The organism is Variovorax sp. YR566 (genome assembly GCF_051992195.1).
In the GTDB taxonomy this organism is placed as follows: Bacteria; Pseudomonadota; Gammaproteobacteria; order Burkholderiales; family Burkholderiaceae_C; genus Variovorax.
In genome coordinates this window covers 1673153-1783361 of sequence record NZ_CP197092.1, presented here as the reverse complement: position 1 = coordinate 1783361, position 110209 = coordinate 1673153, and the positions used below count along the sequence as shown (strand labels likewise).

General features: G+C 65.7%; 111 protein-coding genes (2 of these 111 cut by a window edge). 27 read left to right on the top strand and 84 right to left on the bottom strand.

Annotation, left to right across the window (positions count from 1 at the left end; genetic code table 11):
- The 3 genes from pdxA to ACTG4X_RS08220 all read right to left on the bottom strand — a co-directional run.
- A protein-coding gene (gene pdxA / locus ACTG4X_RS08230; protein ID WP_440533577.1) for a 4-hydroxythreonine-4-phosphate dehydrogenase PdxA crosses the window boundary here: on the bottom strand, window positions 1-328 show its 5' portion. The gene continues 713 nt to the left of window position 1, outside the view; only the first 328 of its 1041 coding nucleotides appear in the window; its start codon is at window positions 326-328; the stop codon falls past the left edge of the window.
- Between the two features lie 61 nt (window positions 329-389).
- On the bottom strand, window positions 390-1163 hold the full coding sequence (locus tag ACTG4X_RS08225; protein ID WP_093048660.1) for a Nif3-like dinuclear metal center hexameric protein: 774 nt from the start codon (window positions 1161-1163) through the stop codon (window positions 390-392).
- On the bottom strand, window positions 1160-2512 hold the full coding sequence (locus tag ACTG4X_RS08220) for an MFS transporter (protein WP_440533576.1): 1353 nt from the start codon (window positions 2510-2512) through the stop codon (window positions 1160-1162). Before ACTG4X_RS08220 ends, ACTG4X_RS08225 begins: the two co-directional genes overlap by 4 nt.
- Window positions 2513-2807: 295 nt before the next feature.
- Here ACTG4X_RS08220 and ACTG4X_RS08215 point away from each other — a divergent pair, with 295 nt between their 5' ends.
- Window positions 2808-3971: a trypsin-like peptidase domain-containing protein gene (locus ACTG4X_RS08215; RefSeq protein ID WP_093048655.1), complete on the top strand. Its 1164-nt coding sequence runs from the start codon at window positions 2808-2810 to the stop codon at window positions 3969-3971.
- A 20-nt stretch (window positions 3972-3991) separates the two neighbouring features.
- Here ACTG4X_RS08215 and tatC read toward each other — a convergent pair whose 3' ends face one another.
- The 9 genes from tatC to ACTG4X_RS08170 all read right to left on the bottom strand — a co-directional run bounded on the left by tatC (window position 3992) and on the right by ACTG4X_RS08170 (window position 8877).
- A complete protein-coding gene (tatC, locus tag ACTG4X_RS08210; RefSeq protein ID WP_093075856.1) occupies window positions 3992-4801 on the bottom strand; it encodes a twin-arginine translocase subunit TatC in 810 nt (269 codons plus the stop codon).
- A 66-nt stretch (window positions 4802-4867) separates the two neighbouring features.
- Complete coding sequence (gene tatB, locus ACTG4X_RS08205) at window positions 4868-5335, bottom strand: Sec-independent protein translocase protein TatB (protein ID WP_007835284.1); 468 nt, start codon at window positions 5333-5335, stop codon at window positions 4868-4870.
- 13 nt (window positions 5336-5348) lie between these two features.
- Complete coding sequence (gene tatA / locus ACTG4X_RS08200; RefSeq protein WP_093048649.1) at window positions 5349-5594, bottom strand: Sec-independent protein translocase subunit TatA; 246 nt, start codon at window positions 5592-5594, stop codon at window positions 5349-5351.
- A gap of 65 nt (window positions 5595-5659) precedes the next feature.
- Entirely contained in the window at window positions 5660-6019 is a 360-nt protein-coding gene (locus ACTG4X_RS08195) for a histidine triad nucleotide-binding protein (protein ID WP_097199953.1), read from the bottom strand.
- Window positions 6020-6031: 12 nt separating this feature from the next.
- Window positions 6032-6400, bottom strand: a complete 369-nt coding sequence (locus ACTG4X_RS08190) for a DUF4870 family protein (protein ID WP_179830473.1) — start codon at window positions 6398-6400, stop codon at window positions 6032-6034.
- Window positions 6397-6804 (bottom strand): phosphoribosyl-ATP diphosphatase, encoded by a 408-nt coding sequence (locus ACTG4X_RS08185; RefSeq protein ID WP_440533575.1) that lies wholly within the window; start codon window positions 6802-6804, stop codon window positions 6397-6399. The genes ACTG4X_RS08190 and ACTG4X_RS08185 overlap by 4 nt, the downstream gene beginning before the upstream one ends.
- Window positions 6801-7190 (bottom strand): phosphoribosyl-AMP cyclohydrolase, encoded by a 390-nt coding sequence (hisI, locus tag ACTG4X_RS08180; protein WP_013539725.1) that lies wholly within the window; start codon window positions 7188-7190, stop codon window positions 6801-6803. Before hisI ends, ACTG4X_RS08185 begins: the two co-directional genes overlap by 4 nt.
- A 42-nt stretch (window positions 7191-7232) precedes the next feature.
- Complete coding sequence (gene hisF / locus ACTG4X_RS08175; protein ID WP_440533574.1) at window positions 7233-8018, bottom strand: imidazole glycerol phosphate synthase subunit HisF; 786 nt, start codon at window positions 8016-8018, stop codon at window positions 7233-7235.
- A 25-nt stretch (window positions 8019-8043) separates the two neighbouring features.
- The gene (locus ACTG4X_RS08170) at window positions 8044-8877 is read right to left on the bottom strand and encodes a D-hexose-6-phosphate mutarotase (protein ID WP_093075859.1); all 834 of its coding nucleotides are present in this window, start codon (window positions 8875-8877) and stop codon (window positions 8044-8046) included.
- A gap of 167 nt (window positions 8878-9044) precedes the next feature.
- Between ACTG4X_RS08170 and ACTG4X_RS08165 the strand changes: the two genes are divergently transcribed.
- Together ACTG4X_RS08165 and ACTG4X_RS08160 are read left to right on the top strand one after the other, a co-directional pair.
- A complete protein-coding gene (locus ACTG4X_RS08165; protein WP_093075860.1) occupies window positions 9045-10349 on the top strand; it encodes a dicarboxylate/amino acid:cation symporter in 1305 nt (434 codons plus the stop codon).
- An 8-nt stretch (window positions 10350-10357) separates the two neighbouring features.
- Window positions 10358-11281 carry an amino acid ABC transporter substrate-binding protein gene (locus tag ACTG4X_RS08160; RefSeq protein WP_093048631.1) on the top strand — a complete coding sequence of 308 codons (924 nt, stop codon included), beginning with the start codon at window positions 10358-10360 and terminating at the stop codon, window positions 11279-11281.
- Between the two features lie 15 nt (window positions 11282-11296).
- On the opposite strand, the gene ACTG4X_RS08155 is transcribed toward ACTG4X_RS08160, so the two are convergent.
- From ACTG4X_RS08155 to ACTG4X_RS07995, 33 genes are all read right to left on the bottom strand, one after another.
- Window positions 11297-12469, bottom strand: a complete 1173-nt coding sequence (locus ACTG4X_RS08155; protein WP_440533573.1) for an AAA family ATPase — start codon at window positions 12467-12469, stop codon at window positions 11297-11299.
- A gap of 19 nt (window positions 12470-12488) precedes the next feature.
- A complete protein-coding gene (gene hisA, locus ACTG4X_RS08150; protein WP_093048625.1) occupies window positions 12489-13232 on the bottom strand; it encodes a 1-(5-phosphoribosyl)-5-[(5-phosphoribosylamino)methylideneamino]imidazole-4-carboxamide isomerase in 744 nt (247 codons plus the stop codon).
- Window positions 13233-13295: 63 nt separating this feature from the next.
- Window positions 13296-13952, bottom strand: a complete 657-nt coding sequence (gene hisH / locus ACTG4X_RS08145) for an imidazole glycerol phosphate synthase subunit HisH (protein ID WP_093048622.1) — start codon at window positions 13950-13952, stop codon at window positions 13296-13298.
- 19 nt (window positions 13953-13971) lie between these two features.
- Window positions 13972-14589: an imidazoleglycerol-phosphate dehydratase HisB gene (gene hisB / locus ACTG4X_RS08140; protein ID WP_440533572.1), complete on the bottom strand. Its 618-nt coding sequence runs from the start codon at window positions 14587-14589 to the stop codon at window positions 13972-13974.
- Window positions 14586-15680, bottom strand: coding sequence for a histidinol-phosphate transaminase (gene hisC / locus ACTG4X_RS08135; RefSeq protein ID WP_097199957.1), 1095 nt, complete (start codon window positions 15678-15680; stop codon window positions 14586-14588). Before hisC ends, hisB begins: the two co-directional genes overlap by 4 nt.
- Window positions 15677-16027, bottom strand: coding sequence for a hypothetical protein (locus ACTG4X_RS08130; RefSeq protein ID WP_256216704.1), 351 nt, complete (start codon window positions 16025-16027; stop codon window positions 15677-15679). The genes hisC and ACTG4X_RS08130 overlap by 4 nt, the downstream gene beginning before the upstream one ends.
- Window positions 16028-16032: 5 nt before the next feature.
- Window positions 16033-16863, bottom strand: a complete 831-nt coding sequence (locus ACTG4X_RS08125; protein WP_440533571.1) for a hypothetical protein — start codon at window positions 16861-16863, stop codon at window positions 16033-16035.
- A gap of 35 nt (window positions 16864-16898) precedes the next feature.
- Window positions 16899-18221 carry a histidinol dehydrogenase gene (gene hisD, locus ACTG4X_RS08120; protein WP_440533570.1) on the bottom strand — a complete coding sequence of 441 codons (1323 nt, stop codon included), beginning with the start codon at window positions 18219-18221 and terminating at the stop codon, window positions 16899-16901.
- Window positions 18222-18232: 11 nt separating this feature from the next.
- Entirely contained in the window at window positions 18233-18874 is a 642-nt protein-coding gene (gene hisG / locus ACTG4X_RS08115) for an ATP phosphoribosyltransferase (RefSeq protein ID WP_093048604.1), read from the bottom strand.
- Window positions 18871-20175, bottom strand: coding sequence for a UDP-N-acetylglucosamine 1-carboxyvinyltransferase (gene murA / locus ACTG4X_RS08110; RefSeq protein WP_097199959.1), 1305 nt, complete (start codon window positions 20173-20175; stop codon window positions 18871-18873). The genes hisG and murA overlap by 4 nt, the downstream gene beginning before the upstream one ends.
- Window positions 20176-20216: 41 nt before the next feature.
- Window positions 20217-20459, bottom strand: coding sequence for a BolA family protein (locus ACTG4X_RS08105; RefSeq protein ID WP_093048598.1), 243 nt, complete (start codon window positions 20457-20459; stop codon window positions 20217-20219).
- Window positions 20460-20481: 22 nt separating this feature from the next.
- The gene (locus ACTG4X_RS08100; RefSeq protein WP_258350966.1) at window positions 20482-21246 is read right to left on the bottom strand and encodes an ABC transporter permease; all 765 of its coding nucleotides are present in this window, start codon (window positions 21244-21246) and stop codon (window positions 20482-20484) included.
- On the bottom strand, window positions 21243-22190 hold the full coding sequence (locus ACTG4X_RS08095; protein WP_093048586.1) for an ABC transporter ATP-binding protein: 948 nt from the start codon (window positions 22188-22190) through the stop codon (window positions 21243-21245). Before ACTG4X_RS08095 ends, ACTG4X_RS08100 begins: the two co-directional genes overlap by 4 nt.
- Before the next feature lie 33 nt (window positions 22191-22223).
- Window positions 22224-22499, bottom strand: coding sequence for an STAS domain-containing protein (locus tag ACTG4X_RS08090; protein ID WP_093075871.1), 276 nt, complete (start codon window positions 22497-22499; stop codon window positions 22224-22226).
- Between the two features lie 13 nt (window positions 22500-22512).
- Window positions 22513-23169, bottom strand: coding sequence for an MlaC/ttg2D family ABC transporter substrate-binding protein (locus ACTG4X_RS08085; protein ID WP_093048580.1), 657 nt, complete (start codon window positions 23167-23169; stop codon window positions 22513-22515).
- Between the two features lie 156 nt (window positions 23170-23325).
- Window positions 23326-24063, bottom strand: a complete 738-nt coding sequence (locus tag ACTG4X_RS08080) for an MlaA family lipoprotein (protein ID WP_179830474.1) — start codon at window positions 24061-24063, stop codon at window positions 23326-23328.
- A gap of 26 nt (window positions 24064-24089) precedes the next feature.
- The gene (mlaD, locus tag ACTG4X_RS08075) at window positions 24090-24578 is read right to left on the bottom strand and encodes an outer membrane lipid asymmetry maintenance protein MlaD (protein WP_093048574.1); all 489 of its coding nucleotides are present in this window, start codon (window positions 24576-24578) and stop codon (window positions 24090-24092) included.
- A gap of 41 nt (window positions 24579-24619) precedes the next feature.
- Complete coding sequence (gene mlaE, locus ACTG4X_RS08070; protein WP_093048571.1) at window positions 24620-25402, bottom strand: lipid asymmetry maintenance ABC transporter permease subunit MlaE; 783 nt, start codon at window positions 25400-25402, stop codon at window positions 24620-24622.
- The gene (locus ACTG4X_RS08065; protein ID WP_440533569.1) at window positions 25399-26229 is read right to left on the bottom strand and encodes an ABC transporter ATP-binding protein; all 831 of its coding nucleotides are present in this window, start codon (window positions 26227-26229) and stop codon (window positions 25399-25401) included. Before ACTG4X_RS08065 ends, mlaE begins: the two co-directional genes overlap by 4 nt.
- Window positions 26230-26329: 100 nt before the next feature.
- Window positions 26330-27808, bottom strand: coding sequence for a glutamate synthase subunit beta (locus ACTG4X_RS08060; protein WP_097199961.1), 1479 nt, complete (start codon window positions 27806-27808; stop codon window positions 26330-26332).
- A 34-nt stretch (window positions 27809-27842) separates the two neighbouring features.
- The gene (locus ACTG4X_RS08055) at window positions 27843-32597 is read right to left on the bottom strand and encodes a glutamate synthase-related protein (RefSeq protein ID WP_097199962.1); all 4755 of its coding nucleotides are present in this window, start codon (window positions 32595-32597) and stop codon (window positions 27843-27845) included.
- 186 nt (window positions 32598-32783) lie between these two features.
- Window positions 32784-33479: a transposase gene (locus ACTG4X_RS08050; RefSeq protein ID WP_097199963.1), complete on the bottom strand. Its 696-nt coding sequence runs from the start codon at window positions 33477-33479 to the stop codon at window positions 32784-32786.
- A gap of 32 nt (window positions 33480-33511) precedes the next feature.
- On the bottom strand, window positions 33512-34405 hold the full coding sequence (locus tag ACTG4X_RS08045) for a class I SAM-dependent methyltransferase (protein ID WP_093048558.1): 894 nt from the start codon (window positions 34403-34405) through the stop codon (window positions 33512-33514).
- Window positions 34402-34977 carry a DUF1415 domain-containing protein gene (locus ACTG4X_RS08040; RefSeq protein ID WP_097199964.1) on the bottom strand — a complete coding sequence of 192 codons (576 nt, stop codon included), beginning with the start codon at window positions 34975-34977 and terminating at the stop codon, window positions 34402-34404. The genes ACTG4X_RS08045 and ACTG4X_RS08040 overlap by 4 nt, the downstream gene beginning before the upstream one ends.
- The gene (locus ACTG4X_RS08035) at window positions 34974-36233 is read right to left on the bottom strand and encodes an MFS transporter (protein WP_097199965.1); all 1260 of its coding nucleotides are present in this window, start codon (window positions 36231-36233) and stop codon (window positions 34974-34976) included. Before ACTG4X_RS08035 ends, ACTG4X_RS08040 begins: the two co-directional genes overlap by 4 nt.
- A complete protein-coding gene (locus tag ACTG4X_RS08030) occupies window positions 36230-37360 on the bottom strand; it encodes a deoxyguanosinetriphosphate triphosphohydrolase (protein ID WP_440534373.1) in 1131 nt (376 codons plus the stop codon). Before ACTG4X_RS08030 ends, ACTG4X_RS08035 begins: the two co-directional genes overlap by 4 nt.
- Window positions 37357-38466 carry a 3-dehydroquinate synthase gene (gene aroB / locus ACTG4X_RS08025; RefSeq protein WP_179830475.1) on the bottom strand — a complete coding sequence of 370 codons (1110 nt, stop codon included), beginning with the start codon at window positions 38464-38466 and terminating at the stop codon, window positions 37357-37359. The genes ACTG4X_RS08030 and aroB overlap by 4 nt, the downstream gene beginning before the upstream one ends.
- A 35-nt stretch (window positions 38467-38501) precedes the next feature.
- Window positions 38502-39050, bottom strand: coding sequence for a shikimate kinase (locus tag ACTG4X_RS08020; RefSeq protein WP_093048548.1), 549 nt, complete (start codon window positions 39048-39050; stop codon window positions 38502-38504).
- A gap of 23 nt (window positions 39051-39073) precedes the next feature.
- Window positions 39074-41230: a type IV pilus secretin PilQ gene (gene pilQ / locus ACTG4X_RS08015; protein ID WP_440533568.1), complete on the bottom strand. Its 2157-nt coding sequence runs from the start codon at window positions 41228-41230 to the stop codon at window positions 39074-39076.
- Window positions 41227-41766 carry a pilus assembly protein PilP gene (locus ACTG4X_RS08010; RefSeq protein WP_440533567.1) on the bottom strand — a complete coding sequence of 180 codons (540 nt, stop codon included), beginning with the start codon at window positions 41764-41766 and terminating at the stop codon, window positions 41227-41229. The genes pilQ and ACTG4X_RS08010 overlap by 4 nt, the downstream gene beginning before the upstream one ends.
- On the bottom strand, window positions 41763-42440 hold the full coding sequence (locus ACTG4X_RS08005; protein WP_093048539.1) for a type 4a pilus biogenesis protein PilO: 678 nt from the start codon (window positions 42438-42440) through the stop codon (window positions 41763-41765). The genes ACTG4X_RS08010 and ACTG4X_RS08005 overlap by 4 nt, the downstream gene beginning before the upstream one ends.
- Window positions 42441-42446: 6 nt before the next feature.
- Entirely contained in the window at window positions 42447-43067 is a 621-nt protein-coding gene (locus ACTG4X_RS08000; RefSeq protein WP_093048536.1) for a PilN domain-containing protein, read from the bottom strand.
- Window positions 43064-44143, bottom strand: coding sequence for a pilus assembly protein PilM (locus ACTG4X_RS07995; RefSeq protein ID WP_093048533.1), 1080 nt, complete (start codon window positions 44141-44143; stop codon window positions 43064-43066). Before ACTG4X_RS07995 ends, ACTG4X_RS08000 begins: the two co-directional genes overlap by 4 nt.
- Before the next feature lie 239 nt (window positions 44144-44382).
- On the opposite strand from ACTG4X_RS07995, the gene ACTG4X_RS07990 reads away from it, so the two are divergent.
- Window positions 44383-46791: a penicillin-binding protein 1A gene (locus ACTG4X_RS07990; RefSeq protein WP_097199970.1), complete on the top strand. Its 2409-nt coding sequence runs from the start codon at window positions 44383-44385 to the stop codon at window positions 46789-46791.
- 16 nt (window positions 46792-46807) lie between these two features.
- Here the strand turns inward: ACTG4X_RS07990 and cyaY are convergent, their stop codons facing one another.
- Together cyaY and ACTG4X_RS07980 are read right to left on the bottom strand one after the other, a co-directional pair.
- Window positions 46808-47140: an iron donor protein CyaY gene (gene cyaY / locus ACTG4X_RS07985; protein WP_354337427.1), complete on the bottom strand. Its 333-nt coding sequence runs from the start codon at window positions 47138-47140 to the stop codon at window positions 46808-46810.
- Window positions 47140-47424: a hypothetical protein gene (locus tag ACTG4X_RS07980; RefSeq protein WP_440533566.1), complete on the bottom strand. Its 285-nt coding sequence runs from the start codon at window positions 47422-47424 to the stop codon at window positions 47140-47142. The genes cyaY and ACTG4X_RS07980 overlap by 1 nt, the downstream gene beginning before the upstream one ends.
- 85 nt (window positions 47425-47509) lie before the next feature.
- On the opposite strand from ACTG4X_RS07980, the gene ACTG4X_RS07975 reads away from it, so the two are divergent.
- Window positions 47510-47833, top strand: a complete 324-nt coding sequence (locus tag ACTG4X_RS07975) for a hypothetical protein (protein ID WP_440533565.1) — start codon at window positions 47510-47512, stop codon at window positions 47831-47833.
- Between the two features lie 71 nt (window positions 47834-47904).
- Here the strand turns inward: ACTG4X_RS07975 and ACTG4X_RS07970 are convergent, their stop codons facing one another.
- Window positions 47905-49443 (bottom strand): IS3 family transposase, encoded by a 1539-nt coding sequence (locus ACTG4X_RS07970; protein ID WP_097197408.1) that lies wholly within the window; start codon window positions 49441-49443, stop codon window positions 47905-47907.
- 147 nt (window positions 49444-49590) lie between these two features.
- Between ACTG4X_RS07970 and ACTG4X_RS07965 the strand changes: the two genes are divergently transcribed.
- The 4 genes from ACTG4X_RS07965 to lysA all read left to right on the top strand — a co-directional run bounded on the left by ACTG4X_RS07965 (window position 49591) and on the right by lysA (window position 53086).
- Complete coding sequence (locus tag ACTG4X_RS07965; protein WP_440533564.1) at window positions 49591-50040, top strand: recombinase family protein; 450 nt, start codon at window positions 49591-49593, stop codon at window positions 50038-50040.
- Window positions 50041-50426: 386 nt separating this feature from the next.
- Complete coding sequence (locus ACTG4X_RS07960; RefSeq protein WP_440533563.1) at window positions 50427-51437, top strand: tetratricopeptide repeat protein; 1011 nt, start codon at window positions 50427-50429, stop codon at window positions 51435-51437.
- 96 nt (window positions 51438-51533) lie between these two features.
- Complete coding sequence (gene lptM, locus ACTG4X_RS07955; RefSeq protein ID WP_093172502.1) at window positions 51534-51803, top strand: LPS translocon maturation chaperone LptM; 270 nt, start codon at window positions 51534-51536, stop codon at window positions 51801-51803.
- Window positions 51800-53086, top strand: a complete 1287-nt coding sequence (gene lysA / locus ACTG4X_RS07950; protein ID WP_440533562.1) for a diaminopimelate decarboxylase — start codon at window positions 51800-51802, stop codon at window positions 53084-53086. The genes lptM and lysA overlap by 4 nt, the downstream gene beginning before the upstream one ends.
- A 10-nt stretch (window positions 53087-53096) precedes the next feature.
- Here lysA and ACTG4X_RS07945 read toward each other — a convergent pair whose 3' ends face one another.
- From ACTG4X_RS07945 to ACTG4X_RS07925, 5 genes are all read right to left on the bottom strand, one after another.
- Window positions 53097-53762 carry a sulfite oxidase heme-binding subunit YedZ gene (locus tag ACTG4X_RS07945; protein ID WP_093172506.1) on the bottom strand — a complete coding sequence of 222 codons (666 nt, stop codon included), beginning with the start codon at window positions 53760-53762 and terminating at the stop codon, window positions 53097-53099.
- Window positions 53763-53790: 28 nt separating this feature from the next.
- Entirely contained in the window at window positions 53791-54813 is a 1023-nt protein-coding gene (gene msrP / locus ACTG4X_RS07940) for a protein-methionine-sulfoxide reductase catalytic subunit MsrP (protein ID WP_093172508.1), read from the bottom strand.
- A 116-nt stretch (window positions 54814-54929) separates the two neighbouring features.
- Window positions 54930-56246, bottom strand: a complete 1317-nt coding sequence (ccsB, locus tag ACTG4X_RS07935) for a c-type cytochrome biogenesis protein CcsB (RefSeq protein WP_093048512.1) — start codon at window positions 56244-56246, stop codon at window positions 54930-54932.
- On the bottom strand, window positions 56243-58423 hold the full coding sequence (locus ACTG4X_RS07930) for a cytochrome c biogenesis protein ResB (protein WP_440533561.1): 2181 nt from the start codon (window positions 58421-58423) through the stop codon (window positions 56243-56245). Before ACTG4X_RS07930 ends, ccsB begins: the two co-directional genes overlap by 4 nt.
- A 119-nt stretch (window positions 58424-58542) precedes the next feature.
- Complete coding sequence (locus ACTG4X_RS07925) at window positions 58543-59223, bottom strand: c-type cytochrome (protein ID WP_093075895.1); 681 nt, start codon at window positions 59221-59223, stop codon at window positions 58543-58545.
- 72 nt (window positions 59224-59295) lie between these two features.
- On the opposite strand from ACTG4X_RS07925, the gene yihA reads away from it, so the two are divergent.
- Both yihA and ACTG4X_RS07915 read left to right on the top strand, forming a co-directional pair.
- Window positions 59296-60045, top strand: a complete 750-nt coding sequence (gene yihA / locus ACTG4X_RS07920; protein WP_093048504.1) for a ribosome biogenesis GTP-binding protein YihA/YsxC — start codon at window positions 59296-59298, stop codon at window positions 60043-60045.
- An 85-nt stretch (window positions 60046-60130) separates the two neighbouring features.
- Complete coding sequence (locus ACTG4X_RS07915) at window positions 60131-61045, top strand: alpha/beta fold hydrolase (RefSeq protein WP_440533560.1); 915 nt, start codon at window positions 60131-60133, stop codon at window positions 61043-61045.
- On the opposite strand, the gene ACTG4X_RS07910 is transcribed toward ACTG4X_RS07915, so the two are convergent.
- Together ACTG4X_RS07910 and ACTG4X_RS07905 are read right to left on the bottom strand one after the other, a co-directional pair.
- On the bottom strand, window positions 61039-61923 hold the full coding sequence (locus ACTG4X_RS07910; RefSeq protein ID WP_440533559.1) for an LpxL/LpxP family acyltransferase: 885 nt from the start codon (window positions 61921-61923) through the stop codon (window positions 61039-61041). The two genes, ACTG4X_RS07915 and ACTG4X_RS07910, sit on opposite strands and share 7 nt — an antisense overlap.
- Window positions 61920-62810: a lysophospholipid acyltransferase family protein gene (locus ACTG4X_RS07905; RefSeq protein ID WP_093048491.1), complete on the bottom strand. Its 891-nt coding sequence runs from the start codon at window positions 62808-62810 to the stop codon at window positions 61920-61922. The genes ACTG4X_RS07910 and ACTG4X_RS07905 overlap by 4 nt, the downstream gene beginning before the upstream one ends.
- Window positions 62811-63026: 216 nt before the next feature.
- Between ACTG4X_RS07905 and metK the strand changes: the two genes are divergently transcribed.
- A complete protein-coding gene (gene metK / locus ACTG4X_RS07900) occupies window positions 63027-64211 on the top strand; it encodes a methionine adenosyltransferase (RefSeq protein ID WP_093050301.1) in 1185 nt (394 codons plus the stop codon).
- A gap of 21 nt (window positions 64212-64232) precedes the next feature.
- Here the strand turns inward: metK and ACTG4X_RS07895 are convergent, their stop codons facing one another.
- The 4 genes from ACTG4X_RS07895 to ACTG4X_RS07880 all read right to left on the bottom strand — a co-directional run bounded on the left by ACTG4X_RS07895 (window position 64233) and on the right by ACTG4X_RS07880 (window position 69928).
- Window positions 64233-66374: a TonB-dependent receptor domain-containing protein gene (locus tag ACTG4X_RS07895; RefSeq protein ID WP_440533558.1), complete on the bottom strand. Its 2142-nt coding sequence runs from the start codon at window positions 66372-66374 to the stop codon at window positions 64233-64235.
- A gap of 63 nt (window positions 66375-66437) precedes the next feature.
- Window positions 66438-66635: a hypothetical protein gene (locus tag ACTG4X_RS07890; RefSeq protein ID WP_093048485.1), complete on the bottom strand. Its 198-nt coding sequence runs from the start codon at window positions 66633-66635 to the stop codon at window positions 66438-66440.
- Window positions 66632-67822: a PepSY-associated TM helix domain-containing protein gene (locus tag ACTG4X_RS07885; protein WP_093048482.1), complete on the bottom strand. Its 1191-nt coding sequence runs from the start codon at window positions 67820-67822 to the stop codon at window positions 66632-66634. Before ACTG4X_RS07885 ends, ACTG4X_RS07890 begins: the two co-directional genes overlap by 4 nt.
- 30 nt (window positions 67823-67852) lie before the next feature.
- A complete protein-coding gene (locus ACTG4X_RS07880) occupies window positions 67853-69928 on the bottom strand; it encodes a TonB-dependent siderophore receptor (protein ID WP_440533557.1) in 2076 nt (691 codons plus the stop codon).
- A 182-nt stretch (window positions 69929-70110) separates the two neighbouring features.
- Between ACTG4X_RS07880 and ACTG4X_RS07875 the strand changes: the two genes are divergently transcribed.
- On the top strand, window positions 70111-71712 hold the full coding sequence (locus ACTG4X_RS07875; protein ID WP_440533556.1) for a phospholipase D family protein: 1602 nt from the start codon (window positions 70111-70113) through the stop codon (window positions 71710-71712).
- Between the two features lie 12 nt (window positions 71713-71724).
- On the opposite strand, the gene ACTG4X_RS07870 is transcribed toward ACTG4X_RS07875, so the two are convergent.
- From ACTG4X_RS07870 to ACTG4X_RS07825, 10 genes are all read right to left on the bottom strand, one after another.
- A complete protein-coding gene (locus ACTG4X_RS07870) occupies window positions 71725-72255 on the bottom strand; it encodes an RBBP9/YdeN family alpha/beta hydrolase (protein WP_097199980.1) in 531 nt (176 codons plus the stop codon).
- A 117-nt stretch (window positions 72256-72372) separates the two neighbouring features.
- Window positions 72373-73365, bottom strand: coding sequence for a zinc-binding alcohol dehydrogenase family protein (locus tag ACTG4X_RS07865; RefSeq protein ID WP_218840281.1), 993 nt, complete (start codon window positions 73363-73365; stop codon window positions 72373-72375).
- A gap of 66 nt (window positions 73366-73431) precedes the next feature.
- Entirely contained in the window at window positions 73432-74859 is a 1428-nt protein-coding gene (gene hydA / locus ACTG4X_RS07860) for a dihydropyrimidinase (RefSeq protein ID WP_440533555.1), read from the bottom strand.
- A gap of 18 nt (window positions 74860-74877) precedes the next feature.
- Complete coding sequence (locus ACTG4X_RS07855) at window positions 74878-75558, bottom strand: amino acid ABC transporter permease (protein WP_093048470.1); 681 nt, start codon at window positions 75556-75558, stop codon at window positions 74878-74880.
- A gap of 22 nt (window positions 75559-75580) precedes the next feature.
- Window positions 75581-76417 carry an ABC transporter substrate-binding protein gene (locus ACTG4X_RS07850; RefSeq protein WP_440533554.1) on the bottom strand — a complete coding sequence of 279 codons (837 nt, stop codon included), beginning with the start codon at window positions 76415-76417 and terminating at the stop codon, window positions 75581-75583.
- 63 nt (window positions 76418-76480) lie between these two features.
- Window positions 76481-76942, bottom strand: a complete 462-nt coding sequence (locus ACTG4X_RS07845; RefSeq protein ID WP_440533553.1) for a MaoC family dehydratase — start codon at window positions 76940-76942, stop codon at window positions 76481-76483.
- Complete coding sequence (locus ACTG4X_RS07840; RefSeq protein ID WP_440533552.1) at window positions 76939-78540, bottom strand: acyl CoA:acetate/3-ketoacid CoA transferase; 1602 nt, start codon at window positions 78538-78540, stop codon at window positions 76939-76941. Before ACTG4X_RS07840 ends, ACTG4X_RS07845 begins: the two co-directional genes overlap by 4 nt.
- Window positions 78541-78550: 10 nt before the next feature.
- Window positions 78551-79693, bottom strand: a complete 1143-nt coding sequence (locus ACTG4X_RS07835) for an acyl-CoA dehydrogenase family protein (RefSeq protein ID WP_093075916.1) — start codon at window positions 79691-79693, stop codon at window positions 78551-78553.
- A 5-nt stretch (window positions 79694-79698) separates the two neighbouring features.
- The gene (locus ACTG4X_RS07830; protein WP_093075918.1) at window positions 79699-80103 is read right to left on the bottom strand and encodes a tautomerase family protein; all 405 of its coding nucleotides are present in this window, start codon (window positions 80101-80103) and stop codon (window positions 79699-79701) included.
- Between the two features lie 17 nt (window positions 80104-80120).
- Window positions 80121-81131 carry a LacI family DNA-binding transcriptional regulator gene (locus ACTG4X_RS07825; RefSeq protein ID WP_440533551.1) on the bottom strand — a complete coding sequence of 337 codons (1011 nt, stop codon included), beginning with the start codon at window positions 81129-81131 and terminating at the stop codon, window positions 80121-80123.
- Window positions 81132-81306: 175 nt separating this feature from the next.
- Here ACTG4X_RS07825 and ACTG4X_RS07820 point away from each other — a divergent pair, with 175 nt between their 5' ends.
- From ACTG4X_RS07820 to ACTG4X_RS07805, 4 genes are read left to right on the top strand one after another with little or no spacing between them, the layout of a single operon-like run.
- Window positions 81307-82248 (top strand): dihydrodipicolinate synthase family protein, encoded by a 942-nt coding sequence (locus tag ACTG4X_RS07820; protein ID WP_440533550.1) that lies wholly within the window; start codon window positions 81307-81309, stop codon window positions 82246-82248.
- Window positions 82249-82268: 20 nt separating this feature from the next.
- Window positions 82269-83162: a dihydrodipicolinate synthase family protein gene (locus tag ACTG4X_RS07815; protein ID WP_093048447.1), complete on the top strand. Its 894-nt coding sequence runs from the start codon at window positions 82269-82271 to the stop codon at window positions 83160-83162.
- 9 nt (window positions 83163-83171) lie between these two features.
- On the top strand, window positions 83172-83954 hold the full coding sequence (locus ACTG4X_RS07810; protein WP_093075922.1) for an amino acid ABC transporter ATP-binding protein: 783 nt from the start codon (window positions 83172-83174) through the stop codon (window positions 83952-83954).
- 31 nt (window positions 83955-83985) lie between these two features.
- The gene (locus ACTG4X_RS07805) at window positions 83986-84396 is read left to right on the top strand and encodes a DUF3830 family protein (protein WP_093048441.1); all 411 of its coding nucleotides are present in this window, start codon (window positions 83986-83988) and stop codon (window positions 84394-84396) included.
- Window positions 84397-84417: 21 nt separating this feature from the next.
- Here the strand turns inward: ACTG4X_RS07805 and ACTG4X_RS07800 are convergent, their stop codons facing one another.
- From ACTG4X_RS07800 to ACTG4X_RS07790, 3 genes are all read right to left on the bottom strand, one after another.
- Entirely contained in the window at window positions 84418-85770 is a 1353-nt protein-coding gene (locus tag ACTG4X_RS07800) for an ABC transporter ATP-binding protein (protein ID WP_440533549.1), read from the bottom strand.
- 2 nt (window positions 85771-85772) lie between these two features.
- Window positions 85773-87515, bottom strand: coding sequence for an ABC transporter permease (locus ACTG4X_RS07795; protein WP_440533548.1), 1743 nt, complete (start codon window positions 87513-87515; stop codon window positions 85773-85775).
- Window positions 87516-87654: 139 nt separating this feature from the next.
- A complete protein-coding gene (locus ACTG4X_RS07790) occupies window positions 87655-88686 on the bottom strand; it encodes a LacI family DNA-binding transcriptional regulator (RefSeq protein ID WP_440533547.1) in 1032 nt (343 codons plus the stop codon).
- 152 nt (window positions 88687-88838) lie between these two features.
- Here ACTG4X_RS07790 and ACTG4X_RS07785 point away from each other — a divergent pair, with 152 nt between their 5' ends.
- The 7 genes from ACTG4X_RS07785 to ACTG4X_RS07755 all read left to right on the top strand — a co-directional run bounded on the left by ACTG4X_RS07785 (window position 88839) and on the right by ACTG4X_RS07755 (window position 95783).
- The gene (locus ACTG4X_RS07785) at window positions 88839-89705 is read left to right on the top strand and encodes a dioxygenase family protein (RefSeq protein WP_097199992.1); all 867 of its coding nucleotides are present in this window, start codon (window positions 88839-88841) and stop codon (window positions 89703-89705) included.
- A gap of 22 nt (window positions 89706-89727) precedes the next feature.
- Window positions 89728-90492, top strand: a complete 765-nt coding sequence (locus ACTG4X_RS07780) for an SDR family NAD(P)-dependent oxidoreductase (RefSeq protein WP_097199993.1) — start codon at window positions 89728-89730, stop codon at window positions 90490-90492.
- A complete protein-coding gene (locus ACTG4X_RS07775) occupies window positions 90489-91376 on the top strand; it encodes a 3-keto-5-aminohexanoate cleavage protein (RefSeq protein WP_097199994.1) in 888 nt (295 codons plus the stop codon). The genes ACTG4X_RS07780 and ACTG4X_RS07775 overlap by 4 nt, the downstream gene beginning before the upstream one ends.
- A 3-nt stretch (window positions 91377-91379) precedes the next feature.
- The gene (locus ACTG4X_RS07770; protein ID WP_354337452.1) at window positions 91380-92387 is read left to right on the top strand and encodes a quinone oxidoreductase family protein; all 1008 of its coding nucleotides are present in this window, start codon (window positions 91380-91382) and stop codon (window positions 92385-92387) included.
- A gap of 20 nt (window positions 92388-92407) precedes the next feature.
- The gene (locus ACTG4X_RS07765) at window positions 92408-92764 is read left to right on the top strand and encodes a cupin domain-containing protein (RefSeq protein WP_354337453.1); all 357 of its coding nucleotides are present in this window, start codon (window positions 92408-92410) and stop codon (window positions 92762-92764) included.
- 62 nt (window positions 92765-92826) lie between these two features.
- Window positions 92827-93822 (top strand): Bug family tripartite tricarboxylate transporter substrate binding protein, encoded by a 996-nt coding sequence (locus ACTG4X_RS07760; protein ID WP_440534372.1) that lies wholly within the window; start codon window positions 92827-92829, stop codon window positions 93820-93822.
- 122 nt (window positions 93823-93944) lie between these two features.
- A complete protein-coding gene (locus ACTG4X_RS07755) occupies window positions 93945-95783 on the top strand; it encodes a phospholipase D-like domain-containing protein (protein WP_440533546.1) in 1839 nt (612 codons plus the stop codon).
- On the opposite strand, the gene ACTG4X_RS07750 is transcribed toward ACTG4X_RS07755, so the two are convergent.
- On the bottom strand, window positions 95752-95991 hold the full coding sequence (locus ACTG4X_RS07750) for a tautomerase family protein (RefSeq protein ID WP_093048411.1): 240 nt from the start codon (window positions 95989-95991) through the stop codon (window positions 95752-95754). The two genes, ACTG4X_RS07755 and ACTG4X_RS07750, sit on opposite strands and share 32 nt — an antisense overlap.
- A gap of 33 nt (window positions 95992-96024) precedes the next feature.
- Complete coding sequence (locus tag ACTG4X_RS07745; RefSeq protein WP_093172556.1) at window positions 96025-96762, bottom strand: SDR family NAD(P)-dependent oxidoreductase; 738 nt, start codon at window positions 96760-96762, stop codon at window positions 96025-96027.
- Between the two features lie 144 nt (window positions 96763-96906).
- Between ACTG4X_RS07745 and ACTG4X_RS07740 the strand changes: the two genes are divergently transcribed.
- The 3 genes from ACTG4X_RS07740 to groL all read left to right on the top strand — a co-directional run bounded on the left by ACTG4X_RS07740 (window position 96907) and on the right by groL (window position 100007).
- Window positions 96907-97857, top strand: a complete 951-nt coding sequence (locus tag ACTG4X_RS07740; protein ID WP_440533545.1) for a LysR substrate-binding domain-containing protein — start codon at window positions 96907-96909, stop codon at window positions 97855-97857.
- Between the two features lie 177 nt (window positions 97858-98034).
- A complete protein-coding gene (locus ACTG4X_RS07735) occupies window positions 98035-98325 on the top strand; it encodes a co-chaperone GroES (RefSeq protein WP_007835162.1) in 291 nt (96 codons plus the stop codon).
- Between the two features lie 29 nt (window positions 98326-98354).
- Window positions 98355-100007, top strand: a complete 1653-nt coding sequence (gene groL, locus ACTG4X_RS07730) for a chaperonin GroEL (RefSeq protein ID WP_093048403.1) — start codon at window positions 98355-98357, stop codon at window positions 100005-100007.
- Between the two features lie 70 nt (window positions 100008-100077).
- On the opposite strand, the gene xylB is transcribed toward groL, so the two are convergent.
- The 10 genes from xylB to ACTG4X_RS07680 form a co-directional block, all read right to left on the bottom strand.
- Window positions 100078-101550, bottom strand: coding sequence for a xylulokinase (gene xylB, locus ACTG4X_RS07725; protein WP_440533544.1), 1473 nt, complete (start codon window positions 101548-101550; stop codon window positions 100078-100080).
- 29 nt (window positions 101551-101579) lie between these two features.
- Window positions 101580-102536, bottom strand: a complete 957-nt coding sequence (locus tag ACTG4X_RS07720) for an AraC family transcriptional regulator (protein ID WP_093048397.1) — start codon at window positions 102534-102536, stop codon at window positions 101580-101582.
- A gap of 14 nt (window positions 102537-102550) precedes the next feature.
- A complete protein-coding gene (locus tag ACTG4X_RS07715; protein ID WP_097200889.1) occupies window positions 102551-103525 on the bottom strand; it encodes a carbohydrate kinase family protein in 975 nt (324 codons plus the stop codon).
- A 17-nt stretch (window positions 103526-103542) separates the two neighbouring features.
- The gene (locus ACTG4X_RS07710) at window positions 103543-104214 is read right to left on the bottom strand and encodes a transaldolase family protein (protein WP_440533543.1); all 672 of its coding nucleotides are present in this window, start codon (window positions 104212-104214) and stop codon (window positions 103543-103545) included.
- 1 nt (window position 104215) lies between these two features.
- Window positions 104216-105007, bottom strand: coding sequence for an L-iditol 2-dehydrogenase (locus ACTG4X_RS07705; protein WP_097199999.1), 792 nt, complete (start codon window positions 105005-105007; stop codon window positions 104216-104218).
- On the bottom strand, window positions 105004-106392 hold the full coding sequence (gene dalD / locus ACTG4X_RS07700; protein WP_097200890.1) for a D-arabinitol 4-dehydrogenase: 1389 nt from the start codon (window positions 106390-106392) through the stop codon (window positions 105004-105006). The genes ACTG4X_RS07705 and dalD overlap by 4 nt, the downstream gene beginning before the upstream one ends.
- Window positions 106393-106474: 82 nt before the next feature.
- The gene (locus ACTG4X_RS07695; RefSeq protein ID WP_440533542.1) at window positions 106475-107515 is read right to left on the bottom strand and encodes an ABC transporter ATP-binding protein; all 1041 of its coding nucleotides are present in this window, start codon (window positions 107513-107515) and stop codon (window positions 106475-106477) included.
- Between the two features lie 17 nt (window positions 107516-107532).
- Window positions 107533-108369, bottom strand: a complete 837-nt coding sequence (locus tag ACTG4X_RS07690; protein ID WP_093075940.1) for a carbohydrate ABC transporter permease — start codon at window positions 108367-108369, stop codon at window positions 107533-107535.
- Between the two features lie 13 nt (window positions 108370-108382).
- The gene (locus tag ACTG4X_RS07685) at window positions 108383-109240 is read right to left on the bottom strand and encodes a carbohydrate ABC transporter permease (RefSeq protein ID WP_093048382.1); all 858 of its coding nucleotides are present in this window, start codon (window positions 109238-109240) and stop codon (window positions 108383-108385) included.
- Window positions 109241-109386: 146 nt separating this feature from the next.
- Window positions 109387-110209: the 3' portion of an ABC transporter substrate-binding protein gene (locus tag ACTG4X_RS07680; protein ID WP_093048379.1), read on the bottom strand. It continues 488 nt past the right edge of the window; 823 of the gene's 1311 nt are visible here — the last part of the coding sequence; its start codon lies off the right edge, out of view; it ends in the stop codon at window positions 109387-109389.

Here is a 110209-nt window from a genome sequence, read left to right as displayed (position 1 = left end):
CGGCCCAGATCACGCATTCGCCCGCCACGCGGCCGGCCTCTGCGCTGATACGGCCCGTTTCGATGTGCGATGGCGGCGCGATCACCTGCAGCACGGGGATGCAGCCCGGCGGTACGGTCGCGGCTTCGGCGACGGATTCGATCTCGAGCACAGGCCAAGCCAGCTGACCCGGTCCGGCCAGGGCCTGCGAGGCCTGGCGCATCGTGCCCACGTCGCCGGCGACGAAGGCGCTGCGGGTCGCATCAGGTGCATCACGAAACGCCTTGGCGATGATCTCCGGCCCGATACCCGCGGGATCGCCCAGCGTGATGGCAATGGCCCCGCTCATTGAAATACCTCCGCGCTTCGCACTGCGGTGCGAGCTTGCTTGGGGCGGCCCGGCGCTGCGCTCATGCCGGGTTGTCGATGTCGATGAACTCGTGCTTCAGCCCGAGCTGCGCCGCCACATGCCCGGCCACCGCCGGCGCGCCGTAGCGTTCGGTGGCGTGGTGCCCGCAAGCCAGGAAAGCCACGCCCATCTCGCGCGCGTAGTGAGCCTGGGGCTCCGAGATTTCGCCGGTGATGAAGGCGTCGGCGCCGGCCGCGATGGCGGCTTCGAAATAGCCCTGCGCGCCACCCGTGCACCAAGCTACGTTTTTGATAGCACGATGCGCCGTATCGACGAGCGTGACCGGCCTTTTAAGCACACCTTCGACGTGCATGGCGAGCGCCTGGGCGTTGGCAAAGCTCTCGCCGCTTTCCTGCATGCCGAGAAAGCCCAGCTCCTGCTCGCCGAAGCGCCCGGTCGAACCGGCATGGGCCACGAGCCCCAGCTTCAGGCCGAGCTGCGCGTTGTTGCCGAGTTCGGGATGCGCATCGAGCGGCAGGTGGTAGGCGAACAGGTTGACGTCATCGCCCAGCAGCAGGCCCAGGCGCTGTTTCATCCAGCCGGTGACGCAGCCGTCCTGGCCGCGCCAGAACAGGCCATGGTGAACGAAGATGGCATCGGCCTCGGCGTGGATCGCGGCCTCGATCAGCGCGCGGCTGGCGGTCACGCCCGAGACGATCTTGCGGACCACGGTGCGCCCTTCGACCTGCAGGCCGTTGGGTCCGTAATCCTTGAAGCGCCCGGGGGCCAGCAGCAGGTCGAATGCATGGAGCAGTTCGTGGCGGGTGGTGCTCATCGCGCCATTGTCGCGCCGCCCGCGGGGGCCGCGCCATCCCGCATGGCATGGCCGCGCGCGGCCAGGGGCAGGAACGCCAGCAGGAAGCCCAGCCCGGCCAGCACTGCGACGTAGTGCGCCGGCGCCATCGTGTCACGCTGCAGCCAGAGCGTGAGGATCACCGGCGTCAGCCCGCCGAAGACCGCGTAAGACATGTTGTAGGCGAACGAAAGCCCGGTGAAGCGCACCGGTGCCGGGAAGGCGCGCACACCTGCGATCGGTACGGTGGCGATGGTGCCCACGAACAAGCCCACCAGCCCGTAGTGCCAGAACAGCGTGGCCGGCGTGCCGGGCAGCCCGCTGTAAAACAGGTAGGCCGTGACGAACAGGCCGCCCCAGCCAACAAGCATCACAGTGCGCGTGCCGATGCGGTCGCTGGCCCAGCCAGCCAGCATGCAGCCAATGGTCAGCGTGAGCGTGGCGAGCGCGTTGGCCTCGAGCGCCAGCGCAGCGGGAATGTGGTGCACCTTCTGCAGATACGTGGGCGTGTACAGCACCACGACCACGATGGCGGCAGACAGCACCCAGGTCAGCAGCGCGACGTACACGCAGGCCAGGCGGTGCTCGCGCAGCACGGTGCGCAGCGGCATCTCGCGCGCCACGCTGCGGCGGCCAGCCAGCTCCTTGAAGACCGGCGTCTCGTGCAGGAACCGGCGTAGGTACACCGACACCAGCCCGAACACGCCGCCCAGGATGAAGGGAATGCGCCAGGCGAAGTCGCTCACCTGCTCGGGCGAATAGTGGCGGTTGATGGCCACCGCGATCAGCGAGCCCAGCAGGATGCCGCCGGTGATGCCCGAAGTCAGCATGCCGATGCCTAAGCCGTAGCGCTTCGCCGGTACGTGCTCGCCCACGAACACCCAGGCGCCGGGCATCTCGCCGCCGATGGCCGCGCCCTGCAGCACGCGCATCGCCAGCAGCAGCAGGGGCGCGGCGACGCCGATGCTCGCGTAGGTCGGCAGCAGGCCGATCACCAGCGTGGGCGCAGCCATCAGGAAGATCGACAGCGTGAACATGCGCTTGCGGCCGAAGATGTCGCCGAAATGCGCGATGACGATGCCGCCCACCGGGCGTGCGAGGTAGCCGGCCGCGAAGATGCCGAAGGTCTGCAGCTGCCGCAGCCAGTCGGGCATGTCGACCGGGAAGAACAGCGCGCCCAGCACGGTGGCGAAGAACACGTAGATGACGAAGTCGTAGAACTCCAGGGTGCCGCCGAGAGCGGACAGGCCGAGGGTCTTGTAGTCGCTCGAGTCGAGCGTGCGTGCCGGCGCCGGCTGCGCGCCGTCCGGGAAGGTTGCTTCTGAAGTCATGGCTGGCAGGGAGATCGTGATCGCGCGCCAGCCCGCGGGACCGGGTGACAAAACGGAAAAATGGCGCGCTGGCGAAATGCCTGGCCGCTTCCACCGGGTGGGCAGCGCGGGAGGCCTGAAAAACACGGGCCGGATGGGACCGACCTGCGATGCTAGGTGTTAACCCGGCTTTACGTACGCAGGAAGTCTTAATCTCGACCTCTGCGAGCGGTTTCTGCACCAGGCGGTTGAGGGACAATTGACAACATTGCTGCGTTGCACTGCAGCCTTCCAACGTCTTTTTCACCAATCTTTCATGAAACGCACCTGGCTGCTCTTCGCCCAAGCCGTGACCGTCCTGCTCGCGGCCTACTTCGTCGTCGCGACGCTCAAGCCCGAGTGGATCAACAAGCGCGCAACCTCGCTGGGCGGCGTGGTGTCGATCGTCGAGGCACCGGCCGGCAACCCGGGCGTGACAACGCCTGGCAGCCTGAGCGTGCCGGCCAAGAAGGCCTCCCCGGCGGTGGTGAGCATCAACACCAGCAAGGCCGCGCAGCGCCACCCGCGAAGCAACGACCCGTGGTTCCGCTTCTTCTTCGGCGACCAGGACGACCAGCCCCAGGTGGGCCTGGGCAGCGGCGTGATCGTGAGCCCCGACGGCTACATCCTCACCAACAACCACGTGGTCGAGGGCGCCGACGAGATCGAAGTGACGCTCAACGACAGCCGCCATGCGCGCGGCAAGGTGATCGGCACCGATCCCGACACCGACCTGGCCGTGCTGAAGATCGAGCTCGACAAGCTGCCGGTGATCGTGCTGGGCGATTCAGACGCGCTGCAGGTGGGCGACCAGGTGCTGGCCATCGGCAACCCCTTCGGCGTGGGCCAGACCGTGACTAGCGGCATCGTCTCGGCGCTGGGCCGCAACCAGCTAGGCATCAACAACTTCGAGAACTTCATCCAGACCGACGCGGCCATCAACCCCGGCAACTCGGGTGGCGCGCTGATCGACGTCAACGGCAACCTGCAGGGCATCAACACCGCGATCTACTCGCGCTCGGGCGGCAGCATGGGCATCGGCTTCGCCATTCCGGTGTCGATGGCCAAGATCGTGCTCGAAGGGATCGTGAAGGAAGGCCAGGTTCGCCGCGGCTGGATCGGCGTGGAGCCGAGCGACCTGTCGCCCGAACTCGCCGAGACCTTCGGCGTGAAGGCGGACGCGGGCGTGATCATCACCGGCGTGCTGCAGAACGGCCCGGCCGCCAAGGCCGGCATTCGCCCGGGTGACGTGATCACCTCGGTGGGCGAGAAGAAGACGGACAACGTACAGGCGCTGCTGACCGCCGTGGCCGGCCTGAAGCCGGGCAGCACCTCGCGGTTCGCGCTGCAGCGCGGCAGCGACAAGATGGAGCTGGATGTGACGCCGGGCCTGCGCCCGAAGAGCCCGGTCCGGCAGGTACCGCCGAGTCAGCCCGAATAACGGGCTGTCAGGTCGGTCGATCAGGATTGCGCTGAATCAGCGCTTTCCTCTTCCTCTGGCTTCTTGCCGGAACTGGCGAAGTACCTGGCACCGATGATGCCCACTTCGTACAGCAGGCACATCGGCACCGCCAGCGCCAGCTGCGACACCACGTCGGGCGGCGTGAGCACCGCGGCAACGACGAATGCGACCACGATGAAGTAGCCGCGGAAGGACTTCAGCTTCTCGATGGTCACCATCTCGAAACGCACCAGCAGCATCACGACGATCGGCACCTGGAAGGCCACGCCGAAGGCGATGTAGAGCGACAGGATCGCCTCGACGTACGAGGAAATGTCGGGTGTTGCCTGCACCGCGGACGGTGCGAAGCGCTGGATGAAGCTGAACATCTTGTCCAGCACGAAGAGCTGCACGAACGCGATGCCCGCATAGGCCAGCAGGCTGCCGAAGAAGATCAGCGGCAGCGCGAATTTCTTTTCATGGCTGTAGAGCCCCGGCGCAATGAACATCCACGCCTGGTACATGAGCCAGGGCAGCGCCAGCAGCACGGCGGCCATCATCAAAACCTTGAGCGGCACGAAGAACGGCGAGAACACGCCGATGGCGATCAGCTTCGCGTCGTGCGGCATGTGCGCCTTGATCGGCATCGCGATCAGGTCGATCAGCCCGCCCGGGCCGGGCCATATGGCCAGCAGGATGCCTGCGACCACGAGGCCGTAGACGCAATAGAGCAGGCGGTCGCGAAGCTCGACCAGGTGCGCCACGAACGGCTGTTCGGTGCCCGCCAGCTCGTCTTCTTTGTCTTTGTTCTTGTTGTCGGAATCAGCCATTGGAAAAGAAGATAGCGTGACGTCGGCCGGCGTGCGGCGCGCGCAGAACGCAGTGTTGTGGATGCGCTAGTTGATCTTGTTGATCGTGTGCGGGCGGAAGCGCGCAACGCGCGCCGCGCCCGACAGCGCCTTGGTGCGCACGCCGTTGCGCGCCTTGTACCACTGTGGCGTGGCGCCCTGTTTCAGGCGCCAGTTCTTGCGGGGATGCTTGTATTCGGGCGGCGACGGCTCGGGTTCGGCCAGCGCCGAGAGGGTTTCGCCCGAACCGCTGAACTGCTTCTCGAATTCGCTCGCGCCCGTGTGGATGCTGTGCTCGACGTCGCGCGCCGCATCCTCGACGGTGGTCTTCATCTTGCGGAGCTCGTCGAGCTCCATCGAGCGGTTGACTTCGGCCTTGACGTCGTTCACGTAGCGCTGCGCCTTGCCAAGCAGGGTGCCGACGGTGCGGGCCACGCGCGGCAGCTTTTCCGGGCCGATGACGATCAGCGCCACGACGCCGATCAGCGCCAGCTTCTCAATGCCGAGGTCGAGCACGTGCGGTCCGCGCTCAGGACTTCTGACGCGCTTCGACGTCGATCGTCGGCTTGTCGCTGTTGGCCGGCTGGCCGGTCACTTGCTGGGCGGGGGCCGACGAAGCGGCGGCATCGGACGAGCTGCCGTCCTTCATGCCGTCCTTGAAGCCCTTGACGGCGCCGCCAAGATCCGAACCCATGTTCCGCAGCTTCTTGGTGCCGAAGATCATGACCACTACGAGCAGCACGATCAGCCAGTGCCAGATGGAAAAAGAACCCATGGAGAACTCCTAAGAATGTGTCCGATTTTAGTCGGGCGGAATGTGACAGTTTGGCTTAATGCCGCTCAGCCGCGAAGCCACGGCCGGGGACCACCCATGACATGGACATGGAGATGGTGAACCTCCTGCCCACCCTCGGTGCCGGTATTGACCACGACCCGGTAGCCGCCGTCCGGATAGGGCCTGCAGCCCTGCTCCAGCGCCAGCTTGGGCGCCAGGATCATGATCTTGCCCATCAGCGCCTGGTCGTCGGGCGTCAACTGGGCCATCGAGGCGATGTGCTTCTTGGGCACCAGCATGAAATGCACCGGCGCCCAGGGCGCGATGTCGTGGAAGCCGAACAGGTCTTCGTCTTCGTAGACCTTGCGCGAGGGAATCTTGCCCTCGATGATTTTGCAGAAGATGCAGTTGGGATCGTGTGACATGGAGGTTGTTCGTTAGACAGCCATGGGCTTGCGTTCGCTCCAGTTCAGCCAGCCCTTGACCAGCCGGTAGATCATCCACACGGCAGTGACGAAGAGAATGGGGAAGCCGATCAGGATCCAGATGGTGATGAACCCCAGGATGGACCAGACCAGGCCCCACCAGAAGGTGCGGATCTGCCAGGTGAAGTGGCTTTGATAGAGCGTGCCCTCCGTATCCTCGCGCTTGAGGTAGTTGAGCACGATGCCCACGATCCCCGTGAGGCCGCCCGTGAACCACGAAAGCGCATAGAGGATGTACACCGCCAGCGTGATCTGGCGCAGGCTTTCCAGCTGCTCGGGCGTCTTGCCGGAGATGTCGTCGATCGCGGTGATTTCGCTCATTCGGAGGCCCGGCCTTTCTGCTGCTCTTCGATGCCGCGTTGCTGCACCTTGCGCAGCGCTTTTTCCTCGATGCCGCTGGTGCCCTCCCGGCGCTCGAGTTCCGCGGTGACGTCTGACGGGGAAAAACCGTAGTGCGCCAGCGCCACCATGGTGTGGAACCACAGGTCGGCCACTTCGTTCACTATTTTCGAACGGTCGCCGCCGTGGTCGGCGTCCTTGGCGGCCATCACGACCTCGGTGGCTTCCTCGCCGATTTTCTTGAGGAAGGCGTCGGGGCCCTTGTGCAGCAAGCGCGCGACGTAGCTCTTCTCGGGATCGCCGCCGCGCGCGGGCAGGCGGCTTTCGATGACCGCGGCCAGGCGTGCGAGGGCGTCGGAGGTGTTGCTGTTCACTGTGGCCGTCATTTGTAGATCGACTCCGGGTCTTTCAAGACGGGTTCGACCACCGTCCACTGGCCCTTTTCGTACTTGCTGAAGAAACAGCTGTGGCGCCCGGTATGGCAGGCGATGCCGGGCTCGTGGCCGAGCTGGGTGACCTTGAGCAGCACCACGTCGTTGTCGCAGTCGAGGCGGATCTCGTGCACGGTCTGCACGTGGCCCGACTCCTCGCCCTTGAACCAGAGCTTGTTGCGCGAGCGGCTGAAATACACCGCGCGGCCCAGCTCGGCGGTCTTTTCGAGCGCCTCGCGGTTCATCCAGGCGAACATCAGCACGTCGTTGCTGCCCTGTTCCTGCGCGATGACCGGCACCAGGCCGTTCGCGTCCCACTTCACTTCATCGAGCCAATTCATGGAAGTATTGTCGGGGATAGGAAAAGACCCTTTGGACACGCTTCAAGCATCGATCCGCACGGGAATGCCGCGCGCAGCCATGCGGGCCTTGGCCTCGCCCACCGTGTGCTCGCCGTAGTGGAAGATGCTGGCCGCCAGCACGGCGTCGGCGCCGCCGGTCTGGATGCCGTCGGCCAGGTCGTCGAGGCTGCCCACGCCGCCCGAGGCGATCACCGGCACGCTGACGGCATTGCTCACCGCGCGAGTCAATTCCAGGTCGAAACCGCTCTTGGTGCCGTCCCGGTCCATGCTGGTCAGCAGGATCTCGCCGGCGCCGCGGCGCGCCATCTCGGTCGCCCATTCGACGGCGTCGAGGCCGGTGTTCTTGCGCCCGCCGTGGCTGTACACGTCCCAGCCCGCGCCGCGGATGGCGGCTTCTTCGGGACTGCGGCGCTTGGCGTCGATGGCGACCACGATGCATTGCGAGCCGTACTTCTGCGCGGCGTCGCTGATCACCTGCGGATCGGCGATGGCGGCCGAGTTGAAGCTGGTCTTGTCGGCTCCGGCGTTGAGCAGCCGGCGCACATCGGCCACCGTGCGCACGCCGCCGCCCACGGTCAGCGGAATGAAGATCTGCGAAGCCACCGCCTCGATGATCGGCAGGATCAGGTCGCGGCCATCGCTGGTGGCGGTGATGTCGAGAAAGGTCAGTTCGTCGGCGCCCTGGGCGTTGTAGCGCGCGGCGATCTCGACCGGATCGCCGGCATCGCGCAGTTCGAGGAAGTTGACGCCCTTGACGACGCGGCCGCCGGTGACGTCGAGGCAGGGAATGATGCGTTTGGCAAGCATGGGATGTTGAACAACCGGTAGGGAATCAGAGAACGCGGAGCTGTTGCCAGCCCTGCCATTGGGCGCCAGGCATCAGCAGCACGGGCTCGTCGATGCGGGCGGCCTCCACGCAGAGCATGTGGCGAAAGCCATCGGCAGGCATGTCGGCGAGTTTCGCACCGAGCACCGCGCCGGGGTTCCAGACCACGGTTTCGCTGCAGCTCGCGCTTTGGGAGATTTCGAGCTTGCCGCCCGGCTGAACCAGCCGCAGCGGCTGGGCGGGCGCGGCATAGACGCTGTCGAACTCTGCATCGAAATGCAACGCCGCCGCGGTTTCCACCCAGCGGTCGTCGCGCAGCGAATCCCAGCGGTTGGCGCCCTGCAGGCCCTCAAGCCGCACGTTGGCGATGTCGTCGACGCGCAGGTAGGTGTGCAGCGCGGCGGCAAAGGTCCAGGGCGCGCGGTCGATATTGACCAGCGTGAGCGTCGTGCGCAGCTGGCCGCCGGACAAAGCGGCTTCCAGCCGCGCCTCAAAAGCGTGCGGCCAGAGCTTTCGGGTGGCTTCGGAGTCGCGAAGCGTCAGCCTCAGCGTTTCGGGCGCATCCGAAACCTCGTGCACCCAAGGCAAATTGCGCATGAATCCATGCTTGGGCAACATGCCGCGCTGGTTGAATTGGGGGCAGCAAATGGGCACGCCGCCGCGGATGGCCGTATGCCCGTCGAACACTGCCGAAGGGCTCAGGTAGAGCCTTTCCACCCCGTCAGCCGCGGTCCAAGAGAGCACTTGCGCCCCATGCAAGGCCACCGTGAGGGTGCTCCCATCGATGCCGTTGGCACGCAGAGCGGGCTGGCCGCGAAACTCGATCGGGGTGATTTCCATGGCGAGAATTGTAGGCAGCACCCGCACCGTGGCACGGAATTGGCATCAAGGGCCATTGCGTGCCCGGGGCCTTCTTGGATACCCTGTGATCGCTTGCATCGAGGGACAACGTGCAAGTCGGTCCCGTGCACTCGGAAAAACTACTCTCACACGACAAGGGGATACGCATGAAGAAGCTGCCGATGGCCGCCTGGATCCTGATCGCGATGGTGCTCGGCATCATCCTGGGCTACATGATCTTCTCCAGCTTTCCGGACAAGAAAGCCGCGAAAGAAATCGCAGACTACGTCTCCATCATCTCGGATGTGTTCCTGCGCCTGATCAAGATGCTGATCGGCCCGCTGGTGTTCTCCACGCTGGTGGTGGGCATCGCGCACATGGGCGACGCCAAGTCGGTCGGCCGCGTGTTCGGCAAGGCCATCGGCTGGTTCCTCACCGCCTCGCTGATCTCGCTGGTCATCGGCCTGGTCATGGCCAACCTGCTCAAGCCCGGCGAAAACCTCGGCCTGCCGCTGCCCGACATCGGCGCCTCGGCCAACCTGGCCACCTCGAAATTCACGCTGAAAGACTTCGTGAGCCACACGGTGCCGAAGTCCTTCGTCGAGGCCATGGCCAACAACGAGATCCTGCAGATCGTGGTGTTCTCGATGTTCTTCGGCGTGGCGCTCGCCTCGCTGGGCGACAAGGCCAAGACGCTGGTCGCCGCCATCGAGGAGCTGTCGCACGCCATGCTCAAGATCACCGGCTACGTCATGAAGCTCGCGCCGCTCGCGGTGCTGGCCGCCATGGCCGCCACGGTGGCCGTCAACGGCCTGGGCATCCTGCTGAAGTTCGCGGTGTTCATGGGCGACTTCTACCTGGGCCTTTTCGTGCTGTGGAGCGTGCTGGTGCTGGCGGGCTTCCTGTTCCTCGGCCCGCGCGTGTTCAAGCTGCTGGTGCTCATCAAGGAAGCCTTCCTGCTGTCGTTTGCCACTGCCAGTTCGGAAGCGGCCTACCCGAAGATCCTGCAGGCGCTCGACCGTTTCGGCGTGAAGCGCAAGATCTCCAGCTTCGTGATGCCGATGGGCTACTCGTTCAACCTCGACGGCTCGATGATGTACTGCACCTTCGCCGTGCTCTTCATCGCGCAGGCCTACAACATCCACATGCCGATCAGCACGCAGATCACCATGCTGCTGATCCTGATGCTCACCTCCAAGGGCATGGCCGGCGTGCCGCGCGCCTCGCTGGTGGTGATCGCAGCCACGCTGAACCATTTCGACATTCCCGAGGCCGGCCTGCTGCTGATCCTGGGCGTGGACACCTTCCTCGACATGGGCCGCTCGGCCACCAACGCAGTGGGCAACTCCATCGCCACCGCGGTGGTTGCCAAGTGGGAGGGCGAGCTGATGTCCGAGAGCGATGCCGAGGTCAACGCCAAAGCGCTCGACGAGGAAGCCAGCGCCACCCTCGCCCACCCCGCCCACGCGTGAGGCGCGCCATGAAGCCCAAGGCCACGCTGTCGGTTTTCCTCGCCGGACTGCTGGCGGCCGCCGTGTTCGTGCTGGCGGCACCGGCACAGGCGCAGGAACAGGCAGCGCCCACCGCGCTGACCGGCACCCTCGCCAAGGCCCGCGAAACCGGCGCCATCACCATCGGCTACCGCGAGTCGTCGGTGCCGTTCTCGTACCTCAATGCGCGCAAGGAGCCGATCGGCTATTCGATCGAGCTTTGCCGCGCGCTGGTAACGGCCATCGAGGACGCGGTGAACAGGAGCCTCACGATCAAGTGGGTGCCCGTCACGTCGGACTCTCGCATCGACGCGGTCGCGAGCGGCAAGGTCGACCTGGAATGCGGCTCGACCACCAACAACCTCGAACGCCAGAAGCGCGTGAGTTTCTCGCCCACGATGTTCGTCTCGGGCACCAAGGTGCTGGTGAAGAAGGGCTCGCCGATCAAGTCGTTCCGCGACCTCGCGGGCAGGAAGGTGGCCGTCACTGCCGGCACCACCAACGAGAAGACGCTGCGCGACCTGTCGGAGAAGTTCAAGCTGAACATCAACCTGCAGGTGACGCGCGACCATGCGGAGTCGTTCGGGCTGGTGAAGAGCGGCCAGGCCGATGCCTTCGCGACCGACGACGTGCTGCTCTACGGCCTGATCGCGCAGGACGCCGCCAAGGCCGACTACGAGGTGGTCGGCGACTTCCTCTCCTACGACCCCTACGGGATCATGTACCGCAAGGGCGACCCGCAGCTGAACAAGGTGGTCGTCGACACCTTCCAGGTGCTGGCGGAGGACGGCGAGATCGAGCGGCAGTACAAGCGCTGGTTCCTGCGCAAGCTGCCGTCGGGGGAAAGCATTAACCTGCCGATGAGCGCGCAGCTGGAAACGATCATCCAGACGATGTCGGTGAAGGCCGAATAAGCCCTCATTCAACTGCTACCGCGCTGGCCACTCCCAGCGCGGTATTTCGCTCATGTCGAGGTTGGCGATGCGCGTCTCGCCGAACTGCTTTTCGAGCACTACCGGCTGCAGGCCTTCGCTGTCGTCCAGCGCGGCAATCAGCCGGGCGGCGTGCGACACCACGATCACCTGCGACTGCCGCGCGGCCTGCGCAATCAACCGCCCCAGGGCCGGCAGCAAGTCGGGGTGCAGGCTGGTCTCCGGCTCGTTGAGCACCAGCAGCGCAGGCGGGCGGGGCGTCAGCAGCGCCGCGATCCACAACAGGTAGCGCAGGGTGCCGTCGGAGAGTTCGGCGGCTGTAAGGGGCCGCAGCAGGCCGTGCTGGCGCATCAGCGTCTCGAAGCGGTCGCGTGTCATCTGGACCTCGATGCTTGCGCCGGGGAAGGCGTCGTCCACCGCGCGGTCGAGTGCTTCGCCGTCCCCGATCTCTCGGATGGTCTGCAACGCCGCGGCCAGGTCGGCGCCGTCGTTGGCCAGCACCGGCGTGTAGGTGCCCAGTTGAGGCTGGCGAGCGGGCGCATCGGCGTCGGAGCGGAAGTGGTCGTAGAAGCGCCAGGAGCGCATCTGCTCGCGCAGCGTGAGCATCTCGGGTGCATCGCGCGGGTCGGCGTGCTCCGTCATCATGCTGGCGAAGGCCGGAATCGGCCGGCCGACAGCCTGCCAGCTTTTGCCCTCGCGCAGGCGCAGCGCGGCGCCCTTGCGGTCGACTAGGTGCGTCGAGGGGCGCAGCAGCGGGCCGCTCCAGATGGCCTCGTGCTTGATCTGCGGGTCGCTCGAAAAGGCCGTCGATGAACTCGGTGGCGGCAGGCCGATGTCGATGGCGTAGCCGAAATCTTCAGCCTCGACGCCAGCGAACCCCAGCTTCAGCGCGACCGGCTCGCTGCGCGATGTGCCCTGCACCGGCACCTCGCCCCGCAGCATGGCCGCCGAGAAGCGCTCGGGCCCGGCCCACAAGGTCGATGAAAGCCCGCCCTCGCGCACCAGCGAGCGGATCACCCCGCCATTGGCGATGTCCGCCAGCAGACGCATCGCCCGGTACACGCTCGACTTGCCACTGCCGTTGGCCCCGGTCACGACCGTGAGCCGGCCCAGCGGCACGGTCAGCTGCCGCAGCGAGCGGTAATTGGCGATGGCGAGCGCGGAAAGCACGCGCTGCGCGGTTAGAGCGTCAGGCGCCGGCCAGTTCGTCCGCGCGGGCCTGCGCGGCGGCGAAGTCGAGGTCGCCCGAATAGATGGCGCGGCCGCAGATCACGCCCTCGACGCCATCGGACTCGACTGCGCAAAGCTTGTCGATGTCCGCCATGTTCGACAGGCCGCCCGAGGCGATCACCGGAATGGTCAGCGCCTGCGCGAGCTTGACGGTGGCTTCGATGTTGATGCCCGAGAGCATGCCGTCGCGGCCGATGTCGGTGTAGATGATCGATTCGACCCCGTAGTCCTCGAACTTCTTGCCCAGGTCGGCCACCTCGTGGCCCGTGAGCTTGCTCCAGCCGTCGGTGGCGACCTTGCCGTCCTTGGCGTCCAGGCCCACGATGATGTGGCCGCCGAAGGCGCTGCAGGCGTCTTTCAGGAAGCCGGGGTTCTTGACCGCGGCGGTGCCGATGATCACGTAGCGCAGGCCGTCGTCAATGTAGCGCTCGATGGTGTCGAGGTCGCGGATGCCGCCGCCGAGCTGCACCGGAATGTCGTCGCCCACCTCTTTCAGGATCGCCTTGATGGCCGCGTGGTTCTGCGGCTTGCCGGCGAAGGCGCCATTCAGATCGACCAGGTGCAGCCGGCGCGCGCCGGCCTCGACCCACTTGCGGGCCATGGCAGCGGGGTCTTCGCTGAAGATGGTGGACTGGTCCATGTCGCCCTGCTTGAGGCGAACGCAGTGGCCGTCTTTGAGATCAATGGCGGGAATGAGGAGCATGGAAGTGACGCGAGTGTGCGGAATCCGGGCTGTGAGAGGTTCGGCCCGGTCGGAAAAATGGGTTCAGGGATTCCAGTGGAGGAAGTTGCGATACAGCTGCAGCCCGTGGTCCGCACTCTTCTCCGGGTGGAACTGGGTTGCAAAAATGTTATCGCGTGCGATGGCTGCGGTAAAGCTCGCGCCATATTCCGCCTCGCCCACGCTGTGTTTGGGGTCGGTCGGGCGGGCGTAGAAGCTGTGCACGAAGTAGAAGTAGCTCTGGTCGGGCACCCCTGCCCACACGGCGTGCGGCTGGGCCTGGCGCACCTGGTTCCAGCCCATCTGCGGCACCTTGAAGCGGCTGCCATCGGGCTGCAGGCGGCCAGCCAGGTCGAACTTGACGACCTCGCCCGGAATGAGGCCCAGGCCATCGGTGGGGCCCTCGTCGCTGCGCGACAGCATCATCTGCATGCCCACGCACACGCCGAACAGCGGCTTACTCGCCGCGGCTTCGAGCACCGACTCCTGCAGGCCGGAGTCGCGCAGCTCGCGCATGCAGTCGGGCATGGCGCCCTGCCCCGGCAGCACCACGCGGGTCGCCTTGCGAACCACGTCGGGGTCGGAGGTGACGAACACCTCCACGCCGACCTGGTCAGCCGCATGGCGCACGGCCTGCGACACGGAGTGCAGGTTGCCCATGCCGTAGTCGACCACGGCAACGGTATTTGCTACAGATTTCATAGCTGATGGGCGAACGCGTTCAGAGCGAGCCCTTCGTCGAGGGAATGACGCCGACGGAACGCGGGTCGAGTTCGAGCGCGCCGCGCATGGCGCGCGCAAAGGCCTTGAACACCGTCTCGCACTGGTGGTGCGCATTGACGCCCTTGAGGTTGTCGATGTGCAGCGTGACGAAGGCGTGGTTCACGAAGCCCTGGAAGAACTCGTAGGTGAGCTGGCTGTCGAAGGTGCCGATCATGCCGCTGGTGAACGGCACGTGCATCACGAGGCCGGGGCGGCCCGAGAAGTCGATGACCACGCGGCTCAGCGCCTCGTCGAGCGGCACGTAGGCGTGACCGTAGCGGCGGATGCCCTTCTTGTCGCCGATAGCCTTGGCCACGGCCTGGCCCAGCGTGATGCCGACGTCTTCCACCGTGTGATGACCGTCGATGTGCAGGTCGCCCTGGCAGTCGATGTCGAGGTCGATCAGCCCGTGGCGGGCGATCTGGTCGAGCATGTGGTCGAAGAAGCCGATACCGGTAGCAAGTTTGGCCTTGCCGGTGCCGTCGAGGTTGACGCTGACGGTGATCTTCGTCTCGGCGGTGTTGCGGGTGACCGTCGCGGTGCGATCGGTGCTGCCCGGGTTGGTGGGGGTGGTCATAGTGAGGCTTCGAGTGCCGCGAGCATCCGCGCATTCTCGTCGGCCGTTCCGACGGTGAGGCGCAGACAGTTTGCGAGCAGTTCGTGCATTTTAGAAACGTTCTTGATCAGAACCCCGTGTGCCTTCATGCCCTCGAAGGTCTTGGCGGCATCGGGCACGCGCAAAAGAATCATGTTGGCGTCGCTGGGCCAGGTCTTCACGCCGGGCAGGCGGCCGAGGCCCATCATCAGGCGTTCGCGCTCCTCGCGGATCTGCCGGGCCTGCGCCTCGAACACCTCGGCGTGCTCCAGCGCGAACAGCGCGCACTCGCAGTTGAGCACGCTGATGTTGTAGGGCGGGCGCACCTTGTCGATCTCGGCGACCAGCGCGGCCGGCCCCATCATGTAACCCAGGCGGATGCCGGCCAGGCCGAACTTGCTGAGCGTGCGCATCAGCAGCACGTGGCCGTGCTTCGCGAGCTGGTCGATGTAGCTGCGGGCGGCGAAGGGCTGGTAGGCCTCGTCGATCACCACCAGGCCGCCCTGCGCGCCCTGGGCTTCGACGATCTTCTCGACGACGGCGTCGTCCCAGAGGTTGGCGGTCGGGTTGTTCGGGTACGCGAGGTAGACGATGGCGGGCTTCTCGCTCGCGATGGCAGCCAGCATGGCGGCTTCGTCGAGTTCGAAGTCGGCCGTGAGCGGCACGCCGACGAACTTCAGGCCCTGCAGCTTCGCGCTCATGGCGTACATGACGAAGCCGGGCACGGGCGCCAGCACGGTGGCACCGGGCAGGTCGCAGGCAATGGCCAGCAGCGAGATCAGCTCGTCCGAGCCGTTGCCCAGCATCAGCCTGAAGCCCTCGGGCATCTGCGCGTGCGCGGCCAGCGCGCGCTGAAGGTCGGCGCCGCGCTCGCCCGGGTAGCGGTTGAGCGCCAGCGCACCGAGGCGCGCGCCGAGTTCGGCCTGCAGCGCGGGCGGCAGGCCGAAGGGGTTTTCCATGGCGTCGAGCTTGACGAAGCCGCGCGCGTCCTGCACCGCGTAGGCATGCATGGACCGCACGTCGTTGCGGATGCGGTCGAGCGGCGGGCGGGCGGATTGGGGAGCAGCGGTCATCGGGTGCAGCGGTAGCTGTTTCGGAGGGCGCCGGCCATGACCAGTTGCACTGGCATGTCGGCTTCGTAACTGTCGGCGTTGCGGGTCAGTTCGGTCTGGTAGAGCGAACGCGCCATGGAGGGTTCGAGGCGGCGGCCCTCGACGCAGAACACGGGCTTCTGCCCGTTGCGCTGCGACGATTCGACACCTTCGCGCAGGCCTTCGAGCACGCCGACCAGGTAGTAGCTGGCGTAGGCCTTGCCGTCTTTCTCGCTGGCTTCGAGCGTGCGCAGTTCGCGGATGCTCATGGCCTGCGCGCCGGTGGCGGCCGCCAGCGCGAGCAGCAGGAAGGCGGCGGCACGCTTCATCGGCATCACTTGCGGTAGCGCGGCGGCGGCGCGTAGGCGCCGTCGGCCGGGAAGGCGCTGGGCTGCGACGGGGTGGCGTCGCGGCGCTGGCGGCGCGGTGCGTCGCGCTCCTCGAGTTCGAACAGCGCGGCGCCGATCACGCCGATGTTGCGCAGGTCGCCCGCTTCGGTGTTCGCTGCGTAGGCACGGCCGGGCGCGGAAAAGCGGAAGGCCGCGACCTCGTTCTCGCTCTTGCGAAAGCCTTCGATGGTCAGCGCCTGCAGCGGGCGCAACACATAGCCGCCGTTGCGCAGGCTGCCGGGCTTGCCGTTGAGCACGTCGAGGCCGTCGACCGTGGCGATCACCTCGTAGCTGCGCTCGCTGAGGTTGCGAAAGCGCAGCGTGTAGCGCGAGCCCTGCACGCCGGCAAGGCGGAACATGTCTTCGCCGCCACTGCCCCGACGGGCACGCTGCAGCGGCAGCGGGCGGCTGTCTTCGCCGAGCACCGACCATTCGACGTCGCCGTCGGCCAGCATCAGGCTCAGGCGGCTCTCAGGATTGCTGCCCACGGAGCGGCGCACGGCAGAGGCCTCGTTGTAGCCCAGCGAGGCCACGTCGTCCGGCTGGTCGGACAGGCGCTTGGTGATGACTGTGCGGGTCTTCGATTCGAGGCCCTCGCCCCATTGCGTGCCGAGTTGCGGGGCAGGCGCTGCCGGCGCGGCGCTGGGCGTAGCGCTGACGGCAGCCGACGTGCGCGGCGCCTGCGGCATCTGGCTGCAGGCGGCCAGCAGTGCGGCGCCCGCAACGAGGCCCGTGGCGAATCGAAAAAGACGCGAATGACGGAGACGATCGATCATCTTGCTTGCCCCTCCCGGTGACCGGTTGTTTGAGCTCAGATCTTACGCAGCCGCATGCGGGCAGCTTCGGCGTGCGCCTGCAGGCCCTCGCCTTCGGCCAGCGTGACGGCGATCGGGCCCAACACCTGGGCGCCCGCCTCGCTGACCTCGATCAGACTGGAGCGCTTCTGGAAGTCGTACACGCCCAGCGGGCTGGAAAAGCGCGCCGTGCCGCTGGTGGGCAGCACGTGGTTCGGGCCGGCGCAGTAATCGCCCAGGCTTTCGCTGGTGAAGGCGCCCAGGAAGATCGCGCCGGCGTGACGCAGCAGCGGCTCCCAGCGGTTCGGTTCGCTGCTGCTGACTTCCAGATGCTCGGGGGCGATGCGGTTGCTGATCTCGCAGGCCTCTTCCATGCTCTTCGTGTGAATCAGCGCGCCGCGGCCGTTGAGCGAGGCGGCGATGATTTCCGCGCGCGGCATGGCCGGCAGCAGGCGATCGATCTCGGCCTGCACGCGGTCGATGTAGGCGGCGTCGGGACACAGCAGGATGCTCTGGGCCAGCTCGTCGTGCTCGGCCTGGCTGAACAGGTCCATGGCCACCCACTCGGGCGGCGTGGTGCCGTCGGCCAGCACCAAAATTTCGCTCGGGCCCGCGATCATGTCGATGCCCACGGTGCCGAACACGCGGCGCTTGGCGGCCGCCACGTAGGCATTGCCGGGGCCGGTGATCTTGTCGACGGCAGGAATGGTGGCAGTGCCGCAGGCCAGCGCTGCCACGGCCTGCGCGCCGCCGATGGTGAAGCCGCGCGTCACGCCGGCCACGTAGGCGGCGGCGAGCACGAGCTGGTTCTTCTCGCCCTTCGGGGTGGGCACGACCATGATGATTTCGCCCACGCCCGCGACGTGCGCCGGAATGGCGTTCATCAGCACGCTCGACGGATAGGCGGCCTTGCCGCCCGGCACATAGATGCCGACGCGATCGAGCGGCGTGACCTTCTGGCCGAGCAGCGTGCCGTCTGCATCGCGGTAGCTCCAGCTTTCGCCGCTGGCCTTCTTCTGGGCCTCGTGGTAGCTGCGCACGCGGCGCGCGGCGGCTTCGAGCGCGGCGCGCTGGGCGGCGGGCAGCGCCTCGAAGGCGGCCTTGAGTTCGGCTTGCGTCAGCTCGAGTTCCGGCAGCGTCTTGGCGCCGAGCCTGTCGAAGCGGTTGGTGTATTCGAGCACCGCGTCGTCGCCGCGCTTCTGCACGTCGGCGAGGATGTCGGCCACAACCTTCTCGATGGCCGCGTCGTCGTCCGCGGACCAATGCAGCCGCGCCTTGAATTCAGCGTCGAAGCTGGCTGAAGTCGTGGACAGACGGGCGGGGGCTGCTTTCAGAGTCATGTGCTTGAGGTTCAGGCGGTGGGAATGGCTGACGCAAACGCGTCGACGATGCGGCGGATCGGCTCGCGCTTGAGCTTGAGTGCGGCCTGGTTCACCACGAGGCGCGCGCTGATGTCCATGATGCGCTCCACCTCGACGAGATGGTTGGCCTTGAGCGTGTTGCCGGTCGAGACCAGGTCGACGATGGCGTCGGCCAGGCCGGTGAGCGGCGCCAGCTCCATGCTGCCGTAGAGCTTGATCAGGTCGACGTGCACGCCCTTGCTGGCGAAGAAGTCGCGCGCAAGGCCGACGTACTTGGTGGCCACGCGCAGGCGCGAGCCCTGCTTCACGGCCGAGGCGTAGTCGTAGTCGGCGCGCACGGCCACGCTCAGGCGGCAGGCGGCGATGCGCAGATCGAGCGGCTGGTACAGGCCCTGGTTGCCGTGCTCGAGCAGCACGTCGAGGCCGGTCACGCCGAGGTCGGCGCCGCCGTACTGCACGTAGGTGGGCACGTCGGAGGCGCGCACCAGCACCACGCGCACGTCGGGGCGGGTGGTTTCGAGAATCAGCTTGCGCGACTTCTCGGGGTCTTCGGTGACCTCGATGCCGGCGGCGGCCAGCAGGGGCATCGTCTCTTCGAAGATGCGGCCTTTGGAGAGGGCTAGCGTGATCATGCGGCGGCAGCTCCGGTCAGTCGTTCGATGTCGGCGCCCAGGCCGCGCAGCTTCGACTCCATGCGGTCGTAGCCCCGGTCGAGGTGGTAGATGCGATCGACCAGCGTCTCGCCCTCGGCCACGAGGCCGGCGATGACCAGGCTGGCCGAGGCGCGCAGGTCGGTGGCCATCACGGTGGCGCCCGAGAGCTGCTGCACGCCCTCGACCATCGCCACCTTGCCCTCGACGTGGATGCGTGCGCCCAGGCGCACCATCTCGTTCACGTGCATGAAACGGTTCTCGAAGATGGTCTCGGTGACCATCGAGGCGCCACGCGCGATCACGTTCAGGGCCATGAACTGGGCCTGCATGTCGGTCGGGAAGCCCGGGTACTCGGTGGTGCTGAAGCTCTGCGCCTTCAGGTGTTCGTAGGCAGGGCCCTTGGAGCTGATGCGCACGCCGTCTTTTTCGGAGGCGACGGTGCAGCCCGCGTCGCGCAGCTTGTCGATCACGGCGTCGAGGTGGTCGCCGCGCGCGTGGCGCAGGAAGGCCTCGCCGCCCGTGGCAGCTACGGCGCACAGGAAAGTGCCAGCCTCGATGCGGTCGGCCACCACGGCGTGCTCGCAGCCGTGCAGCTTCTCGACGCCCTGGATGCGGATGTGGCTGGTGCCGTGGCCCTCGATCTTCGCGCCCATGCGGATCAGCATTTCGGCGAGGTCGACGATCTCGGGCTCCTGCGCGGCGTTTTCGAGCAGCGTTTCGCCCTCGGCCAGCGCGGCTGCCATGAGGAAGTTCTCGGTACCGGTGACGGTGACCATGTCGGTCAGGATGCGCGCGCCCTTCAGGCGGGTGCGGCCTTCGGGCAGGCGCGCGACCATGTAGCCGTGCTCGACCACGATCTCTGCGCCCATGGCCTGCAGGCCCCTGATGTGCTGGTCGACCGGCCGCGAGCCGATGGCGCAGCCGCCCGGCAGCGACACCCTGGCATGGCCGAAGCGCGCCAGCAGCGGGCCCAGGGCCAGCACGGAGGCGCGCATGGTCTTGACCAGCTCGTAGGGCGCCTCGGGGTTGCCGAGGTCGCCGGCATTCAGGCGGACGGTGCCGCCGTCCTTCTCGTTCGGATCGCGCTCGGCCGTCACGCCCATGTTGCGCACCAGCTTGAGCATGGTCGACACGTCCTGCAGGCGCGGCACGTTGTGCAGCGTCACAGGCTGGTCGGTCAGCAGCGCCGCGCACAGCTCGGGCAGCGCGGCGTTCTTGGCGCCGGAAATGAGTACTTCGCCGCGGAGCTCTCGCCCGCCGCGAATCAGAAGTTTGTCCATCGAAGTTCCAGCGAAGTCAGGAGGCCACGAGGGGCCGGGAGTTATTTTTCCACTGCCGCCCATTCGGCCGGCGTGTAGGTCTTCATCGAAAGCGCGTGCACCTCGTCGGTGTGCATTTTCGCACCGAGGGTGGCGTAGACCCGCTGATGGCGCTGGATCGAGCGCTTGCCCTCGAATTCGGCCGAGACGATGGTGGCGTACCAATGTCGGCCATCGCCCTCGAGCGTGATGTGCTCGCACGGGAGATGGGACTGGATCAGGGCCTGGAGTTGTTCGGCGGTCATGGGGTGTGGGAAGAGGCTTTGTTCAGCCCCGGATTTTGTAGCCGATGCGAAGCAGGTGGACGGCAATCGCGCTCACCACCAGCCAGGCGGTGCCGACGATGCCCAGGCTCAGCCAGGGCGAGGCGTCGCTCACGCCGAAGAAGCCGTAGCGGAAGCCGTCGATCATGTAGAAGAACGGGTTCAGATGGCTCACGCTTTGCCAGAACGGCGGCAGCGAGCCGATCGAATAGAACACGCCCGACAGGAAGGTCATGGGCATGATCAGGAAGTTCTGGAACACCGCCATCTGGTCGAACTTCTCGGCCCAGAGACCGGCGATGAGGCCCAGCGTGCCCAGCATGGCCGAGCCCAGCAGCGCGAACACGATGATCCAGACCGGCGCAACGAAACTCGGCTGCGCGAACAGCACCGTCACGACGAACACGCCCAGCCCCACGGCCAGCCCGCGGATGATCGACGAGCCCACATAGGCGAAGAACCAGCCCCAGTGCGACAGCGGCGTGAGCAGCACGAAGACCAGGTTGCCCATGATCTTGCTCTGGATGATCGACGACGAGCTGTTGGCAAAGGCGTTCTGCAGCACGCTCATCATCACGAGGCCGGGCACCAGGAAGGCCGTGTAGCCGACCGTGCCGTAGACCTTCACGTGGTCTTCGAGCACATGGCCGAACACCATCAGGTACAGCAGCGCGGTGAGCACCGGCGCCCCCACGGTCTGAAAGCCGACCTTCCAGAAACGCAGCGTCTCCTTGTAGAGCAGCGCGCGCCAACCGGTGACGGCCATCATCGCGCCACCTCCAGCGGGGTTTGCTCGCCCGCCATCAGGTCGATGAACACGTCTTCCAGGTCGGCCTTGCGCATTTCCACGTCTTCCACCGCGACACCGGCTTCGCGGATCGCGGCCAGCAGTTGTTCGACTTCATGGGCGTTCTGCGCCGGCAGCTGCACGATGCGCCCGGTGATGCGCGCGTGCTGGGCAATGGCCCAGGGCAGCATGGCGTCGGTCTTGAAACGCAGCACGTTGCTCGCGGCCGATTTCAGCAGTTCGCTGGTGCGGTCGAGTGCGATCACGCGGCCCTGCTTGAGCATCGCGATGCGGCTGCACAGCGCCTCGGCCTCTTCGAGGTAGTGGGTGGTGAGCAGCACGGTGCTGCCCTGCTTGTTGAGCCGGGCGACGAACTGCCAGAGCGTCTGGCGCAGTTCGACGTCGACGCCGGCCGTGGGCTCGTCGAGCACGATCACCGGCGGCTTGTGCACCAGCGCCTGTGCCACCAGCACCCGGCGCTTCATGCCGCCCGAGAGCTGGCGCATGTTGGCCGTGGCCTTGTCGGCGAGGCCCAGGCTTTGCAGCAGCTCGTCGATCCAGGCCTCGTTGTTCTTGATGCCGAAGTAGCCCGACTGGATGCGCAGCGATTCGCGCACGTTGAAGAAGGGGTCGAACACCAGCTCCTGCGGCACGATGCCGAGCTGGCGGCGCGCCTGTGCAAAGTCGCGCTGCACGTCGAAGCCGTGGACGCTGATGGCGCCGGCCGTGGGCCGCGACAGGCCCGCGAGCATGCTGATCAGGGTGGTCTTGCCCGCGCCGTTCGGGCCGAGCAGGCCGAAGAACTCGCCCGGTTCGATCTGGAAGCTGACCTCGTCGACGGCCTTGAGCCCTGGCTTGCCCTGGGCTTTTTGCTGTCTGGAGGGGGGGTAGGTCTTGGAGACCGATTGAAATGAAATCGCGGGCATGGGAGCCCGCGATTTTAAGGGGCCGTTACTTTTTCAGGGCGCGGCGGGCAAAAGGCCCGCAATGCCATACAGCGCCGCGAGTTCGCGCAGCCTGGGCGACAGACCCTTGACCGAAAAACCGCGGCCCAGCGCGCTCGATTCGCGCCGGCATTCGAGCAGCACGGCCAGCGCCGAAGAATCGAACTGGGCCAGTGCGGTCGCGTCGACCACGGTGGACGATGAGTCGCCCTGGCCTTTCAGCCCCTGCTGCAGCATGCGCATGCAGGCGGGGGCCTCGTCGTGGGTGAGTCGGGTGGGCAGGACCAGCATCGCGTGCGCCCGGTCAGCCCTTGCCGTTGCCCTTGTTGCGCGCGGCCAGCGCGGCGATCAGGCCGTCGATGCCGCTCTTGTTGATTTCCTGCGCGAACTGGGTGCGGTAGGTGTCGACCAGCCACACGCCCAGCACATTCAGGTTGTAGACCTTCCAGCCGGCGCCCTGGCCGGGGGTCTTTTCAAGGCGGTAGTCGAGCTGCACCGGATCGCCGCGGCCTTGGACCTCGGTGCGCACCAGCACGTCCTTGTCGTCGGGCGAGCCGCGGAACGGGCGGATGGTGACGGTCTGGTCGGTCACCTGGTCGAGCGCGCCGGCATAAGTGCGCACCAGCAGCGCCTTGAACTCGTCCTGCAGGCGTTTTTGCTGTTCGGGCGTTGCAGTGCGCCAGGCCGGGCCGACTGCCGAGGCCGTCATGCGCTGGAAGTTGACGTTGGGCATGATCTTGCTGTCGACCAGCAGCATGATCTTGTTGACGTCGCCCGACTTGATGGACGAGTCGGCCTTGATCGTTTCGAGCACGTCGGTCGAAAGACGCTTGACGAGCGCATCAGGCGCTTCATCGGCGGCACGGGCGGGCTGGACGAAGGCGACAGCCGCACCGAACAGCAGGGCGCCGGCCAGCACCAGGCGGCCGAGATCGCGACGTTGCAAGGTCTTGTTGTTCATGAAGAGTCCCTCATTCAAGTTTGAAAATCTGCAGGCACCCGAAAAAACCGGGTGCTGAGACAGGAACGGATTCGAGCCCCCTGGGGCCGACCGGGTTCCTGTCCGGGAGGTGAAGCCTTGCAACCGGATGCAAGCAGCGCCCCCTCCTCTTGCGGCTTACTTGTCGCTGCCACCACCGTCACTGCCACCGCCGTCGTCCGGCGGATTGCCGTCGTAGACCTGGCTGCGGCGGCGCTGCAGGAACGCATCGCGCGTGAACGAATACTTGTCGAGCGCCGCATCGCCCAGCAGACGGCTCGCGCGCAGGTATTGCGAGCGCGTGTCGACGATGCGCAGCACGGTCAGCGAATTGCGCCAGGGGATGTCTTCCACATAGCCCAGCGGGTCGCCGTACATGTCGAGCGGCTTGGCCGCGGTGTCGCGCAGCGTCGAGGAGCCCAGCAGCGGCAGCACGACGTACGGACCCGGGCCCACGCCCCAGTAGCCCAGCGTCTGGCCGAAGTCTTCCTCGTGGCGGGGAATGCCGGCCTCGGTCGCAACGTCCAGCAGGCCGCCGAGCCCGAAGAAGGTGTTGACGTTCAGGCGCATGAAGGTCTCGGCGCTGTTCTGCAGCTTGAGCTGGGCCACGTTGTTGGCCAGGCTCCAGACATCGCCGATGTTGCCGAAGAAGTTGTTCACGCCGGTGCGCACCATCGAAGGCAGCGCCTTCTGGTAGGCCGTGGCCACGGGAACGAGCACTGCGTCGTCAACGGTGTCGTTGAAGCGCGAGACCCCGCGGTTGAACGGCTCGAGGGGGTCGGCCGGATTGGCGTTGGGTCCGGTGGCGCAACCGGCCACCAGTGCAAAAAAAGCTGCTGCGCCCACCCAACGGGCGCGAATTGCTACGTTATTCATAGCAGAAGACAAAAAAGATCGTGTTTTCATTTCTTGTTGGCTGTTCCAGGCGTCGAATTGCCTTCGGCTGCCTTGCTGTACAGAAACTGGCTGATCAGGTTTTCAAGCACCACGGCCGATTGGGTCGAGGTGATGGTGTCGCCGGCCTGCAAGTTCTTGTCCTCGGCGCCCGCCTCGATCCCGATGTACTGCTCGCCGAGCAGGCCACTGGTCAGGATCTTGAGCGAACTGTCCTTGGGAAAACTGTAGCGGTTTTGCAAAGCCAGCGTGACGTCGGCCTGAAAGGACTTGTCGTTGAAGGAGATGGACTCCACGCGGCCGACCACAACCCCCGCGCTCTTCACAGCGGTTTGCGGCTTGAGCCCGCCGATGTTGTCGAAGCGCGCGGTCACCGAATAGGTCTTCTGGAAGTTCAGGCTCAGCAGGTTGGCCGACTGCAGCGCGAGAAACAGCAGCGCCGCAGCGCCGATCAGGACGAACAGGCCGACCCAGATGTCGTTGTTGGAACGTTGCATGGTTTGACTCTCTGTCTAGAACGATGGAGGCCGAGCCTCTTTTAGATACTGAACATCATGGCGGTGAGCAGGAAGTCCAGCCCCAGCACTGCCAGCGATGCCGACACCACGGTTCGCGTGGTCGCACGCGACACGCCTTCGGGCGTGGGCTGGGCTTCGTAGCCCTGCAGCAGCGCGATGAAGGTCACGGTGAAGCCGAAGACGATGCTCTTGATGACACCGTTGCCGACGTCGCGCCACACGTCGACGCCGCCCTGCATCTGGCCCCAGAACGCGCCCGGGTCCACGCCCAGCATCAGCACGCCCACCACGTAGCCGCCCATGATGCCGACCGCGCTGAACACCGCCGCCAGCAGTGGCATGGTGATGACGCCGGCCCAGAAGCGCGGCGCGAGGATGCGCTGCACCGGGTCGACCGCCATCATCTCCATGGCGCTCAGCTGCTCGTCAGCCTTCATGAGACCGATCTCCGCGGTGAGCGACGTCCCCGCGCGCCCGGTGAACAGCAAGGCCGCCACCACGGGCCCGAGCTCGCGCACCAGGCTCAGCGTGACCAGCAGGCCGAGCGCTTCGGAAGAACCGTAGCGCTGCAGCGCGTAATACATCTGCAGCCCGAGCACGAAGCCCACGAACAGCCCCGACACGCCGATGATCGCGAGCGAGTAGTTGCCCAAAAAATGGATCTGGTCACGCACCAGTCCGAAGCGGCGCATGATCTGCGCGCCCGGGCCGACCAGGCGCATGAACAGCTTCGCGCCATAGCCCAGGTTGGCCAGATGGCGGCGCACGCCGAAGCCGACGTCGGCAGGCTTCCACCAGCTCATGAGCGCCCTCCTTCGACATTGCCGAAGTCGTCCTCGATGCTGACGCCCGGGTAGTGGAAACGCACTGGCCCGTCGGGCAGCGCATTGACGAACTGATGAACCAGCGGGTCGGCGCTGTGGCGCACTTCGTCGGGCGTGCCCTGCGCGGCGATGCCGCCGTTGGCCAGGATGATCACGTGGTCGGCGATGCGGAAGGTTTCTTCGAGATCGTGCGACACGATGATGCTGGTGAGCCCCAGCGTGTCGTTGAGCTGGCGGATCAAACGCGCGGCGGTGCCGAGCGAGATCGGATCGAGCCCGGCGAAAGGTTCGTCGTACATCACGAGATCTGGGTCGAGCGCAATGGCACGCGCCAGCGCCACGCGCCGCGCCATGCCGCCCGACACCTCGCTGGGCATCAGGTCGCGCGCGCCGCGCAGGCCGACGGCGTCGAGCTTCATGAGCACCACGTCGCGCACCAGCGCTTCGGAGAGTTGTGTGTGCTCGCGCAGCGGGAACGCCACGTTGTCGAACACGGTCATGTCGGTGAACAGCGCGCCGAACTGGAAGAGCATGCCCATGCGACGCCGCGCCGCGTAGAGCGCGCTTGCATCGAACTTGCCGACATCCTGGCCGTCGAAGAGCACCTCGCCGCGCTGGGCCTTCTGCTGTCCGCCGATCAGGCGCAGCACCGTGGTCTTGCCACCGCCCGATGCTCCCATCAGGGCCGTTACCTTGCCTCGCGGCACGGAGAACGAAACGCCGTCGAGGATGGCGCGTGCGCCATAGCCGAACTTGACGTCGCGGAACTCTACGAAGGGATGTGGCAGTGGTGCGGCTGGGTCCATCTCAATAAAAAAGCCGGGGCGCTTTTTCAAGCATCCCGGCATGCGGTTTGACGCGGATGATAACGGGGCCGTGACCGGCCCCGCGAAATTGAAACAAAATTCAGCGCGGCAGGTCGCTGAACCCCATCAGGAACTCATCCACCGAGCGCGCGGCCTGACGGCCTTCACGAATGGCCCACACCACCAGTGACTGTCCGCGGCGGATGTCGCCGGCGGCAAAAACCTTCGGAATGTTGGTGACATAGCCGCCGATGAAGTCGACCGTGGCCTTGGCGTTGCCGCGGGCGTCCTTCTCCACGCCGAAGGCGTCGAGCACGGTGGCCACGGGGCTGATGAAGCCCATCGCGAGCAGCACCAGGTCGGCCTTGAGGATCTGCTCGCTGCCGGCCACTTCCTGCATCTTGCCGTCCTTCCATTCGACACGAACGGTCTTCAGGCCGGTGACCTTGCCCTTTTCGCCGATGAATTCCTTGGTGGAGATCGCGAACTCGCGCTCGCAGCCCTCTTCATGGCTGGAGCTGGTGCGCAGCTTGATCGGCCAGTACGGCCAGGTCAGCGGGCGGTTTTCTTCCTCGGGCGGCTGGGGCATCAGCTCGAACTGCGTGACGCTGACCGCGCCATGGCGGTTGCTGGTGCCCACGCAGTCGGAGCCGGTGTCGCCGCCGCCGATGACGATCACGTGCTTGCCGTCGGCGCGCAGCTGACCCTTGACCTTGTCGCCCGCGTTGACGCGGTTTTGCTGCGGCAGGAACTCCATCGCGAAGTGGATGCCGTCGAGGTCGCGGCCGGGCACCGGCAGGTCGCGCGACTGCTCTGCGCCGCCCGTGAGCAGCACGGCATCGAATTCTTTTTGCAGTTGCTCGGGCGTGACGGTTTCCTTGGCCAGGTTCGTGACCTTGGAGCCCTTGCCCAGCGGGTCCTTCGCGGCGCCGACCATCACGCCGGTGCGGAAGGTCACGCCTTCGGCCTTCATCTGCTCGACGCGGCGATCGATGTGCGACTTCTCCATCTTGAAGTCGGGGATGCCGTAGCGCAGCAGGCCGCCGACGCGGTCGTTCTTCTCGAACAGCGTCACGTCGTGGCCGGCGCGCGCGAGTTGCTGCGCAGCCGCCATGCCGGCCGGCCCCGAACCCACCACCGCCACCTTCTTGCCGGTCTTGTGCTTGGCGACGCGCGGCGCCACCCAGCCTTCGTCCCAGGCGCGGTCGATGATCGCGTGCTCCAGCGACTTGATGCCGACCGCGTCGTCGTTCACGTTGAGCACGCAGGCTGCCTCGCAGGGCGCGGGGCAGATACGGCCGGTGAACTCGGGGAAGTTGTTGGTCGAGTCGAGCACCGCGAAGGCGTTTTGCCAGTCGTTGCGGTACACGAGGTCGTTGAAGTCCGGAATGATGTTGTTGACCGGGCAGCCGCTGTTGCAGAACGGCGTGCCGCAGTCCATGCAGCGCGCGCCCTGCACCTTGGCCTGTTCGGCGTTCAGGCCGACGACGAATTCCTTGTAGTGCTTGACGCGCTCTTCGATGGGCTTGTAGCCCTCTTCGACACGCTCATGCTCCATGAAGCCGGTGATCTTTCCCATCGTGCTTTCCTTTGTTCTCTGTACTCGTGGGCGCTCAGACCGAAGCCGGGGCCGTTTGCGGTGCAGGGGCCAGCGCGTGCGGCTCGAGGCCGATGTGCGCGTTGTTGCCGCTGCTGGTGAGTTCGACCTTGCGGTCGTGCAGCTCGGCCAGCGCGCGCTTGTATTCGTTCGGGAACACCTTCACGAACTTCGTGCGCGACACGGCCCAGTTGTCGAGCAGCTCGCGTGCGCGCTTGCTGCCGGTCCAGCGGTGGTGCTCTTCGAGCAGCTTCTTCAGCTGCGCCTCGTCGGTGACGCCGCCGTGCCAGATCTTGCGATGCACGCTCGCGGTCTGCTCGGCCGAGGTCAGCACCTTGTCGAGCGAGACCATCGAGAGGTTGCAGCGCGTGGCGAACTGGCCGTCTTCGTCGTAGACGAAAGCAACGCCGCCGCTCATGCCGGCCGCGAAGTTGCGGCCCGTCTTGCCGAGCACGGCCACCGTGCCGCCGGTCATGTATTCGCAACCGTGGTCGCCGGTGCCTTCAATGACCGCCGTGGCGCCCGACAGGCGCACCGCAAAGCGCTCGCCGGCCACGCCGCACAGGTAGGCCTCGCCGGTGGTCGCGCCGTACAGCGCGGTGTTGCCGACGATGGTGTTGCGCACCGCTTCGCCGCGGAAGTCGAGGCTGGGGCGCACCACCACGCGGCCGCCCGAAAGGCCCTTGCCGGTGTAGTCGTTGGCGTCGCCGATCAGGTACAGCGTGATGCCGCGTGCCAGGAAGGCGCCGAACGACTGGCCGCCCGTGCCTTCGAGCTGGATGCGGATCGAGTCGTCAGGCAGGCCCTGCGGATGCACCTTGGTCAGCGCGCCCGAGAGCATTGCGCCCACCGAGCGGTTGACGTTGCGCGCCACCTCGATGAACTGCACCTTCTCGCCCTTGTCGATGGCGGGGCGCGACTTCTCGATGAGCTTCACGTCCAGCGCCTTGTCGAGGCCGTGGTCCTGGTTCTCGACATGGAAGCGCGGCACGTCGGCCGGCACGTTAGGCAGCGCGAACAGGCGGCTGAAGTCCAGGCCCGAAGCCTTCCAGTGCTCGATGCCCTTGCGCATGTCGAGCAGGTCGGCGCGGCCGATCAGGTCGTCGAACTTGCGGATGCCGAGCTGGGCCATGATCTGGCGCACTTCTTCCGCAACGAAGAAGAAGTAGTTGACGACGTGCTCGGGCTTGCCCGAGAACTTCTTGCGCAGCACCGGGTCTTGCGTGGCCACGCCCACCGGGCAGGTGTTCAGGTGGCACTTGCGCATCATGATGCAGCCCTCGACCACCAGCGGCGCGGTGGCAAAGCCGAACTCGTCGGCGCCCAGCAGCGCGCCGATGGCGACGTCGCGGCCGGTCTTCATCTGGCCGTCGGCCTGCACGCGGATGCGGCTGCGCAGGCGGTTGAGCACCAGCGTCTGCTGCGTTTCGGCCAGGCCGATTTCCCACGGGCTGCCCGCGTGCTTGATCGACGACCAGGGCGAAGCGCCCGTGCCGCCGTCATGGCCGGCGATCACGACGTGGTCGCTCTTGCACTTGGCCACGCCGGCCGCGATGGTGCCGACGCCGATCTCGCTCACCAGCTTGACGCTGATGCTGGCGTGCGGCGCGGTGTTCTTCAGGTCGTGAATGAGCTGCGCCAGGTCTTCGATCGAGTAGATGTCGTGGTGCGGCGGCGGTGAGATGAGGCCCACGCCCGGCACGGCATAGCGTTGCTTGCCGATGTACTCGGTGACCTTGCCGCCCGGGAGCTGGCCGCCCTCGCCCGGCTTGGCGCCCTGCGCCATCTTGATCTGGATCTGGTCGGCCGAATGCAGGTACTCGGCCGTGACGCCGAAGCGGCCCGATGCCACCTGCTTGATGCGCGAACGCAGCGAGTCGCCGTCCTTCAGCGGCAGGTCGACCTCGACGTTCTCGGCACCGATCACGCTCTTGAGCGTGTCGCCCAACTTGATCGGGATGCCCTTGAGCTCGTTGCGGTAGCGCGCCGGGTCTTCACCGCCTTCGCCGGTGTTGCTCTTGCCGCCGATGCGGTTCATGGCAATGGCGAGCGTGGAGTGCGCCTCGGTGCTGATCGAGCCGAGCGACATCGCGCCGGTGGCGAAGCGCTTGACGATGTCAGCGGCCGACTCGACTTCGTCCACCGGAATGGCCTTGGCCGGATCGATCTTGAACTCGAACAGGCCACGCAGCGTGAGGTGGCGGCGGTTCTGGTCGTTGATGAGCTGCGCGTATTCCTTGTACGTGTTCCAGTTGTTGGAGCGCGTGCTGTGCTGCAGCTTGGCGATGGCGTCGGGCGTCCACATGTGCTCTTCGCCGCGCGTGCGCCAGGCGTATTCGCCGCCAGCGTCGAGCATGTTGGAGAGCACGGGGTCGTCACCGAAGGCGGCCTTGTGCATGCGGATGGCTTCCTCGGCGATCTCGAAGACGCCGATGCCTTCCACGCGGCTGGCGGTGCCGGTGAAGTACTTGTTCACCGTCTCGCTGTTCAGGCCGATGGCTTCGAACAGCTGCGCGCCGCAGTAGCTCATGTAGGTGCTGACACCCATCTTCGACATGATCTTCGACAGACCCTTGCCGATGGCCTTGACGTAGTTGTAGACCGCCTTGTCGGCGCTCAGGTCGCCCGGCAGGTCGGCGTGCATGGCCGCCAGCGTTTCCATGGCGAGGTAGGGGTGCACGGCTTCGGCGCCGTAGCCCGCCAGCACGCCGAAGTGATGCACTTCGCGCGCCGACCCGGTTTCGACGACGAGGCCGGCGGTGGTGCGCAGGCCTTCGCGAACGAGGTACTGGTGCACGGCCGACAGGGCCAGCACGGCGGGAATGGCCACCTGCGTCGGACTCACGCCGCGGTCGCTCACGATCAGGATGTTGTGACCGCCCTTGATGGCGTCCACCGCTTCGGCGCACAGCGAGGCCAGCTTGGCCTCGACGCCTTCGTCGCCCCAGGCGAGCGGGTAGGTGATGTCGAGCGCGTAGCTCTTGAACTTGCCCTGCGTGTACTTGCCGATGTCGCGCAGCTTCGCCATGTCGGCGAAGTCGAGGATCGGCTGGCTCACTTCGAGCCGCATCGGCGGGTTGACCTGATTGATGTCCAGCAGGTTCGGCTTGGGGCCGATGAAGGACACCAGCGACATCACGATGGCTTCGCGGATCGGGTCGATCGGCGGGTTCGTCACCTGCGCAAACAACTGCTTGAAGTAGTTGTACAGCAGCTTGTTCTTGCTCGAGAGCACGGCCAGCGGGCTGTCGTTGCCCATGGAGCCGATGCCTTCTTCGCCGGCCTGGGCCATCGGGCTCATCAGGAACTTGATGTCTTCCTGGGTGTAGCCGAAGGCCTGCTGGCGATCGAGCAGCGCGACCTGGCTCAGCGGCGCGGAGACCGGCTCGGCCTTCACGCTGTCGAGCTTGATGCGCAGGTTCTCGATCCACTGCTTGTAGGGCTTGCTGTTGGCAAGGGTGGCCTTGACCTCCTCGTCGTCGATCATGCGGCCCTGCTCCAGGTCGATGAGGAACATCTTGCCGGGCTGCAGGCGCCACTTGCGCACGATCTTCTGCTCGGGCACGGGCAGCACGCCCGATTCCGACGCCATGATGACCAGGTCGTCATCGGTCACGCAGTAGCGCGACGGGCGCAGGCCGTTGCGGTCGAGCGTGGCGCCGATCTGGCGGCCGTCGGTGAAGACGATGGAGGCCGGGCCGTCCCACGGCTCGAGCATGGCGGCGTGGTATTCATAGAACGCGCGGCGGCGCGGGTCCATGGTGGCGTGCTGTTCCCAGGGCTCGGGAATCATCATCATCACGGCCTGGCTGATGGGGTAGCCGGCCATCGTCAGCAGCTCGAGGCAGTTGTCGAAGGTGGCGGTGTCGGACTGGCCGGCGAAGCTGATGGGGTACAGCTTCTGCAGGTCGGCGCCCAGAACCGGCGACGACATCACGCCTTCGCGGGCCTTCATCCAGTTGTAGTTGCCCTTGACCGTGTTGATTTCGCCGTTGTGGGCGACGTAGCGGTACGGGTGGGCCAGCGGCCACTCGGGGAAGGTGTTGGTCGAGAAGCGCTGGTGCACCAGGCCCAGGGCCGAGACGCAGCGCTTGTCCTGCAGGTCGAGGTAGTAGGTGCCGACCTGGTCGGCCAGCAGCAGGCCCTTGTAGACCACGGTGCGGCTCGACATGCTGGGAACGTAGTATTCCTTGCTGTGCTTGAGCTTCAGGCGCTGGATGTTGGCGCTGGCGGTCTTGCGGATCACGTAGAGCTTGCGCTCCAGCGCGTCCTGCACGATCACGTCGTTGCCGCGGCCGATGAAGACCTGACGCAGCAGCGGTTCCTTTTCGCGCACGGTGGGCGACATGGGCATGTCGCGGTTGACCGGCACATCGCGCCAGCCGAGCAGCACCTGGCCTTCGGCCTTGATGGCGCGTTCCATCTCCTGCTCGCAGGCTTCGCGCGAGGCGTGTTCCTTCGGCAGGAAGATCATGCCGACGCCGTATTCGCCCGGCGGGGGCAGCGTGACGCCCTGCTTCGCCATTTCTTCGCGGTACAGGTGGTCGGGCAGCTGGATCAGGATGCCGGCGCCGTCGCCCATCAGCTTGTCAGCGCCCACTGCGCCGCGATGGTCGAGGTTTTCGAGGATCTTCAAGCCCTGCAGCACGATGGCATGGCTTTTCTCGCCCTTGATGTGTGCAACGAAGCCGACGCCGCAGGCATCGTGCTCGTCGGCACCGGAATACAGACCGTGTTCTTGGAGATGTTGAATCTCGGCAGCCGTCGTCATGGGCGCGCTCCTTCAGTTTTCGCAGGGAAAGGGAGCATATTGCGATGCACAAAGAATGCCAAACACTTTAATAGGGGTCAGATTCTTATTAAATGTTGAGTTTTCTTCTCGGAATTAAATTAGGGACATATCAAAAACAGGAGCAAAAAGACCACACGGCACAACAGATTGGCGCCGCTTTTCAGCTCAGGATGAGGTGTTCGAAGGCGGCCGGCCGGCCTTGGCTTTGACCACGCGGCGGTCGGTGGACTTCTGCAGACCATCGAGAAAATCGTCGTCACCGGCAGCCCAGCCGCGCAAGGTGGCTTCGGTCAGCGCGCTCTGGTCGGCCGCGCGTACCCCGCCGCGCACCAACTCGACATACGCAGCCTCCCGCGCGAACGGCGTGTTGCCGAGCTCCCAGTACAGCGGATGGGGCGTCAGCAGCCGGTCATGCCGCAGGCCGGCGTAGTGGCCGTGGCTGGACCATGGGAAGTCGCGCGCATCGGCCGCCATGCCCGCCCGCACCGGGTTGAGGTCGATGTAGGCCATGCAGGTCAGCAGGTAGCGGTCGGTCTGGATCAACGTCGACCGGTAGCGCCCCTCCCACAGCGTGCCGCTGCGGCCGTGGCGGTCGTTGAAGTAGCGCACGTAGCTGCGGCCTACCGATTGCATGAACTGCGGCAGGCCGGTGGTGCTGCTGGGCGTGGCCAGCAGGTGGAAGTGGTTGTCCATCAGCACATAGGCGTGCAGCGCGATACCGAAGCGCGTGGCGTTTTCGGCCAGCAGCGCGAGCAGCTTCTCGTGATCCGCGCGGTCCATGAAGATCGGCTGGCGGTTATTGCCGCGCTGGATCACGTGGTGCGGCATGTCGGCCAGCGTGAGGCGGGGAAGACGGGCCATGGGGTCTGCGGACGCGAGTTGCGCGCCGGCGCTCAGGCGAGACGGAAGCGCGTGTCGCCCAGCGTGTCGAGCCCGAACTGCGCCAGCAACTCGCGCAGCCGCGTCGCTGCGCTCGCCTTGCGCTGGCCGGTGTAGCGCGCCAGGATCAGTTCGTTCTTCATGCTGTGCTCCCAGCCGACCAGTTCGGTCACGGTGACGCTGTAGCCGTTGGCTTCGAGATACAGGCAGCGAAGCACGTTGGTGAGCTGGCTGCCGATTTCGCGCGTGTGCAGCGGATGGCGCCACAGCTCGGCCAGCGGGGTGCGCGAAAGCGCCAGCGCCTTGGTTTCGCGCAGGCAGGCGGCCACTTCGGCCTGGCAGCAGGGCACGAGCACCATGCAGCGCGCCTTCTTGGCCAGGCCGAAGGCGATGGCATCGTCGGTGGCGGTGTCGCAGGCGTGCAGCGCGGTGACCACGTCGATCTGCTCCGGCAGCTCGCTTGCCTGCGCCGATTCGGCCACAGTGAGGTTCAGGAACGACATGCGGTCGAAGCCCAGCCGCTGCGCCAGCGCGCGTGAGCGCTCGACCAGTTCGCCACGCGTCTCGATGCCGTAGACATGGCCGCTGCTGCCCTGCCGCGCCCGGAAGAACAGGTCGTAGATGATGAAGCCGAGGTACGACTTGCCCGCGCCATGGTCGGCCAGCGTGGCGCCTGCGCCCTCTTCCGGCAGCTCGCGCAGCAGTTGCTCGATGAACTGGAACAGGTGGTAGACCTGCTTGAGCTTGCGCCGCGAGTCCTGGTTGAGGCGCCCCTCGCGGGTGAGGATGTGCAGTTCCTTGAGCAGCTCGACGGACTGGCCAGGGCGCAGGGCATCGGCCAGTTCGGCATCAGCCTTGGCGGCCTTGTTCGTCTTCGTCACCGGTTTCGATGCGGCTTTGGTGTTCATGGCCTGGCACTCCCGGGGCCGACGTCGAGCGCCGCCCAGCCATCGGACCCCAGCGCTTCGAGCGTGTCGATGTTGCGCTCGAAGATGGCCTCCGCCTCGGGGAACGCCTCGACCGCGCGGCTCACGCTGTCCTCGCGCAGCAGGTGCAGCGTGGGGTATGGCGTGCGGTTGGTGGCGTTGCCAATGTCGTCGGCTTCGGTGCCAGCGAACTGGAACTGCGGATGAAAGCTCGCCAGCTGGAACACGCCGTCGAAACCGGCGCGCGCAAGCCGGCGTTCCGCACGCGCCGTGAAATCGTTGAAGTCCAGGAAATCGGCCAAGGTGTTCGGTGCAATCAGAAGTGTGGTGTCGCGCACGGCGGCGTCGAGCGCCGCGAGGTCTTTGGCTTCGGCCAGCAGCGCGTCCATCAGGTCGGCCGCTTCGGCGGGTTCGTACACGGCGTAGTGGATCTGCGCCTTCACGTGCACAGCCTTTGCGAAGGGACACAGGTTGAGGCCGATCACCGCACGTTCGAGCCAGCGCCGCGTGTCGGCTTCGGCCTGGGCGGCTGCAATTGTCGTCGGATGGGTCATGCCATCTCCGCCACAGGGCGAATCCGCCCCAGGCGCCGAGCGATCGCCATGCCGGCCAGCGAACAGGCCAGCGTGGCCGTCCAGGTCCAGTGCCAGCCGCCTACACGATGGGCCAGCCACGCCACCGCGGGTGGGGCCAGGAACTGGCCGAGCGAGGACGCCTGCTGCATGAGGCCGACGGTCGTCGACACGGTGGTGGGCCCGGGCGCCAGACGCACCCCCAGCAGGAACAGCGTGGCCGGCACCATGCCGCCGCCCAACGAGAAGGCGCAGACGGCGATGTAGCGCAGCGCGGGCGGCAGGCCCAGGGCATCGGTGCCCTGCCCTGTTTGCGCGAAGGCGGCCACGCCGCCCAGCGCCATCGTCAGGAAACCGAGCTGCAGCAGGCGCTCCGGCGCCACGCCGCGCTGCAGCCAGCGGCCACCGGCGATGTTGCCGACGATATTCATGGCGGCTGCGATCGCGGTGAGCACTGCGTTCCAGGCAGCCGGCACCCCCGCACCCGCATAGATGGCGGGCAGGAAGCCGATGACGGCCATCCACTGCGACGAGTACACGGCGAACGTCAGCGCAACCAGCCAGGGCGCGCGCGCACCGACAGTGGCGCGCAGGCGCGATGACCAGCCTTCGCTGGGCTGGCCTGCCGCTGCCTGACGAGTCCGATCAGCAGGCACGACCGTCCACACCCAGAGCGCCGCACCGGCCGACACGACCGACAGCGCCCACCACCAGCCCGTCCAACCGCCCCAGGCGATCAGGGCGGGCCCAAGCAGCAGCGCCAAGGCCACGCCGAGCGGCATGTAGGCGCCCCAGAGGCCCAGCGCAGCCTTGTCCGCGCCCGGCGGGGTCAAGGCGCGGATCAGCCCCGGTCCCGGCATGACCGCCAGCAGGAAGCCGATGCCTTCGATGCCGCGCAGCAGAAGCAGCCATTGCACGGCGTGCGCGCCGCCATCTGCGCTGGTGCCGACCAGGCCACCCAGCAGGCTCGCGACCGTCAGCACGAACAGCCCCGTCAGCATGCTGCGGCGCAGACCGATGGTGTCTGCCGCAAGCCCGACCAGCAGCCCCAGGGTCATGCTCGCGACCTGAACCAGCGACAACAGGAATCCCGCCTCGACCAGGCCGATGCCGAGCGATGCCTGCAGCGCCGGAACGGCCGGCGGCAATTTGCCCAGATGCAAGGCCCCGCTGACGCCGCCCAGCAGGACGGCGAAGGCCGCGGCGGGAACGCGCGGACGTGCTGCGACGGAACTCACGCGATCCCCCGGCGGCCGGTGAGCCGCTCGTGCTCGCGCACAGCGAAACGGTCGGTCATGCCGGCGATGTAGTCAGCCACGGCTCGGTGCCTGTCACCGCGCTCGGCGAAGGAAGTTGGCATTTCGGCACCGCGCTCGAGATAGGCCTCGAACAGCTCCCGCACCACGTCACGCGCCTGATCGGTGGTCTGGGTGACCTGCGGGTGCCGGTAGAGGTTGTGGAAGAGAAAACGCTTGAGGTCTTCCGACTGGGCCTGCATGGCGCCGCTGAACGCGACGACCGGCGGGGCCTTGCGCACCGCGTCGGCATCGACCGGCGCGAGGGCTTCGAGCGCCGCGCGCGTCGCGTCGATCACGTCGTAGACCTGCGCGCTCAGCATGCGCCGGATGGTTTCGTAGAGCACGCGCCGGCCCTGCAACTGCGGATGCTCGGCAAGCGCCTCGCGGCGATGGCGCTCGAACAGCTCGACCTCGGACAGTTGCTCGACGCTGATGAGCCCCGAGCGCACGCCGTCGTCGATGTCGTGGGCGTTGTAGGCAATGGCATCGGCGAGATTGCACAGCTGCGCCTCGAGCCCCGGCTGCGTGCGGTCGAGAAACCGCCGGGCCACGCCGTTGGGCTCAGCCGCCTCCAGACGCTCCGCATTCGCGCGGGAGCAGTGCTTGAGGATGCCCTCGCGGGTCTCGAAGCTGAGGTTCAGTCCGTCGTACTGTGGGTAGCGGTGCTCCAGCGCATCGACCACGCGCAGGCTCTGCAGGTTGTGCTCGAAGCCACCATGCCCGGCCATGCAGTCGTTGAGCGCGTCCTGGCCCGCATGGCCAAAGGGCGTGTGGCCCAGGTCGTGCGCCAGGGCAATCGCCTCGACCAGGTCTTCGTTGATGCGCAGGGCCCGGGCAATCGAACGGCCCAGTTGGGCGACTTCCAGCGAGTGCGTGAGCCGGGTGCGGAACAGGTCGCCCTCGTGGTTCAGGAACACCTGCGTCTTGTAGACCAGCCGGCGAAAGGCCGTGGAATGCACGATGCGGTCGCGGTCGCGCTGGAAGGCATCGCGCGTGGGTGCGGGCGGCTCGGCATGCCGACGGCCGCGCGACTGCGCGGGCAGGCAGGCATAGGCCGCGAGGCTCATCCCGCGCAGCACTGCGCGAGCACTTCGCGCACCAGCGCGTCGGGCGCGCTGCGGACCACGGCGGAGCCGGGTCGGTCGATCACCACGAAGCGGATCTCGCCGGCTTCCGATTTCTTGTCGACACGCATCAGCTCCAGATAGCGCTCGGCTCCCAGCGCGGGGCCGACGATGGGCAGACCGGCGCGCTCGATCAGGCGCGCGAGCCGCTCGACGAAGGCAACATCGACGCCGCCGAGCCGCTGCGACAGGTGCGCTGCCATGACCATGCCGCAGCCGACGGCCTCGCCGTGCAGCCATTCGCCATAGCCGAGGCCCGATTCGATCGCGTGGCCGAAGGTGTGGCCGAAGTTGAGGATCGCGCGCAGGCCGGTTTCGCGCTCGTCCTGGCCGACCACCAGCGCCTTGATCTCGCAGCTGCGCTTGACGGCGTAGGCCAGCGCGGCCGGGTCCCGCGCAACGAGGGCGTCGATGTTCGCCTCGATCCAGTCGAAGAAGGCCATGTCGTGGATCGGGCCGTACTTGATGACTTCCGCCAGGCCGGCGCTCAGTTCGCGCGGGGGGAGCGTCTGCAGCGTGGACAGATCGCACACGACGAGTTGCGGCTGGTAGAACGCGCCAATCATGTTCTTGCCAAGCGGGTGGTTGATGGCCGTCTTGCCGCCGACCGAGGAATCGACCTGCGCCAGCAGCGTGGTCGGCACCTGCACGAAAGGCACGCCGCGCATGTAGCTGGCGGCGGCGAAGCCGGTCATGTCGCCCACCACGCCGCCGCCCAGGGCGAACAGCACGGTCTTGCGGTCGCTGCCATGGCCCAGCAGGTCGTCGAAGATCAGGTTCAGGGTCTGCAGGTTCTTGTAGACCTCGCCGTCGGGCAACTCGAGCAAGTGCACGGTACGGAAACGGCCCGCCAGGGCAGTCTGCAGCGCCTTGGCGTAAAGCGGCGCCACTGTGGTGTTGCTGACGATCAGGGCCGTGGCCGCGGCGGGCGTGACGGCAAAGCTCTCGGGGTCGTCCAGCAGGCCGGCACCGATCAGGATCGGGTAGCTGCGGTCGCCGAGCTGGATGTCGACGCGTTCTGGCGGAGCGGAAAGTACGGGCAGGGACATGGGCAGCGAGTTTAGGCGCTGCGGCCCGGGCGGGCTCAGGCGGGGGGCTCTTCGGGGTGGGCACCCGGCTCGACGACACCTGCCAATTCGAGCTGCATCACGATGATGTTCACCAGCATGGCGATCGACGGGCGACCGGTATCGACCACGTCGTGGGCCGTTTCCCGGTAGAACGGGTCGCGCGCATCGTGCAGTTCGCGCAGCCGACCCAACGGGTCGGCCACCTGCAGCAGGGGCCGCTTGACGTCGTGGCGCAGGCGCCGGAACAGGTCTTCGGGGGAGGAGCGCAGGTAGATCACGTGGAAGTGATCGCGCAACTGGGTGCGGTTGGCCTCCCGCAGCACCGCGCCGCCTCCGGTCGCCAGCACGCCCTGGGCATTGGCGGCCAGGTCGGCGATCACGGTTTGCTCGAGGTCCCGGAAGGCCACTTCGCCCTCGCGCTCGAAGTAATCGCGGATCGAGCAGCCTATGCGCTGCTCGATCACGTGATCGGTGTCGATGAACGGCAGGTCCAGCCGCATCCCCAGGCGCCGGCCCACTGCGGATTTTCCGGCGCCGGGCAAGCCGACGAGTGCGACCGCCACGCGGTGGCTGCTACGCCCGCGCGTCAGCGCGCGGCGTTGCGGTCGGTAATCATCTTCGGGGTGATAAAGACGAGCATTTCGGTCTTGTTGGCAACGCGTTCGCGCTTGCGGAACAGTGCCCCCAGGTAGGGCACTTCACCCAGCACCGGCACGCGCGATTCGTCATTGGTTTCGGTGAGCTCGAAGATACCACCGATGACGACCGTGCCGCCGTTCTCCACCAGCACCTCGGTCTGCACGTGCTTGGTGTTGATTGCCGGACCTGCCGAGGTATTCACGCCGCGGGCGTCCTTGCTCACGTCCAGCGTCAGGATGATGTTGCCTTCCGGCGTGATCTGCGGCGTGACTTCGAGCTTCAGCACCGCCTTGCGGAACGAGATCGAGGTAGCACCGCTGGACGTGGCCTGCTGGTACGGGATTTCTTCACCCTGCTCGATCAGCGCCTTGGTCTGGTCGGCCGTGATGACGCGGGGGCTGGAAACCAGCTTGCCCTTGCCGTCGGCTTCGAGCGCCGAGATCTCGAGGTTCAGCATGCGCGAGAAGCTCGAATTGAAGAGCGAGATCGCGAAGGTGCCTGCCGCGTTGCCGGTACCGCCCGCATCGCCTGCCGGGAGGTTGATGAAGTTGGAATTGGTCCAAGTGGTGGTGGCAGTGCTGGCGCCACCGTTGGTGCCCGCCGTGACGACGGGCATTACGCCAACGTTGCCATAGGCCCGATTCCCAGCGGACGAGGCAAAGCGCTCGCCCGAGATACCGCCGCCCAGTCGCACACCGAGCGACTTGCCGAAGGTGTCAGAGGCTTCGACGATCCGGGCTTCGATCAGCACCTGGCGAACAGGGATGTCCAATTTCTGGATCAGCTCGGTCACCTGAGCCAGGCGCGACGGGATGTCCGACACGAAGAGTTGGTTCGTGCGCGACTCGGCGATGACGCTGCCGCGGGGGCTCAGGATACGTGTCGTCGCACCTCCACCACCGCCACCGCCACCGCCCGATGAAGCACCGGTGCCCGTCAACCCCTGCGCGATGGCGATCGCCTTCGTGTAATTGAGCTGGAACGACTGGGTCCGCAGTGGCTCCAGATTCTCGATCGCAGCCTTGGCCTCGAATTCGAGCTTTTCCTTGGCGTTGATTTCATCCTTGGGCGCGATCCACAGCACGCTGCCGTTCTTGCGCATGCCCAGGTTCTTCGCCTGCATGATGATGTCCAGGGCCTGGTCCCAGGGCACGTCCTTCAGTCGCAGAGTCAGCGCGCCGCTCACCGAGTCCGAGGTCACGATGTTGAAGTTCGTGAAGTCGGCAATCACCTGCAGCAGCGAACGGATTTCGATGTTCTGGAAGTTGAGCGACAGTTTCTCGCCGTTGTAGCCGACGCCTTGCGTCAGCTTGGTCGGATCGACCTTGCGGGCGCGGACTTCGACCACGAACTGGTTCTCGCTCTGGTAGGCGCTGTGCTCCCAGTCGCCCTTGGCTTCGATCGTCATGCGGACGCGGTCGCCCGATTGCTGCGAGGTGATCAGCTGGACCGGCGTTCCGAAGTCGGCCACATCGAGGCGGCGGCGCAGCCCCTCTGGCAGCGTCGACTTGGTGAACTCCACAACGAGGTTCTTGCCTTGTTGCTTGACGTCGACACCGACCTGGTTGTTCGGAAGATCGACGATGACGCGGCCCGTGCTGTCGGCGCCGAGGCGAAAATCGACGTCGCGCAACGGCAACATGTCCCGGTTGCGGTTTTCCGCGAAAGTCGTGGCGGCAGACGTGACAAGCGCCGAACCGGCCACCGGTTCGAGAATGACCAGCAGCGACTTGCCCTGGATCTCGGCCTTGTACGCAGTCGCCTGCTTCAGGTTCAGCACCACCCGGCTGCGTTCACCGGCCTGGACCACGTTCACCGAGCGCAGGTTGCCCTGGTTCACTTCGATGGCAGAGCGGCCGATGGCGTTCGTGACACCCGGGAAATCGAGCGCAATGCGAGCCGGCGTTTGCACGGCAAACCCGGCGGGCACCGCGGTGAGCGGCTGCGCAAGGTCGATGCGGATCACTTCCGCACCGGACTGTGTCGAGCTGGTCACGGCCTCGATGGCGTTTTGCGCATGGGCCACGGCCAATGCACCGAAGGCCAGCAGACCCAGGCCGGCAGCGCGCAGCCACTGTGCCATCGTTGATTTGTTTTGGTTCATTTCGCACTCTCTTGCAGCTGCAGCGTCGCGACGCGTTCGATCCATTCACCGGCGGCGTCTTGCACGATTTCACGCAAGGCGACTTCGGTTTCGTTGATACGGGTAATGCGCCCGTAGTTGAGTCCCAGGTATTCGCCGACGCGCACCTTGTAGAGCAGCTTGTCGACACGGACCAGCGCCACCGGCTGGCCGTTGCGGTTCATGCTGCCGACCATCGCCATCGAGTCGAGCGGGAAGGCTTCGAGCGCCTCCTTGCGGCGAGCCAGTTCGGGTGCGATCAGCTCCGACGTGCTCGGCTGGTTCGAGTCGCGGCGCAGCGCCTGCGTCAGCTTCAGGATGTTGAAAGGTTCGAACGACGAGGCTTCGGTGTAGGCCTGCGGCGTGAACTTCTTGGGCTCCGAAATGGGGGGTACCGAGGGCTTCACCTGAGCGCGTTGCTCGGCCATCCAGCGTTGCAGGTCGTCCTGAGCCGAGTCGCAGGCGCTCAGCCCCAGCGCGGCCATCGTCAGCCACAGTACTTTGGCGGCGATCTTCATTTCTTCGCCTTCGGCGCAGCGGCGCGCTTCTGTGCAGCCCGCTCGTCATCATCGAGGTAGCGGAAGGTGCGTGCGGTGGTGTCCATCGTCAGCACGTCCTTGTCCTTTTGCGGGGTGACGGTGATGTTGTTCAGCGTCACGATGCGCGACAGGCCGGCAACGTCGGCTACAAAGGCGCCCATGTCGTGATACCGCCCAGTCACGCGGACGGCGATCGGCAGTTCGGCGTAGTAATCCTTGACCGACACCGTGCCAGGACGGAACAACTCGAATTGAAGGCTGCGGCCAAGGCCTGCCTGGTTGATGTCCGACAGCAGAGCGTCCATTTCAGCCTTGCTGGGCAGCTGCTTCTCGAGCAGGGTCACGTACTGCTGGACCTGTTCGCGCTGCTTCTTAAGCAGTTCGAGGTTGGCCGCCTGGGCCACCTTCTTCTGGTAGTCGGCCTTGAGCGCAACTTCCTTGGAACGCTCGCTTTCGAGTTCGTCGTTCGAATTGGTCAGCCAGACGAACCACAAGGCAACCAGTACCAGCGCGGTGACCGCCAGGCAGAGCGCGTACCGGGGCACCGGCGGCCACATCGACGGGTCGTTCGGATTGAGCCCGCGGAACTGTTCGCCGAAACGCTGCAGCGCAGCGCCGACATCTATTTTTTGGGAGGGGCGATTGCTTGCCATGATCGGTTACCCCTTGGATTGCGCCGTTGCGGCCAAGGCCTTTTCGGCAGCGGCCTTTTGAGCATCGGTGGGGCGTTTCAGGCCAATGCGCATCGTGAAGTTCGCCACACGGCGCTGGTCGCGCGGATTCAGGTTCACGTTTGCCGACGTGATTTCGACCAGCTCCGGCTTCACGAGCCATGGGCTGTTGTTGCCCAGGTTGCGCAGCAACTCCGAGACCCGCTCGTTCGACTGGGCCATGCCTTGCAGCGTGACCGTCTGGTTGTCCTGCTTCATGCTGGTCAGGTAGACGCCATCGGGCAGTTGCCGGACCAGTTCGTTGAGCAGGTGCACAGGCAGGTTACGGTCGCCCTGCAGGTCTTCGACGGCCTGCTGGCGCGCGCGCAGCGCTGCGATTTCTTCCTGCAGCGTCGAGATTTCCTTGATCTCGACCTCGAGCTTCTTGATCTCAGCCGAGAGAAAGCTGTTCTTCGATTGCTGCGCCGCGATCTGGGCTTCGAACCAGAGGTAGCCCAAGCCAGCAATCAGAAGACCGAGCACCGCTGCGGCGCCCAATGTGCCAAAGAAAGCCTCGCGCCGCCGCTTGCGTGCAGCTTCGCGGTGCGGAAGCAGATTGATGAGGATCACTGCAGGAACCTCCGCATGGCCAACCCGCAAGAGGTCAGATAGGACGGCGCCTCGCGACGAACCTTCTTCTCGCGGATGTTCGAACTGAAGTCCATGCCGTCAAAGGGATTCAGGAGCGAGCAGGCGAACGAGGTCTGTCGCGTCACGGCGTTGGTCAGGCCCGGCAGCGATGCCGATCCACCCGCCAGCAACACATAGTCGACACGGTTGTGCGGCGTGCTCGTGAAGAAGAACTGGAGCGCACGCGCGATTTCCTGCGCGATGCCTTCCACGAAAGGCTTGAGCACACCGGAACCGTAGTCGTCGGGCAGATCGCCGCTGCGCTTCTTGGCTTCGGCTTCTTCAGCGGAAAAACCGTACTGGCGCACGATCAGTTGCGTAAGCTGGGCGCCGCCGAATGCCTGATCGCGGTCATACAGCACTTCCTGGTTGCGAAGCACCTGCATGCTGGTGGTAAAGGCACCCACTTCGAAGAGCGCCACGATCGAATCCACGCCCTTGCCGGGTAGTTGCTCGATCAGGCGGGCGGTTGCCAGGCGCGATGCATAAGACTCGACGTCGAGGATCATCGCCTTCAGGCCGGCGGCTTCCGCCAGGCCTTCGCGATCCTGCACCTTTTCTTTGCGGGACGCGGCAATCAGCACTTCCACGTCGCCGGCGGACGTGGCGCTCGGCCCCGTGACGCAGAAGTCGAGACTGACTTCGTCCAGCGAGAACGGGATGTACTGGTTGGCCTCGGACTCGACTTGAATCTCGAGCTCCTGCTCGCTCATGCCGCCCGGAAGAATGATCTTCTTGGTGATCACGGCCGACGGCGGCAGTGCAAGCGCCACATTGCGCGTGCGCGTGCCGCTCTTGCGGACGACGCGCCGGACGGCTTCCGCCACCTCGTCGAATTTCTCGACGTTGCCGTCAGTGATCCAGCCACGTTCCAGGGGCTCGATGGCACAGCGCTCCAGGACCAGCTTGCCGCTGGCCTCACGGCCGAGCTCGACCAGCTTGACGCTGGACGAACTGACATCCAGCCCAAGCAGGGGAGCGTTCTGACGACGAAACAATGATCCAAGAGCAGCCAAGTTAAGTCCCTCTCCCCCTGTATTTGTAACCAATAGAAAAATGTGCGTTCGGTTGCATGCTAGCAGCAGGCGTAGCGGCAACCAAGCAGCGCTGGGGGGCAAAACCCTGAAGCGTTGTCAAAACCTGACGTCAAATCCGCATTTTGTAACTTTTGAATTATGGCGATGCAAGGGCAGCAAAGATCGGATCGTGAAAAGAGGACGGCTTTTTATAATGTCCGGTGACTCTCCGGCCCCTCATGCAAGAAACTTCAAGCCCCAAAGGGCCAGCCAAGACCCCTCCCCCCAAGCGCCCGACCTGGCTGAAATGGCTGTTGCGCTTTTTCTTCTGGGGCTTCGGCATTGCCGCGGCCGGTGTGCTGGCGGTGCTTTGCGTGGTGGCGGTGGCTCTTGCCGTCGCGTATCCGAACCTGCCGGACATCAGCGAACTCTCCGACTACCGGCCCAAGCTGCCGCTGCGGGTGTTCTCGGCTGAAGGCACCCTGATCGGCGAATTCGGCGAGGAACGCCGCAATCTCACGCCGATTTCCGCCATTCCCAAGGTCGTGAAAGACGCCGTGCTCGCGGCCGAAGATGCACGCTTCTACGACCACGGCGGCGTGGACTACAAGGGCATGGTGCGCGCGGGCCTGGCCAACATGAATCGCGTGAAGAGCCAGGGCGCGTCGACCATCACGATGCAGGTGGCGCGCAACGTCTACCTGAGCTCGGAGAAGACGCTCACCCGCAAGATCTACGAAGTGCTGCTGACCTTCAAGCTGGAGCACCTGCTCACCAAGGATCAGATCTTCGAGATCTACCTGAACCAGATCTACCTCGGTAACCGCGCCTACGGCTTCGCCGCCGCCTCCGAAGCGTATTTCGGCAAGCCGCTGCAAGAACTCACGATCGCACAGGCCGCCATGCTGGCCGGCCTGCCGAAGGCGCCGGGTGCGAACAACCCAGTCAACAACCCGCAGCGTGCACGCGGCCGCCAGTTCTACGTGATCGACCGCATGCAGGAGGCCGGCTTCATCACCGCCGAACAGGCGGCCGAAGCCAAGAAGGAAGAACTGCACCTGCGCGATGCCGCCGACCCGAACCGACTGCACGCCGAGTACGTCGCGGAAACCGTGCGCCAGCTGATGTACGCCCAGTACGGCGACAGCACCTATACACGCGGCCTGAAGGTCTACACCTCGCTGGTCGCGGCCGACCAGGCGGCAGCCTACAAGGCGCTGCGCAAGGGCATCATGGACTACGAGCGCCGCCAGATCTATCGCGGCCCCGAGAAGTTCGTCGATCTGCCGAACGACGCCAAGGAACTCGACGAGGCGGTGGACGACGCACTCAGCGACCACCCCGACAACGGCGACGTGATGGCAGCGGTCGTGCTCAAGGCCACTGCCAAGCAGATCGACGCCGTGCGCGGCAACGGCGACCCCGTGCAGATCACCGGCGACGGCCTCAAGCCCGCGCAGTCCGGCCTCTCCGACAAGGCCCCGCCCAACATCAAGATCCGTCGCGGCGCGGTCATTCGCGTGGTGAAGACGCTCAAGAACACCTGGGAAATCACGCAACTGCCCGAGGTGGAAGGCGCCTTCGTCGCCATGGATCCACGCGACGGTGCCATCAAGGCACTGGTCGGCGGCTTCGATTTCGGCAAGAACAAGTTCAACCACGTGACGCAGGCCTGGCGCCAGCCGGGTTCGAGCTTCAAGCCTTTCATCTATTCCGCGGCGCTTGAAAAGGGCTTCACCCCGGCCACCGTCATCAACGACGGCCCCCTCTTCTTCGACGCCGGCACCACCGGCGGCCAGCCCTGGGAGCCCAAGAACTACGGCGGCGGCTACGACGGTCCGATGTCGATGCGCACCGCGCTGATGAAGTCGAAGAATCTCGTGTCGATCCGCATCCTGCAGTCCATCGGCACGCGCTACGCGCAGGAGTGGATCACCAACTTCGGCTTCGACAAGGACAAGCACCCGGCCTACCTGCCAATGGCGCTCGGCGCGGGCTCGGTCACGCCGATGCAGATGGCGGTGGGCTATTCGGTGTTCGCCAACGGCGGCTACCGCGTCAATCCGTATCTCGTGACCCGCATCACCGACCACAAGGACAAGGTGTTGGTCGACAAGCAGCCGCCGCTGCTCAACGAGTCGCTGCGCGCCATTCCCCAGCGCAACGCCTTCATCATGGACACGCTGCTGAATTCAGTGGCCCGCGCCGGCACCGCTGCCAAGGCACAGGCCATGCTCAAGCGCCCCGACCTGTACGGCAAGACCGGCACCACCAACGACTCGCTCGATGCCTGGTTCGCCGGCTTCCAGCCGACCATGACGGCCATCTCGTGGATCGGCTACGACACACCGCGCAACCTGGGCGACCGCGAAACCGGCGGCGGCCTGAGCCTGCCGATCTGGATCACCTACATGGAAACCGCCATCAAGGGCGTGCCGGTGACAGAGCTGTCGGCCAACCCGCCTTCAGGCATCGTGAGCGTCGGCGGCGAGTGGTACTACGACGACTACGCGCCGGGACGCGGCGTGGCAAGCCTGGGCGTGGAGTCCACGCCTGCGGCGCCAGCGGAAGCCCTGACCGGCGCCCCGGTGAGCCCGCCGGCCCCGCCCGAGGAGCGCAACCGCATCCTCGATCTTTTCCGCAACTGACGGCGGAGACGCAGAATCAGGCAGCCGCGAACGCCAGCGGCTGGCCTGCCTGCAGGGTCGCCTCGCGCGACAGGTTGCCGAAGAATTCTTCCCCGGTCTTGGTATCGACCCAGACCTGGCCGTTATGGCGGTAGTGGTAGCCGCCAGAGCGCGCGGCAAGCCAGATTTCCTGCAGGGGCTTTTGCAGATTCACGATCAACTGACTGCCGTTGCGAAATGAAATCGTGATCATCCCGCCCACCCTCTGGTTGTCGATGTCAGCGTCGGTCGCATCGTTGATGCGGTCGCAGCCTTGCTCGATGGCGGAGAGCGCGGCTTCGGCGCGGTCCATGTACTCGGTGTCGGTCATTACAGTTTTCGAATGCGGGCGAGCGCCTTCGTAAGCGCTGCCTTTGCTCGTTGTCCTTTAGGGGTGTCTAAGTCGATGCCCGCTATTACGCCCTCAAGTGCTTCTTCTGCGGGGTCCTTCCCTGCGATGTCCGCGAGAGCGGCACGGTCTGTCGGGCTGCACGCGCGCTTTCCCGTCTTCCATGCACTGATCGTTGGCTGCTGCATGCCCAGAACCTGAGCGAGCTTGTATTCGCTTCCAGCAATGGAGGCAGCTTTCTCGATAAGAAGATTCAATTGGTTCATAGTTAGCACCTTAGCTAATACTTCGCTACCTTAGCAATATTGCTAAGCGTTAGCAGGTTTAGTAATTCTGTCACTAGGAGCCGCCATGCACCAGCCTGACCTTCTCGATTGCGTACCTCCCGCCGATAGCGGCTCGTCTGGCAGCTTGGCGGCTCTGGGCGAGTCCGTGCGGGAGGTGCGCTCCGGCCGCCGCGCGATCCACGCTGACAGTGCCGCTCGCGTGCGTGCTCATCGCGCCGCAAAGGCCCGTATCGACTTCACCGACGATCCCAAGATCAAGCAGACCATCTCCGAGATTGCCGATGGTCTCGGCTGCTCTGAGGCTGATGTGCTGCGGTCGTTTACCCGCTTCGCGCTGACCAATCGCAATTGGAAGCAGGTGGGCCTGTACGGCTCGAAGGGGCTGTGATGAGGCCCGATTGTGTTGAGTTCCGCTGACCTCTGACCCTGGGGGGGTGCGGATAAAAACTTGGACTGGTTTTATGTCGAGAGTCCGAGACTTTGTCGGTATTCGATGGGGCTGCGAGAGCCAAGGGAGATCTTGATCCGCTTCTCGTTGTACCAACGGATGTAGGAATCAACTACCTCGATGAACTGCTCAATGGTCGTGGCCTTCCAGTCCCGAGGGTAGAACATTTCCGTTTTGAGCCGGCCGAAGAAGCCTTCGCACGCCGCGTTGTCAGGCGAGCACCCTTTGCGGGACATCGAGCGGATGAGCTTCGCTTCTCCGATACGCGACAGCCAGCCTGGCCAGCGATAGTGGGCGCCGCGATCTGAGTGGACAACGGGCCGGTCGTTGGTATCGACCACCGTCTCGATGGCTGCGTCCAGCATCGTGTTGACGAGCTCAGCGTCTGGATGCGTCCCAATGGACCAGCTGATGACCAGGCCATCGAAGCAGTCGATGACGGGCGAGAGATACACCTTGCCGGCCGGGATCTGGAACTCGGTGATGTCGGTGAGCCACTTCTCATTCGGCGCTGCGGCGTGGAAGTCGCGATTGATGAGGTTCTCGGGCGCTGGACTGATCTCCCCCAGATAGGAGCCGTACCGACGCCGCTTCGGCTTGGAGACGACCAGGCTCTCCTGTTTCATCAACCGCTGCACAACCTTCTCAGAGATGGTGACGCACTGCCTTGTCAGCGAAGCCTGCAGCCTGCGGTAGCCGTAGCAGCGGTGATTCATCTCGAAGATATCGGTAATGCTGCGACGCACAGCGAGGTATTTGTCTGCCACCTTCACACGGGCTCGATGGTAGAAGTACGAACTGCGCGCCAGATCCAACTGAGCAAGGAGCTCTGGCAGGGCATAGAGCTCTTTGAGGGCGTCAACCACCAATGTCTTCTCCCGGTTGGTCAGGAGTTGCAGATCGACGCCCAGGCCTTTTTTTACTATTTCATTGGCCTTCTTCAAAAGGTCGCGCTCGAGTTGCAGATGCCGGATGTCACGCTGCAGCGATTCGAGTTGTCGCTCCAGCTCTGCCAGTTCTGGTACTGGCGGTGAGTTGTTCTTGCGTTTCATGGATGCGGCAGCCTCCGGGCCGAGTAGCTGGTTTTTCCAGTTGTACAGCGTTGGCCTGCACACGCCCAGCCTTTCAGCCACCGCCTGCGCATTTTCTTGTCGACTGCAAAGCCCGATGACTCCGGCCTGCTTCAACGCCTCGGGATACCTTGGGCGAGCAGCCCTCCCAACCATGGCTTTCCTGGCCTCAGGCAGCGCCTCGCGAACCCATGCGGTCAACGTCCCACGACCCGGATAGCCCAAGGCTCTCATCGTTGCGGCAATGCAGCGATCGTGAGTGATGTAGTGCTCGACAGCCGCCTCCTTCTGCGCCTGCGAGTACTTGGGGACTCGGCCCGCATAGCCCACAGGCAAATCGAGCCGCTGCTCGTATTCGCGGTGCCAGCCCTTCAGGGCATTCTTGGTTGGATAACCCAGCTGACGAATGGTCGCCCTGACGCGTTTGCCGAGCTTGATATACAGCTCGACCGCTCGAATCCTGTCTTCGTATGAATACATGAACTACCTCCTGGTAGTCCAAGTTTTTGTCCGCATCCCCGTTTTTACGTGGGTCAGTCTTAGAGACGGAAATTACTGCGTTTAGAGGGTCAATTTTCGACGGCAATCAACATCGAGGAGAAGCGATCAGCTGTTAAGAGGCGTCCAGTGCTCGAGGACGTGCTGCAGCGCATTGGTCCGGGCGATACATTGGTGGTCTACAAAATGGATCGACTGGCGCGGTCGTTGGTGCATCTTCTGAGCGTCCTAGAGCATCTACAGGACCGTTCCGCTCGGTTTCGGTCTTTGACTGAGCCTATCGAGACGGAAACCCCTGTTGGGCGTCTGTTCATGCAGATGCTGGGGTCATTCGCCGAGTTTGAGCGTGCGCTCATTCGTGATCGGTGCGTGGCTGGCCAGATTGCGGCGCGTGCACGTGGGCAGGTGTGGGGTCGGCCGCGTGTGTTGGGGCCAGAGGATGAGGAGGGAGTAGTTGAGATGTATCGCTCTGGCTTCTACACGGTACCGCAGATTGCGGTCATGCTCGATGTTGGCCTTGGTGCCGTTCGTGGGCCGCTCTGCAGGGCGGGGCTGTTGTCGGCGCGGTATCTACGCTGACAGTGTTTCACGTAGCCGGAGTAGCTCAAATGTCGAAGCCATTGGTTTTGTTTGCCTTAGCGAGCCTGATGATGGCACCGGCGTATGCGCGTAGGAGAGGCGGTGGTGGCGGCGATATGGACCCGTGGCTTTCCGACGTAGCGTTGTATGTGTTGGTCGGGCTTGCTGCTTTGGCCGTTATTGGCGTTTTGCTGCGCTATTTGGGCCGGCGTTCTGCTGCAGATATGGCACGAGAACGAAGCATGAAGCGACAGGCACGAAGGCAGTCCAGTCAGAAGCGATAGCGATATGCCCAGTTCTTCCGAACGTTGAAATGCTGTGAACCTGTCGAAATATGCCATTATGCGATTGGGCGCCGCTCCGCAGTATCGAAAAGTACTTTAAAAATGCACCTAACTCGTTTAATCCTGCTCGCAACATTAATTCCATCAATCTCGTGGGCATCCCTTAGCTCGGAGCAAGCTTTTAAGCAGTGCGAACAAGGGCGTGGCTCTCTAGAACAGCAGCTTGCAGCTTGCGACCCAGCTTTGAGTTCCCGCGATATATCCGCTCGACTACGCGCACGCGTACACTTAATTCGCGGCAATGCATTCAGCTCGGCAGGTGATCTTCAGACCGCGATGGGAGAGTATGACAAGGCTATACGCGTAGATTCCACCTATGCGATGAGCTACAACAATCGCGGGACCATTTGGAATCAAGTAGGCGAGCCGCGAAAAGCCATCGCTGAGTTTGACAGGGCCATCAACCTAGATGCGAAGAATGTCATGTTCTATCAGAACAGAGGTTCGACTTGGATTGATTTGAATGCACCAGATAAATCAATAACAGACTACGAAAAGGCAACACGTCTCGCTCCTGGACGTTCAGGGGATCATCAAATGTTGGCTGTCGCTTGGAATGCAAAGGGAGATTGGAAAAAGGCAATCGAGGAGAACAATGAGGCATTGCGACTCGACCCGAGAAATTTTCAAGCACTTAACAACCGCGGCACCATTTGGCTGATGCGAGGGGATGCAGGTAAGGCGATGACGGACTTTGACGCGGCCATCAAGATTTGGCCGGGATTCCCGATGGCGTTGGTGAACCGTGGCAATGAGTGGAACCGAATCGGAAAGTACGACCTCGCACTCGCCGATTTCGATCTCGCGCTGCGAGGCGCACCTGCGTTCCCGCAAGCATTACACGGCCGGGCAGTTGCATGGAAGAACAAGGGGGATTTGGACAAGGCGCTTGCCGACCACAATGAGGCGATTCGCCTGCGGCCAACCGATGCCATGGAGTACTTGTACCGCGCCGAAGTGTGGCGCCGCAAAGGAAACAATGATCGCGCTGAGGCCGACAAGGCTGAGGCCTATCGGCTCGACCCAAAGCTTAAGCCGGCAGTACCAAAGTAGCGCAGCTTAAGCGCTTAGAAATGCAGGCAGACGGCCTGCGCTTGTGACCAGACGCGAGCTACCGATCCCTCCAGCGTCGAAAAGTACAATTTCGCTATGTTGAACGTTCGCCAAATTCTAGTGAGCACTCGCGCCCGCGCTGCGCTCATGGTCTGCCTCGTCGCAGGCGCTGCCGGTCTGGTTGCTTGCGGACAGCGCGGTGCGCTGTACCTGCCGACCGATCCTGCCGCCGCCGGACGAGCCACGTTGCCGCAGCTGATGACGCCCGAAAGCTTGCGGTCGTCATCCTCCTCCAGCGAGGCTGCGCCCGCACCAGCGGCTGCCGCAAGTGCACCGGCCAGCAACAGCACGGAACCGCGCAAGTGAGCGCCGATATCACATCCCCCGCCCTCCCCGGCCAGCCGCACATCGCAGAACGCGATGGCGCACTGCACGTCGAAGGCGTTGCGCTCGACGCGCTGGCCCGCGAGCACGGCACCCCTCTTTTCGTCTACTCGAAGCAGTGGATGCTGGATGCCCTGGCGGCCTACCAGCGCGGCTTCGAGGGTCGCGATGCGCTGATTTGCTATGCGATGAAGGCCAATTCGTCGCTCGGCGTGCTGCGCGTTTTCGCGGAAGCAGGCTGCGGCTTCGACATCGTCTCGGGCGGCGAACTGGCTCGCGTTCTGGCCGTGGGCGCCGATCCGAAGAAGATCATCTTCTCGGGCGTCGGCAAGACCCGCGCGGAAATGCGCGAAGCCCTCGCTGCCGGCATCGCCTGCTTCAACGTCGAGAGCGAAGCCGAACTCGACGTGCTCAACGAAGTGGCGATGGCCGAAGGCAAGCGCGCGCCCATCAGCATTCGCATCAATCCGAACGTCGATCCGAAGACGCACCCGTACATCTCCACCGGCCTCAAGGGCAACAAGTTCGGCATCGCGCACGATCGCGCGGTCGAAGCCTACCGGCATGCTGCAAGGCTGCCGGGCCTGGAAGTGGTCGGTATCGACTGCCACATCGGCTCGCAGATCACCGAAGCCTCGCCCTACCTCGACGCCTGCGATCGCGTGCTCGACCTGGTCGAGGCAATCGAAGCGGCCGGCGTGCCGATCCATCATCTGGACTTCGGCGGCGGCCTGGGCATCGACTACAACGGCGAAGTGCCGCCCAAGGCCGATGCGCTGTGGCAGCAGCTGCTCGCCAAGCTCGACGCGCGCGGCTTCGGCCAGCGCAAACTGGTGATCGAGCCCGGCCGCTCGCTGGTCGGCAATGCCGGCGTGTGCGTGACCGAGGTGCTCTACACCAAGCCCGGCGAGGACAAGAACTTCTGCATCGTCGACGCGGCCATGAACGACCTGCCGCGCCCCGCGATGTACCAGGCCTTCCAGCGCATCGTGCCGGTGCGCAGGCGCGCTGGCGACGCGCCGACCTACGACGTGGTCGGCCCGGTCTGCGAAAGCGGCGACTGGATCGGCCGCGACCGCGCGCTCAACGTGGTGGCGGGCGACCTGCTGGCGGTGCTGTCGGCGGGCGCGTACTGCATGAGCATGTCCAGCAACTACAACACGCGCGGCCGTGCCGCCGAGGTGCTGGTGAGTGGCGCCAGCGCCAGGCTGATCCGCCGCCGCGAGACGATGGAAGACCAGCTGCGCAGCGAGATCGACGGCTGATTGCCGTCCGTCAGTTGGTGCGCAGCGGCTTCTCGCTGTTGCGCACCGCGCCCGTTGCCGCTGCTGTCGGCTTCGCCTTGCGCTTGCTCGCAAAATTCCACACGCGCCACGCAAGCAGCACCCCGATGATCGCAACGTAGATGAACACTTCGGCGAAGTTGTTCTTGCCCGCGCGCATCCAGAAGAAGTGCAGCAGGCCCAGGCCCGCGATCACGTAGACCAGCTTGTGCAGCATCTGCCAGCGCTTCGCGCCCATTGCCTTGATCGCGCGATTGAACGACGTGGCCGCCAGCGGCGTCAGCAGCACGAAGGCCGAGAAGCCCACCAGGATGAACGGCCGCTTCGCGATGTCCTTGGCAATGTCGCCCCACTCGAAACCCATGTCGAACCAGCTGTAGCACAGCAGGTGCAGCACCACGTAGAAGTAGGCGAACAGGCCGAGCATGCGCCGGTAGCGCGCAAGCGCGTTCCACTTGCTGATGACGCGCAGCGGCGTCACCGCCAACACGATGCAGATGAAGCGCAGCGTCCAGTCGCCGGTGGCGCGAATCAGGAACTCGGCGGGGTTGGCGCCGAGGCCATCCGTGAACGCGCCGTAGGCCAGCCGCGCGAACGGCAGCAGGCACAGCAAGAAGATGACCGGCTTGGTCGCCGGATGCATGAGCAGCTTGTTCATGGAGCGATGGCCGGGTGCAGAGGCAAGCTCAGTAGTTCTTCTTCAGGTCCATGCCCGCATAGAGCTGGCCGACCTGGGCTTCGTAGCCGTTGAACATCTCGGTCTTGCGCCGCTTGGCGAACAGGCCGCCGCCGTCGCCGATGCGGCGCTCGGTCGCCTGGCTCCAGCGCGGGTGGTCAACGTTCGGGTTCACGTTCGAATAGAAGCCGTACTCGTTGGCCGCAGCCTTGTTCCACGCCGTGCTCGGTTCCTTTTCGACGAAGCGGATCTTCACGATCGACTTGGCCGACTTGAAACCGTACTTCCACGGCACCACCAGGCGCACCGGCGCGCCGTTCTGGTTGGGCAGCACCTCGCCGTACATGCCGAAGGCAAGCAGCGTGAGCGGATGCATCGCTTCGTCCATGCGCAGGCCTTCGGTGTAGGGCCAGTCGAGCACGCGCGAGCCCACGAAGGGCATGGTCTTGGGGTCGGCCAACGTCACGAACTCGACGAATTTGGCATTGCCCTGCGGCTCGACCTTCTTGATCAGCTCGGCCAGCGAATAGCCGACCCACGGAATGACCATCGACCAGCCTTCGACACATCGCAGGCGGTAGATGCGCTCTTCCTGCGCGCTGAGCTTGAGCAGGTCTTCGATGCCGTACTTGCCCGGCTTCTTGACCAGGCCTTCGACCTCCACGGTCCACGGCCGCGTCTTCAGCGTGCCGGCGTTCTTGGCCGGATCGGCCTTGTCGGTGCCGAACTCGTAGTAGTTGTTGTAGGTCGACGCGTCCTTGTAGTCGGTGAGCTTTTCCATCGACATGGCCCCCGGCACCGCCGACTTGGCGCCCGGCAGCGGCGCGAGCTTGTTGGGGCGCTCGGCCTGAGCCCACGCTTCGCGCGAGGCAAAACCGGCCAGCGCCGCCCCTGCCGCGCCACCAGCCATGAGCTTCAGCATGTCGCGCCGGCTTTCGTAGGCGGCGCGCGGCGTGATCTCGCTCGACAGCGGGTGGGTGAAGCCGTTGTCGCTGCTGCTGTTGCGACGGATCGGGCGGGAATGGAACGACATGACAGGCCTTTCGCGTGAATCGTTGTGCTCAGGGTAGTTCGTGACCAACCCTGATTTGGTTACGCGCCGTCGCGGCGCGCGGTTTCAATTCTTCGCGAAAGACCGCAAGCTTGCGTCTACAGCGTGCCGTAGCTGTGCAGCCCGCTCAGGAACATGTTCACGCCAAGGAAGGCGAAAGTGGTGACCGCCAGCCCGCCCAGTGCCCACCAGGCCGCCACGGTGCCGCGCAGGCCCTTCACGAGCCGCATGTGCAGCCAGGCCGCGTAGTTGAGCCAGACGATCAGCGCCCAGGTTTCCTTCGGGTCCCAGCTCCAGTAGCCGCCCCAGGCATCGGCGGCCCACAGGGCGCCCAGCACGGTGGCGATGGTGAAGAAGGCGAAGCCGACGGTGATCGACTTGTACATGACGTCGTCGAGCACGTCGTTGGCCGGCAGGCGCGCCGCGATGCGCTTGCGCCCCAGCAGGATGCCCGCCGCAATCAACGCCGAGATGCCCGCATAGACCACCCAGTAGCTGCCGCCAGCTTCCTGCACGCGCTGGCGGAACGCCACCGGCACGAAGCACAGCGCCACGCCCAGCAGCCAGATCGGCGTGAGCTTGTACCAGCGCGTCTCGTTGGCCTGCTCCTTGATGAGGTAGGCGAAGGCGACCATGGCCGACAGCGCGAAGGTGCCGTAACCGATGAAGTTGGCCGGCACGTGCAGCTTCATCCACCAGCTCTGCAGCGCAGGCACCAGCGGCTGGATTTCATGCGCCTCGCGCACGATCGTGTACCAGAGCAGAAAGCCGACCGCCGCGCTCACCACCAGCATCACGAAGGCGCCGAGCGCGCGCGTGTTGTAGCGCTCTTCGAAGTAAAGGTAGAACGTGGCCGTCAGCCAGCAAAACAGCACGAACACTTCGTACAGGTTGCTGACCGGGATGTGGCCGATGTCCGGGCCGAGCAGGTGGCTTTCGTACCAGCGCACCATGGTGCCGATCAGCGCCATCGTCACTGCAGCCCAGGTCAGGCGCGAGCCGATCATGTCGAAAGCATCCGACTGCTTGCCGCCGAAGAAGCCGAGCCAGTAGAACAGCGTACCCATGAAGAACAGCACGCTCATCCAGAGGATGGCCGACTGGCTCGACAAAAAGTACTTGAGCCAGAACACCGTGTCGGCGCGTGCCAGGTCGCCCTGGTAGGACGCGATGGCCAGCAGCGACGCCGCGGCCACCACGATGGCCAGCACGCGCAGCGGCCGCCAGAACCAGCCGATGGAGATCATCGCGATCACCGCGGCGACGAGGATCGGCTTCTCGTAATAGTCCATCGACCCCGCATAGCGCGCGAACGCGAACAGGCCGCCAGCCAGCACCAGCGCCGCGAACACCCAGTCGAACAGGTTGCGGCGCGAGAGCCAGCTTTCATTGAGCGTGAGGGTCGTGGTGTTCATGGTGTCTCGGGTTCTGTCTTGTTCAGGGCGAGCAGCTTGTGCTTGAGGTGCTCGAATTCGCGGTCGCTGTCCATGGTCTTGCGATTGACCGAGAACGCCATCGTGGCGGCGGTCTCCAATTTGTCGCCGTCGGTCCCGTTGCCATCGGGCGTCAGCCACACCCAGAGGCGCCGCTCACGCACGTACAGCATGGCAAAAATCCCGACGATCAGCAACAGACAGCCCAGATAGACGACGTTCTTGCCAGGGGCGCGCGCCACCTGGAACACGCTGGCCTGCACCTGGGTGAAGTCAGTCATCATCATCGCGACCGGGGCCGGGTAGAAGTGCGCGTCGCTGATGGCCAGCACGGCCTGGGTCAGGTAGGCCTGCGACTTCTCGTCGTTCGGCAGCGCGGCCAGGCCGGCGCCTTCGCGGCTCAGGTTGAGCACTTCGAACAGCACATCGTTCAGGATGCGCACCAGCACGCCGCCTGCGCGCTCGCGCTCGGCCTCGGGCACGTTGACTTCCATGAACTCTGCAATCGCCTGCCAGCCGCCTGCGGTGGTGGCGTCGGCCTTGGCACGCTCGCTGCCCGAGAACAGCGCCAGCGCGCGCGTGGCTGACACGCGCAGCTGCTCGGCCATTTCAGGACGCTTGGGGTCTGTCGCCTTGGCGATGTAGCGCTCGACGGCACGCGCGCGGGTGTCGGCGTCGCCGAGTGCAGCGCGCATGCGCACGAAACCATCCATCGAGCCCTGCTCGTCGGCCGGCACGCGCAGGTAGCGGAACGGGTCTTCGGGCTTCTCGCGCATGCCGAGCAGGAACACCGGCTGGCCGTCGCCGGTGTCGACCGGCACCATGTAGTTCTGGTACTCGCGCGCCTGGCCGGCGGCATCGCGCAGCTTGTAGCCGATGCTCGGGCCGATGTTGCGCAGCACCTTCGGCTTGTTGGTCTTGTTGGCGGCGCCCAGGCGCGATTCGATGTCGTGGCGCAGGTCGACCTTGCGCACGTCGGCGCCGCTGCCCATGGCGCCGGCGTCGGCGAAGTTCTCGACGTTGATCACCCGCAGCGCGGCGTATTCGAGCGTGAGCTTGTCCTTGCCGTTGGTGATCTCGGTGCTCGGGCCTCCGATGATGCCTTCCACTTCGAAAGACTTGGCGGCGGCCGCCATCGGCACCGCCTTGAGCTTCACCTTGGAGCCGCCATCGTCGAAGCTCGACTGGTAGATCTCCACGCCCTTGTAGCTGGCCGGGTGGTTGACCTCGATGCGCGCCGGCACCTGCTCGCCGGTCTCGCGGTCGTGCAGCACCACCTCGCTCGCAAACAGCTTGGGCATGCCGGTCGAGTAGTAGTCGACGATGAACTTCTTCAGCTCGATGGAGAATGGCAGCTCCTGCAGCAGCACGCCGTCGGACTGGTTCAGGATGGCCACGCTGCCCTGCCCGCCTTCGGGCACGAGGATGTTGCCGCGGAAGGTCGGGTTGCTGGCGGACAGGCGGTGCTCCGGTGCCACGTCGGCGATCATGCCGCCGCCGGTGAACACGCTCTTGCCGTTGAACCAGGTCTGCGCGCGCACCACGAGGTCGCCGTCGAGCAGGCCGCCGATGCACACCAGCACGATCGCGCTGTGGGCCGCGATGTAGCCGAGCTTGTGGGCGCCGCCGGCGCGCGCCGCGACCATCCAGCCTGCGGAGGTCGGCCGGCTGCCATCGACGGCCTCGCGCTGCTGCAGCTTGACCTTCCAGCCGCCGCTCACCAGCAGTTGCCCGATGCGGTTGGCCGCTGCTTCGGGCGTTTCACCGAGCCGGTTCTCAGCACGCTGGCCGAAGGCCTTCAGGCTCTGCGCACGGATGTCTTCCTTGAAGGTCTTGAGGTCGACCAGGATGCGCGGCGTGTTGCGCGCAATGCACAGCGTGGTGCTGATCACGAGGAACAGCAGGATCAGCAGGAACCACCAGGCGCTGTAGATGGAGTCGAGCCGCGCCGCGCGGAACAGCTCGGCCCAGAACGGCCCGAACTGGTTGATGTAGTTGTTGATCGGCTCGTGCTGCTTGAGCACGGTGCCGATGATCGACGCGATGCAGATGATGGTGAGCAGCGCGATCGCGAAGCGCATCGACGAAAACAGCTCCACCGCAGCGCGAAGCATGTGCGGGCCGCGATGAACGCGAAGGCCATGGGTGGAGACGGACATCGGGCGAAGGTAAGGGAAGAAGGGAAGAAAGCAAAAAGGCGGGCCATCCTGCTGGATCGGCCCGCCCTTTGTTTGGGGTTGTTGTCGGCGGTTAGTTCACGCTCTGAAGCGCATCGTCATCAGCGCAAGCCGGCGATGTAGTCCGCCACGGCGGCAATTTCGCGGTCGTTGAGCTTGGCAGCGACGCCGGTCATGGGGCCGCTGTTGGTACGCACGGGAGTGCCGTCGCCACGGAAGGCCTTGAGCTGGGCCACGGTGTAGTCGGCGTTCTGGCCGCCCAGGCGCGGGTATTGAGCGGGCAAGCCGGCGCCGTTGGGGCTGTGGCAGCCGGCGCAGGCGGGGATGGAGCGCTCACCGATACCGCCGCGGTAGATCTTCTCGCCCAGGGCCACGGTGTCCTTGCTCTTCGAGAAGCCGGTCTTGACCTTCTTCGAGGCCACGAACCAGGCGATGTCGCGCATGTCCTGGTCGCTGAGGTTCGCGGCCATGGGACTCATGACGCTGTTCTTGCGCTTGCCGGACTTGAAGTCTTCCAGCTGCTTGAGGATGTATTCGGGATGCTGTTGCGCCAGCTTGGGGTTGGCCGCGATGGTCGAGTTGCCGTCGGCGTTGTGGCACGAGGCGCAGCTCTGCACTGTCGGAGTGCTCGCATTGAACAGCGTGTCCCCCTTGGCGGGGTCCGGCTTGGCCGGTTTTGCAGGCGCCGCGGCCGGAGCAGCCGCGTGTTCATCGGCTGCAAAACTCGCGCTGGATGCGATGCCCACGAGGGCTGCAAGCAGAATATTGGCAAACAACTTCATATCGGGGGCTTCGAATTTATGGCGCAAAACCTCACGATTCTACAATGTGGGTCTTGTTTCGAAAGTCCGTAGATGCCCTCCCCGCGCGCCAAGCCCGCTGCCTATCCTCCCCGCGCGGCCCCCGCCGCGGACCCCCAGGTCGCTGAACGCGAGCGCGTTGCGCTCGGCTGGCTGCACACCGCCCACTTCCTCACCAGCGCCCCCCAGCTGGAGCATCTGCCCCCCGTCGACCTGCCCGAAATCGCCTTCGTCGGCCGCTCCAACGCCGGCAAGTCGACCGCCATCAACACCCTCACGCAGCAGACGCGCCTGGCCTTCGCCTCCAAGACGCCGGGCCGCACGCAGCACATCAACCTGTTCGGCATAGGCAAGCAGAAGGTAGACGACGCGGTGCTGGCCGACCTGCCCGGCTACGGCTATGCGGCCGTTCCGCGCGAAGCCAAGCTGCGCTGGCAGCGCGTGATGGGCAACTACCTGATGACGCGCGAAAGCCTGCGCGGCGTGGTGCTGATGTGCGACCCGCGCCATGGCCTGACCGAGCTCGACGAGATCCTGCTCGACGTGATCCGCCCGCGCGTGGAACAGGGCCTCAAGTTCCTCGTGCTGCTGACCAAGTCCGACAAGCTCACGCGCAGCGAAGCCGCCAAGGTGCTGTCCATTACGCGACTGAACGCCGGCGGCGGCGAGGTGAAACTGTTCTCGGCTTTGAAGAAGCAGGGCGTTGGCGAAGCAGCCGAACTGCTGTGGCGCTGGGTGCATCCGGATGGGGCTGCCGCACCGGCAACGCCATCGGAGCCACCGGCGGAGCCAGAAGAGGCCTGATCACAAAACAGGCTGTACCGACCGTCCCATCTGCGCAGTTCACTATCAAAACAATAGCAACAGTCAACCCAAGGAGACAAGAAGCATGATCGAGACCTTCCAACGCAGCCTGCCCAACGGCACCACCCTGAGCTGCCGCGCCGCCGGCAAGCCGGGCCAGCCGCTGATGGTGTTCCTCCACGGCTTCCCCGAGGCCGCGTTCATCTGGGACGAACTGCTCGACTACTTCGCGGACCCCGCCCACGGCGGCTACCGCTGCGTGGCGCCCAACCTGCGCGGCTTCGAAAAGTCGAGCGCGCCGACGGAAGTAGCGGCCTACAAGGCTCACCTGCTGATTCAGGATATCCAGCAACTCGTCGCGACCGAAAGCGCCGATGGCACCATGGCCGCGCTGGTGGCCCACGACTGGGGCGGCGCCTTCGCCTGGGGCTATGCCAACGCTTTCCCGCAGCAGGTCGGCAAGCTGGTCATCATCAATTCGCCGCACCCGGGCACCTTCACCCGCGAACTGCGCAACAGCCCGGAACAGCAGCAAGCCAGCGCCTACATGAACTTCCTCGCGCGCCCCGACGCCGAGGGGCTGCTCGCGGCCGACGACTTCAAGCGCATGTGGCCCTTCTTCCTGCTGATGAAGGCCGGCCCGGACGGCTTCGGCTGGCTCACCGAAGAAGTGAAGCAGAAGTACCGCGAAGTCTGGAGTGCGGGCCTCACGGGTGCCTGCAACCTCTACCGCGTGACGCCGATGAAGCCGCCGCTGCCGGGCCAGACCATCGACAGCATCCCCGTGCTGCCGCGCGAACGGCTCACGGTGGACGTGCCGACCTTCGTGTTCTGGGCGCTCGACGACGCGGCGCTGCTGCCCGGGCTGCTCGAAGGGCTGGAAGACTATGTGCCGAAGCTCGAGGTGAAAAAGGTGCCGAACGCGACCCACTGGATCGTGCACGAGCAACCACAACTGGTCGCCCGCGAGATCGAAGGCTTCCTGCAGCGCAATCAGTAAATCGGAGGCTCGCCTTCGGGGCGGGTCTTGAACCGCCGATGCACCCAGTAGTACTGGGCAGGCATCGTGTCGATGTAGCCCTGCAGCCGCGTGTTCATGAGCGTGGTGTCGGCCTCGACGTCGTCGGTCGGAAAGTTCTGCCAGGTCGGCAGGATCTCGATCTCGTAGCCCCCGGGCGTGAGCTTCGACACCACCGGCACAACCTTGGCCTTGCCCAGCCGCGCGAATCGCGACAGCGAGGGCACGGTGGCCGCCTGCACGCCGTAGAACGGCACGAAGATGGTCTGGTCGCGCCCGAAGTCCATGTCGGGCAGCAGGTACAGCAGGCCGCCCTTGCGCAGGCCCTGCAGCACCGGCTTGATGCCGTCCACCCGGTTGAGCGCCGCCACGTCGCCGAAGCGGGTGCGGCCTTCACGGATCCAGGCATCGACCATGGGGTCGCGCTGGGTCGTGTAGATGGTGGCCGAGGGGCGCGCCGTGTGCATGGTCAGCGCGGTGGCCGCGGCGTCGAGGCCGTAAAAATGCGGCGCGAACAGGATCATCGGCTCGTCGCCGTCGGCGATCTCGCGGATCTCCGAAGCGGCCCCGACCACCTTGAGCCGGCTCGCCACCACCTTTTCGGGCGCATGCCAGAGCCAGCTGCGGTCCAGCCAGGACTGCGCCACGTAGACGAAGGTCTCGCGCGCGATGGCGCGCCGCTCGGCCTCCGATTTCTCGGGGAAGCACACCGCCAGATTGGTATCGACCACGCGCCGCCGCGGCACGGCGACGGTGTGAAGGATGCGGCCGAGGAATGCGCCGAAGCCGCGTACGAGCGGCAACGGCAGCGGCGCAATCACGCGCATGAAGCCGATGCCGAGTCGGGAACCGAGGCTCATGCGGCCTCCCCGGCGGCAGCAGCCACGCGCTCGGCGCGCGGCTCCTTGTAACGGGCGTAGTCCCACACGTACTGGCCCGGCAGGCTGTGGATCAGCCGGCCGATGGCGTCGTTCATGGCCGCGGCCGCGTCCTCGATGGAAGCCGACGGGTCGGTCAGCGCCGTGCCGACGATGGGTTCGAAGCGGATCACGTAGCCCGCACCGTTCGGCAGGCGCTCGCACACGCTCAGGAAGCAGGCCGCGCCGGTCTGTTGCGCGAGGCGGGGAAGCAAGGTCATGGTGTAGGCCGGGCGCCCCAGGAACGGCGCCCATACGCCCTGCCCCAACGGCGGCACCTGGTCAGGCAGGATGCCGGTGTAGCCCCCGCCGCGCAGCGTGCGGATCAGGCCGCGCACGCCGCTGTTGTTGGTGGGCAGCGTCTGCAGGCCGGGCCGGTCGCGCGAGCCGGCGGCGATCAGGTCGGCCATCCATTTCTTGCGCGCGGGGCGAAACAGCGCCGTGATCGGCCCGTAGGCCGCGAGAAAGCGCTCGCCGATGGCCTGGCCGCACATCTCCCAGCTGCCGAGATGCGGCGCCACCAGGATCACGCCCTTTTTGGCCTGCATGGCCGCCTCGAAGGCCTCGACGCCCTCCCAGCGCACCACACGGTGCAGCACGGTCTGGCCCTGAGGGCGCAGCCAGAGCCAGGGCAGCTCGGAAGCCATCTTGCCGGCGGCGGCAATGGCGGGACGGTACTGGTCGGGGGCGAAGCCCGCGCTCTCGGCGTTGGCCTTGAAGCGGCGGCGGTAGTCCGGCGCGCTCCACCAGACCAGCCAGCCCAGCATGGCGCCGAGTCGATGCATCAACGGCATCGGCACGCGGGCAAGCAGGCGGAACAGGGTGATCATTGAAAACGGGAGGGGGTCAAAAAACGGACGCGCGCGCATGGTATTGCGCGGCTCGAATAGAATGCAAATTGTCGCCGAGTTACGGAACAACTTGCAGGGCGACAAACACAAGCGCGAAGCGATTGTGCCCCCGCCGATTCATCGGCATCTGCTAAAGCGTTCGCCATGGCTCCGCAGAGTTGGCAACGCGCCAACCACTTCAAGGAGTTTGAACAAATGGCGAACGATTTCCTCTTCACTTCCGAATCGGTTTCCGAAGGCCACCCCGACAAGGTAGCCGACCAGATCTCGGATGCCATCCTGGACGCGATCTTCGAGCAGGACCCCCGCAGCCGCGTGGCCGCCGAGACGCTGACCAACACCGGCCTGGTCGTGCTAGCTGGCGAAATCACGACCAACGCGCACGTCGACTACATCCAGGTGGCGCGCGACACCATCAAGCGCATCGGCTACGACAACACCGAGTACGGCATCGACTACAAGGGTTGCGCCGTGATGGTCTGCTACGACAAGCAGTCCAACGACATCGCCCAGGGCGTGGACCATGCCAGCGACGACCACCTGAACACCGGCGCCGGCGACCAGGGCCTGATGTTCGGCTACGCCTGCGACGAAACGCCCGAGCTGATGCCCGCGCCCATCTACTACGCGCACCGCCTCGTCGAGCGCCAGGCCCAGCTGCGCAAGGACGGCCGCCTGCCCTTCCTGCGCCCCGACGCCAAGAGCCAGGTCACGATGCGCTACGTGGACGGCAAGCCGCACAGCATCGACACCGTGGTGCTCTCCACCCAGCACAGCCCCGACCAGAGCGAAACCTCGACCAAGATGAAGGCCTCGTTCAACGAAGCCATCATCGAGGAGATCATCAAGCCGGTGCTGCCCAAGGAGTGGCTCAAGGACACGCGCTACCTGATCAACCCGACCGGCCGCTTCGTCATCGGCGGCCCGCAGGGCGACTGCGGCCTCACCGGCCGCAAGATCATCGTCGACACCTACGGCGGCGCCTGCCCGCACGGCGGCGGTGCGTTCTCCGGCAAGGACCCGTCGAAGGTCGACCGCTCGGCTGCCTATGCCGCGCGCTACGTGGCCAAGAACATCGTGGCCGCCGGCCTGGCGCGCCAGTGCCAGATCCAGGTGGCGTACGCCATCGGCGTGGCCCAGCCGATGAACATCACGGTCTACACCGAAGGCACCGGCGTGATCCCCGACGACAAGATCGCCGAACTCGTGCGCGAGCACTTCGACCTGCGTCCGAAGGGCATCATCCAGATGCTCGACCTGCTGCGCCCGATCTACCAGAAGACCGCCGCCTACGGCCACTTCGGCCGTGAAGAGCCCGAGTTCACCTGGGAAGCGACGACGCAGGCGCCCGCACTGCGCGCAGCTGCCGGCCTCAAGTAAGAAGCAAGAAACGGCGGTGGGTCAGAAGCGGTAAGCGCCGCTCAAACCCACCGTCCAGTTACGGCCCGGCGCAGGCTCGTAATAGCGCGCATTGCCCTCGTTGACGATGACCGAGCCCACGTAGCGCCGGTCGAACAGGTTGTCGACACGCGCGAAGGCGTTGAACTCCCAACGCTCCCATTTCTTCAGATAGCCCGCATACATCGCCGCGACGGCATAGCCCGGCGCGCTCGCGGTGTTGACGTCGTTGGCCTGCATTCGGCCCAGCGCACGCATCTCGACACCGGCACGCCAGCCCTCGGGCGGCACCCACCCCAGCGATGCAAACAGCGACTGCCGTGCAATGCCCGGAATGCGATTGCCCGCGGCCACGGTGTTCGCAGCCGCGCACGGAGACGGTGAACAGAAGACATCGCGATACGTCGCATCCAGCCATGTGTAGGCCAGCTGCGTGCGCCAGTGATTCGCAGTCTCGTGCTGCCAACCCAGCTCGAAGCCGTTGCGCCTGGTGCGGCCCGCGTTCTGGAAGGTCGCGCGGCCGCCGACGTTGGTGTCCGTGACGATCTCGTCGCGCGTGCGGGTCTGGAACAGCGCCGCCGTCAGCAGGCCGCCCGCAAGCCGCGCCTTGGCCCCGACCTCGATGCTGTCGTTCACCGACGGCCGCAGCGCGAAGTTGAGCCCGCTCGCGCCGTTCGCCCGATAAGAAAGCTCGTTCAGCGTCGGCGTCTCGAAGCCGCGCCCGATGGAGCCGTACAGCGCCAGGTCCGGAGTCGCCTGGTAGCGCAGCGAAGCCACGGGCAAGGTCTTGCTGTAGCGCGCACTGCCGCTGTCGTCGCGGTTCGCGCCGACGATGTAGCGGTCCTGCGAACTGAAATGCACGCTGCTGCGGCGCACGCCGGCTTCGAGCGTCCAGCGGTCGGTAAAGCGCCAGGTGGCTTGCGCGTAAGGATCGAGGTTCCAGGCTTCGTTGAGCTCGTTGCGCCTGAGCCGCCCCTGCACGCCGAGCACCGGCGCTGAAACCGGCCCGAGGTAGTTCTCATAGCCACGCCGCTTTTCGCGCAGGCTGTCATAGGCAAGGCCCGCCACCACGTCGAGTGGCCGGTCGGCCAGCGTAAGCGCGGCGCTCCAGCGCAGGTCCACGCCGCCGTACTGCCGCGACAGGTCGATCACGCCGCCCGCGTGCAGCGGGCTCTGCTGCGCAGATGGCGGGATCGACTGGAACTGCGTGGTCTTGCGCTCGCCGCCATAGACCATGAGGCGCAGCCCCTGCTGCGCGTTGATGCGGTGCTCGTAGAGCAGACCGGCCTGCGTCTGCTCCACCGTCTTGCGGGTGTCGTACTGCGTGGCCAGCGGGGCGTTGCGCGGTGCCAGGGCGTACTGGTCGGCCGTGAGGCCCAGCGGATCCTGCGCGTCGATGCGCACGCTGTTGAAGATCAGCGTCAGCTTGTCGCCGTTGTCCAGCGCGATGCCGAGCTTGCCGTTGGCGATGTCGCGCCGCGCCGCGCTGTGCTCGCGCCAGCCGTCGGTGTGGAAGCGGCTCGCGTCGAGCAGATAGTCCACCGCCCCCTGCGATCCGCTCAGTTGCAGCGACTGCCGCCAGGTGCCGAAGCTGCCACCCGCGAGCGAGTACGCCAACCGCGGCGCGCCCTCGCCCGAAGCGGTGAATGCCTGCACCACGCCACCCGACGAGTTGCCATACAGCGCCGAGAACGGCCCGCGCAGCACTTCGACCCGGTCCAGCGAGCCGATGTCGATGTTCGAAGTCTGCCCCTGGCCATCGGGCAAGGTCGCGGGAATGCCATCGACATACAGCCGCACGCCACGCACGCCGAAGGTCGAGCGCGCGCCGAAGCCACGGATCGACAGCTGCAGGTCCTGCGCGTAGTTCAGCCGGTTCTGCACCTGCAGCCCCGGCACCGCTCCGAGGCTTTCCGAAAGATTGACCTGCAGGCGGCTGTCGCGCATCTCATCGCCATCGACACGGTCTACCGAGCCTGGCACGTTGAAAGGCGCGACTTCGCCGCGTGGCGTGGAGACAGTGATCTCGCGCAGACGCGCGCCGCTGGTGTCAGGATCGGCCGATGGCTCCTGCTGGGCCTGCGCGGCCAGCGGAACACCCAGCAAGAGAAGGCAGGCGGCGGCGGCAACGGGCGCAGGTTTCATCGCGCCGATTCTGCTTCGGCGCACCAGCTACGCGTGTCGCGGTGGCGCGACTCTCAGGGAAAACTAGCGCTCCGGCGCTTTGCGCCAGCCATACCAGGCGCCCACCACGCACGGAATGCCCAGTGCGATCCAGGCCAGGATGTCCCCCAGCCCGCCATCGCTGAAGAGTGCCGAGATCAGCCCGAAGGTGGTCAGCAGGCCGAGCACGATCGGCCAGCCCCACATGCGCCAGAAGCTTTGATGGTGTTGATGCGGCTTCATGCCTGAACCTTCATCGCCGGAGCCGGCTCGCCCTGCGGGGTGGCAGGCGCATGCTGCTCATGCGCAGCCGTCTTCTTGCTGGACGCAGGCACGGGGTTGCCCCGCTTGAGCCAGAGATACAGCCCGCTGCCCAGCACGATGATGGTCGCTATGTCGAGCAGCGCCCAGATGATCTGCATCGGCATGCCGCCGTAGTCGCCGAAGTGCAGCGGCTGCGACACCAGCAGCGCCCAGAGGTACCAGGGCAGCTTCGGCGACGCGGTCACCTGCGCCGTCTTGGCGTCGACCAGCACCGGCTGGAAGAGCTTCGAAGTGAAGGGCTCGTTGCCGCGCAGGAAAAAGGTGGTGTGATGCGGGCTCGAGAACGACGTGCCCGGGAACGCGATGAACGACAGCTTCGTGCCGGGCGCCTTCTGCATCGCGGCGTCCATCGAGCGCTGCACCGAGCCGCGTTCGTTCACCGCCACGATGGGCTCGTTCTTGTAAGGAGTGAGAAGTGCGCTGAGCTGGTCGTATTGCCAGTACTTGATGAGCAGGTCGGCCCACGTGTTGATCATGCCGGTGGCGCCCACCACGAACACCCACACCAGCGTGACGATGCCCAGCAGGTTGTGCAGGTCGAGCCACTTCAGGCGTGGCCGCTTCTCGCGCCGCACCGTGCCGAAGTCGAGCTTGCGCATGAAGGGCGAATACAGCACCACGCCCGAGACGACGGCCACCAGCAGCAGCAGGCCCATGAAGCCGAGGAACAGCTTGCCCGGCAGCCCGGCAAAGAGGTCGACGTGCAGCTTGAACATCACGTACATGAAGCCTTCGTCGAACTTGGGCTGCGCGAGCACCTCGCCCGTGCGCGCATCGACCGCGACCGACTTGAAGTCGTCCGTGGCTTCCGGCGTGGGCGTGAGCGTGACGAACCACAGGCCGTCGTCGTCCTCGGGCTGCGAGGCGAACTGCACCACGCGGTCGGGGTGCTTCGCCTTCGCGATGTCGAGCACGCGATCGAGGCTGATGTGCGGCGTGCCCGCCGGCATCTTCGGCGCCTCGACCTCGGTGCCGAGCAGGTGGCCGATCTCGTGGTGGAAGATCAGCGGCAGCCCCGTGATGCACAGCAGCAGCATGAACACCGTGCACACGAGGCTGCTCCACTTGTGCACCCAGGCCCAGGTCTTGATCTTTCGGCTGTTCATGTCGTGGTGGCTCTGATGGAGAAAGGGATTCTAGAAACGGTAGGTGGCGCTGGCGACGATGTTGCGGCGCGAGCCATACCAGCAGTCACCACGCGACAGGCAGGTGCTGAAGTAGACCTTGTCCGTCACGTTGTTGATGTTGAGCGCATAGCGCCAGGCGGCGGTCTCGTAGGCGAACACGAGATCGGCCAGCGCAACGCCCGGTATGCGCGGACCCACGCCCGACTGCATGTCGCGGAACGAGCTCATCATGCGCAGCCCGGCGCCGGCCGAGAAGCCGCTCACGCCGCCGACCGAGAATTTGTACTTGGCCCAGACGCTCGCCTGGTGCTTTGGCAGGCCCTCGATCAGCGCGTCGGCGTCGGTGTAGTTGTAGTGGGCAATGAGGTCGAGGTTCGGGCCGATCGATCCCTTGGCCTCCAGCTCCACGCCGCGGGTCTTGGTTTCGCCGAGCTGCGTGAACACCTTGGGCTGCGGCTCGCTGATCTGGTTCTTCTCGCGCAGGTCGTACACCGCAGCGCTGAAGGCCAGGGCGCGGTCCTTGGGCTCGTATTTCACGCCCACTTCCCATTGCTCGCCGCGCAGCGGACTGAAGATGCGGCCTTCGCGCGCAGCCTGCGGCGTGAACGACTCGCTGTAGCTCAGGTACGGCGACCAGCCGGAGGGCGAGGCGTGCATCAGGCCGAGGCGCTTGGTGGTGGCGCTGCTCTTCTCGTCGTTGCTGCCCGCAGCGCTGGACACGGCCCTGTCGTGCCGAAGGCCCGCCACCAGGATCCAGTTGTCGAGCTTGATCTGGTCCTGCAGATAGACGCCCGTCTGGCGCTGGCGGGTGCGTGGCCGCGCGTCGCGCACGGGCTCGTCGAGATGGCCGTAGACCGGCGCATAGACGTCGATGGTGTCGAAAGTCGTTCCGACCCAGACGTTCTCGCGCTGGCGTGCGAAGTCCGCACCCACGAGCAGCGTGTGCTTCAGGGCGCCGGTCTGGAAGTGGCCCTCGACGTGGTTGTCGAGCGTCTGCGTGCGGTTGCGCGTGAGCGAGCTGTCGTAGTAGCGGCCCAGCACGCGCTTGAAGATCGGGTCGGTGGCATCCCAGCTTTCGGCCCCCACGAACGCGCCGCCGTAGTGGTAGCGGTTGTCGTTTTCGTTGCGCGCGTAGCGGAAGTTCTGGCGCAGCGTCCAGCTGTCGTTGAACTTGTGCTCGAACTGCCAGCCGAAGGTCTTGCGCTCGCTGTCGTAGTAGTCGCCCGGCTCGCCGATGAAGCGGCTGCTTGGAAGACGTCCGTTCGGGTTCGGCAGCAAGGTGCCCTCCCAGGGCAGAAACTGCGAGCTGCTGCCGCTCTTGTCCTTCTGCCAGAGGCCTTGCAGCGTCAGCGAGGTCATGGCGTTGGGCCGCCAGGTCAGCGAAGGCGCGATCACGCTGCGGTCGTCGGGCACGTAGTCGACCTGCGTGTCGGACTTGCGCTGCAGCGCGATCAGGCGGTACGACAGGGAGCCGTCAGCGTTCAGCGGGCCGGTGAGGTCGGCCTGGATCTGCTTGCGGCCGAAGCTGCCGAACTGCACGCCCACTTCGCGCTGGGCCTCCTGCAGCGGCCGCTTGCTGACCATGTTGACCACGCCGGCGGCCGTGCCGGCACCGAACAGCATGCCCGAGGGGCCGCGCAGCACTTCGAGCCGCTCCAGCGTGTAGGGCTCGGTGCGGGTGGTGCTGGTGTAGTAGCCGTAGGCCTGGCGCAGCCCGTCGAGGTAGACGTCGGGGGTGGAGCCTCGCACCCGCACGGAGTCGGTTCGCGAATCGAGGCCGTAGGCGTCGGAGCGCACGCCGGCCGCGTAGTTGAGCGCGTCCTGCACGTTGATCGCGCCCTGGTCGACCATCTGGTCGCGCGTGATCACGGTCACGGACTGGGGCGTTTCCGACAGCGGCGTGTCGGTCTTGGTGGCGGTGACCGCATTTTTCGCGCGGTAGCCGATCACCGGCGTGGTCGCCGTCTCGGCTTCGGCATTCGCGTCGACCCGCACTTCGGGCAACGAGCCCGCATTCGTCGTCTGGGCCAGCACCTGGTGCTGTGTGGAAATCGCCAGGCACCCCATCAGCACCAACCTCTTCATTCCCGCTCCACTCCTCGAAATTTTGATTAATACGAACGATTCGCATTTTAGTCGTGACAAATTTCCGCTTCCTCCAATCACCGCCCTGAGTGAAGGGCGTTGCGTTGCGAAATTGCGTCTTCGGGTTAGGGGTGAACCGGCTACCATGCCGCCCGCACGCTTCCCGTGCGTTGGCAGCCCTCATGCTCAAGCTCATTGCCTTTCTGTTTCCCGCGCTGCGCGGTCCGGCTTTGCGGCTGATGGTCCTTGCGACTGCCATTGCGCTGACCGGCTGCGCCGGCCTCCCGCCGCGCACGCCCGAACCGCCGACGCTGGCCATTGCGGCCTCGCCCACCACCGAGCTCGGCCGCGCGGCCGTCAGCCTCAACTCCCCGCCCGACGGCCTGACCAGCATGCGGCCGCTGATCGAAGCCTCCTTCGCGCTCGATGCACGGCTGGAGCTGATGCGGCGCGCCAAGTCATCGCTCGACATCCAGACCTACCAGCTCGGCAACGACAAGACCGGTCGCCTGCTGCTGCGCGAAATGCGCAATGCCGCCCGGCGCGGCGTGCGCGTGCGGCTGCTGCTCGACGACTTCTACACAGCCGGCATGGACCGCCTGCTGCTCGGCCTGGCCGCCGAGCCCAATGCCGAGATCCGGCTGTTCAACCCCTTCGTGAACGCGCGCGACCATTCGTCGGGGCGCTGGCTGGAGTTCTTCTCCGACTTCAGGCGGCTCAATCACCGCATGCACAACAAGCTGTTCGTGGCCGACGGCGCCATGGCCATCGCGGGCGGCCGCAACCTGGCCGACGAATACTTCCTGCGCAGCGAGAGCGCGAACTTCATCGATTTCGAGGTGCTGCTGGCCGGCCCGGTGGTCCCCGAGTCCGCCGCCATCTTCGACACCTACTGGAACAGCGACGTGGTCTACCCCCTGCAGCGGGTGGCCAGCACCAGCCGCACGCCGCAGCAACTCAAAGCGGACTTCGAAGAGGCGACCTCTCCCGCCCATGCACCGCCGCCCGACCCGCTGGCCGCCACCGACCTGCTCGGCGACCCGCCACTGGCCGCCCAGCTTGCCAACATCGACGAGGCCAAGTGGATGCGCGCCGAGGCCCATGCCTCCGCCGACAGCCCCAACAAGGCGCTGGGCGTCATGGCTCATCCCACGGAGTCGCTGGCGCAGCGCTTTCACGAAATGCTGGCCACGGCCCAGTCGAACGTGGTGGTGATCTCGCCCTACTTCATTCCCGGCGACGAGGGCATGGAACGCATCCGCATGGGCCGCGACCACGGCGTGAACATCACCGTCATCACCAACTCGCTGGCCGACAGCGACGAGCCACTGGTCAACATCAACTACAACCGCTACCGCGTCGACATGCTCAAGCTGGGCGTGAACCTGTACGAGGTCAGCACCCAGCAGCTGCGGCGCAGCGGCCAGTTCCGCGACCTGCTCAAGAAGGCGCGCGGCCGCCTGCACGCCAAGCTGGCACTGGTCGACCGGCAGTGGGTGCTGCTCGGCTCGATGAACCTCGACCCGCGTTCCGCCCGACTGAACACCGAGTTCGGCGTGCGCGTGCGCAGCTTCGACCTGACACAGGCACTGCTCTTCGCCTACCAGCTCGACGACATCGAGGGCGTCTACCGCGTCACGCTCAAGCCCGATGGCCAGAACGTGCAATGGGTCGGCACCGGCGACGTCGACAACGAGGTGCTCGACAGCGAGCCGGACTCGAGCATGCTGACACGGCTGCAGCTGCTGCTGTTCTCGTGGTTCGTGCCCACGGACCAGCTGTAGGCAGCGCCCGGTTCAGAGCAAGCGCTGCAACAGGCGATAGCCCTCGGGCCAGTCGCCGAGGCCGCTGGCAGCGTTGATGTGCCAAAGCGCCCCCACCTCGACTAACTCACTGCCCCAGGCGCGTGCGCGCTCGCTCGCGTAAGCCGTGCTGCCATACGGATCGTCATTGCTGGCGACCACGATGCTCGGAAACGGCAGTCGGGCGGACGGCAGCGGCTCGAACCCCAGCGACGTTTCCGCCGGATAGGCAGCCGCCTGAGGGTCGGGGACTGCGACGAGCAATGCGCCTCGAATCCGGGGCGTGCACCGCATCGCCCAATGCACCACGGCCAGGCAGCCCAGGCTGTGCGCCACGACCACGAGATCGCGGCCCAACCCGCCAGCCTGCTGCTCCAGCGCCGAGACCCAGTCGTCGCAAACCGCCCGATCCCAGTCATCGACCTGCAACCGGAGCCATTCCGGTCGAGTCGACTGCCAGATGCTCTGCCAATGCGCAGGTCCTGAATTGCCGTGCCCAGGCACGACAAAGACTGGATTTTTCATTCGCGGTTCTCCCGTTGAGCGATGCGCTTCAGTCTATGAAGCACGACCGCCCGAGCGGAAGAGCAAGGCATTCGAAGGCGCAGCCGAAAACCTTCAAGTCATCGGCAATGCGGTCTGCTACACGACCACCACCAGCTTGCCGGCCGCACTGTTGCTCTCCATCTTCGTGTGAGCTTCGACGATCTCGTCGAAGCCGTACACATGGTCGATGGGCACGCTCAGCTTGCCCGCGCTCACGCCGTCGAGAAAGTCCTGAAGCACCGAGGCAGGCAGGTCGGAGGCATCGCCGGAGTACGCGCAAAGCCGCACGAGGTTCTTGAGGTAGCCGATCGGATAGAAGTCCTTGACCAGCCACTCGTTCGACAGCATTCCGGTGAAGCAGACGACGCCTCTGGGCCGAACCGCCCGCAAGGTGTCGGGCAGCGCAGGCGTGCCGACCAACTCCAGTGCGAGATCCACGCCGCCCGGCAGGATCTTCCGGACCTGCGAAGCCGCATCGCCGTCATCGACGATCACGTGGTCGACCCCGGCAGCCGTGAGCACATCCCGCTTTGCAGCGTTGCGCGTTGTCGAGAAGACCACGAGGCCGCGCTGCCTGGCCAGAATGGCAGCCGCCAGGCCAACCGACGAAGTCCCGCCCCGCACCAGGATCGATTGGCCAGGTTGCGCATCGAGCGCGTTGACCAGCGAGCCATAGGCCGTCTGCAGCATCTCGGGGACGGCGCCGAGCGTGCCCCAGGGCAGAGTACTCTTGAACGGAATCACCTGGCTTGCCGGCACGCAGGTGTACTCGGCATAGCCGCCGTCGTAGGTGCGTCCCATGTTCCCCATCACCGCAACCACTTGCTGGTCGACCGCGAACTCGCCTCCGGGGCATTCGGCGACCTGCCCGCAGGCTTCGATGCCGAGCACCCGGGGAAATGTCACGCCTTCCGCCAGCCCCAACCGCGTATGAAGCTCTGATCGATTGAGCCCGAACGCGCGGACCTTGATGAGCACCTGCCCCTTGAGCGGCGTCGGTATGGGCAGCTCGCGATAGTGCAGCGCTTCGGGCGGCCCGGGCGCATCCAGCACGATGGCTCGCATGGTCTTGTTCGCGGATTCGCTCATCGTCTTCTCCTGCGATGGCATCGAGGGCGCCACCGCGTTGCAGTGGCGCATCTTATTGGTTTGATCTCAACGACGCCTGGGCATCAACGTCGGCACGCCGCAGGCCAGCAGTTCGCCGCGCCCCTGGTGCGAATGAAAGCTGCTGCCGTCCCACACCACCTCGCCGCGGCTCAGCGTCACGCCCGGCCAGGCTTTGAGCGGCATGCCTTCATACGGCGTGTAGTCGACCTCATGGTGAAGCTGCTCGTTCTTCAGCACGAAGTCGCGTTCGTCCCAGATCACGATGTCTGCATCGGAACCCACTGCGATCGTTCCCTTGCGCGGATGCAGACCGTAGGCCTTGGCCGGGCCCGTGGCCGTGAGTTCGACAAAACGGTTGGCCGTCATCCGGCCCGAGAGCACGCCTTCGGACCACAGCAGCGGCATGCGTGTCTCGATGCCCGGAATACCGTTGGGAATGTGGCGGAACGCGACCTCTTCGCCACCGGGCTTCTTGCCTTCCGGTGCGTCGTACTTGAACGGTGCATGGTCAGACGAGAACACGGTGAAGAGCCCGTCGTTGAGTCCGTCCCAGATCACCTGCTGGTTGGCCTTGTCGCGCGGCGGTGGGCTGCACACGCACTTCGCGCCCTTGTAGCTGTCGTCGATGCCCAGGTCTTCAGCGGTGAGGAACAGGTACTGCGGGCAGGTCTCGGCGAACACGTTCAGGCCATGCGCACGCGCCCAGCGAATCTGCTCGACGGCTTCGCGGCCCGACACGTGCACGATCAGGATCGGCACATCGACCAGTTCGGCCAGCGCGATGGCGCGGTGCGTCGCCTCGCGTTCCACCAGCATCGGCCGCGCATGCGCGTGAAAGCGCGGCGCGGTGCGGCCTGCGGCCTCGAGCCGCTTGGTCAGCCACTCGATGCAGTCGGAGTTCTCGGCATGCAGCATCGCCATTGCGCCGTGTTCACGCGCCACCGCCAGCACGTCGAGGATCTGGCCATCGTTGAGCTTCATGTCGTCGTAGGTCATGTAGATCTTGAAGGACGTGAAGCCTTCCTTGATCAGCGCCGGCAACTCTTCCTTCAGCACCGTGGGCGTCGGGTCGCTCACGATCAGGTGGAAGGCGTAGTCGACGTGGGCCTTGCCGGCGGCGCGGTCACGATAGTCCTCGACCGCAGCGCGCAGTGACTGGCCCTTCTGCTGCGCGGCAAACGGAATCACGGTCGTCGTGCCTCCGCAAGCCGCCGAACGCGTGCCGGTGTCGAAGTCGTCGGCGTTGCGCGTGGGCGGTGGCATCGGCTGGTCGAGATGGCAGTGGGCATCCACGCCGCCCGGCGTCACGGTGCGGCCCGCCGCATCGATCTCGCGCGCGGCGGGGCCGAGCTTCGCTCCAAGCTGCACGATGCGCCCTTCGCTGATGCCGATATCGCAATCGAAGGTGTCTGAAGCGGTGACGACGCGCGCATTGCGCACGACAAGGTCGAAGTCGGAGGTTGAAGTGGACATGGTTCAGATGAATCCGGTTCAGGCCGCGCCACGCGCAGCCGCATAGCCCCTGCCGTAGTGGCGCTCCAGCCGCACCTGAACACGGTCCCAGAGCGTGGTCAGCACCAGGTAGAAGCAGGCCGCAACGCAATAGAGTTCGAGCACTTCGAATTTTTCCTGCATGAGCACCTGGGCGCGGCGCATCAGCTCTTCCATCGAGATCACCGACGCCAGCGAGGTTGCCTTGAGCAGCCCGTTCACCGAATTGCCCAGTGGCGGAATGATCACCCGCAAAACCTGCGGCAGGGTCACCAGCCGCAAGGTCGCGAAGCGCGAAAGGCTCAACGCCTTGGCCGCTTCGATCTGCCCCTTCGCGATGGCGGAGAAGCCGCCGCGAATGGTCTCCGACAGGTACGCCGCTTCGTTCAGGCTCAGCGCCAGCACCGCGGAGGTCAACACGTCGAAGCGAAGGCCCAGCTGCGGCAGCCCGGTGTAGATGATGACGATCTGCACCAGCAGCGGCGTGCCGCGAAACACCCAGATGTAGAAGCGCGCCGGCGCCGACAACAATCGATGCGAAGACATGCTGCCCAGCGCCAGTGGCAGCGCCAGGGCCAGGCCGATCACGATGGTCGCGATGGTCAGTCCGATCGTGATGCCCACGCCCCCGAGGAGGAACGGGTTGACGAAGTAGGACAGGAAGGCATCGAAATTGAACACGGCCGGACCCTCTTCAACCTGCTTACTTCGGCGACGGGCCGGGGCCGCGGATCGCGAACTTCGTGGTGTCCTTCAGGCGCGTCATGCGGAACTTGTCGAACAGCTTGTCGTAGGTGCCATCGGCCTTCAGGTCGGTCAGGGCCTGCGCCACGGCTTCGGCAACCGCGCGGTCGCGGAACGACAGCGTGATGTCGGTGCCGTAGAGGCCGCTCGCGCGGATCTTGACGATGCCGCGCTCCTCGAAGGCAATGGCCGTCTCGTCGATGTTGATGCCCGCTTCCAGCTGGCCGGCACGCAGCGCGGCCGTGGTTTCGGAAGCCGTTGCAAAGGTGCGGAAGTCGATAGGCGCCATGCCCTTGGCGACCATGGCCGCATTCGATTCGCGCGACTTGCGCTCGGCATACGTACCGGTCTCGATACCCACGACGTGCCCCGAGAGGTCTTCGAACTTGTTCAGCGCCAGCTTGCTGTTCGGCACGGTGTAGATGCTCATCGATTGCTGGCCGTACGGCACCTGGAACATGAGCTTGGAGCGCTCCTCGGTCCAGAACAGGCCGGTGTTGATCACGTCGAAGCGGCCGGCCTGCAGCGCGGGCACCATCGGCGGCATGTCCATGCGCATGAAGACGGGCTCAAGGCACAGTTGCTTTGCGACAGCGCGGCCGAGTTCGATGTTGAGCCCCTGCAACTCGCCCTTGCTGTCGACGAACTGCTGCGGCGGCAGTGTCGGGTTGGTGGACATCTGGAGCTTGCCGGGCGCGGTCAGGTGTTCGGCAGAGACCTTGGGCGTACAGGTCTGGGCAAGGACCGAGCCGCTCAGCACGAGGCCGACGATGAAACCCAGGGATAGTTTGATCATGTGCATGAGATGCTTTCGTTGAAGACAGGGAGGAAAGAAAGAGAAGAACTCGGGCAATCGAAGTCAGGCCGTCTGGGTCGCTTTTCGACATGCAACCAGCGCCACGTGCACGGCTTCGATCACGGGCTCCGCGCGCTGGTTGACGAGCTGCAGGCTCTCGGTCACCACGCCGCGGCCACCGCGCGACGAAAGACGTTTGTCGGTGAAGCGGAACACCACGTGCACCGCATCCCCTGCAACAACAGGTCGCAAGAACCGGACCTGATCCCATCCGAGCGAAGCGATGGAACTGTTCTCGTAAATCTTCAATGCGGTCTTCAGCCCCTCCATCAGCGAGAGACCGAACAGCCCGTGCGCAATGACGCCCGGAAAGCCGCGCGACTGCGCGTAGTCCGCATCGGTATGCAATGGATGGTGGTCGTGTGTGAGATCGCAGAAGCGGCCGATGTCCTCGGCACTCACGACGTGGCTTTCGCTGCGCAGTTCTGCGCCGATCACCACGTCTTCGAAATACACATCACTCATGCCCGCTCTCCTTGCGCCGCGTTGCCAGCGTGGCGTGGTGCCTTCGCAATGAACTCGTCGTGCACGCCCATGGGGCCGTTGCGGAAGATGCGTGCGTCCATGGTGCGCAGTTGCTCGCTGACGCGCACCTCGAAGCCGATCTTCTCGAGCACGTCTTCCTTCAGTCGCACGCCTGGCGCAACCTCGGTGAGCACGAGCCCGTCGGCTTCGAGTTCGAACACGGCGCGGTCGGTCACGAAGCTCACTTGCTGGCCTCGCTCTCGCGCGAGCCGCCCCGAGAAGCTGATCTGATCGACCGCCGGCACGAACTTCTTGAATGCCCCGTCACGCCGGATCTTGAGTTCGCCGTCGGCCACGCCGATGTCGAAGTCGCCCCCAGTGAGCGAACCGTTGAACACCAGCCGCTGCGTGTTCTGCGTGATGTTGATGAAGCCGCCCGCGCCGTCGTAGCGCTTGCCGAAACGCGTGACGTTGACGTTGCCTTGCGGGTCGACCTGCGCGAACGAAAGAAACGCGCAGCTCAGGCCGCCACCGTCGTAGAAGTCGAACTGGTACGACTGGTCGAGGATCGCGCGCGGGTTGACCGAAGTGCCGAACTCGCGCGCATGACCGGGCACGCCGCCGACCACGCCCGACTCGACCGTGAGCGTGATGAGGTCGGCAATGCCCTCTTCCGAGGCCACGTTGGGAATCATCGCGGAGATGCCCACGCCGAGGTTCACCACGTCGCGCGGGCGCAGCTCGAAGGCCGCGCGCCTTGCCACCACGCGGCGCACGTCGAGCGGGTCTGGCGCGATGCTCGAGGCCGGCACCACGATCTCGCCGCAGCGCGCCGGGTCGTAGCGCGTGGTGTAGGTCTGCATCTGCTCGGGCTCGACCACGAAGTGATCGATCAGGAAGCCCGGGATCTTCACCATGTGCGGATGCAGCGTGCCGCGCTTGACGATGCGCTTGACCTGGCAGATGACGATGCCGCCGGCGTTGTGCACGGCCTGCGCCATCGAGAGGTCTTCGCGCGCGGTGGCTTCGTGCTCCATGCTCACGTAGCCGTCTTCGTCGGCCGAGGTGCCGCGGATGAGCGCCACGTTCGGCACGCCGGGTGCGCGGTAGAACAGCCAGTCGCGGTCGGCCACGTGCACCAGCTCGACCAGCGCCTCGGTGGTGCGGGCATTCATGCGGCCGCCGTCCTGGCGCGGGTCCATGTAGGTTTCGAGGCCCACGTGCGTGAGCACGCCGGGCTGGCGGCCCGCCATCGCGCGGCACAGGTGCGTCATGACACCCTGCGGGAAGTTGTAGGCCTCCACGTCCTGAGCGAGGATCATCTTCATGAACGGCAGCTGCATGCCGAAGTTGCCGCCGATCACGCGGCGCACCAGGCCCGGGTGCGCGAAGTGGCACATCCCCTTTTCGGTGAGTGCGCCCACGCCGGTAACGTGGAACAGCGTGAGGTCGTGCGGGCCGTCGCCGGCGGTGAAGCGCCGCTCGATGGCTTCGAACACGGCTTCGGGCACGCCCGAGCCGCCGTTGCCGCCGGCCAGCACCATGTCGCCATCGCGCAGCAGCGCGGCGGCGGCGTCGGGGGTGATGCAGTCGATCATGGCTGCGTCCTCAAGCCAGTTCTTTCACGACCTGGCGCGAGATGATCAGGCGCTGGATCTGGTTGGTGCCTTCGTAGATCTGCGCCAGGCGCACGTCGCGGAAGATGCGCTCGATGCGGTAGTCGCGCGAGTAGCCGTTGCCACCGTGGATCTGCAGCGCGTTCGACACGTGGCGCATCGCCATGTCGGTGGTGAAGAGCTTGGCCTGCGCGCCTTCCTTGGCGATGGAGTGGCCGGCGTCCTGCAGCCGAGCGCCGTGGTGAATCAGCAGGCGCGCCGCGGCGATATCGGTCGCCATGTCGGCCACCATGAACTGGATGGCCTGGAAGTTCATGATCGGCTCGCCGAACTGCTTGCGCGTGGTGGCGTAGGCCACGGCGTCTTCCATCGCGGCCTGCGCCATGCCGAGCGCCATGGACGACATCAGCAGGCGGCTGAAGTTGAAGTTGCCCATGGCCGTCTTGAAAGCCTGGTTCTCGGCGCCGATCAGCGCCGTCCTGGGCACGTGCACGTCCTGCAGCACGATCTGGCAGTCTTCCAGGCCGTGCATGCCGAGCAGTTCCTCGTTCTTGCCGCGGCTCACGCCGGCCTGGTGCGCATCGACCATGAAGCAGCTGATCGACTTGTGGCCGGCCTCCTTGCCGGTGCGCGCGAACACCATGATGCGATCGGCCACGCCGCCGAGCGTGACCCAGGCCTTGGTGCCGTTGAGTACCCAGCCGTCTTCCACGGCGCGCGCGGTGGTGGTGATGCTGGCCACGTCCGAGCCGAAGTCGGGCTCCGACATGGCGGTGGCCATGACGACGGAGCCGTCGAGGATGCCGGGGATCAGCGCCTTCTGGCTCTCGTTGCCGTGGTGGTGCAGGAACAGCGCCGCCTCGACGGGAATCGCGAACGCGTTGCCGATGGCGCCCGAGCAGCGCGCCAGCTCTTCCATCACGAGGCAGGTGCTGACGGTGTCAAAGCCCGAGCCGCCGGCCACTTCGGGCAGGCTCACTCCGAACAGTCCGAGCTCGGCCATGCCGCGGTACAGCACCCGGTCGAACTTGTCTTCACGGTCGATGGCCGCGGCACGCGGCAGCACTTCGCCCTCGGCGAAACGGCGCGCGGTGTCGCGCAGCGAGATCTGGTCTTCGGTGAGGAAATGGGTCATGGTCTTCAGGCGGTGTGATCGGGTTGCTGCTCGGCTTCGTCGCTGGCCAGGTGGCCGTCGTGCGCGACTTCGTCCTGTTCGCGGTCGAGGAAATAGACGGCCACGTTGTGGCTGCCGGTGGCGAAGCAGGTAGCCAGCGCGGGCGTGATGGCGGCGGCCAAGGCGCGACGCTGGGCCGGCGTGCGGCGGTAGGCGTGCACCTTGACGAACACGCGCGTGCCCTCTCCCCCGCCGTCGTGGCCCAACTGGCCCTCGTGGGCATAGTCGTGGGGCGCGATGGGCATGAAGTACAGGGTCACGGTCGAGGGCTCGACGCCGAACGACGTGACGACGCCGTCGGTCAGCGCGCGGCTGGCGGTGCGCTTGCGGGTTTCGGGGGCGCTCGGCGCCAGGATTTCGAGATAGGGCATGTCGGTGAGAGGTTGTTTCAGTTCGGCGCGACAGCGCGGCAGGAGGCGCGCTGTATCAGCCGCGAGCCGACGCGGTATTCGCGCCCGCTGTTGGCCACGCCGGAGAGGCGCTGCACCAGCCGGTCGACCGCGAGGTTGGCCATCTCAAAGGCGCCGCTGTCCACCACGCTGATGGCGGGGCGCTGCCACTCGAACCACGGCGAGTCTTCGTAGAAGAGCAGCGAGAGGTCGTCGGGAATCAGCAGCCCGCGCTCCGACACCACGCGCAGCACGCCGAGCGATGACTCGTGGTTGGCCACGAACAGGGCCGAGGGCGGCGTGGGCATCGACAGCAGCGCGTTGGCGGCCACCACGCCTGTTTCGGGCGCATAGCGGCCGGCCTGGATCAGCGCCGGATCGATGGGCAGGCCCGCTTCCTGCATGGCCCGCTTGTAGCCCGCGAGACGTTCCTTGCCGGAGGTGGTGTCGCTCATGCCCACGATCAGGCCGATGCGCCGGTGACCGAGGTCGAGCAGGTGCTTGGTGCCGGCATAGGCGCCGTCGAGGTCGCCCGCGAGCACCGATTCGAGCGTGGCGCCCTCGACGCGGCGCACCGCGCAGATCACCGGGATGTCGGCGTGCTCCATGGCCAGCAGTTGGGCGCCGTTGGCACCGTTGGGCACGGCGATCAGGCCGTCGACGCTGTGGTCGACCAGGGTCTTGAAGATGTCGCGTTCCTGCTCGGGGTCGTCGGCGCTGATGCTCAGGATGACCTGGTAGCCGAGCGCCTGCATGCGCGTCTGCACCACCGAGGCGAGCACCTGGAACGAGGCGTTCTCCAGGTTGTGCACGGTGAGGCCGATGAGCCGCGAGCGCTTGGTTTTCAGCGCCCGGGCGAAGGTGTTGGTGCGGTAGCCGAGGGCGGCGGCGACCTGGATCACGTGCCGCTGCGTCGCATGGTTGGTGAGGCTGGAGCCGGCCAGCGCACGGGAGGCCGTGGCAATGGAAACGTCGGCGGCACGGGCCACGTCGCGCAGCGTTACCGCCATGGCTTGGCCTCATGAGAGCAGTTTCTTGTAAACGTTTGCATATTTTTATCGTAGGTTTTCATAAGGACTGTAGTCAAGAAGAAAACTGCAACCCATGCGGTCTGGTCGGGATTATTGCAATCGTTTCCAATTTTCTTGCATACTGCCGGCTTCAGCGACCCAACCCAGGATGGCCATGCACATTTCCGGAGTCGGCGGCATCTGGCCCGCCACGCTCACCCCCTTCACCCCGGACGGCCGCGTCGACGACGACGCGCTGGCCGCCCATGTGCGCGACGTGGCCGGCACGCCCGGCGTGCGCGCGGTGGTGGTCAACGGGCATGCGGGCGAGGCGACTTCGCTCGATCGCGCGGAGCGCGCCCAGGTGGTGAGCGTTGCGGTGGCTGCGGCCGGCAGCGTGCCCGTGGTGGCCGGCGTGGTGGCCGACGACACCCGCTACGCCTGCGCGCTGGCGCAAGACGCGGCGCAGGCCGGAGCCTCGGCCCTGTTGCTGTTTCCGCCCGCGGTGTTCGCGCAGGGCGCGGGCGCGCGGCCCGACATGGCCCGTCGCTTCGTGAGCGAGGTGGCCGGTGCGAGCAGCCTGCCCATCGTGCTGTTCCAGCTGTCGCGCGCCTCGGGCCTCGCGTTCTCCACCGAGACGTTGGCGCAGCTTTGCCTGGACGTGCCTGCCATCGTGGCAGTGAAGGAAGGCAGCGACATTCCCGAGCTCTACGAAGACAACCTCCGGGCCCTGCGCGCGCTGCCGCGCCCGGTCACGCTGCTGAGCAGCAGCAACAGCTGGCTGTTCGCTTCCCTGACCTATGGCGCCGATGGCATTCTTTCGGGCCTGGGCAGCGTGGCCGCCCCGCTGCTGGTGGCGCTGCACGAAGCCGTCACACGCGGCGACCTGGCTGCCGCACGCGCAGTCAACGATCGGCTGGTGCCGCTGTGCCGGGCCTTCTATCGCGCGCCATACCTCGACGCCCACAACCGCATGAAGACTGCGCTGCATCTTCTCGGCCGGCTGCCCCATCCGGACCCACGCCCGCCGCTGCTGCCCGTGCCGGCCGACGACACGGCGCGCATCCGCGCGGCACTGGTGGCCTCGGGCCTGCTGCTGCCTTCCTCCACCCATTGACCTACTGAACAACCTGTCCCATGGCTGATTTCCGCGGCACCTACACCATCATGGTCACGCCCTTCGACGCCGACGGCGCGGTCGACGTGCCCACGCTCGAGCGCTACGTCGACTGGCAGATCGAATCCGGCATCCACGGCCTGATCCCGCTCGGCTCGACGGGTGAATTCATGTCGATGTCCGACGACGAGATCGAGCTCGTCGCCAAGACAGTGATCGACCGCGCCGCCGGCCGCGTGCCGGTGCTGATCGGCACCACTGCCGAAGACACGCGCGCCGCCGTGCGCCTGAGCCGCCGCGCCGAGGCGCAGGGCGCCGACGGCGTGATGGTGCTGCCGCCCTTCTACTGCACCCCCACCGACGACGAACTGTTCCTGCACTACAAGACCATCTCCGACGCCATCGGCATTCCGATCATGGTCTACAACAACCCGGCCGTTGCCAACGTCGACCTGAAGCCGCCGCTGGTGGCGCGGCTCTCGCAGATCGACAACTGCCGCTACATCAAGGAATCGACGCTGGAAGTGACCCGCGTGCGCGACATCATGCGGCTGTCGGACGGCCGCATGGCGGTGTTCGGCGGCATCATGGGCTTCGAGTCGTATGTCGAGGGCGCAGTGGGCTGGGCCGCAGTGCCGTCCAACGGTGCTCCGGGCGAAATGGCGCGCCTGTACGACCTCGTCATGGCCGGCCAGCTGGCCGAGGCGCGCGAGCTGGCGTTCAAGCACTTTCCGATGATCGACTTCGTCGCCGGCCAGTCGTACGTGGCGGGCACCAAGGCCCTGCTCGCGGCCATGGGCCTGCCGGTCGGCGCGCCGCGCCCGCCGCGTCTGCCTATGGGCGCCGAGGGCATCGCCGCGGCGAAGCGCCTGGTCGACGAACTCGGCCTGAAGATCCGAACCACCACCGCCTGAGGTATTCCCATGAGCGCCTTGCAACCGGACACGCCCGCGTCGACCACAGACAACCGGGCCGAACTCGTCATCCGCATGGTCGGCGTGCAGAAGTGGTACGGCGACTTCCAGGTGCTGCGCGACATCGACCTCGAAGTGCAGCGCGGCGAACGCATCGTGATCTGCGGGCCTTCGGGCTCGGGCAAGTCGACGCTGCTGCGCTGCATCAACCGGCTCGAAGAGCATCAGCAGGGGCAGATCGTGGTGAACCGCGCCGAGCTCACCGCTGACATGCGTCGCATCGACGCGGTGCGGCGCGACGTCGGCATGGTGTTCCAGCACTTCAACCTGTTCCCGCATCTCACCATCCTCGAGAACTGCACGCTCGCGCCGGTGTGGAGCAAGAAGTACACGCCAAAGGAAGCGAAGGAAGTGGCCATGTCGTACCTGGAGCGCGTGCGCATTCCGGAGCAGGCCAACAAATACCCGTCGCAGCTTTCAGGCGGCCAGCAGCAGCGCGTGGCCATTGCGCGTGCTCTGTGCATGGGCCCCAAGGTCATGCTGTTCGACGAACCGACCTCGGCGCTCGACCCCGAAATGGTCAAGGAGGTGCTGGACACCATGGTCTCGCTCGCCGACGACGGCATGACCATGCTGTCGGTCACGCACGAGATGAACTTCGCGCGCCAGGTTGCCAACCGCGTGATCTTCATGGACCAGGGCACCATCGTCGAGCAGGCAGAGCCGAAGGAGTTCTTCAGCAACCCGAAACACGAACGCACCCGGCTCTTCCTGAGCCAGCTGCTGCACTGATCAACCCTTACTTACTTTCCTTCAATCACTCATGGCAAGAATTGGCATCGAAGCGGCGGGCTTGCGCTTCATCGCGGAAACGAATCCCGAAGCACCCAAGACCGTGGAGGCGTTCACCAGGCTGCTGCCCTACAGGCAGAAGATCATCCACGTGCGCTGGAGCGGCGAGGGCTGCTGGATTCCGCTGGGCGACTTCGAACTGGGCGTCGGCTTCGAGAACCACACCAGCCATCCTTCGGTCGGCGACATCCTGTTCTACCCCGGTGGCTACAGCGAGACCGAAATCATCCTGGCCTACGGCAGCTGCAGCTTCGCCAGCAAGATGGGGCCGCTTGCGGGCAACCACTTCCTGACGATCGTGGAAGGCAAGGAGCAGCTGCGCGCGCTCGGCAGGAAGGTGCTGTGGGAAGGCGCGCAGGACATCGCGTTCGAGCTGCTTTGACTTGAGCAGCCGCAGCGGTCGTCAGATGTGCGCGTCTTCGACCGCATCCCCGTCTTCCGGCACGAACACCATGCCGGTCTTGGCGTTGTAGTCCATCAGGCCCGCGTAGCGACCCCAGGCGATCATCGTCTCGAAGATCTTCTCCGGGTTGTCGTACGGCAAGGCGCTGCCGATGTCCTTGATGACGCGCTCGGCCTCGACTTCTTCGTATTCCTTGAGCAGGGCGATGATGATGTGGAACAGCCGCAGCTTGAAGACCTGCTCCTCGAAGATTGCGCGCTTTCCGAGCCGGTCGGCAGCAACGAACTTCCGGCCGAGCTCGGTGAAGCGCACCTCCTGCCGCGGCGTATCGATCAACTCGAGGATCTCGGCCGCCTTGAGAATGGCGATCGTCTCGCCGAACTCCTTGCCGATCTCGTCGGAAATGTCGTAGATGTTGGACAGGTCCGGCGAGTCGCTGAGGATGCTCATCAGGCCCAGGATCTGCCCCACCGGCACCAGCGGAATCGATTCCATCCGGGTGCGCGCACGTGAGATGGGCTCCCCCTTCACGGGCGTCTCCGGCGGCAGGTCGGGCAGCGTCATCGTGGTGATGCACTCGTGGATCACGCTGACCAGGCGCTGGAATTCGGGGTCCTTGCTGTCGCGTGGATAGGGCAGCTTGTTCTCCAGCACGAGGCCGATGCGCCCCGGGCGCGGAAACACGACCACGATGCGCGTGGCCATTTCCACCGCCTCTTCGATGTTGTGCGTGACCATGAAGACCGAGCTGAGGTCGCCGCCCGGGTCGCGCCACAGGCTGATCAGCTCCTGCCGCAGGTTCTCTGCGGTCAATACATCCAGCGCACTGAAGGCCTCGTCCAGGCACAGCAGCTTGGGCTGCGAAACCAGCGCACGCGCAATGCCCACCCGCTGCCTCATGCCGCCCGACAGCTCGCGCGGAAAGGCCGAGTGGTAGTTGCCCAGGCCGATGAGCTCGATCGCCCTGTCGACGGCCGCGTCGCGCTCGGCGCGGCCGATCTTTCTGGCCATCAGGCCCACCGCCACGTTCTGCTCGACGGTGAGCCACGGGTAGAGCGCGAAAGTCTGGAAGACTACCGAGGCATCGGGGTTCACGCCGTTGAGCGGCTTGCCGTTGGCCAGCGCCCGGCCCGAGGTCGGCACGATCAGGCCCGTGAGGCAACGCAGGATCGTCGACTTGCCCGAGCCGGACTGTCCCAGCAGCGCAAGGAACTCGCCTTCGCTGACGGCCAGGTCGATGTTGTCGAGCACCTTGAGTTCATGGTGTCCTGCAGTCATGAACGTCTTGGTGACGGCACGGAGCTCGGCCACCGGCACGGGCGGCTCCTTCAATGAGGGCGTGGGAGTGTTCATGTTCAGTCCAATCTGAATCGGCGCTCGGCAAAGGCATACAACCGGCGCCAGATGAGCTTGTTCATCAGCACGACGAAGATCGACATCACGCCGATGCTCGCGATGATCAATGGCGTATCGCCCGTCTTGGTGACGTTGGCGATGTACGCGCCAAGACCATCCGCCTGCAGGCTCGTGCCGCCCCATGTGGCGAGCTCGGCCACGATGCTGGCGTTCCATGCGCCTCCGGCGGCCGTGCAGGCGCCCGTCACCCAGAACGGGAAGATCGCCGGGAGGATCAGGGTGCGCCACAGGCTCCAGCGGCGCAGGCCGTAGACGCGCCCGGCTTCCTTCAGGTCGTTCGGAATCGCCATGGCGCCGGCGATCACGTTGAACAGGATGTACCACTGCGTGCCCATGGCAATGAGCAGGATGCTGCCCCAGTTGAGGCTGATGTGGCTGGCCACGAAGAAGCCGACGACGATCGGGAACGTCATGTTCACGGGAAACGACGCACCGATCTGCGCCAGCGGCTGGGCGAATCGCGCAACGCGCGGCTGGAACCCGATCCACACGCCGACCGGCGTCCAGATCAGCGTGGCCAGGACTGTCATGGCGGCGACGCGCAGGGCCGTAAGAAAGCCAAGCCAGACGATGTGGCCAAAGTCGGCCAAGGACAGCGCACCGTGCAGCGCGGCAGTGGCCGCCGCCACGGCCCTGAGAAGCTCGATGCCGATCCAGATGGAAAGCACGATGCCCACCACCCGCCAGAGCAGCTTCTTCCATGACGCCTTCAGCCTCACCGGCATTCGCGCCATCGGAGCCCGCGCCTGGAACACCCTGTCCAGCAGCGGGCGCCAGAGGCGCTCGCTGATCCAGGTGAACAGGTAGGCGCCGCGCAGCAGGTTGTAGACCCACGAGGTCGCCGGGGTCGTCGACCCCGTCAGCTCGATCTTGAACTTGTCCGCCCACGCCAGCAGAGGGCGCCAGACCAGCTGGTCGCTGGCCAGGATCAACACGATCATGGCCACCACCGCCCACAGCGCGGCCGTTTTGTCGCCGTTCGAGATCGCCTGCACCATGTACGAGCCCAGGCCCGGCAGCTTGATGTCCTTGTTCATCACGCTGATGGCTTCGCTCTGCGCGACGAAGAACCAGCCGCCGCCGAAGGACATCATCGAATTCCAGATCAGGCTGTGCGCCGATGCCGGCAACTCGACCGTCCTGAAGCGCTGCCAGCGGGTCAGGCCGTAGGTCGACGCGGCCTCCTGCATGTCGGTGGGAACGGTGACCATCGAGTGATAAAAACCGAAGGCCATGTTCCACACCTGCCCGGTGAAGATGGCGAAGATCGCCGCGCACTCCACGCCGAGCAGGCTGCCGGGGAACAGCGCCATGAAACCCGTCACCGTTGCCGACAGGAACCCCAGCACCGGCACCGACTGCAGCACGTCGAGCGCCGGCAGGATGAAGGCGCGCGCAGTCCGGTTCTTTGCCGCAAGGTAGCCCACGAAAATGGCGAAGAACAGCGAGAAGCCGAAGGCGATCCACATGCGCATCAGCGTGCGGCCCGCGTAGTACGGAATCAGGCTCGGCGAGTTGTCGACCTGCGGCACCGCGGTCGGATCGAAATGCACCAGCATGCCCTTGCCGAAGTGCAATGCGCTCCAGAACAAACCCAGCAAGGCCAGCATGACCAGGGCATCGACCCAGCCGAATGCGCGGCGTTCTTCAGTGACGGTGAGCTGCGGGGCGGTGCTTTTCATGCAGGGCGGTAACTCTTGTCAATGAAAGGGTTGCCGGCCATTCTCGTGCCTGGACGATCAAACGGGAATCGGATCATGAGCGGGAAGCCTATCGCGCAGCGCGCAAAAAAGGCGCAAATTCCTGGACGCGACTCCCTGATCAGCGCGCGGCCGGCGCGCGCGTCGACTTGCGCACCACCAGCTCCGGCCGCAGCACCACGGTCGACGCCGACATCGCCGCCCCGTCGATCTCCGCGAACAGCATCTCGGCCGAGCGCCAGCCGAGTTCGCGGTGCGGCAGGCGGATGGTGGTGAGCGGCGGATCGACCATGTCCACCAGCGGCATGTCGTTGTGGCCGGTGATCGAAATGTCCTGCGGCACGCGCAGTCCCGCCTCGCGCAGCGCGTCGAAGGCGCCCAGCGCGACGAGGTCGTTGCAGCACACCACCGCCTGAGGCACGGCACCGGCTGCGAGCATCTGCTTCATTGCGGTCGCACCCGCCTCGCGGCTGTAGCTCGCGCACTCGACCACGCGGAACGGCTTCATGCGGTGGTCGCGCAAGGCCTGCTCCACGCCCAACGAGCGGCCCACGCCGGTGGGAATGTTCTGCGGCCCCGCGAGATGCGCGATGCGCTTGTGGCCCAGACCGACGAGGTGGTCGACCGCGAGCTTCATCGCGAGCCGGTCGTCGCTGACCACGGCCGGCAGGCGGCCGGTTTCGTCGGCGCGGTTGACCAGCACCGTGGTCAGGCCGGCCTTGACGACGAAGTCGACCAGCGGGTCGTCGCGCGTGGCGGTGGCCAGGATCACGCCGTCGACGCGCTGCGCCAGCATGCGTTCGAGCACCGGCCGCGCCAGCGCGGGGTCGACCACATTGGTGACGAAGACGAAGTAGCCACGCGCCGCCGCGCTGGCTTCGATGCCCTGGAGGATCGGCGGGAACACCGCGTTCGTGATGTCGGGCACCAGCACGCCGATGGTGTGGGTGCGCCCGGTGCGCAGCGCGGAGGCCGCGCGGTTGGGCCGGTAGCCCAGGCGCTGCGCCGCTTCTTCCACCACGCGCAGCACCTCGTCGCTGATCAACGAACGCTTCTCGGGGCTGAGCGCGCGCGAGACGGTCGACACATGCACGCCGGCGGCACGGGCGACATCGCGGATGGTCACGGGGGAGGAAGTCGGGCTGGTGCTCATGGATTTGTGCAAACGATTGTCGTGCGTGTCCGGTGCTTGGGGGGGCTTTTCCTATTCATGACCTGCGGAATGTGGTCATTTTACTTTTCGACGATCTGGCGTAATATCGTGCAAACGATTGCATGAATCACGCAGATTGCACGAGACCCACCATGAACATCGCCACCTCCCCCGACTCGGTGCTGGGCTTCGCGCTCGACGCCATGAAGCGAACGCCCGACCCACGGCTGCGCACCGTGATGGATGCGCTCACCCGCCACCTGCATGCCTTCGTCCAGGAGGTGAAGCTGACCGAGGAGGAGTTCGAGCAAGCGCTCGAATTCATCGTCGCCATCGGCCAGGCCACCGGCGAAACCAAGAACGAAGTGGTGCTGGCGGCAGACATCCTCGGCGTCTCCACCGTGGTGGCGCTGCAGAACAACCAGGACCCGCACGGCGAATCGCCGGCCGCGCTGCTTGGGCCCTTCTGGCGCGCGAACTCGCCGGCCTGCGCACCGGGCGACAACATCGCGCGCTCCGGCACACCGGGCATTCCGCTCGCGGTGACAGGCACGGTGCGCGACGCAAAGGGCCAGCCTGTGGCCGATGCCACGGTCGACGTGTGGCAGGCCTCGCCCATCGGGCTCTACGAAAACCAGGACCCCGAGCAGGAAGACATGAACCTGCGCGGCCGCTTCAGCACTGATGCCGAGGGACGCTTTCACTTCCGCAGCGTGCGGCCGGCCGGCTACCCGGTGCCTACCGATGGCCCCTGCGGCGTGCTGCTGCGCGCGCAACAGCGCCATCCGAACCGGCCCGCTCACCTGCACTTCATGGTGAGCAAGCCGGGCCACAAGGTGCTGATCACGCAGGTGTTCGCCGATGACGACGAGAACCTGGAGAGCGACCCGACCTTCGGTGTCACGCGCCGGCTGATCGGCCGCTTCGCGCTGGCGCCCGACGGCAAGACCGCCACGCTGCAGTACGACTTCCAGCTCGAGCCGGGCGAGATGAAGTTCCCCCGGCCGCCGATTCCTTGATTCCTCAACTCCTCTTCATCCCATGAGCTTCGATCCTGTTTCCAGACTCGACGGCAAGGTCGCCGTCATCACCGGTGGCCTCGGCGCCATCGGCTACGCGACGGCCACTCGCCTCGCAGCGCTCGGCGCTACCTGCGTGCTGCTGCACCGCAAGGGCGACGATGCGACTGCGCGTGCTGCCGCCCTGCCCTCTGCGCAAGGACAGCGCCACGGCGCGATCCGCGCCGACATCGTCGACACGCCAAGCCTGCAGGCCGCGGCCGCAGAGGTGAAAGCCACGCATGGCCGCTGCGACATCCTGGTCAACAGTGCGGGCCATACGCAGCCCGTGCCGGCTGGCGACCTCGACGCGCTGACCGACGAGCTCATCGACGACATCGTGCGCGCCAACTTCCGCGGCGTGTTCGCGACCATCCGCGCCTTTGCACCGATGCTCAAGGCCAGCGGCGATGGGCTCGTGGTCAACATCTCGTCCATCGCGGGCTTCACCGGCGTGGGCAGCAACCTCGCGTATGTCGCAGCGAAGGCCGGGCTGGACGTAGTCGGCGACGCGCTGGCCAAGGCACTGGCACCGGCGGTACGCGTCGTTTCGGTGTCGCCGGGCGCGGTCGAGTCGGGCTTCGTGCCCGGCCGCGGCGCGGAGTTCGCGCACAAGATGGCGAGCACCACGCCGCTCGGGCGCATCGGCAAGCCCGACGATGTGGCGGCCACCGTAGAAGCGCTCGCAACGACGATGCGCTTCGTCACCGGTACGCGCATCGTGGTCGATGGAGGGCGTCACCTGTGAACCCGAAGACCCTCATCACATGCGCCGTCACGGGCAACCTCGTGAAGCCGGAGCAGACGCCGCACCTGCCGATTACGCCGGTGCAGATTGCCGACGAATGCCTGGCCGCAGCCGAGGCTGGCGCGGCGCAGGTGCACATCCATGTGCGCCATCCCGAAACCGGCAAACCCTCGATGGAAATCGAGCTCTACCGCGAGGTGGTCGACCGCATCCGCCGCGGGAACCGCGAGCTGATCATCAACCTCACGACCGGCCCCGGCGGGCGCTTCATTCCAAGCGAGGACGATCCGAAGATCGCCGCGCCCGGCACCACGCTGCTGCCGCCGGAAAAGCGCGTGGAGCACATCGCGCTGATCAAGCCAGACGTGTGCTCGCTCGACCTCAACACCATGAACTCCGGCCCCGACGTGGTGATGAACACGCCGAGGAACGTACGACGCATGGCGAAGGTGATCCGCGAGGCCGGCGTGAAGCCCGAGCTGGAGATCTTCGATTCGGGCGACATCAACCTCGCACTCGACCTCATCGCCGACGGCACGCTCGACGGCCCCGCGATGTGGACCTTCGTGCTCGGCGTGAAGTACGGCTTTGCGCCCACGCCCGAGACGCTGCTCTACGCCCGCAACATGCTGCCGCGCGGCGCCTTCTGGAGCGCCTTCGGCATCGGCCGCATGGAGTTTCCGATCGTCGCGCAGGCCTGGCTGCTGGGCGGCCATGTGCGCGTGGGCATGGAGGACAACATCTACCTGGAGAAGGGCGTGCTGGCCGAGAGCAATGCGCAGCTGGTGGCGAAGGCGCGCAACATCCTGCTGAGCCTGGGCGGCGAGATCGCCAACCCGCGCGAGGCGCGCACCATGCTGGGCTTGCCGGAAGCGAGAGGCTGAACGATGAGCGTCGCAGCCATGCACACCACCCACGCATCCCGCGCATTGCGGGTGAGCGAGAAGGCCGCCAACCTCGACACGCTGCGGCTCGAGGCCGCGCCGCAGCCGGAACCCACGCCCCCACCCGGCCACGCCGTGGTGCGCATCGCCGCCGCCGCGGTGAACCCGAGCGACGTGAAAGCGACGCTGGGCATCATGCCGCAGGCTGTCTGGCCACGCACCCCGGGCCGCGACTTCGCGGGCACCGTGGTGAGTGGTCCCGCCGAGTGGATCGGCCGCGAGGTCTACGGCTCGGGTGGCGACGTGGGCATCACGCGCGACGGCTCGCATGCGCGCTACCTGGTGCTGCCCGAAGCGGCGCTGCGCGCAAAGCCCCGGGGCATTTCGATGGACGAAGCCGGCGCGGTGGGCGTGCCCTTCGTCACCGCCTACGAAGGCTTTCGCCGCAGCGGCATGCCGCAGGCGGGGCAGACTGTGCTGGTACTCGGCGCCAACGGAAAGGTCGGGCAGGCGGCGGTGCAACTCGCTTCGCAGGCTGGCGCGCGGGTGATCGCAGTGCAGCGGCACGCCGGGCCCTTCGAGGGATTCGCGAACGGGCCGGTCGACGTGATCGACGCGCGCCAGCATGCCGACGTGGGCGCGCAAGTGCGCGAACTCACCGACGGGCGCGGCGCGCACATCGTCTACAACACCGTGGGCAGCGCCTACTTCGAGGCCGCCAACAAGGCGATGGCCAAGGGCGCGACGCAGATCTTCATTGCCACGCACGACCGCGCGGTGCCCTTCGACATCTTCGCGTTCTACCGCGGCATGCACACCTTCGTGGGCATCGACTCGCTTGCGATGGACTGCGTTGCCTCCACCGCGCAGCTCGACGCGATGCGCGAGGGCTTCGAGCGCGGCACGCTGAAGCCCTTTCCCGTGGCGCGCCACTTCACGCTTGACGAAGCCATCGATGCTTACCGGCTGGTGCTGTCGGGCAGCACCGACCGCGTCGTGCTGCGCCCCTGAAACCGCAAGGAACACCCGCCATGCACGTGACCCGTTTCAACGAAGCGCCGCACTACGAGGCGCCCAACCACTTCGACATGCGTTGCCTGCGCCTGCAGGGCAAGGAAGCCGGGCCCTCCACGCAGATGTGGATGGGCATGAGCCAGATCCTGCCCGGCGGCCACACCGGGCTCGACGGCTCGCCGATGGAAAAGCTCTACCTCGTGCTCGAAGGCCAGCTGCATGTGGTCGGTGAGACCGACGGCGTGCACCAGGAAGACGTGCTCGAGCAGTACGACAGCTGCCGCTTCGCACCCGGCGAGAAACGCCAACTCGAAAACCGAACCAACCGCCCGGTGCTGGTCGCGCTGGTGATGCCGAACGCGCCACCGGCCTAGCGCTCGCACCCCCTTCGGTCATTCATTGCTCATCGAACAAATCAACGGAGACAAGACGCATGATGAAGAAGACATTCCCCTGGAGCCGCCGACAGGCACTCACCGTGGCCGCAGCGCTCGCGGCCTGCACGCTGGGCAGCAGCGGCGCGCTGGCGCAGGGCGCATGGCCGGGCACGCAGCCGATCAAGCTGGTGGTGCCGTTCACGGCAGGCAGCGGCACCGACATCGTCGCGCGCCTCGTGGCCGAGAAGCTCGGGCCGGCGCTGGGCACGAGCGTGATCGTCGACAACAAGCCCGGCGCGGGCGGAACCCTGGGCGCGGCCATCACGGCCAAGTCACCGGCCGACGGGTACACGCTGCTGGTGCATTCAGCGGGGCACCTCGTGAATCCATGGATCTACAAGGGCCTGTCGTACGACACGATCAAGGACTTCACCGGCATCACGCCGATGGCCAGCCTGCCCAACGTGCTGGTGACCGCGCCCGCGCATTTCACGAACGTGCAGGACCTGGTCGCGAAGGTCAAGGCAAAGCCGGGCAGCTTCAACTACGGATCGGCTGGCAACGGCTCGGCCACGCACATGAACGCCGAGGTGTTCCGCCTCGCGGCCGGGCTCGATGCGCAGCACGTGCCCTTCCGCGGCACGCCCGAGGCGATGACCGAAGTGATGTCGGGCCGCGTCGACTGGTTCTTCGCGCCGATGGTGTCGGCGCTGCCGCTCATCAAGAGCGGCAAGCTGCAGGCGCTGGCCGTGGGAACCGCCCAACGCTCGCCCGCCTTGCCCGCTGCCCCAACCACCGTGGAAGCCGGCGTGCCGGGTTCGGCGTATTTGTTCTGGGTCGGCCTCTTCGCCCCGGCAAAGACGCCGCAACCCGTGGTGGAGCGGCTTCAGGCCGAGGTCGCGAAGATCATGGTGTCGCCCGAGCTGAAAGAGCGGCTGGAGAAGCTCGGCGCCGAGCCGTTCACGATGCAGTCGGCACAGTTCAACAAGTTCATCGTCGACGAAACCGCCAAGGCGCAGCAGGTGGTCAAGGCTGCGAGCATCAAGGTGGACTGACACAGAAATGCCATTGATGAGCCCGATCGATCCCGCGATACTCCCGCGCGGGAGGCGGCCGTGGCCAGCGCACTCTCGAAGTCGACATCCAATCGGCCGCTACCGGAACGTGGAGGGGACTCATGCAGAACGCCGTGGCTTTCGCCAACAACGAGGTGATCATGGTCGCGTGGAGCTACGGCAAGAAGCCGGATGGCTGCATGGGATTCGCGGTCTACCGCATCGACCAGCACGGCCGTGAGACGCCCCTGCCAGGCCAGGCGAGGTTCAAGGGCATCACACCCAAAAAATGGACCACCGAGGAACTTCCGATCCAGAAGTTCTACTGGAAAGATCCTTACGCGCGTCTCGAAGCCGAGAAGAACAAGAACAGGATCTTCCGCTACAAGATCGTGCCGCTGGAGGGCGCCCCGGGAAAGCTCCAGCCCATGGCGAAGCTGCCGATCCTGCTGACTAACGAGGTGGAGATCACCCCGGTGATCGACGACAAGCTGAGCGTCTACTTCAACCGCGGATTGATCTCCACGCAGCGCGTCGCGCGCGCGCTCGGCTCCAAGGACATGAAGGACTCGCTGATCGAGAGGGTCTTGGACCCCGGCGACAAGAGCAAGCTCCGCGAGAGCCTCTCGGGCGACATGATCGAGGCCATCCAGGAGTTTCTTGCGCGCGCCGACGGCAAGGGCAAGATCTACGCGGCGCTCTACGAACTCAAGGACCCGCAGCTGATCGGCTGGCTCGCAGGGCTGGGCGAACGCCTCCACATCGTCCTGGGCGACTCCAAGGAAGACGAGGAAGTGCTGGGCGAAGACGGCAAACCGGTGAAGGTGACCAGCCCCAAGACCGGCAAGACCAAGATCAAGACCGTGAAGGTCGATGGCAACGAGCAAGCGCGCGAAACCCTGACCGGCACCGCTGCGGAGATTCACAACCGCATCATGTCCAACGGCCATATCGCCCATAACAAGTTCCTGGTCTACGTCGACTCCAAGGGCAAGCCGAAGGCGGTGTTCACCGGCTCCACCAACTGGACGGCCACCGGCCTGTGCACCCAGACCAACAATTCCATCGTCATCGACAACGATGCGCTCGCCAAGCGCTATCTGGCGTACTGGAAAGAGCTCGCCAAGGACACCGACGAGGCCGCGGACGATCCGAAAGCCTTGCAGGGCGCCGCGCTTCGCAAGTGGGCGTCGAAGGGCTCGGCGCTGACACTGGACGACGGCGCGGCGGCTCACAGCTGGTTTTCGCCGAACACGCCGAAGGCGCGCGGAAAGAACCCGGCAACCGAGAAGCGCCCGCCGGACATGGAGGACCTTGCCCAGCTGATCGCGGGCGCCAGCCACTCCGTGCTCTTTCTCGCCTTCTATCCGGGCAGCCCGAGCATCGCGAACTGGACAGCCCAGGCCGCGAGCAAGAACAAGAAGCTGTTCGTGCGCGGATGCGTGACGAACAAGTCGGCCTCGGAAGGCTTCTATTACGAGCTCAAGGGCATGACTCCGCCCGCCAGGAAGAAGGGCGAGAAGAAACCGCCCGTGCTCCAGGACCCGCGTGTTTTCGGAGCCGAGGCGTTCGACTTCAAGGTACCCGATGGCTGGAAGAAGGAAATCCTCAATGCCGGCTTCGCGATCATTCACGACAAGGTCGTGGTGATCGACCCCTTCGACGACGACTGCGTCGTTGCCACCGGCAGCCACAACCTGGGGCACAAGGCATCGTTCGACAACGACGAGAACCTGCTGATCGTGCGCGGCAACAAGAAGCTCGCGATGGCCTATGCGACCCGCATCCTGGACGTCTACGACCACTTCTCCTCCCGCTTCTGGTTCAAGCAGCTTGGCGGCCAGAAGGACGCGCTGGAACTCAAAAGCACGCCGGAGGAATGGCTGGGCAAGTACTACGACAAGAAGGGTCGGCTCAAGAACCCGCAGCTCAAGTTCTGGATGGACGCGGCGGTGCAGTAGCAGCAAGCGTCTGCTCGCGGCGCACCTCGGTGATCGTGCGGCCGTGCTGGCCCCAGTTGTCGGTGTCGTATTCGTCGATCACGACAAAGGTCGAGGCAGGATCCTTGTTCAGGACGCGCACCATCATCTCGGTGGCCTCGGCGATCAGCTGCTTCTTCTGGTCGAGCGTGGTGCCTTCGCGGGTGATTTCGATGCGGATGTAGGGCATGGCGTTCTCCGGGGTTCGTTGTCGATGCTTCGCTCACCACTTGCCGGTGCCCATGCCGCCGTCCACGGGCAGCACGATGCCGGTCGTGAAGCTGGCGTCGCTCAGGTAGAGAACCGCGTCGACGATTTCCTGCACCGTGCCGATGCGGCCTGCCGGCTGCAGCGTGTTGAGGAAGCCGTGCATTTCCTTCGTGTACATCGGCGTGTCCACGATGCCCGGCGCCACCGCCGTCACCTGGATGTTGTGCGGCGCCAGTTCCAGCGCCAGCGCCTTCGTCGCCTGGTTGATGCCGCCCTTGATCAGCAGCGGCAGCACGGCCGGCACGGCCTGGTTGGGCTGCGAGGCAAGGCTTGCCGTGATGCTGATGATGTGGCCCGCCTTGCGCTCGACCATGTGGCGGACTGCCGCCTGCGACGGATAGACGAAACCCTTCAGGTTGGTGCTCACCAGGGCTTCCAGCTCGTCCGGCGTGTACTGGATGAACGGCTTGGCGTTGAAGAATCCGGCGTTGTTGACGAGCACGTCCACATGCCCGAAGCGCTCGATGGCACGCCGCACCAGCAGATCGCCAACGGCCGGGTCGGCGACGTCGCCGGCAACGCCCAGGAAGTTGTCGGGCGAACCAAGCGATACGGATGCCTGTTGCAGGCGTTCGGCGCTGCGGGCGTTGCCGACGACGTTGTCGCCGCGCTGCAGGTACGCGCCGGCCAGGGCCAGGCCGATGCCGCTCGAGGCGCCGGTGATCACGATCGTCTTGGGTTGGGTCTTCATGATGGTTTCCTTTCGGGTGGTCAAAGCGGAGGCAGTTGGTTCAGGTTCATGGAGGCTCTCGCCTCTGGGATCAACTGTATTGACGACCTTCAAGTTGATAAAGATGATAGGAGCATCTTTAGTATTTACTCCATGTAATCAATCATGAATCGCCAGTTCGACGACCTGCTGCTGGGAAGCCTGGAGCTTTTCTGTCTTGCAGCCGAGCAAGAGGGGTTCACCGCCGCAGCCACCATTGCGGGCGTGACGCCCGCCGCCGTAAGCAGGACGGTGGGCAGGCTGGAAGAACGCCTCGGGGTGCGCCTCTTCCTGCGCACGACACGGCAGATACGGCTGAGCGAGGCGGGCCAAGCCTATTACGAGCAATGCCGCCAGGCGCTCAACCAGCTGGTGGAGGCCGAACGCCAGGTCAGCGGCCAGCAGATCACGCCAAGCGGCCTGCTGCGGATCAGCGTTCCCACCACCTACGGGCACTACCGGCTGCTGCCGCTGCTGCCGGAGTTCAGGGCTCGCTACCCGGACATCCGGGTCGAGGTTCACGTCAGCAACCGCAACATCGACTTCGCCGCGGAGGGGTACGACCTTGCCGTGCGTGTGCGCGCGCCAGCCGACTCGACCCTGGTTGCTCGCCATCTCGAGGACGCCGAACTCGTGCTCGTCGCAGCCCCGGACTACCTGCGCCGGCACGGGGAACCCCGGACCCTGGACGACCTGCAGACCCACGAATGCATCCAGTTCGAGCTGCCCAGCAGCGGCCGCACCATCCCCTGGCTGTGCCGTCAGGACGGCCAGGACATCGAAATGCTCACCTCCGGCGGCTACGCCTGCTCGGACGACGTCCTGGCCGGGGTTACGCTGGCCCGGCATGGCGCGGGCATCTTCCAGGCCTATCGCTTCGTGGTCGAGGAAGACTTGCGCCGGGGACGACTGGTCGAAGTGCTCAAGCCCTTCGGCGGCCGGTCCCGGCCCTACAACCTGCTGTATCCCAAGCTGCGGTTCGCGCCGCTGCGCGTGCGCACCTTCGTGGACTTCCTGATGGGCCGCCGGGCGGATGGGGCGGGCGTGTCTGGCAGCGGCTTGGCCGGCCGGGCGTGAAATCCGTTACGCACCGGCGGCAGCCCCTGTCACTTGAAAGCCCACCGATTGCCCTTATGATTAGCACTCGCTGCTGATGAGTGCTAACAGCCCTCGCTTCCAGTCGATGGGCTGCCGGCCTCCGGTCCGGCACCCGACCACAAAACCCGTTTCTTATCCATACATCCAGGAGATGCAATGAAACTTCGTCCTTTGGCCGATCGCGTGATCGTCAAGCGTGTTGACAGCGAAACCAAGACCGCCTCCGGCATCGTCATCCCCGACGCAGCCGCTGAAAAGCCCGATCAGGGTGAAGTCCTGGCCGTGGGCCCGGGCAAGCGCAACGACAAGGGCGAACTGGCCGCACTGACCGTCAAGGTCGGCGACCGCGTCCTGTTCGGCAAGTACAGCGGCCAGACCGTCAAGGTCGGCGGTGACGAATTGCTCGTCATGAAGGAAGACGACCTGTTCGCGGTCGTCGAGAAGTAATTCAAACATCCCATTCGGAGTAAACAAACATGGCAGCAAAAGACGTAGTCTTCGGCGGTGAAGCCCGCGCACGCATGGTCGAGGGTGTCAACATCCTGGCCAACGCAGTCAAGGTGACCCTGGGCCCCAAGGGCCGCAACGTGGTGCTCGAGCGCTCGTTCGGCGCCCCCACCGTCACCAAGGACGGTGTGTCGGTCGCCAAGGAAATCGAACTCAAGGACAAGCTGCAGAACATGGGCGCCCAGCTCGTGAAGGAAGTGGCTTCCAAGACTTCGGACAACGCCGGTGACGGCACCACCACCGCGACCGTGCTGGCACAAGCCATCGTTCGCGAAGGTTTCAAGCTGGTGGCTGCCGGCATGAACCCGATGGACCTGAAGCGCGGCATCGACAAGGCTGTCACGGCCCTGGTCGCCGAGCTGAAGAAGGCTTCCAAGCCCACCACCACGTCGAAGGAAATCGCTCAAGTCGGCTCGATCTCGGCCAACAGCGACGAAACCATCGGCAAGCTCATCGCTGACGCGATGGACAAGGTCGGCAAGGAAGGCGTGATCACTGTCGAAGACGGCAAGTCGCTGGACAGCGAACTCGACGTCGTCGAAGGCATGCAGTTCGACCGCGGCTACCTGTCGCCCTACTTCATCAACAACCCCGAGAAGCAATCGGCGCTGCTCGACAACCCCTTCGTGCTGCTGTTCGACAAGAAGATCAGCAACATCCGTGACCTGCTCCCCACGCTGGAACAAGTCGCCAAGGCTGGCCGTCCGCTGCTGATCATTGCCGAAGAAGTCGAAGGCGAAGCCCTGGCTACGCTGGTCGTGAACACGATCCGCGGCATCCTGAAGGTCGTGGCTGTCAAGGCTCCTGGCTTCGGCGACCGCCGCAAGGCCATGCTGGAAGACATCGCCATCCTGACGGGCGGCAAGGTCATCGCTGAAGAAGTGGGCCTGACGCTCGAAAAGGTGACGCTGGCCGACCTGGGCCAAGCCAAGCGCATCGAAGTGGGCAAGGAAAACACGATCATCATCGACGGCGCCGGTGCCGCTGGCGACATCGAAGCCCGCGTGAAGCAAGTGCGCGTGCAGATCGAAGAAGCCACGAGCGACTACGACCGTGAAAAGCTGCAAGAGCGCGTGGCCAAGCTGGCCGGCGGCGTTGCAGTGATCAAGGTTGGCGCTGCCACCGAAGTCGAAATGAAGGAAAAGAAGGCTCGCGTCGAAGACGCCCTGCACGCTACCCGCGCTGCAGTGGAAGAAGGCGTCGTGGCTGGCGGCGGCGTGGCTCTGCTGCGTGCCAAGCAAGCCGTGGGCGAGTCGGTCAAGGGCGACAACGCCGACCAGGAAGCCGGCATCAAGCTGGTGCTCAAGGCCATCGAAGCTCCCCTGCGCGAAATCGTGAACAACGCCGGCGGCGAAGCCTCGGTGGTGGTGAACGCTGTGCTGGCCGGCAAGGGCAACTACGGCTTCAACGCTGCGAACGACACGTACGGCGACATGCTCGAGCTGGGCATCCTGGACCCGACGAAGGTCACCCGCACCGCACTGCAGAACGCCGCTTCGGTGTCCTCGCTGCTGCTGACGACCGAAGCCATGGTCGCTGACGCGCCCAAGGACGAGTCTGGCGCCGGCGGCGGCATGCCCGACATGGGCGGCATGGGCGGAATGGGCGGCATGGGCATGTAATGCCCGGCTGAGCACTGCTCACCAAAAGAAGAAGGGCCGCGAAAGCGGCCCTTTTTGTTGCCTGTGTCAGTTACTGAAACTGGTCTCGCAGCGCCGCATAGAGCACCTGAAAGCGTGTGTGGCGCGCGCTATGCACAGCGGCTCCTTCGGTCGACGGAATCAACTGCTGCTGCACCGGCGGCAGCTTGCACACCTCGGCCACCGCGCCTCCATCGGCCAGCCACGCCAGCCGCGCCGCGCCGAGCGCCCCGCCTGTCTCGCTGCCCGCATAGAGCGTCAGCGGCACCTGGAAGATGTCGGCCAGCAACTGGCCCCACCACACGCTGCGTGCACCACCGCCCACCAGCGCCACTTCGCGCAGCGGCATGTCGGCCGGCAGCCGCAGGGTGTCGAAACCATCGCGCAGCCCGAAGCTCACGCCCTCGACCACGGCGTAGGCGATTTCCGCCGGACCGTGTGCATGCGTCAGCCCGAATAGCACGCCCTGCGCATTGGGGTTGTTGTGCGGCGAGCGTTCGCCCGAGAGATACGGCAGGAACAGCGGGCAGCGCTCGCGCTGCGCCAGCGAGATGGACGCCGCCGCTTCGAGCAGCGCGGCTTCGTCGGCGAACCGGAAGGTCTTTGCCGCCCAACTCACCGCGCTCGCGGCCGAGAGCATCACTGACATCTGGTGCCAGCGCTTCGGCAACGCATGGCAGAAGGCGTGCATCGCCTGCGCGGGGTTCGGCAAGAAGCGGTCGGTCGACACGAACACCACACCCGATGTGCCCAGCGACACAAAACCCTGCCCCGACTCGACCAGCCCCATGCCGACCGCGCTGGCCGCGTTATCGCCCGCGCCGCCGGCAATCAGCACCGCACCACCGCCACCCACACCCCAGCGCGCCGCAAGCTCGGGCTTGAGCTGCGCCGACACCTCGCTGCCCTCAACCAGGCGCGGCATGTGCGCACGCGTGAGCCCGGTGGCAGCGAGCAATTCGTCAGACCAGTCGCGCGCCCCCACGTCGAGCCACAGCGTGCCCGCCGCGTCCGACATCTCGCTGACCGCCTCGCCGCTGAGCATGAAGCGCAGCCAGTCCTTCGGCAGCAGCACGCGCGCAACGCGGCGGAAAACTTCGGGCTCGTGCTCGCGCACCCACAACAGCTTGGGCGCCGTGAACCCCGGCATCGCGAGGTTGCCCGCGATCTCGCCGAGCCGCGGTACGGCACGCGCAAGCGCTTCGCACTGCGCGCCACTGCGTCCGTCGTTCCAGAGAATCGCGGGGCGCAGCACCTGGCCCGCTTCGTCGAGCAGCGTGGCGCCGTGCATCTGGCCCGACAGGCCGATCGCACGCACCGCCGCAAGCTCTTCGGGATGCGATTTGCCGAGCGCGCGCATCACTTCTTCGAGCGCATGCCACCACTGCTGCGGCGCCTGCTCCGACCACAACGGTTGCGGCCGTTCGACCGTGAGCGGTGCGCGGGCCACGCCCACGATGCGGTGGTCGTCGGCGAGCAAAAGCGCCTTGAGCTCGGACGTGCCGAGGTCGAGTCCCAGATACAAGATGAGCCCCCTGGTTTTCTGCTGCGTGCTCAGGAAGAGACGCCGCTGCCGAAGCGCGTGTCGGCCTGCCGGCGGAATTCGCTCGGCGTCATGCCCTTGATTTCAAGGAAGCGCCGGTTGAAGTTCGCCACGTTGTTGAAGCCCACCTGGTAGCAGATGTCGGTCACGTAGTGATCGGTCTGCATCAGCAGGTGGCAGGCGCTGTTGATGCGCACGCGGTTGACGAAATCGGTAAAGCTGTTGCCGGTGGAGCGCCTGAAGAAGCGGCTGAAGCGGCTCTCGCTCATGCCCAGCTCGGCCGCCACGTCCGACATCGAGATCGGGTCGGCCATGTTGTTGGTGATGCGGTTGACGATGCCGTTGATCTGGTCGACCTGCGCGTCGCCGTCCGCGCCCTGTGCGCCCTGCATCTGCACGCTCGACAGCAGCCGGTAGTCGGTGCACTGCGCCAGGTCGGCCATGAAGTCGAGGAACAGGCTCAGGCGCCGCACGCCGCGCGCGGCCTTGATGCTGTCCCAGTGCGCCTGCGCGTTCTCCGACATGCCGAAGAATTCGATGCCGTGGCGCGCCCGCTCCAGCAGGTGCATTACCTCGCGCAGCTCGGGAATCTGGGATGCCGCGTGCTCGATGGGCTCGTGTCGGAACTGGATCACCCGGTCGCGTCCCGCGGCGCCGCCTTCGGGCACGTCGAGCGAGATCCAGTTGTGCGGCAGCCGCGGCCCGCACAGCACCAGGTGCCCGGGCTGGAACGGCCCGATCCAGTCGCCGATGAAGGCCTTGCCCGATGTCTCGGTGATCAGGTGCAGCTCGTAGTCTTCATGGAAGTGCCATCGCACCAGCGGGCTCGGAAAGCCGTGCGCGAGGCAGCGCACCAGGCCGGTTTCTTCGGGAGTCTCGTAACCCAGCGAGGGGGAACGCGTGAAGTCGCGCTCCAGCTCGGGCTGGCGCTGACGGGGAATCGAACGCTTTCGGGTGGACGTCGTCATGATGGCAGCCCGGCTCAGGGCCGGGAAGCAGCAGCAACAGCGGTATTTTGTGCCTTCGCCAAGGCGGCGTGAACCGCCTCCAGCGTCGGTGGATCGGCACCCTCGCGGGTGCAGTTGAGGGCGGCGGCGGTGGCGGCGAAGCTCATCACTTCGCGCCATGCATCGTCGCCCAGCTCGCCGAGTTGCGCCGGCCGCTCCACGCCATGCGCGAGCAGCGACACGGACAACCCGGCCGTGAAGGTGTCTCCCGCGCCGATGGTGTCGACCACGGTGACGCGCGGCGCGGCCACGGTCAACGGCTCGTGCCCCGTGCGCCAGAGCGTTGCGCCGTCGCCGCCGCGCGTGACGATCACGGCGCGCGCGCCGGCCTTCAGGCACTCGGCGGCCAGCGCATCGACCTGCTGGCCGGGCGCGAGCAACGCCGCGTCTTCGTCGCTGAGCTTGACCAGGTCGGCCATGGCGAACCAGCCGGTGACGCGCGCGCGGTACGCCGCCATGTCCGGGATCAGGCTGGGCCGTACGTTGGGGTCGAACACGATCACGCAGCTCTCCCGGTTCGCTGCGACGAGGTCGGTGATACGCGTGGCGGCCGGGTCCTGCAGCAGCGAGATCGAGCCGAAGTGCAGGAAGCGGCATTCCGCCGGCAACCGCGGCAGCGGCTCGGGCGCCCAGGTGGCGTCGGCACTGCCGCGTGTATAGAAGGCGTAGCGGTTGGTCTGAGGCGTGCGCTCGACAAAGGCCAGCGTCGAGGGTGCGTTGCTTCGCAGAATGAAGCTGGTGTCCACGCCGTTGCGTTGCAGGAAGCCCATCAGCCGTTCGCCAAAGAGGTCTGTCGACAACTGCGTGAGAAAACCGGTCGGCTGCCCGAGCCGCGCGCAGGCCACCGCGGTGTTGAGCGGCGAGCCGCCCTCGTGCCCGAGGAAAGCCAGGGTGCCCGCCTCGCTGGCGGTGAAATCGATGAGGGCTTCGCCCGTGAGTGCAATGCGCATGGTGTCTGGATTCTGGATCACGGCAAGGCGCGCGCATCGGCCAGGAAGCCGCGTTCGGCGGCCAGCGTGGCGGGATGGTCGAGCAGCTCGGCAAAAAGGCTCGGCGGGATGGTGATGGCCCCCACGCCGAGCCCCAGCAATGAAAGATAAGCCTCGCGCGAGCGGATGCTGGCCACCAGCAGCCGCGTGCCCGACGAGGGCCGCCGCGCGACCAGCGACTGCATCTGCCCGATCAGCGCCAGGCCGTTGATGCCGGAGTCATCGAGCCGCCCGAGGTATGGCGCTGCGTAGGCCGCACCCAGTTGCGCCGCGAAGTGCGCCTGCTCCGGCGCATACACGGCAGTGAAGGTGACGGACACGCCCTGCGCGATGAGCCGCGCGCCGGCGTCGAGGCCCTGGCGCGTGGCGGGAATCTTGATGACCAGTTGGCCGCTGTCGAATTGCGGGAGCAGTGCTTGTGCGTCTTCGAGCATGCCGTCGACTTCGCCCGAATACACCTGCGCCTGCACCTGGCGTGCGCCCAGTTCGATGCAGCGCTTGAGCAGGCCTGGCACTTCGGCGCGGCCGATGCCTGCGCGTTGCAGCAACGTCGGGTTCGTTGTCACGCCGTGCACTACGGGGTGCGGCAGGCAGGCCTTCAGCTCTGTCAGGTCGGCGCTGTCGAGGTACAGGTGGAAGTCTTCGCTCATCTCAGCTCATCACGTTACCGCCATCGACATTCAAAGTCTGCGCCGTGATGTAGCGCGCCTCGTCGCTGGCAAGAAATACCGCCGCCCCCGCGATGTCGCTCGGCACGCCCATGCGCCCGAGAGGCACCGCCAGCCCGACCTGCCGCTTCTTCTCTCCGGGCGGCAGCCCTTCGGCCTTGGCGAACAGGCTGTCGACATGGTCCCACATCGGCGTATCGACCACACCGGGCGCAATGCCATTGACGCGGATGCCGTGCGGCGCCATGGCCAGCGCGGCGCTCTGCGTGTAGCTGATGACGGCCGCCTTGGTCGCGCAGTAGTGCGACACCAGCGCCTCGCCGCGGCGCCCTGCCTGCGATGCCATGTTGATGACCGATGCACCCTGCGTGCCGGCCTCGACCATGTGGCGCAGCACGGCCTGCATCACGAAGAACATGCCCTTCACGTTGACCGCGAAGAGCCTGTCGAACGAGGCTTCGTCGCTGTCTAGCAGCGGCGCAAGGTCGAACACCGCTGCGTTGTTGAACAGCGTGTGGATCGGCCCGAAGGCCACCTGCGCCTCGGCCAGCATGTGCGCAATGGCCTGGGTGTCGGTGACGTCGGCTGCGATGTAGGCGAGCTTGTCGGGGTGATCCTGCTGCAGCGCTCGCACGGCTTCGGGCGCGGCGGTGGCGCGATCGATCACGGTGCAGCGCGCGCCTTCGGCGATGCAGGCCTGCGCCACGGCCAGGCCGATGCCGCCACCCGCGCCGGTCAGCAGCACATGCCGGTCCTGAAGGCGCCCGCTCGTCATGGTCGACTTTCCGCGGCGACGAAGCGCGCGACGCGTTCGCCGGCCCGCCGCACGGCATCGATCAGCCGGGCGTCGGCGGCGATGTTTCCCCACAGGCCCGCGTCCGAGCACAGTGCAACGACCGGGTCGGCCGCATCGCAGATCGCATGAGCCACGGCCTCGTCCATGCCTTGGTCCTGATAGGCGTAGGGCAGCGCGCCCTTGTGCCAGCGCTGCAGGAACGCGAGGAACAGCGCCGGCAGCATCGCAACGCTGTCGACGGGCTGGCCCGCCGCCAGCCGCTCACGCACCGTCGGCGCGATGAAGCCCGGGATCTTCGAGAAGCCGTCCGCCGCCACGCGCTGGTTGGTGTCGCGGATGGCGGGGTTGCCGAAGCGGTCGAGCACCACGTCGCGGTACACCGCAAGGTCGATAGGGCTCGGGCTCAGGCAGGGGATGACGTCGTCGGTGACGTAGTCGAACGCCATCTTGCGAATGGCCGCGTTGTGCGTGCCTTCGTGGATGAAGTTCAGCCCCACCAGCGTGCCCGCCCAGGCGATACAACTGTGCGTGGCGTTGAGGATGCGGATCTTGGCCTCTTCGTAAGGCTGCACCGATTCGACCAGCTCCACGCCCACGCGGCCCCAATCAGGGCGCCCGGCCGCGAAGTTGTCTTCGATGACCCACTGGATGAAGCTCTCGCCGGTAACGGCTGCCGCATCGTCACGGCCCGTGGCGGCCTTCACACGTGCGCGCAATTCGGGCGGCGGGCGCGGGGTGATGCGGTCGACCATCGCGTTCGGGCAGCGCGTGTTCGCGTTGACCCATGCCAGCAGATCGGCATCGCCCGCCAGTTCGATGAACTCCAGCAGCCCGGCGCGGAAGCGGTCGCCGTTGTGGCGCAGGTTGTCGCAGTTCAGCAGCGTGACCGCGCCAGCATTGGCGGCCTTGCGCGCGCGCAGGATCGCGCAGACGGCGCCGTAGATGGTCACTCCGTCGCCGCCGGCCTCGCCACGGCGCGCGCGTTCGACATCGGCCGCCAGGTCGCCGAATGACAGGTCGAGCTTGCCCTTGTCGTCGAGGTAGTAGCCCGCCTCGGTCACGGTGAACGACACGATGCGTGTTGACGGCGCCGCACCGCGCGCGATCACGTCGGCCAGCGAGCGCTCCCACGGCAGCACTTCGCGGATGGCTTCGATCTCTTCGTAGCGGTACTCGCCTGCCGGCGACACGGTTTCGAGCGTGTAGCGCCCGCCCTGCGCCTGCAGTGCAGCAACCACATCGGCCATGTCCGGCCGGATGTTGGCGCCCGAGAGCGACCAGCGGGTGTCGCCCGCGTCGATCAGCCTCTGCAGGTACACCGCCTGGTGGGCGCGGTGGAATGAGCCAAGGCCCAGGTGAAGCACCGTGAACTCCGTGAGAGCCGGTGGAATTTGCGCGATGGTCACGGGAATGTCCGTTGAAAAGACGGTAGAAGAAAAATGAAGGTCACGCGGCGACCGAACGGCCTTCGCGGTTGAAGAGATGCAGCACCGACGGGTCGAACTCCACGGCCACGTCGTCGCCGGCCTGCAGCGGCGTGCGGTCGTTCTGCCTCGCGATGAGCGGCACGCCGCCCACGTCGACGTGGATGAGCGTGTCGGCGCCCAGCGCCTCGATCAGCTCGACGCGGCCCTGCACGTCGCTCACCGGCGCGCCCTGCTTCGGATGCACGCGCAGGCCCTCGGGCCGCACGCCCAGGAAACCGTCGGCGGGCAGCCTGCCGCCGGTGGCGGCCGAGAAGCTGGGAATGGCATTGGCGGCCACCATGTTCATCGACGGCATGCCGATGAACTGCGCGACGAACTGGTTGGCCGGGTGGTCGTACAGCTCCAGCGGCGTGCCGACCTGCTCGATGAGCCCGTCTTTCAGCACCACCACGCGGTCGGCCAGCGTCATGGCCTCGACCTGGTCGTGCGTCACGTAGATGGTGGTCGCACCGAGTGCGCGGTGCAGCTTGTGGATTTCGACCCGCGTGTTGCCGCGCAGTGCCGCGTCGAGGTTCGACAGCGGCTCGTCGAACAGGAACACCTTGGGCGCGCGCACGATGGCGCGGCCGATGGCCACGCGCTGGCGCTGGCCGCCCGACAGGTCCTTGGGCGTGCGGTCGAGGTACTGAGTGAGGTTGAGCGTCTTCGCCGCATGATCGACCTTGGTCTTGATCTCGCTCTTGGACACACCCGCGAGCTTCAGCGCGAACGACATGTTGTCGTACACGCTCATGTGCGGATAGAGCGCATAGCTCTGGAACACCATCGCAAGGTCGCGCTTGCCAGAAGGCGCCCAGGTGATGTCCTTGCCGTCGAGCAGCAGGTTGCCGCTGGTGATGGGCTCGAGCCCGGCAATCAGCCGCAGCAGCGTCGACTTGCCGCAGCCCGAAGGCCCGACGAAGACGATGAACTCGCCCTTCTGGATCTGCAGGTCGACGCCCTTGATGATGTTGACTTCACCAAAGCTCTTCTTGATGTTCTTGAGTTCGAGGTAGGCCATGAGATGTCTCCCTTTCTTTACTTGACGGCGCCGAAGGTCAGGCCTTGGACGAGTTGCTTCTGGCTGAACCAGCCGAACACGACGATGGGCGCAATGGCCATCAGCGAAGCCGCCGACAACTTGGCCCAGAACAGGCCCTCGGGGCTGGAGTACGAGGCGATCAGCGTGGCCAGCGTGCCGGCCTTGGCGGAGGTGAGGTTCAACGCCCAGAAGGCCTCGTTCCAGCTCAGCACCAGGCACAGAAGGCCGGTCGATGCGAGCCCGCCCACCGACAGCGGCATCACGACGTGGCGGAACTCGGTCCAGAGGTTGGCGCCGTCCATGCGCGCGGCCTCCAGGATCTCGGGCGGGATGTCCTTGTAGGCGCTGTAGAGCATCCACACCATGATCGGCAGGTTCGACAGCGTGAACACGATAGTCAGCGCGGTGAGCGAATCCAGCATGCCCGCTGTCTGCGCGATCACGTAGATGGGCACCAGCGCGCCCACGGCCGGCATCATCTTGGTGGAGAGCATCCACATCAGGATGTCGCGCGTCTTCTTCGTGCGGAAGAAGGCCATCGAGTACGCGGCGGGCGCCGCGATCAGCAGGCCGAGGATGGTCGAGCCCAGGCTGGTGATGAGCGAGTTGCGCGCGTACAGCAGGTAGTCGCTGCGGCGCTGCACTTCGCTGAAGTTGCCGAGCGTGGGCTCGAAGATGAACAGCGGCGGCACGTGGATGGCCTGCAGCTCAGTCTTGAAGGCCGTGAGAAACAGCCAGCCGAGCGGAAAGAACAGCAGCAGCGTGACGGCCCACGCGCCCACGGTGCGAATGGCCTGGGGCAGGAAGTTGCTGGGGGCTTGTTGTTGTTGCATGGCGTGTTGCTCCTCAGTCGAGGTTCTTGCCGATGATCCGGATGAGGAACACGGCCACGATGTTGGCCAGCACCACCGCGAAAAGCGCGCCGGCCGAGGCCACGCCCACGTCGAAGTTCATGAGCGACTGCTTGAAGATCATGTAGGTCATGTTCGTGCTCTCGTTGCCCGGGCCGCCATTGGTGGTGATGGCAATCTCGGCGAACACGCTGAGCAGGAAGATCATCTCGATCATGATCACCACCGCCATGGGGCGCGCGAGGTGCGGAATGGTGAGATAGAAGAAGCGCTGGAACGAGCTCGCGCCGTCCATGCGCGCGGCTTCCATCTGCTCGCGGTCGAGCGACTGCAGCGAAGTGATGAAGATCAGGCAGGCAAAAGGCAGCCACTGCCAGGCCACCATGATGATCACCGACAGCAGCGGCACGTCGGTGAGCCAGTCGACCGGCTGTGCGCCGAAGGCGCGCCACACGTCGGCCAGCACGCCGTAGATGGGGTTCATCATCATGTGCTTCCACAGCAGCGCATTGACCGCGGGCATGACGAAGAACGGCGAGATCAGCAGCACCCGCACGATGCCGCGCCCCGGAAAGGGCTCGTTCACCAGCAGTGCGAGCAGCACGCCGAAAACCACCGTGATGACGATCACGCTGCCGATCAGCAGCAGCGTGTTCCACGTGGCCGGCCAGAAGTCCGGGTCGGTGATGAAGTAGTGAAAGTTCTCGATGCCCGCGAAGGTGCGTTCACCGGGCTGCATGAGGTTGTAGTTGACGAACGAGAAGTACAACGTCATCACGAGCGGCACGATCATCCAGAGGAAGAGCGTGAGCACCGCGGGCGCCATGAGGGCGCGGGGCAGGAGTCTTTTCATGAGGTATCCCTTCTTGTGGTCCCTGGCTCCTTCCCCGCTGGGGAAGGCTGGGATGGGGGCTGCCCGATCAGGCGCGGCACCGAACGATGCGCCGCGAGCCCCCACCCCTACCCTCCCCCAGCGGGAGAGGGAGCAAGCCCGAAGACTTACTTGTAGTACCCGGCCTTCTTCATCTCACGCTCAGCGGCCGTCTGCGAAGTCTTCAGCGCCTGGTCCACAGTGACCTTGCCCGACAGCGCCGCGCTCATCTGCTGGCCCACCGCCACGCCGATGGCCTGGAACTCAGGAATGGCCGCGTACTGCACGCCGACGTACGGCGACTTCGGCAAGGTGCTGTCGGTGAGGTTCGCGCTGTCGATCGCCTTCTTCTCTGCAGCGGCGAACTTGGCGACCTTCTGGAACTCGGGGTTCGCGTAGGTCGACTTGCGCGTGCCTGTCGGCACCGAGGCCCAGCCGGTTTCCTTGGCCACGAGGTTGATGTATTCCTTGGAGGTGGCCCACTTGATGAACTTCTGCGCCGCGTCGTCCTTGGTCGAGCTGGCCGGAATGGCGAGGTTCCACGACCACAGCCAGTTGGCGCCCTTCGGCGTGGAGGCGGTCGGTGCCTGCGCGAAGGCCACCTTGTCGGCCACCTTCGACTGCTTCGGGTCGCTGATGAACGAGGCCGCGATGGTCGCGTCGACCCAGGCCGCGCACTTGCCTTCATTGAAGAGAGCGAGGTTCTCGTTGAAGCTGTTGGCCGATGCGCCCGGAGGGCCGTCCTTCTTCATCATGTCGACGTAGAAGGTGATCGCGTCCTTCCAGGCCTTGGTGTCGATCTGCGGCTTCCACTGCATGTCGAACCACTGGCCGCCGTTGGTGTTGACCAGCGTGGTCAGGAAGGCCATGTTGTCGCCCCAGCCCGGCTTGCCGCGCAGGCACATGCCGTACACGCCCGCCTTCGGGTCGTTGGCCTTGTCGGCGAACTCC

Excerpts from the sequence above, each read along its gene's own strand:
- ACTG4X_RS07795 (WP_440533548.1), bottom strand. The coding sequence starts at position 87,515 with ATGAAAAGCACCGCCCCGCAGCTCACCGTCACTGAAGAACGCCGCGCA.
- ACTG4X_RS07790 (WP_440533547.1), bottom strand. The coding sequence starts at position 88,686 with ATGAGCACCAGCCCGACTTCCTCCCCCGTGACCATCCGCGATGTCGCC.
- ACTG4X_RS08060 (WP_097199961.1), bottom strand. The coding sequence starts at position 27,808 with ATGGGAAAGATCACCGGCTTCATGGAGCATGAGCGTGTCGAAGAGGGC.
- ACTG4X_RS07880 (WP_440533557.1), bottom strand. The coding sequence starts at position 69,928 with ATGAAGAGGTTGGTGCTGATGGGGTGCCTGGCGATTTCCACACAGCAC.
- ACTG4X_RS07960 (WP_440533563.1), top strand. The coding sequence starts at position 50,427 with ATGCACCTAACTCGTTTAATCCTGCTCGCAACATTAATTCCATCAATC.
- hisB (WP_440533572.1), bottom strand. The coding sequence starts at position 14,589 with ATGACCACCCCCACCAACCCGGGCAGCACCGATCGCACCGCGACGGTC.
- ACTG4X_RS08030 (WP_440534373.1), bottom strand. The coding sequence starts at position 37,360 with ATGAGCCTCGCGGCCTATGCCTGCCTGCCCGCGCAGTCGCGCGGCCGT.
- ACTG4X_RS07925 (WP_093075895.1), bottom strand. The coding sequence starts at position 59,223 with ATGAAGTTGTTTGCCAATATTCTGCTTGCAGCCCTCGTGGGCATCGCA.
- ACTG4X_RS07890 (WP_093048485.1), bottom strand. The coding sequence starts at position 66,635 with ATGAAGCCGCATCAACACCATCAAAGCTTCTGGCGCATGTGGGGCTGG.
- ACTG4X_RS07830 (WP_093075918.1), bottom strand. The coding sequence starts at position 80,103 with ATGCCCTATCTCGAAATCCTGGCGCCGAGCGCCCCCGAAACCCGCAAG.
- msrP (WP_093172508.1), bottom strand. The coding sequence starts at position 54,813 with ATGTCGTTCCATTCCCGCCCGATCCGTCGCAACAGCAGCAGCGACAAC.
- ACTG4X_RS08215 (WP_093048655.1), top strand. The coding sequence starts at position 2,808 with ATGAAACGCACCTGGCTGCTCTTCGCCCAAGCCGTGACCGTCCTGCTC.
- cyaY (WP_354337427.1), bottom strand. The coding sequence starts at position 47,140 with ATGACCGACACCGAGTACATGGACCGCGCCGAAGCCGCGCTCTCCGCC.
- ACTG4X_RS07840 (WP_440533552.1), bottom strand. The coding sequence starts at position 78,540 with ATGATCGACTGCATCACCCCCGACGCCGCCGCCGCGCTGCTGCGCGAT.
- tatC (WP_093075856.1), bottom strand. The coding sequence starts at position 4,801 with ATGGCTGATTCCGACAACAAGAACAAAGACAAAGAAGACGAGCTGGCG.
- murA (WP_097199959.1), bottom strand. The coding sequence starts at position 20,175 with ATGGACAAACTTCTGATTCGCGGCGGGCGAGAGCTCCGCGGCGAAGTA.
- ACTG4X_RS07885 (WP_093048482.1), bottom strand. The coding sequence starts at position 67,822 with ATGAACAGCCGAAAGATCAAGACCTGGGCCTGGGTGCACAAGTGGAGC.
- hisF (WP_440533574.1), bottom strand. The coding sequence starts at position 8,018 with ATGCTTGCCAAACGCATCATTCCCTGCCTCGACGTCACCGGCGGCCGC.
- ACTG4X_RS07820 (WP_440533550.1), top strand. The coding sequence starts at position 81,307 with ATGCACATTTCCGGAGTCGGCGGCATCTGGCCCGCCACGCTCACCCCC.
- ACTG4X_RS08160 (WP_093048631.1), top strand. The coding sequence starts at position 10,358 with ATGAAGCCCAAGGCCACGCTGTCGGTTTTCCTCGCCGGACTGCTGGCG.
- ACTG4X_RS08165 (WP_093075860.1), top strand. The coding sequence starts at position 9,045 with ATGAAGAAGCTGCCGATGGCCGCCTGGATCCTGATCGCGATGGTGCTC.
- ACTG4X_RS07740 (WP_440533545.1), top strand. The coding sequence starts at position 96,907 with ATGAATCGCCAGTTCGACGACCTGCTGCTGGGAAGCCTGGAGCTTTTC.
- hisC (WP_097199957.1), bottom strand. The coding sequence starts at position 15,680 with ATGACCGCTGCTCCCCAATCCGCCCGCCCGCCGCTCGACCGCATCCGC.
- ACTG4X_RS08080 (WP_179830474.1), bottom strand. The coding sequence starts at position 24,063 with ATGAATAACGTAGCAATTCGCGCCCGTTGGGTGGGCGCAGCAGCTTTT.
- ACTG4X_RS07825 (WP_440533551.1), bottom strand. The coding sequence starts at position 81,131 with ATGGCGGTAACGCTGCGCGACGTGGCCCGTGCCGCCGACGTTTCCATT.
- ACTG4X_RS07695 (WP_440533542.1), bottom strand. The coding sequence starts at position 107,515 with ATGGCCTACCTCGAACTCAAGAACATCAAGAAGAGCTTTGGTGAAGTC.
- ACTG4X_RS08220 (WP_440533576.1), bottom strand. The coding sequence starts at position 2,512 with ATGACTTCAGAAGCAACCTTCCCGGACGGCGCGCAGCCGGCGCCGGCA.
- hisD (WP_440533570.1), bottom strand. The coding sequence starts at position 18,221 with ATGACTCTGAAAGCAGCCCCCGCCCGTCTGTCCACGACTTCAGCCAGC.
- ACTG4X_RS08050 (WP_097199963.1), bottom strand. The coding sequence starts at position 33,479 with ATGGCCCGTCTTCCCCGCCTCACGCTGGCCGACATGCCGCACCACGTG.
- ACTG4X_RS07710 (WP_440533543.1), bottom strand. The coding sequence starts at position 104,214 with ATGAGCGAAGACTTCCACCTGTACCTCGACAGCGCCGACCTGACAGAG.
- ACTG4X_RS08195 (WP_097199953.1), bottom strand. The coding sequence starts at position 6,019 with ATGTCACACGATCCCAACTGCATCTTCTGCAAAATCATCGAGGGCAAG.
- pilQ (WP_440533568.1), bottom strand. The coding sequence starts at position 41,230 with ATGAACCAAAACAAATCAACGATGGCACAGTGGCTGCGCGCTGCCGGC.
- ACTG4X_RS07835 (WP_093075916.1), bottom strand. The coding sequence starts at position 79,693 with ATGACCCATTTCCTCACCGAAGACCAGATCTCGCTGCGCGACACCGCG.
- ACTG4X_RS07895 (WP_440533558.1), bottom strand. The coding sequence starts at position 66,374 with ATGAAACCTGCGCCCGTTGCCGCCGCCGCCTGCCTTCTCTTGCTGGGT.
- ACTG4X_RS07715 (WP_097200889.1), bottom strand. The coding sequence starts at position 103,525 with ATGCGCATTGCACTCACGGGCGAAGCCCTCATCGATTTCACCGCCAGC.
- lptM (WP_093172502.1), top strand. The coding sequence starts at position 51,534 with ATGTTGAACGTTCGCCAAATTCTAGTGAGCACTCGCGCCCGCGCTGCG.
- ACTG4X_RS07910 (WP_440533559.1), bottom strand. The coding sequence starts at position 61,923 with ATGAGCCTCGGTTCCCGACTCGGCATCGGCTTCATGCGCGTGATTGCG.
- ACTG4X_RS07815 (WP_093048447.1), top strand. The coding sequence starts at position 82,269 with ATGGCTGATTTCCGCGGCACCTACACCATCATGGTCACGCCCTTCGAC.
- ACTG4X_RS08225 (WP_093048660.1), bottom strand. The coding sequence starts at position 1,163 with ATGAGCACCACCCGCCACGAACTGCTCCATGCATTCGACCTGCTGCTG.
- hisI (WP_013539725.1), bottom strand. The coding sequence starts at position 7,190 with ATGAATTGGCTCGATGAAGTGAAGTGGGACGCGAACGGCCTGGTGCCG.
- ACTG4X_RS07765 (WP_354337453.1), top strand. The coding sequence starts at position 92,408 with ATGCACGTGACCCGTTTCAACGAAGCGCCGCACTACGAGGCGCCCAAC.
- ACTG4X_RS07870 (WP_097199980.1), bottom strand. The coding sequence starts at position 72,255 with ATGAAAAATCCAGTCTTTGTCGTGCCTGGGCACGGCAATTCAGGACCT.
- ACTG4X_RS07875 (WP_440533556.1), top strand. The coding sequence starts at position 70,111 with ATGCTCAAGCTCATTGCCTTTCTGTTTCCCGCGCTGCGCGGTCCGGCT.
- hydA (WP_440533555.1), bottom strand. The coding sequence starts at position 74,859 with ATGTCCACTTCAACCTCCGACTTCGACCTTGTCGTGCGCAATGCGCGC.
- mlaE (WP_093048571.1), bottom strand. The coding sequence starts at position 25,402 with ATGAGCTGGTGGAAGCCTGCCGACGTCGGCTTCGGCGTGCGCCGCCAT.
- ACTG4X_RS08185 (WP_440533575.1), bottom strand. The coding sequence starts at position 6,804 with ATGACGGCCACAGTGAACAGCAACACCTCCGACGCCCTCGCACGCCTG.
- hisH (WP_093048622.1), bottom strand. The coding sequence starts at position 13,952 with ATGAAATCTGTAGCAAATACCGTTGCCGTGGTCGACTACGGCATGGGC.
- ACTG4X_RS07745 (WP_093172556.1), bottom strand. The coding sequence starts at position 96,762 with ATGAAGACCCAACCCAAGACGATCGTGATCACCGGCGCCTCGAGCGGC.
- yihA (WP_093048504.1), top strand. The coding sequence starts at position 59,296 with ATGCCCTCCCCGCGCGCCAAGCCCGCTGCCTATCCTCCCCGCGCGGCC.
- ACTG4X_RS08190 (WP_179830473.1), bottom strand. The coding sequence starts at position 6,400 with ATGAGCGAAATCACCGCGATCGACGACATCTCCGGCAAGACGCCCGAG.
- ACTG4X_RS07750 (WP_093048411.1), bottom strand. The coding sequence starts at position 95,991 with ATGCCCTACATCCGCATCGAAATCACCCGCGAAGGCACCACGCTCGAC.
- ACTG4X_RS07850 (WP_440533554.1), bottom strand. The coding sequence starts at position 76,417 with ATGATCAAACTATCCCTGGGTTTCATCGTCGGCCTCGTGCTGAGCGGC.
- ACTG4X_RS07785 (WP_097199992.1), top strand. The coding sequence starts at position 88,839 with ATGAACATCGCCACCTCCCCCGACTCGGTGCTGGGCTTCGCGCTCGAC.
- ACTG4X_RS08125 (WP_440533571.1), bottom strand. The coding sequence starts at position 16,863 with ATGATCGATCGTCTCCGTCATTCGCGTCTTTTTCGATTCGCCACGGGC.
- ACTG4X_RS08045 (WP_093048558.1), bottom strand. The coding sequence starts at position 34,405 with ATGAACACCAAAGCCGCATCGAAACCGGTGACGAAGACGAACAAGGCC.
- ACTG4X_RS08090 (WP_093075871.1), bottom strand. The coding sequence starts at position 22,499 with ATGCTGGTCCTGCCCACCCGACTCACCCACGACGAGGCCCCCGCCTGC.
- ACTG4X_RS07945 (WP_093172506.1), bottom strand. The coding sequence starts at position 53,762 with ATGAACAAGCTGCTCATGCATCCGGCGACCAAGCCGGTCATCTTCTTG.
- aroB (WP_179830475.1), bottom strand. The coding sequence starts at position 38,466 with ATGTCCCTGCCCGTACTTTCCGCTCCGCCAGAACGCGTCGACATCCAG.
- ACTG4X_RS07975 (WP_440533565.1), top strand. The coding sequence starts at position 47,510 with ATGCACCAGCCTGACCTTCTCGATTGCGTACCTCCCGCCGATAGCGGC.
- ACTG4X_RS07905 (WP_093048491.1), bottom strand. The coding sequence starts at position 62,810 with ATGATCACCCTGTTCCGCCTGCTTGCCCGCGTGCCGATGCCGTTGATG.
- tatA (WP_093048649.1), bottom strand. The coding sequence starts at position 5,594 with ATGGGTTCTTTTTCCATCTGGCACTGGCTGATCGTGCTGCTCGTAGTG.
- ACTG4X_RS08105 (WP_093048598.1), bottom strand. The coding sequence starts at position 20,459 with ATGACCGCCGAACAACTCCAGGCCCTGATCCAGTCCCATCTCCCGTGC.
- ACTG4X_RS07705 (WP_097199999.1), bottom strand. The coding sequence starts at position 105,007 with ATGACGAGCGGGCGCCTTCAGGACCGGCATGTGCTGCTGACCGGCGCG.
- ACTG4X_RS07845 (WP_440533553.1), bottom strand. The coding sequence starts at position 76,942 with ATGAGTGATGTGTATTTCGAAGACGTGGTGATCGGCGCAGAACTGCGC.
- ACTG4X_RS07770 (WP_354337452.1), top strand. The coding sequence starts at position 91,380 with ATGAGCGTCGCAGCCATGCACACCACCCACGCATCCCGCGCATTGCGG.
- ACTG4X_RS07805 (WP_093048441.1), top strand. The coding sequence starts at position 83,986 with ATGGCAAGAATTGGCATCGAAGCGGCGGGCTTGCGCTTCATCGCGGAA.
- ACTG4X_RS07865 (WP_218840281.1), bottom strand. The coding sequence starts at position 73,365 with ATGAGCGAATCCGCGAACAAGACCATGCGAGCCATCGTGCTGGATGCG.
- ACTG4X_RS08040 (WP_097199964.1), bottom strand. The coding sequence starts at position 34,977 with ATGACCCATCCGACGACAATTGCAGCCGCCCAGGCCGAAGCCGACACG.
- ACTG4X_RS07780 (WP_097199993.1), top strand. The coding sequence starts at position 89,728 with ATGAGCTTCGATCCTGTTTCCAGACTCGACGGCAAGGTCGCCGTCATC.
- hisG (WP_093048604.1), bottom strand. The coding sequence starts at position 18,874 with ATGATCACGCTAGCCCTCTCCAAAGGCCGCATCTTCGAAGAGACGATG.
- ACTG4X_RS07800 (WP_440533549.1), bottom strand. The coding sequence starts at position 85,770 with ATGAACACTCCCACGCCCTCATTGAAGGAGCCGCCCGTGCCGGTGGCC.
- ACTG4X_RS07735 (WP_007835162.1), top strand. The coding sequence starts at position 98,035 with ATGAAACTTCGTCCTTTGGCCGATCGCGTGATCGTCAAGCGTGTTGAC.
- ACTG4X_RS07915 (WP_440533560.1), top strand. The coding sequence starts at position 60,131 with ATGATCGAGACCTTCCAACGCAGCCTGCCCAACGGCACCACCCTGAGC.
- ACTG4X_RS07755 (WP_440533546.1), top strand. The coding sequence starts at position 93,945 with ATGCAGAACGCCGTGGCTTTCGCCAACAACGAGGTGATCATGGTCGCG.
- hisA (WP_093048625.1), bottom strand. The coding sequence starts at position 13,232 with ATGCTCCTCATTCCCGCCATTGATCTCAAAGACGGCCACTGCGTTCGC.
- ACTG4X_RS08065 (WP_440533569.1), bottom strand. The coding sequence starts at position 26,229 with ATGGACCCAGCCGCACCACTGCCACATCCCTTCGTAGAGTTCCGCGAC.
- ACTG4X_RS08055 (WP_097199962.1), bottom strand. The coding sequence starts at position 32,597 with ATGACGACGGCTGCCGAGATTCAACATCTCCAAGAACACGGTCTGTAT.
- ACTG4X_RS08170 (WP_093075859.1), bottom strand. The coding sequence starts at position 8,877 with ATGGAAATCACCCCGATCGAGTTTCGCGGCCAGCCCGCTCTGCGTGCC.
- ACTG4X_RS07720 (WP_093048397.1), bottom strand. The coding sequence starts at position 102,536 with ATGACGACGTCCACCCGAAAGCGTTCGATTCCCCGTCAGCGCCAGCCC.
- groL (WP_093048403.1), top strand. The coding sequence starts at position 98,355 with ATGGCAGCAAAAGACGTAGTCTTCGGCGGTGAAGCCCGCGCACGCATG.
- ACTG4X_RS07760 (WP_440534372.1), top strand. The coding sequence starts at position 92,827 with ATGAAGAAGACATTCCCCTGGAGCCGCCGACAGGCACTCACCGTGGCC.
- ACTG4X_RS08130 (WP_256216704.1), bottom strand. The coding sequence starts at position 16,027 with ATGAAGCGTGCCGCCGCCTTCCTGCTGCTCGCGCTGGCGGCCGCCACC.
- ACTG4X_RS07930 (WP_440533561.1), bottom strand. The coding sequence starts at position 58,423 with ATGTCCGTCTCCACCCATGGCCTTCGCGTTCATCGCGGCCCGCACATG.
- ACTG4X_RS08100 (WP_258350966.1), bottom strand. The coding sequence starts at position 21,246 with ATGATGGCCGTCACCGGTTGGCGCGCGCTGCTCTACAAGGAGACGCTG.
- metK (WP_093050301.1), top strand. The coding sequence starts at position 63,027 with ATGGCGAACGATTTCCTCTTCACTTCCGAATCGGTTTCCGAAGGCCAC.
- ACTG4X_RS07685 (WP_093048382.1), bottom strand. The coding sequence starts at position 109,240 with ATGAAAAGACTCCTGCCCCGCGCCCTCATGGCGCCCGCGGTGCTCACG.
- ACTG4X_RS08085 (WP_093048580.1), bottom strand. The coding sequence starts at position 23,169 with ATGAACAACAAGACCTTGCAACGTCGCGATCTCGGCCGCCTGGTGCTG.
- ACTG4X_RS07810 (WP_093075922.1), top strand. The coding sequence starts at position 83,172 with ATGAGCGCCTTGCAACCGGACACGCCCGCGTCGACCACAGACAACCGG.
- ACTG4X_RS08010 (WP_440533567.1), bottom strand. The coding sequence starts at position 41,766 with ATGAAGATCGCCGCCAAAGTACTGTGGCTGACGATGGCCGCGCTGGGG.
- mlaD (WP_093048574.1), bottom strand. The coding sequence starts at position 24,578 with ATGCAACGTTCCAACAACGACATCTGGGTCGGCCTGTTCGTCCTGATC.
- ACTG4X_RS07690 (WP_093075940.1), bottom strand. The coding sequence starts at position 108,369 with ATGCAACAACAACAAGCCCCCAGCAACTTCCTGCCCCAGGCCATTCGC.
- ACTG4X_RS08005 (WP_093048539.1), bottom strand. The coding sequence starts at position 42,440 with ATGGCAAGCAATCGCCCCTCCCAAAAAATAGATGTCGGCGCTGCGCTG.
- ACTG4X_RS07970 (WP_097197408.1), bottom strand. The coding sequence starts at position 49,443 with ATGTATTCATACGAAGACAGGATTCGAGCGGTCGAGCTGTATATCAAG.
- ACTG4X_RS07980 (WP_440533566.1), bottom strand. The coding sequence starts at position 47,424 with ATGAACCAATTGAATCTTCTTATCGAGAAAGCTGCCTCCATTGCTGGA.
- ccsB (WP_093048512.1), bottom strand. The coding sequence starts at position 56,246 with ATGAACACCACGACCCTCACGCTCAATGAAAGCTGGCTCTCGCGCCGC.
- ACTG4X_RS08095 (WP_093048586.1), bottom strand. The coding sequence starts at position 22,190 with ATGCCCGCGATTTCATTTCAATCGGTCTCCAAGACCTACCCCCCCTCC.
- ACTG4X_RS07990 (WP_097199970.1), top strand. The coding sequence starts at position 44,383 with ATGCAAGAAACTTCAAGCCCCAAAGGGCCAGCCAAGACCCCTCCCCCC.